We start from the raw sequence: 110,886 nt of genomic DNA, 5'->3' as shown, positions 1-110,886 counted from the left end.
AGGCCGCCTGGGAAGAGCATGCCGAGCGCTGGGCCATTCAGGTGCCACGCCACGTGGCCAACACCTCCGTCCACCCGGACTACACCTTCGACGCCGAGGCAGTGTTCGGACGCAAGGCACCCCTGATCGTAGAGATCGGTTCGGGTTTGGGTGACGCCGTGGTTCATGCGGCCGAACAGAACCCGGACAAGGACTTCCTCGCGGTGGAGGTCTACACCCCGGGATTGGCCAACACCATCATCAAGATCAACAGCCGCGGGCTGACCAACGTGCGCGTGGTGGAAGCCAACGCCCCTGAGGTCCTTGAGTCGATGCTCCCGGAGGGGTCCGTCAGCGAGCTTTGGGTGTTCTTCCCGGATCCGTGGCACAAAGCACGGCACCACAAGCGCCGGCTCATCCAGCCTGCCTTCGCTTCGGTGGCTGCCAAGGCACTCGTCAAGGGTGGCTACTGGCGCATCGCCACTGACTGGTCCAACTACGCGGTCCACGTCCGCGAAGTGCTGGCAGGGTCCACAGAGTTCGAGAACATGCACGAAGGCGAGCGCAGCGGCGAGGAGAGCCCGCTGACGCAAGTGTGGCAGTCCGGCGTCGAGTCTGTTGTGGGCGGAGCGCCAGTCAGGGAAGGCCGCGCGCCAGTAAGCACCGAGCACACAGGCCCGAACGAGGGCGTTGATGAAGAAGGCGGCTGGGCTCCCCGGTTCGATGGCCGGATCCGGACAAGCTTTGAGAACAAAGCCCACGAAGCCGGGCGCATGATCTTTGACCTCACGTACCGCAAGCGTTAGCCAACGGACTTTGGGGGAACCATGAGCTATCAGCCACCGCTCGGCTACTACCAGCAACCACGACGTTCCGGCACACGGGGCCTGGGTGCCGGAATCACGAGCATTGTCGCCGCTGTCCTCTCCCCGGTCGCGGCCATTGTGAGCATTCCGTTGGGCATTGCAGCCATTGCTTCATCAATAAGCCGCTACAACCAAGGCAACGACGCTTGGTGGTTCGGCGCACTGATCCTGGCGGGCGTGGCGGTCCTTCTGGCTCTGGTTGCCGTGGTGAGTGGGTTGATCGCCGTGTTCCGCGCCGGCCGGATGAACGCGGGCCGCATCACAGGAATCATCGGACTGGCGATCATGGCAGTCAACGTCTTTGGAGTTGCCTTCATGGTGTTCCTGGTGCTGGGTTCCGGGCAGGGGTCCTGATGCCGCAGGTACGCGCCGAGCGGCTGATCCGGCTGGATCCCGAGACCGCGTTCGCCCTTTCCCAGACCACCGGTGAGTTCAGGCTCAAATGGGATCCGTTCATCTCGGCCCAAGCCTTTCTGGACGGGGCCAAATCGGCCGGCAAGGGCGTCAGGACCCGAACCGTCTCCCGGATGGGCTTGAAGATGGTCAGTGAGTACGTCTCTTACACACCTCCACGGAATGTGGGTATGACCATGGTGTCCGGTCCTTGGTTCTTTGAGAACTTCGGCGGCGGCTGGCGGTTCACACCGGACGACGGCGGCACCCGGGCAGTCTGGAAGTACACCTTTTCGTGTCGCCCGGCCCTGGTGAAGCCGTTGGCCGAGAGGATCGGAAGCTGGCTCCTGGGCCGGGAGATTGAACGCCGCATTGAGGCGTTCGCCCGGGCCTGCGAAGACCAGGCCCTAGTGGCGGAACTACGCGCCCAAAGCACCGAGGTCACGGACCACTAAGGTTTACGGCACCGAAATCGAGGCCACCGTCTTCTGCCCCTCATCACGAAGCTCAACACCAGCGATGCCAGCCAACTGCACAGGCGTGGCACCCGTGATCTTGATCCGTCCGCTTGGCGTGGCTGTCCAACCGCAGGTTCGTTCTTCGGCGCCGTCCCGGCCCTTCACCCACAAGTACAGGGTCCCTTCAAGCGGCATGGACCGGCCCTCCACCTCGAGCTCAGTGCCCCAGTTCTTTTTCACCATGCCCACGGTCAGCTGCAGCCCGTCCCCTGACTGAACCGAATAGCTGGCGTCCGGTTTCGGCGGCTGATTCAGTAACGGTCCGGCGAGGACGCCAATGGCAAGGCAAGCAGCGGCAACTGCGCCTACCAAAGCCGCCCACCGCCGTCGTGATTTCCGCCTTCGGACCGACAAGTCCACCAGAACCTTCTCGGGAAGCGTTGCAGGAATCGGTTCCAAGGGTGAGAGCGCGTTGGTGCTTCCAGCGACAGTGAGGGCCACAGCGTCGGCGGCCGGAACGGCGTCGAGCAAAGCAGGCAGGCTTGCCAGTTCCTCCAACTGGTTGCGGCATTCAGCGCACTGGGCGAGGTGGTCTTCGAACGTTCGCGCCTCCCCGGGCTCAAGCCCACCCAGCAGGTAGGCGCCCAGCAACTGGTGGACGGAGTTGCCATTCATCGTTCCACCCCCATTTCATCAAGGATCGTTCGGAGGGCTTTCACCGCGTAGAAAGCCCGGGATTTCACGGTTCCCGTCGGGATGTTCAGCTGCAGTGCGGCCTCGTTGACGGTGAACCTTTGGTAGTGGAGGGCCACCAAAACCTGGCGGTGTTCGTGACTGAGCCGGAGCAGCGCCTCCTCCATGAGGACCCGGTTCAGAAGTTCATCAACACGCTCCGTCGCAGGATGGTCCGGGAGGTCTTGCTCGCCGGCTTCGGCTGGGCGGCGTTGCGCCTTCCTGTAGTTGTCGATGATCACGTTGCGGGCCGTCCGGAAGAGGTAGCTGCGCAGGCTTCCCGTGATCTGAGGGGCGTGCTGCCATACCTTGAGGATGGTTTCCTGAACGACGTCGTCGGCTTGGTGGGTGTCCGACATGCAGCTGAGAACGAAGCGTTTCAGAGCCGTGCCATGGTCACGGTAGATCGCTGCCACCACGTCTTCGTCCAACGGCATAGCCACCTCCCTCATTCCGCTGCCCCTTCGCCTATACGACGACGCGCGAATGGAAAAGGTTCAGACCCTTGAACCATTCTTCCCCCACTGGCGTCGTAGGGGTTAGCGCCGGTCCTTTCCGGCCGGCTCGTCAAAGGAGCTAGACATGAAGAAGCGACTCACTTTTGGATTCGGTGTGTTGGTTTTGGCCGCTGCCTTGGCCGGGTGTGGCGGAAGTCCTGGAACCACCGCTACTTCAGCACCACCACCCGCCACTACCTCCCCCGCTGCACCTTCCTCAGCAGCACCGACTTCCAGCGCTCCGGCAGCCAGCACTGCAGCTGGTGCTGAGATGAAGGTTTCGGCCTCAAGCGCCGGGCAGATCGTGGTGGACCGCAAAGGCATGAGCCTCTATTTCTTCACAAAGGACGTCAAGGACTCGGGAACCAGCGCCTGCACAGCGGCCTGCCTGGACGCGTGGCCTATTTTCACCACGACGTCGGACACCCCCGCTGTTGAAGGAGTCACCGGAACTGTGGGAACCATTGCTTCACCGGACGGCAAGAAGCACGTGACGCTCAATGGCATGCCCCTGTACTACTACGCCAAGGACAAAGCTCCCGGCGACGTCACCGGCCAGGGCGTGGGCGGCGTCTGGTACTTGGTGAGCCCTACCGGGGAGATGATCAAAGGCGCTGCGGGTTCGGGCTACTGACGGGACGCGAGATCGCGGGAAGCCTGCCACGTCGCCGGAAGGTTCCGTGCGAGCGCGCAGGGTTCCCGCGAACTCGCGCTCAGGAGACATCACCTGAACGCCCGAAGGATGCGCTCCTTGAAGAGGCGTTCTTGAAAAAGGTCCTTCCACTCGACTCTGATGAATCGCCAGCCCTCCTCTATGAGAGCCTTTTCTCGTCGCCGCTCTTGGTAAATGACCTCATCTGTTGGGTTGAAGTCGAAGTATTTTGTTCTTCCGTCGAACTCCAGAGCTAGTTTTTCCTCTTCCCAAGCGAAATCCATGCGATGACGACCCAGGCGGGACTGTACCTCGAATTGTGGCTGTGGGGGCTTGATACGCAGCCTCTTAATCAACTCCCGGGTTAGCGTTTCGCCCGCAGATTCAGAGCGTGGATCCGCGTTGTCCAAGGCCTTGCGCAGCGTGCGGACACCGCGTTTTCCGGCGGAGACTGCTGCCCGGTCGGCAAGTGCACGGATGTCGGCGCCGAGGCGTAAACCATGGTCCATGACCACCAGCGCTTTCGGGTAGCTAAGCATCCTGGCACAGTCAAACATCGTGCGCTCAAGGGTGGTCGCCCGCAGACCCTGAACCACCAGCACGTCGTCCTCAGTGAAGCTTTCTGTGTGTCCCCGAACATCCTTGCCCCACCGGTCGGAGGAAGGCCGGGCAGCATGCAGGACATGAACCTTGTCATCAACACCCCACACGAATAGGCCGTGGAGTCGTGCCGCCGACAAATGGCTATAGACGAAACCACCTGTGGACGTTGTCAGCGTCCCATGGGCGTGTGCCACAATCCGCTCTTTGGCCTTCCTCCGTGGACCCAGGGCATTCCACTTATTGGCCCGGATGTAGCAGCCATATCTCAAGCGAAGCAGTTCGCCGGAGTCCACCAGGGCCTTGATATTTCGACTGTTGAGACCGAATCGGAGTAGCTCGTCTGTTCTCCACATGTACCCGCGCAGAGGTAGTGATCGGACCGACCTGACCGTGTTTTCAGTTGATATGGGATCCATCGGTTCAGCATGGCGATAACACCTCGAGTCGCTGAAGGGGGCTACCCCGCTATGTGGAAATCAGGATGCCGAGACTGCGGAAACGGTGCGAATGCACCGGAAGTTTGCGCACGCGTTCGCAGGGTTCCCGCGACATGGGGGGCGGCAATGGAAACGGCCCGGCTACGATCGAGGCATGGGCGAGACTTCTGATTTCAAGGCCGCAGCGAAGACGTGGCAGACCATGGTGGACAGCAACCAGGCGTTGCTTCTCCGCAAGTCCGGCCACGACGTCCTTTGGTGGGCTGAACAGGGCCGCAGCCAAGGATTGAAGAACGACGGCGAGCTCCGCGACTGGATGCGCGACGAGCACGGCATCACAGGCTACGCGCAGTACGCGGTCTCGTGGGAGCTGTTCGGCTACCCCGACTTCATGCTCCGGGACGCCGACGAACTCATCGACGGCCAATACGTCAACCATCCCCGGCTGCGCCCAATAGCGGATGCCTTGCTGGCCTGGTCCGCCGAGACCGAGGGTGTCGAGATCCAGATGCGCAAGGGCTACGTGTCGCTTCACAGCCCCCGGCGGAAGTTCGCCCAAGTTACCCGGACCAACAACACCACCGTTGATATCGCCCTGCGCTTGGATGCACCAGCCGAAGGCAGGCTCGAAGCGGTGAAGGTACGTGAGGGAGACTTCTTCGACCGCCGCGTGCGGCTGAAGAAAATCGACGACGTCGACGACGAGGTGCTCGGGTACCTCGCCAAGGCGCTGGATCAGAACAGCTAGCCTGCAAGCCACTCATTGGGGAGAGAAACATGACAGAACGGGCAAGCACGAAGAATCCGCCGAACATAGGATTCCTCGCCATACAAGAGGTGGCGTGGACCTTGGGTCTCATCGCAATGGTCCTCCATGCGACAAGCCGCGGTCTGGACTGGATCTGGATCGGTCTGCTTGTCTGCTGGCAAGCAAGCATCATCTGGGGCTGGGTTAAGCTCCGACGCTCGAAGACCACCTAACGCGCCGAGGTCGTGGGAACCCTGCCGCATCGCCGAAAGGTTCCGGGCGAGCACGCAGGTTTCCAGCGAACTCACCGGGTCCGGTGCAGCACCCGCTCCCGCCCAACAACTTACCGCCGTGCGCTCCCGTAGAGCTGCCGCACCAGGTGCTCGATATCCGGCTCGTGAAGGGATAGATCTGCTACCTCGGCTGCGCTTGAGATGGCTGCCAGAACTGTTGCCGCTGAGAGCATGCGTGGATCGAAAGAAACGCTGTGCCTGATTCCGTCGGCTTCAATGCTCTGGTGTACCGCGCCGTCGGGTAGTGAGAAGAGCGCAGCCGAGTGCACGGGGGTGGCGAGGTCCACCACCATGGTGCGCACGGCTCCGGCCACCTCAGCCAAACCCGTGAGCGGACCATCGTAGGCGATGACGCCGTCGTCGACCACCAAGACGCGTTGGCACAAACGTTGGATGTCGCTCATGTCGTGGGTGGTCAGCAGCAGCGTGGTGCCGTTCTCGCGGCGCTCGGCGTCCAGGAACTGGCGAAGTTTCTCCTTACTGATCATGTCCAAGCCAATGGTCGGCTCGTCCAGGATCACCAGCTCCGGGCGATGCAGCAGGGCAGCCGCAACTTCGCCCCGCATACGCTGGCCCAGCGAAAGCTGCCTGACCGGCGTGGAAAGGAACTCTCCCAAATCCATCTGATCGGCAAGTTCACGGAACCTGGGCCTCCAGTCCGCCTCTGACATGCGATGCATGGCACCGAGGATCGGGTACGAGTCCTGCAGGGGCAGATCCCACCACAGCTGCGAGCGCTGCCCGAACACGACGCCGATCTTCCGGGCCAGCGCTTTGCGCTGCGGCACCGGGTTGAACCCGCAGACGGTCACGCGCCCCGAACTTGGCACCAGGACGCCTGTCAGCATCTTGATGGTGGTGGACTTGCCCGCGCCGTTGGCTCCTATGTACCCGACCGCTTCCCCCGGCTCCACCGTAAAGTCGATGCCACGGACCGCGTGTACGGCCTTCCTCCGCCGCCGGAAGCGACCGGCAGATTCCATGACCTGGAATTCCCGGCTTAGATTTTCCACTTCGATGATGGGCATGTCAGCCTCCTGCGCCGGTGTACTTTTTGATAGCCGCCCGCCAGAGGAGCAGCATGAGTCCGCTGAGGACGACGGCGGCCGGCAGCCCGAGCCAGCCCGTCCAGGCCGGGATCCCAGCGGGGCCATCGAGGTCGAGGATGACCAGGCTGGGGGCATAGGCCACCAACGTTGCGGGTATGACGAACGTGAAGAATATCTGGATCGGGAAGAACAGCGCCGCTCCGGGCATCGAGGCAACGTAGCGGCCGCCGTAGGTAAAGGCGTTGGCAAATTGCCTGCCGTCCAGAATCCAGAACTGCATTGCTCCAGCACCGAGGAACAGGGCACAGAAGATGGCAGCTCCCGCGAGCGGCGTGATGGTGGCCAGCAGGATTTTCGCGGGGTCCCATTGGATGTCGGCGAGAAGCAGCGCCACCACCAGGGCTGCCGCTCCGAACAGCAATCGGCCCACCCGCCGCAACTGGAAGTCGGACGTTGCGAGCTGAAGCAATACAGGGAGGGGCCTCACCAGCAGCACCTCCAGTTTCCCTGACCGGATGGTCTCGGACATGGAGTCGGTCTCCCCCATCAGCAGGTCACCGAGGGCGAAGGCAACGGACGCGAGCCCGAACACCACCAGTGTCTGGGCCAGGGTCATACCACCAAACGTGGAGACGTTGTGGACGATCGCGTAAAGCTCCACGAACTCGGTCACCCCCAAGAGGACCTGGCCGGCGACGTCGGAGAGGAAGCTGCCGCGGTATGCGAGTTGTGAGCGCAGCCGGGCAGAGACCAGGAGTTTGAGGAGGACCAGGTTGGTGACCCGGGCGTGCGGGTCCCGGGTAACGCGGGGACTAGCCACCCTGCACCACCAACCGCCGCGAACCGAAGCGGAGCATCACCTGCACAATGACCAGCAGCACGGCCAGCCACAGAAATTGAACGCCAACCAACGCAAGGCTCTCGCCGCCGTCGGTCCTTCCCGCGAGAATGTCCACCGGGGTTTGGAGCATCGACGGGAACGGCGTGGCCCGGGCAAAATCGAGCAGCCATCCAGGGAACCACGTCACCGGGACCAGGAACCCGGACAACAGGTTCATCACCACCATGTACAGCATCCAGAACCCCCGGATTTCGAGCACCCAGAAGGACAGCAGGTTGATGGCGAAGAAGCCCAGAAAGTTCAGGGATACGGCAGCCAGGATGGACACGAATCCCAGCAGGTAAGGTTCGGGAGTTCCCGGCATCGCCAGGCCGGTTACCAGGGCTCCGACCATGAGTGGCGGCAACCCGCGCGGCAGCACGTCGAAGGCGGCACGGCCCAGGTCTTGCGCCCAATAGGAAGCGGTCAGGTTGACGGACCGGGAAAGATCGACGGCGATGTCCCCCGACTTCACGCGACCAGCCAACTCAGCGTTGCCGAAGAGCCCCAAAGGCGCCAGGAGAGCCTGGCCCAACCACACATAAGTGGCGGCCTCCATTGCCGAGTATCCCCCGATGGCGCCGCCCGCCGTCGTGATGGCGCTCAGCAGAAGCGATGCCCGGATGAGCCCGAACACCGAGTTGGTAAAAGCGCCGGCGACGGCGGCCGTACGGTAGGTGGAATGGCGGCGGAATGATGACTTGGCCAGTTCCCAATACGCACGCACCGGTCGAGTCTACTCACGCGTGCCACCCAAATCGCCGGAAACGCGTCGAGATCGCCCGAACGCTACGGCGATTCCGCAGCGTTCCGGCGATCTCGGCAGAGAAGACTTACGCGTCCGCGAATTCCCCAGACTCTTCGAACTCCACAGCCGCGATGATTTCCTTGGTCTCCGGGTGGATCATGAAGGCCTCGTCGTCGTCTTCAACCATGATGTAGTCGCCGTGGTCAGTGGAGAAGTGCCAGGCGAGGGCCTTCACGCCGTCGTGCTCATAGTTGGGATCGCCCATGGTGATCTTTTCCAAGGCATAGCCGGCTACATCGCACAGTTCGCGGATGATGACCTCGAACTCGGGAGCGTTGGCCAGGGCCTCTTCGTCGGCTTCGGCTTGGCGCTCGGCGAGGTCCGGGATCAGCGCGACGCGCTCGGCGATGTGCGCTTCGATTTCTTCATCTGAAAGTACCAGCAGTTCGGACTGGCCCCGGAGGTACGCAGCGTTGAGTTCGATGATGTCCTCTTCTTCCAGCAAAGCCTCGAACTCGCCGTCGAGCTCGTCCAAGGTAACAACAGCCGCAGGCGGAGTTTCGGACTCGTCCAGGTCGCCGTCGAGGTAGGCCTCTGCTTCGTCTTCGCTCAGTGCGTCAAACGCGGCGGCGGTGCGGTTGAAGAGGTCCAGGTGCCGGGTGGCTCCCAGGCCCTCAAGGCCTGCGCGGATGTAGGCATCCACTTCTTCGCGCTCCGGTGCGGTGAAGACGTACTGGGCAAAGCCGCCGGCCAACGCCTGGGTCAGATAGAAATCCACAAAGTAGCTGTTGAGTGCGGGGGTGGCGATTTCGTCGCTGTTGAGGAGCTCCTGGTACATATGGTTCACGACGTTGACGTTGGAATCCACTACATCCGCGCTGCCGGCTTGGAAGCTGGTCTTGTTCAGGACGACGGGGTACTCGTTGGTAGTCATGGGAAATCCTCACTGCTGAAAGCTGATGGTGCTCCGGACACTTTCAACGTACGCGCGGGAGCGGCGCGGCAATCGAGGAAGAGGTTAACGGAGGGCGAAGTTTGGGAGCCGTTTTCTGCTGACTAAGATTGAACAGATATCCTCCTGCCGAAAGTAGCCCGACGCATGCCGTCCCACACAGACGAAAACTGGGAACTGGCCATTCAGACTCCTGCCATCACGGACCGCTCGCTCGCGGCCGGACTGGCTTATGCCATGGGCAGCCGCGTGAACGGGATCTCTTTCGACGCGGCAACTGGCCTCCTCATGGGCAAGGTCCGCGGCACCGGTCCGCAACCGTATTCGACGTCGGCAAAACTGGTCCGTAAGCCCAGCGGCTGGAGCTGCACGGTGGGTATCTGCAACTGCCCGGTCCGTAAGGACTGCAAGCATGTGGCCGCATTGCTCTTCACTGCCGAAGACCACCCCACCATCCGGGCCCAGCTCCTCTCCCAAGCGCCCGGAATTCAGACCTCCAGGGTGGGTTCGGGCCAACAGGGCGGGTCGGCACGTCCTGCCTGGGAACAAGCCCTCAACAGGCTGATCACGAAGCCCGGCACAGCTCCGAGCGCTGCGGGCATCCCGCTCGCGCTTCAGTTCGAGGTGGAAGAGCCTGCGGCCCACTTCTCCTACACAGGCCGTCGTGACCCCATGCGCAGTGTCCGCCAGCTCAAAGCCCGCCCGGTGATGATGGGTGCCAAGGGCAAGTGGATCCGCGGCGACGTCTCGTGGAACAACCTCAGCTATGTCAGTTTCCGGCGTGAATTCAACGAGGTCCACGTCGAATGGCTTCAGACTTTCCTGGCCGCGCACGGTTCCAGCAACGGCCGGCAGCAACCGTCCGGTGCCATGTGGTTGAGCCTGAACGACTTCGCCGCCAAAAACCTCTGGACCCTTCTGGCCGACGCCACCAAAGCGGGTATCCCGCTCATTCACTCCGCTGGTAGCGAGCCTGTCCACGTTGAGTCCCAGGCCGCCGTCGTCGGACTCAGCTTGGCGCGGCTGGACGCTGCCCAGGACACCCAAAAGCAGGAAGCGCCCGACGGCGGCCTGCAGCTGGCGCCGTCGGTGACACTGGGCGGGGAGCCCGTGGACCCCGGATCCGTGGGCTTCCTGGGCAAACCGGCCAACGGAATCTTCTTCACCCATTCCGGGGAAACCCTGCCTGGAGTGCCGCAGCAGAAGAATCTCATCACCCTTGCGCCCATTGAGGGTGGCATCAGCGATGAGCTGCTGGAATTCGTCATGGAGGGCGACACACTTCAGATCCCGGCCGAGGATGAGAGCCGGTTCCTGACCTCGTTCTACCCGAAGCTACGGCAGTCAACGCCCGTTCAGGCCGCGGATGAATCGGTGGAGCTGCCCACGCTGGCTGTCCCCACACTGTCCCTGCTGGCCAACTACGGCAACGATCACAAGGTCCGGCTGCACTGGGAATGGCACTACAAATCCGGCACCCTGGTCACCGCGCAGCCATTGTGGCGCCACCCGGACGACCGCGGCTACCGCGATGACCTTGAAGAAGCACGGATCCTCGAGTCACTCGGACGTCCGTGGGACGTGGTCCCCGCACTGGCCGAATCGGCGACGGGTGGCTGGGGTGCACCCCGCATCGCGGCCTCCGCTGAGCTCAGTGGCCTGGACACGCTGGCGTTCACCGAAGAGGTGCTGCCAGCGCTCAAGGACCTACCCGACGTCGTGGTTGAAACGTCCGGCGACATCGCCGACTACCGTGAGGCCGCTGAAGCGCCTGTGGTGTCCATTTCCACGAAGGAAACGGCAAGCGGCGACTGGTTCGACCTCGGCATCGTGATCACGCTGGAAGGCGAACCCGTCTCCTTCGCTGCTGTGTTCTCTGCGCTCGCCGCCGGAATGAGCCGCATGCTGCTGCCCAGCGGCGCCTACTTCTCGCTGGACCTCCCCGACCTTCACCAGCTCCGCGCGTTGATCGACGAAGCCCGCTCCCTGCAGGACAACCCGGACAACAAGGACGGCACCCTGCAGATCAGCCGTTTCCAGGCCGGGCTCTGGGACGAACTGGCCCAACTCGGCATTGTGGATGAGCAGGCCGCAGCCTGGCGTGAGGCCGTTGGTGGACTGCTCGACGACGGCGTGACCGGGCTTCCGCTCCCGGCTGGCCTTAACGCTGAGCTACGTCCGTATCAGCTCGAGGGATTCAACTGGCTCAGCTTCCTGTACAAGCACAGCCTCGGTGGCGTGCTGGCTGACGACATGGGCCTGGGTAAGACCGTGCAGGCCATTGCGCTGATATGTGCGGCGAAGGACCTGGCTGCGGAGACTGCTGCCGCCGCTCAAGGTGATGCTTCCGAGGTGGTTCCGCGGGCTCCTTTCCTGGTGGTCGCACCCACGAGTGTAGTGAGCAACTGGGCGGCTGAAGCGCAGCGCTTTGCTCCCGGGCTCGTGGTCCGGACTGTTGGTGAGACCTTTGCCAAGAGCGGTATGGCACCGGCCGAAGCGTTGGCGGGCGCCGACGTCGTCATTACCTCCTACGCGCTGTTCCGCATTGATTACGATGCCTACGCGTCCTTCCAGTGGGCCGGGCTGATGCTGGACGAAGCGCAGTTCGTGAAGAACCACCAGTCCAAGGCGTACCAGTGCGCGCGCAAACTGCCGGCCCGTTTCAAACTGGCCATCACAGGAACGCCGCTGGAAAACAACCTCATGGAGTTCTGGGCGCTGACGTCGATTGTGGCACCGGGCCTGTTCCCGAGCCCCAAACGGTTCGCGGATAACTACCAAAAGCCGGTTGAAAAGAACGGCGACTCGGCGCAACTAGGCAAGCTCCGGCGTCGTGTGCGTCCGCTCATGATGCGCCGCACCAAAGAGCAAGTCATCAAGGATCTGCCGCCCAAGCAGGAGCAGATCCTTGAAGTGGTGCTGAACCCGCGGCACCAAAAGGTTTACCAGACTCACCTGCAGCGCGAACGGCAGAAGATCCTGGGCTTGATTGATGATGTGAACAAGAACCGGTTCACCATCTTCCAGTCGTTGACGTTGCTGCGGCAGCTGAGCCTGGATGCGTCGTTGGTGGATTCGTCATTGTCCGGTGTTCGCTCCTCCAAACTGGATGTGCTGTTCGAACAGCTGGAGGACCTTATCTCCGAGGGTCACCGCGCCCTGATTTTCAGCCAGTTCACTGGATTCCTGGGCAAGGTCCGCGAACGGCTGGATGCCGAGGGCGTGGAATACTGCTACCTCGATGGCAGCACCCGCAACCGTGGTGATGTGGTGAGCGAGTTCAAGAACGGCGCCGCTCCGGTGTTCCTGATTTCGCTGAAGGCCGGTGGCTTCGGGCTCAACCTGACCGAGGCCGACTACGTGTTCCTGTTGGATCCGTGGTGGAACCCGGCGTCCGAAGCCCAGGCCGTGGACCGCACACACCGCATTGGGCAGGCCAGGAACGTGATGGTGTACCGACTGGTGGCGAAGGACACCATCGAAGAGAAGGTCATGGCGTTGAAGGCCAAGAAGTCACAGCTGTTCGCGGATGTGATGGAAGGCGATGCCTTGGCCGGTGGCTCATTGACGGCTGATGATTTGGCGGCGCTGTTCGCGGAGTAGGCAGCGCAAACCGTGTAAGGGGCTGTCAAAGGGGGCCGGATAACAAGATCAATCGTCTTTCCAAGTATTCGATCCTGTGCTCCAGCGCAGAGATTCTCTCTTCAGTCTCCACATCCCAGTCTTCTCGGAGTACTCATGCCGGGCTGCTGTATCTGGTAATAATCACATCGTCCGCAGCGTCGAATAATCGACGTCCTATGCCGTCGAGGTAGACCCAGAGTCCGCTGCCATCAGGCATGACATCCGCCACCACCCCGATCTGGGTACCTTCATCGGATACTGTCACTACCACCTCGTCGCCCGGCAGGAAATACTCCCACGCCTTGTAGCGACGCACTGGCAAGGCATCCGGATCCATCATTTTGACCACAGTGCTTTCCTCCACTGAGAACTGCCCCCCTCACTTTCCGCTTAACTAGCAGTGTGGGGAGCGGGCGGAAGATGACGGCTAAGTGGAAAATATTTGCTTGGCTAGTCGTCCAGCCGTACGCCCCGCAACAACAACATGGTTCCGCCCACGGCAACCGCGGATGCCAGGAACACACCCGCTGCGCCGAGGCCCACCGCCACAACGCCGATAGCGCTGGGCAGGACCACCTGCCCCACCCTGTTTCCGGCCAACCGTAAGGCCAGCGCCCGCCCGCGTTGGCCTTCGGGTGCTTGCGCCGAGAGCCAGGACATGGTTAGTGGTTGGCCTATCCCGAGGCCAAGGCCGAGGAACGCCATCACGACGAACAGCAACCACTCCGGCATCGGAATGGCTGCCACGCCGAGGGCAACTGTGGAGATGGCCAGGCTGAGGATCAGCAGCTTCATCCGGCCCAGTTTGCGGGACATGCTGCCAAGTCCCAGCCGGGAAACCATGGAAAACAGGGCGCGGACGGTCAGCATGAGGCCTACGGTTGCAGCGGTCAGGCCACGTTCCGCGCCGAGTGCAGGCAGGTACACGACCGTCAAGTCCACCACTGCCAGGACAGTGGCGCTGGTTGCCAACGCGCGGACCACACCCGGGGTCCGGAGGAGCGAGACCGCACTGCCCTTCGGCCCGCCCTTGGAGGTGCGCCTCCTGCGGCTGACCTTGGCGGAGATAACAAATGTTGTCAGGAACAGCACCAAGCTCATTGCCGTCGCAAGCAGGAAGATTGCCTGCGTGTTCGGGCGAACAGAAGCACCGCCCACTATGGAAATGGCCAGCGGTCCCAAGGCTTGCCCCAGCGATGCGGCGAAGGTCAGGTACCCGAAGGCAGAGTCCAGCCGCGACGACGCCGCATTGTTCGCCACCACAGCCTGTTGCCCCACCACGCAGGCCAACTGACCCGCTCCCAGAAGCGCTGTCCCGGCCACGAGTGCCGGGACTGAGGTCCCCCAGAACAGCAGGAACGCAGAACAGCCCAGAACGACGGCGGACCCGATCGCCATCAGCCGACGCTCACCCAGGCGGTCCACCAGCCCGCCGATGGGCAAGGCGAGTAACAAGGGAAACACCGCATAGCTCGCGGCGAGAAGGCCCAGCGCGAATCCAGGGACGTCCAGTTCAAGTGCGCGGTACGTGGTGGCGGGCCGGACCAGGAACGTCACTGCTTGGATGAGCGCCGAGTGGACGAGGAGTGCGGTGGATGAACGCCGTCCGAGTTCGCCGATCATTCGACCACAAGGCCAGTGCCTGAGATGACTCGCAGTGTCTCATCACGCGCGCCGATGACGTGGTCGAAGGCAATCTTCGCGGCCTTTTCCGGATCCTTGGATGCAATGGCCTCGACGAGGAGCCGGTGATTGGCGAGTGCTTCATCGCGACGTTCGGGGGCGTTATTGGTGAAGTACCGGTAGCGTTCAACGTGGCTTCCGATCTGCCCATGAAAGCGTTGGGCCCAGGAGTTTCCGGCGATCCTGGCGATGGCGGCGTGCAGGGCAACCCCGTATTTCATGGCTTCATCAGCGAACTGAACCATCGCAGCGTTGCGGGCCACGATCCCCCGAAGTTCTTCAAGATCCGCGGCACTCGCATTGGCGCACGCTTCCCGTGCCATCAGGGATTCCAAGGCAGCGCGGACATCGTAAAGCTCTGAAATCGCCTTCTCATCCAGCGCCGGCACCATCACTCCCCCGGTGGGTTGCTGCTCGAGCAAGCTCTCCGAAATCAGGCGACGGATAGCCTCACGAAGGGGCGTCCGGCTGACCTGAAGGGCCGTGGCCATGGCGGGCTCGTAGATGCGCTCACCCGGTTTGAGCTCAAGGCTAAGAATCTGACGTTTCAGTTCGCCGTAGACAAGATGTGCCCCTGTGTTGCGTGGTTGTGGATCCGCCATATAGCGCCGCCTCGGCTAGGAAGTGTACTTGTATACATCTATACACCCAGACTGGAGGACCTCACAAAGGGTTACACCTGCGACCACTTCTGATTGACCACGACCGAGCGTGTTCGAGTGCCTTGTTGCCGCTTCAAGAGGCTCATAGTGGCGCCTTGCCCGGCCTTTTCGAAAGCCGGTCACTGAATCGCAGCCCGGCGCTCGGCGATTCCACCAGCGGCTGGGACCGCTCCAACATCACCAACGGACTGGGCATCGCAGGCCGCATGGTCAATGACCAGCGCACTCGAGCCCGACGCATGGGTGTTCTGGCAGCCCGTGGAGGACACCTACAAGCAGGAGAAGGCCGACAAAGGCTGGGGCTCCATCTACGTGGACTTCGACTGCAACTACGAGGGCCGCGTCCCTCTCTCACATCCCACGCCCTTGAGCCGATCCCTCTCTCACTCTTCTCAGAAGAGTGAGAGAGCGTCCCGCTATAAGGGCTGGGAAGTGAGAGAGGGTTGGCATGCAAAAGGGGACCGGTTGATCAACCGGTCCCCTTCACACTTAAGTTCGGCTAGGCCGCGGGCGTCATTAGCCGCGGCACAGTTCGCCGAACTTGGCGCCGGCTTCCTGGAAGGCCGACGTAAGCTCGCCCATCTTTGCTTCGTTCGGTTCTTCCTTGGCCTGCTCGTCCAGGTACTCAAGGATGGCTGTAACTACAGGCTTCATCTCGGTGGACGCCACCGGTTCGATGGGCCTGATGGCGTTGGCTGCGCGGTTCGAGGCCGTCTGGCTCGGGTTCTGCGGAATACTGGCTGCGGCGACGCCAACGCGGTCACAGGTTTCCGCGGTGGTCAGCTGCTGCTGCGCGGAACAGGCGGATGCCGAGGCAATAAGCCCGGCAGCGATCAGGACAGTGGTGAGTTTCTTCATGGTTCCCTCAGTGGTCGACGTCCCTTTGATTGTAATCAGAGCCGGGGCCCGGCCACGCATCGGCGTCCGCGTTCCTCCCCGGTTAGTTCCCCCGTCGGGCACAAAACGACAACGACCCGCAGGTGTCGGAGCCTTCTTACGGTGACAGCGGGAAAGCAACCGGGCAGGAACGCTGGCATAAGCAAAGCTACAGCGCGGGCGTACGGGGTGGCGTGGTCCGCCGCGAACCCGTTGCTTCGAAGGCGGCAGCCAGCGTCAACAAGGCCGTGTCATCGTACGCGCGGCCGGCGAAGGTGAGGCCCACGGGCATGCCAATATCCGCCATGGTTCCCATCGGTACGGTAACGGTGGGGATGCCCAGGTGCCTGGGAACGAGGTTGCCGTTGGCCACCCACACGCCGTTGCGCCAGCCCAGGTCCGCGGACGCAGGGTTGACGTCCATGTCGGCAGGACCCACATCCGCAGCCGCCGGGAACAGGACTGCGTCCAGTCCGAGCCCGTCCATCCACTCCTCGAGGTCAATGCGCCGGGTCTCCTCCAGGCCGCGCACTCCGCCTTCCAACTCGGGGATCTCGGTGAAGCGGGATACGCCGTATTCGCGGACATGCCGGGGATAAGCGGAGATGTGGTCGTCGAATCCGGTGTAGCGGTCTGCCAGGGCGCCCTTCGGGTGCGGGAAGATCGCAGCGCCGTCCACATCGGCAAGCCTGTTGAGGGCGGGATCACCGTTGGCGCGCAGGAAGTCGTCCCATGCCCAGGCCGAAAGGTCCTCGATTTCACGTTTGAGGTACTCGGTGCTGACCAAGCCGCGAGTGGCAATCGTGCGTGCTCCCGGTCGGTCGCCTTCGTAATTTGAGACCACGGGGAAGTCCACCAGCACTACTTCAGCGCCAGCGGACTCAAGGTCCCGCTTGGCGGCTTCCCACAGGTCAATCACGGAAGCCCGCGTCTCGATGCGCTGCCCGGTGGGGCCACCGATGCCCGGCTGCTCGCTGGTCCCGGCGTCCGGGTCTGCGTTGATATACATGCGCGGCACCCCGAAGCGCTTGCCCCGCAATGCCAGCTGCCCGCCGTCGGCGTCTTCCACGGCAAGCGTCAGGTAGGACTCCGGGCGGACCTCGGACGATTTCGGGAGCTGAACCCACGGCTGCGCGCGCCAAAAATCACCGCGCGTCTCAGCGTCATCGGCAACAATGACATCCAGCAGTTCCAGCATGTCCGCCATGGTGCGCGTGTGCGGGACTACGACGTCCATGGTGGGTACCAGCGGCCAGTTGCCGCGCACCGAGATGACACCGCGCGAGGGCGTGTAGGCGCAAAGAGCATTGTTCGACGCCGGTGCGCGGCCACTCGACCAGGTCTCCTCACCCAGGCCGAAGGCCGCGAAGCTGGCCGCCGTCGCGGTTCCGGAACCGTTGGAGGAGCCGGAACCGAAGGCTGCCGTCAGGTACTCAGCGTTGTACGGGCTTTCAGCACGTCCGTACACACCGCGCTGCATTCCGCCATTGGCCATCGGCGGCATGTTGGTCAGGCCGAGCAGCACCGCTCCGGCGTCGCGGAGTCGTTCAATGGTGAAGGCATCGCTCTGCGCTACCAAGTGCTCAAAGGCCGGCGAACCTGCAGCTGCCGTAAGCCCCTTGGCCAAGTAGCTGTCCTTGGCTGTGTAGGGGATCCCGTCCAGCGGCCCCCGCACCGCGCCCTTCGCCCGTCGTTCATCTGAGGCCCGGGCGTCCGCCAAAGCATCGGGGTTCATGACCACCAAGGCGTTGAGTTTGATGCCGTTGCGATCGTAGGCACCGATACGGTCAAGGTATGCCTGGGTGAGTTCCTCGCTGGTCACCTCGCCCGATTCGAGCGCAGCGCGCAACTGCGCGATGGACGCTTCTACGACGTCGAACCGAGCCATTACGCTGCACCTCCAGCGCGTTGTGCTCCACTGAGGCGCGGCTGCTGCTGGGTGATGCAGTGGATGCCGCCACCGCGGGCCAGGATCGGCCGGGCGTCCACGGTGACCACGCGGCGGCCGGGGTAGGCTTCGGCCAGGATCTCGGCCGCGAGGGAATCGGCACGTTCTTCACCGTAGCCACAGGCGATGACGCCACCATTGACCACCAGGTGGTTGACGTAGCTCCAGTCCACAAAGCCGTCTTCGTCGCGCAAAGTTTCCGGCGCAGGCAGCGGCACAATCTCGAACGGCTTGTCCGCTGCATCCGTCTGGGTTTCCAGGAATGCCTGGAGCGTGCGGCTGACCTCGTAGTCCGGGTGCTCCGGGTTGGTCTGGGAATGCAGCAGGATACGGCCGGGGGTGGGCAGGGTGGCCACCATGTCGATGTGGCCGCGCGTGCCCAGGTCCTCGTAGTCGCGGGTCAGTCCGCGGGGTACCCAAATGACCTTGGTGGCTCCGATGGTGCGGGCCAGTTCGGCTTCGACTGCCGCTTTGTCGGCATAGGGATTCCGGCCCGGATCCAGCTGCACGGTTTCGGTGACCAGCACGGTTCCTTCGCCGTCCACGTGGATGGCGCCACCTTCGTTGACCAGCAGCGAGCTGACCAGCTCTGCGCCCGCCTTCCCGGCGACGAAGCGGGCCATTCCGGCGCTCTTCTGCCACTCGGACCACGCCGGAGCACCCCAGCCGTTGAAGATCCAGTCCACGGCGCCAAGCACGCCGGGACGTTCGTCGTCGAGGACGAAGGTGGGTCCGACGTCGCGCATCCAGAACTCGTCCAACGGTGCCTCGATCTGTTCGATGCCGCTGCCCAGCATGCGGGCGGCGCGCTGGCGCTCGCTCGGGTCCACCACCATGGTGACAGGTTCGAATTCGGCTACCGCATGGGCGACGGCGGTCCAGGCCGCGTAGGCCTCTTCGGCGGAGGCGGCGTCGTGGCCAAGGGTCAGGCCGGTGCGGGGGAACGCCATCCAAGTGCGCTCATGCGGTGCGGTTTCGGCCGGCATTCTCCAAGCCATGGGTGACTCCTTCGTCTTCAGTGCAAATCTCTTGTTGATCACACGATCAACAATGCTGAAAAGGTAATCTAGACTGGTCATTGATGTCAAGCACTCCACAGAAGCGCGCGGTCCGAAAGTCACCGGCAGAGCGCGCCGCAGAAATCACAGAGGCCGCCCGCGAGATCGCACTCGAGGCCGGGCTTACAGCTCTGACACTGCGCAATGTAGCCGCCCGGGTAGGAGTCGCTTCAGGCTTGGTGGCGCACTACCAACCCAACATGGACGCGCTCGTGTCCAGCACTTTCGCCACCATCGTGGCTGCGGAAACACAGGAAGTGGCAGGCTTGCTGAGCCTGCAACCGGGACCGTCGGAACGACTCGCCCTCTTGGTGGACACCCTTTTGGACAACAGCAGGCTGGACGTCACGGCAATCTGGGTGGAGGTCTGGACCTTGGGACGCCGCAACGAAACCCTGGCCTCCTCGGTCCGCGAGCAAATGGATGCTTGGCAGAAGGTCTTCCAGGGAGTGGTCGAGGACGGGAACGCGACCGGAGCGTTCAACGTTTCGGACGCCGCGGCCGTCGCCTGGCAGATTCTCGGCATGGTGGATGGCCTGAACGCCCAAGCCTTGGTCCGCTGGGATGGTGTCAACGATCGCGGCACGCACCTTGCCCGCGCCGTCGAGGGAATGGTGGGCGCCGCCCCAGGTTCCGTCGTTGCCAAACCCCGCTTGTAGGCGACACTGGGCGCGACTCAGCTCGCCAAGTGCACGCTCGCGCCTTCGAACCAACGGTGCACGGGCGGAGCGTCAGGCTCCTGGATGATGGCGTCCAGCAATTCCGTGGCCGCTTTGCCGTAAGCACGCGGCGCCAAGTCAATGGAACTGATCAGCGGATTGCCGGTTTCCAGGGCGGCTGCGCCGGCGAAAGAGACGACATCCAGGTCTTTGCCAAGAGCGAAGCCCCGGCTTTCCAAGACGATCTGGCTCTGCGCAGCCTGACCCTGCGCGCCACAGACCAGCGCATCCGCCCCGCCGATATCCACGGCTTGAGTGATGGCGGCGATCAAGTCCCGTGGACTGGCATTGGCCGCAACCTCATGCACCCGCGGCTCCAAACTATTCCGAAGACACCATTCCATGTAGTTCCGGCGGGTATCGACAGCCCATGATGATCCAATGGCATCGTCGATGGCCAGCAGCGCAGGGCGCCGCCGCCCGCGGGCAAGGAGATGGTCCAGCACTTGGGACTGCAGTTCGGCGTGGTGGGCCTCAAGCGTTCCTTGGACCCGCTCCTCGCCAGGACCGTTGTAGCGGCCAACACTTACCGTCGGGATGCCGTTGGCCAGGAGGGCCGCCACCAGGGGCTCACCCGGGGCGGGGTCGATGGCAATCACTCCGTCCACTTGGAAGGCCATCCGTGGCGTTAGTCCACGCGCGAAAAGCGTGACATCGTAGTCCGCGGCAGCTGCGCCCTCGGTGACTCCGAAAGCGAAGTCCATATAGAACGCCAGGCTGCGGGCGACCGGTGGTATGTGGAGCCCGATGGCGCCGATCCGGTTCACGCGCAGACTGCGTGCGGCGCGGTTGGTGACGTAGCCAAGGCGGTCAGCGGCTTCCTGAATGAGCTCGCGCTTCTCATCGGAGATACGGCCGGAGCCACTCAAAGCGCTGGAGACGGTGGTCTTGGACAGGCCGAGTTCGCGCGCGATGTCCATGATTGTTGCCCGGGTTCTCACCATGACCTCATCCTAGGCGGCAGCCCGGTGATGGCGCTTCCCGGATCTTGGGGAACCTCTTGACATTGCTGTTGTGACGTCCCACACTTTTATTTGCGGGAACGTTCCCGCAAATATCTCCTTCGCTTACATCCGGCCAACGACGCCCGGAGGAATGGATCCCCAAATGTCCCAAGCTGTCCTGACTTCGGACCGCCGAAGCCACGTCCGCAGGACGATCTTCGCGATCGATATCCTGCTCCTGCTCGCCCCACCCGTGCACTGGTTGTTCAGCGACGGCCAATCCACCATCTGGTATTTCCTCGTAGCCAACGCCTTGGTGACCCTGTCCCTCTTTGGCCTGTGGATGACACGGGATACCGACGAGGAGGAAACGCGATGAACATGCTGATTGGTTACGGAGCCATCCTCCTGTTCACCGTGCTGGTGGTGGCTGTCATGAGCCGCGGCCGGCGCGTGGACAAATCCATGAGCGAATACGCCACCGGCGGCCGCTCATTCAATTCTTGGTTCGGCACCATGGCGTTCCTCAACACCTGGCTGGCCGGCACCATGTTCATTTCCTTCGCCGGCCTGACTGCCAGTGCCGGCGCTATCGGCTTCTACTCCCTGTCCTACTCACTGCTCAGCGTGGTGCTGATGTTCTTCCTTGGCACGCCTGTGAACAAATGGGGCCGCATCCACGATCTCCGAACCCAGGCAGACCTGCTCGGCCTGAGGTACAACTCCCGCTCGGTCCGGGTCATCGCAGCCCTCATCGGCGTCCTGGCCTCAATTCCATGGGTTGTCCTGGGCATGCAGTCCCTGGGCCTTGTCTTCTCCACTCTCTCCTTCGGGCAGGTGTCCCCCTACGTCGCAGTGGTGATCGGTGTGCTTTTCATCGCCGCACGCCAGATCTGGACCGTGAAGCTTGGCACCCGCGGACTCATCATCAGCGACATGGTTCAAGGGATTTTTGCCTACGGCGTCGGCTTCCTGGTGATCCTCGGGCTCTTGGTGTGGCTCATCACCAACGGCCATGGTTTCAACGAGGTTTCGCCCAGCCTGCTCCAACTGCCCGGTCCCGGCAGCGCGGCGGGCCCGTTCTACCTGTTCTCCCTGATCTTCACGGGAATGATGGGCGCCTGGTGCTGGCCCGACCTCTTTGTTCGCATGTTCAGCGTCAAGACCCCCAAAACGGTACAGAAGTCCGCCGTCCAGGCAGCACCGATCATGTTCCTGTTCTCCGCCGCGCTCACCACGGTGTGCCTGCTGGCCACCAGCGTCCCGGGTGTTTCCGACGCCCCCGATACCGTGTGGTTCATCCTGGCCGGAATCGGTGGAGCAGGCATGGTTGCCATCGCTGGCGTGTGCGTTGTGGCCGCCACCATGGGCAACGTTGGAGCCAACTTGCAGGCCGTAGGCACCCAGTTGGCCAACGACGTGATCGGCGTTCGCAAACAAGAGCGCATTGAATCCGCAAAGGGCGCAAAGATCGCTGTCGCCGCCATCACGCTTATCTCCGCTGGCGCTGCTCTGCTGATGGCGAACCAAGTCTCCGGGCTGATCGTGGTCGCTTTCGTGTCCTACCAGGCCATCTGTCAGCTAGCCCCTACCCTCCTGCTCGGAATCTTCTGGCGACGGGGTACAGCTGCAGCCGCCAACTCCGCAATGGTTTCGGGAATCCTGGTGGCCGCGGTACTGGAACTCATGTATCCGAGCCCGCTGTCCATTCCGTGGCTTGGCGGACTGACGTCCGGGGTAGCTGGGTTGATCGTCAACCTTGCCGTCTACCTTGCGGTCTCACTCGCCAAACCTGCCCCTGCCGCAGAACAAGACCGCGTTGACGCGCTCTTCAAAGGGCTGAAGAAGAAGGAACCCGTAAGCCAAGGAGCACTGACGTGATGGCCGCGGACACCATTGTCCTGGCACGCCGGATCCACACCCTGGACCCGAACGCGCCCGCCGCCACCGCCCTTGCCATCAAAGACGGCCGGATTGCCGCCGTCGGTTCCTTCCCGGACCTGGAGCCGTACCGGGGACCCAACACCACCGTGCTCGACTACGGCGACGCGACGATCGTCCCGGGCTTGAACGACAGCCACACTCATGTTGTTTTTGGACTGGATCTGGCCCGTGGCGTGCAGTTGACGGACCTGGGTCCCCTTGAGGAAGTGCAACGGATCATCGCGGACGCAGCCGCCGCCGCCAAACAAGGCGAATGGGTCAACGGTTGGGGCCTGGATCCGAACCTCTTCACGGATATCGGCTTCAACGGCCGGCTCTTCGACGACGCCACGGGCCCGGTGCCAATGTTTCTGCGTATGCGGGACGGCCACTCCGCCATTGTCAACACAGCGGCCTTGGCCGCCGCCGGAATCACGGGTCCGGTCGACTTTCCGGACGAGTCACTGATAGACGTCGACGACGACGACTCGCCCACCGGGTACCTCGTCGAGTTCAGCGCCATGGAGCTGGTGACGAGAGTGATCCCGCAGGAAGCCTTCGAGGTCCGGGCCGAAAGGCTCCGTACCCTGCTGACCGGAATGGCCGCCGTCGGAATCGCTTCCACTCACGTGATGGATTTCGCTGAGGGTTCTGCCGAATTGGCCACCCACTTGGAGACTCACGGTGAGCTTCCGCTTCGGCTGCGCTTCTCCCCCATGGTCAATGCCGGCGCTTCGCTGCACGAGCTCGAAGAAGTGGCTGCGATGCAGGGCATGGGCGGAAGACGGTGGCGGGTGGAAGGGGTCAAGTTCTTCATCGATGGCACCATCGACAACGGTTCGGCCTGGCTGGAACAGCCGGACGTGTATGGCGAGAACCATGAATCGGTGTGGACCGACCCCGAGGACTTCCAGAAGGCGCTGAGGTTCTTTGTGGAGCGCGGAATTCCCACAGCCACCCATGCCATTGGCGACCAGGGCGTTCGGTATGTTCTCGAAGCGCTTGAGGCATCCGGCGATGCGCGGCATTTAGCGGCGCACAGGATCGAGCACATAGAAACCATCCCTGACGATCTGGTGAACCGCTTTGCCCAACTCGGAGTGGCCGCGAGCATGCAACCCATCCACGGGACCCACCACACCCGCGCGGACCGGAGCGACAATTGGTCCGTTCGGTTGGGGCCCGAAAGGGCGGCCCGCGGATGGCGGTGCCGCGACCTCCGCGACGCCGGAGTCACGGTGGCGCTCGGCTCCGACTGGCCCATCACCCCGTACGACCCCAGGGCCATGATGGCAGATTCCATTCTGCGCCGGCCGGTGGAAACGCCCGGCGCTGCACCCGTACAGCCCGAGCAGGCCCTCACGGCGCTCATGGCCCTTGAGGGTTACACCACCCATGCTGCCGCTGCAGCAGGCTTAGGCGCGACATCGGGAACAATCAGTGTGGGCAAGCTCGCCGACCTCACCGTATTCGAGGGGGATCCCTTGCGGATTACCCCGGAGGAGCTTGCCGGAACCTCAGTGCTGACCACCTTCGTAGACGGCGTTCCAACGCATTAGTTTGCCAGGGCAGGGCGCAGCGGCCGGTAGTCGAGGTCACAGTGCCCTGCCCTAGGCTGGGACCATGGCGATCATTCACAAGGCAACCCTGTCCCCTTCCAAGCTCGAACTCATCGCTGACTACCTCCCAAAGCAGCCTTGGTTCATCCAGGATGGCTCCCCGGAGCTCATCGGCGCCTACCGCTTTGACGATCCCGCTGGCGAGGTGGGCCTCGAGACCCATGTGGTCACCGCCGGCGACCGCATCTACCAAGTCCCCCTCAGCTACCGCGGCTACGAACTGGCCGGAGCTGAGGAGTGGCTGCTCGGAACCATGGACCACTCCGTCCTCGGCAAGCGCTGGGTGTACGACGCCTGCGCCGATCCCGTCTACGTCAAGGCTCTCGCCACCGCAATCCTCACCGGCCAGCAGGAGGCGGAACAGTTTGTGGACGGTGAACCGGAGCCCCGGCCCAGCACGGTCACGGTGAAGGGCAGCGGAAAGCTCGACGGCGGTTTCCCCACCCTGAGTGCCTCGGCGCCGGTATCCGGCAGCGGCGTGACCATCATTGATGCCGGCGAGCTTCGCTTGAAGGTGGCGCGGGTAGTGGACGTGGCAGCGGACGCTTCCGCCAACTCGGCCGCTGCCCCGGAACTGCACAGCGAGCTGACCCTGAACGGCACGTGGGCCGGGCTTGAAAACCCGGTGGAGTTGGCAGCAGTAATCCGGAACTGATACTCGACGTTCCTTCCCAGTTACCCCACCTCCCGGCCAATGTGGTCCCGGAGCGGCCGCGTGATGGCTAGGCCGCGCCGGGGCTCAGGCAGGAGTACCCGGGAAGGAGCGCACGCCGGGGGCACCTGTTGGTCGCAGCGGCTCCGGCGTAGGCTGGCACCAAGCCATCTAACTACGTGAGGGGTTCGGCATGTACAAAGCGCAAACCATCATCCCCGCCGCCCAGGATCTGGCACGGGAGTGGGTAACGCATGCAGCTGAGGGCACGTCGTCCCAGACGGATGCGGTGGTGAGGTGGGCATTGGCCCGGATCAACCATGCCGATGTGCCGTCCGTGGTGCATGGCGTCATGCTCACTTTGACCGGTAACAAGAAGGCTGCCAAGGAAGCTAAACGCACCGCAACCAGAGCAGTGAAGAAGGCAACCCAAGCGCTCAGCCGGAAGACAACTCAACGCAGCTCCGGCCGTGCCGTATGGTTTACCGCCATCGTTGCGGCCCTGGTGGGTGCGGGCGCAGTCTTTGCTTGGCGCATGATGATGCCCCCGGGCGAACCTGAGCCAGCCAAGCAGCCGGAGACCCCGGTCCAGCCGCCGGTGCCCCCGGTTCCCTAGTCACGCCACCAAAGGTGCCGGACCCGCTACGGTGCAGGGTCGTCGTCGTGCCGTTGTATCCGTCTCCGTAGCGACTTCCCGGCAAAGAGCCAGTAAGCGCCGCCGCTGGCCAACAGGAACCCCAGCACGCCCAAAATGACCAGCTGGCTAATGATCCCGGCGATAACCATCACGAAACCGGCCAAGACGGCAAGAGTGCCCAGAACAGCACGCGCCAGCGCGCCTCGTGGGCGGCCTGACTTCAGCTCATAGGCGAGATCGGGATCCGTTGAAGCGAGATCCCGCTCCAGCTCTTCCAAGCTCCTGCGTTCTTCTTCCGACAACGACATCGGAGTTCCTCACCACACAAGCAGGGCCGCCAACCTTGCGTCGATGCTCAGAACATCAGCACGAGCTCTGCTTGCCGTGCTATGCCTTCATTATCTTCCCGTTAGGCAGTTCTAGCCACAGGCAGGAAATGCCGGACAACCGTGCAGTGAGCGGCTATGGCGGCGTCGTTGATTACTCGGGGGAGGGAACCATCGGGATCGCGCCTTACCAAGGGTCCTCAGCATGCTTACGATGGAGTGGCGGGTTACGGCCCACTAATGCACGGACTACCGAACGCCGACTGGAAAGTTGAATTCCCCATGGCACGACGAAGCTCCACCAAAGCAGCAAACCTCCCCGGCCCCGGTTCCAAACGACGCGGACCCGGACGGGCCATCTGGCTAATTGCCGCGGGTCTCGTCGCTGGCATAGCCGGTGGAATTTTCGGTTTCCGCATGCTGGTGCCACCGGCAGAGCCCGAACCGGACAAGACCCCTCAGCGGCAACCTGCCGAAGTTCTGGTCCCGGAAGAGCCGGTCGAGATCTCAACGAGAATGCGTCCCGGCGAATGGACTGAAGAGTCATTGCTGGAGCACGTCGAGGATTACAAGCAGCAGATCCGGGACATGGGCGCGAAAGAATCGCAGATCGTAGTCAACGTGGAGCGGACGGAAGCGGGGGCTGCCCGCGTGGTGGTCAGCTGGGATCGATCCTAGAGTTTGGCCGCTGTTTCCTTCGCCGCTTCCTGCAGCAACGCAATAAATTCGTCCTGCCGAGGAAGGACGTCATCACGAAGTCCGGCAACTGACAGTGCCCCGCGTAATACGCCATGGGAATCGAACAGCGGCACTCCCAGTGCGGCGACACCGACGGTGACGTCCTGGTCAGACACACTGAAGCCGCGTTCCCGGATGATTTTTGCGTCAGCCTCAACCTGCTCTGCTGTGGTGAGGGTGTTCGGCGTGATCGCCTGCAGCGGAGCCGACGCTGTGACGCTGTGCCTGAGTTGGTCATCCCATGCCATGATGGCCCGCGACGTTGCACCTGCGTGCGGCGGGAGGGTGCCGCCGGGGTTGAGGAGCAGCAGCGTCACTTTGGTCCCTTTGACCCAATCGAGGCAGGTCACGAGTTGGTTCCTTACGGCGCAGAGATAGACGGTCTGGCCCGTGAGCTCGTTGAGGCGGGCCATGGCGGGACGGGCTGCGGAGACCTCCGGAATCCCTTGCAGGGAAGCACTTGCTAGGTGAAGGATCTGCGTACCGAGTTGAGCCCTGCCATCTTCCCGGATTCCGATCAGTTCCACGTGTTCGAGCGCGTCAAGCAACCGGTACACGCTGGGTCGCGGCATGGAAATTGCCTCGGCGATGTCCACCACGCTCATGGGTCCGTTGTCGGCCAGCGCGTTGAGGAGGTCAGCACTGTTGGCCATCACCTTGATGGGTTTCGCTGCCACTAGACGGCCCCGCTTTCTACGGCCGGCAGATGAGCCTCCGGCAACTGAATCGCACCAAGCGCCCGGCTTACGGTTGCGGCAGCAGATTGGACCATCGCGACGGGGTCGTAGTCGCTGTGGAACACCCTGTGGGTTTGGCCACTGATGGACAGCGCTCCTACAACGGCACCAGTGTGGTTGAAGATTGGCGCACCAACGCCGCCAATCCCCTGACCCCAATCGCTGTGCGCCACTGCAACGCCGGCGGACGCCGTTTCCGCTAGGAGTCGGCGAAGTTCCTCTGCGTTATGGGCCACCGGGCCGAACAGTTCATCCTCAGGCAGGTCCCTCAAATAGCGTTGGACCACCTCGGGGATTTCGAAGGCGAGGATAGCCCTGGGCGCGGCCCCCTGGCCCAAGGGCATGGACTCGCCCAATCTAAGGTTGTGGATCTGGACATCCAGGCCATCGATTCGGTCAATGCACACGGCCCGGAGGCCGCGCCTGATGCACAGGAACGATGTCTGGCCAGTGGCAGCGTGCAACCTCTCAAGCTCCGGCCGCGCCAGGTCCCTCAGGTCCAGCTGGGCTTCCAGCTTTGCTCCGAGCCGAACAAAATCGAGGCCGAGCCGGGTCTTGCCGCGGCGCGACCCATCCTCCACCCAGCCGATCGCCTGGAGCGTCGAGAGCAGCCTGTAGAGGGAGCTCGCGGGTTCAGCTGTGCGCTCAGCGAGTTCGCTCACAGTCAGCTCGCCTGCCTCAGCGATCGCGCGAAGGACTGCCGCAGATTTGGTCACGAGGTTCATTCCACCGCTGGGATCCGTTGCTTCCGTCATTGGAACCTCTCACCTAGCGGACACACATCATGACTCACGATACGTAAGGCCCATGACCAATGCAACAACGGCGTCGCCAACAAACTTTTATCAATCAGTGGAACTTATGTCCGCCAGTTGATAACTTGGAGGGAAGTGGTCAAGAACCATGCCGTGCACCCGAAGGAGCAGTCGATGACGACACCAACCATTGAAACCATCCCGGATATACGGGCAGCCGTCCTCAAGGCCCCAGAGCAGTTCGGCACGCAGCGACTACGGCGCCCGGAGGCAGGGCCGGGCGAAGTTCTTGTTCGGGTCTCATTCACCGGCATCTGCGGCTCGGACTTCCCCATTGTGAGCGGCACCCACCCCCGAGCTACTCTTCCACTGGTGATGGGGCACGAAATTACCGGCACCATTGAGAATCCAGGGGACAGCGGACTGACTGAGGGCGCCACGGTGGCCGTCAACCCCCTCCTGCCCTGCGACACCTGCGGCGCCTGCCGGAAGGAACTGTGGCACGTCTGCAGAAACCTGAGGCTGCTTGGCATCGATACGCCCGGATCCATGGCGGAATTGATCGCCGTACCTGCCGCGAACGTCATTCCCTTCTCCGAAAATGTCCCCGCCAAGGAAGCAGCCCTGGCCGAGCCGCTCGCAGTAGCAGTTCACGCCATTCGGAGGGCCAGGCTCGCAGCAGGCGAGCGCGTGCTGATCTTCGGCGCAGGACCCATCGGAATCCTGGTTGCGCTGGCCGCCCGTCACGCAGGTGCGGCTGACGTTGCTGTCGTGGAGCCAAGCGAACGACGCCGGGAAGTAGTTGAGGCGCTCGGCCTCCGGGCGCTCGGGCCAAGTGACGTCCCGGTAGCCAAGGAGCATGGCGAGACCGCCACCGACGTTGTCTTCGATTGCGCAGGGCATCACAGCGTCACGCCCCTTCTAACCAAGGTGGCGCCAGTGCGGGGGCGGATTGTGATTGTGGCCGTGCACCACGGATCGGCCGAGGTGGACCTGCGCGAGCTCGCCTTTGCCGAACAGGAAATCATCGGGGTGCGCGTCTACGAGTCCGCAGACTTCGCCGAGTCCGTACGGCTGATCAGCCACCATGAACTTCCACTGGCAGGAATTCCGATCTCTGAATACCCCCTGGAATCGGTGGAAGAGGCTTTTGCCGAGGCGCGGTCAGGCACTGGAGCAGTGAAGATCCTTGTGCGAAGCCTGCCCCAACCCCTGCATTAATTATCATTTTCTGGACAAATTGTCCGTATCACGGCAATAATGGGCGGTAGACCTGCTGACACGATCGATGAGGACAATGTCATGTCAAGAACGCAAGCAACCAAGACCGGAACGGCCGAACTCCAGAGGCTTGCAGCCGCTGGCCGCTGGCACGTCATCAAGACCGTGGCGGATGCCAAAGCCGGCCACATCGGCGGCCCGCTGTCCGCAATGGACCTGCTGGTTTCCCTGTACTTCAACGAACTTTCTGTTGACCCCGGGAATCCGCAGGACCCCGCCCGAGACCGTTTCATCCTCTCCAAAGGACATTGCGCCATTGGCCTGTATTCGGTCCTGGCACTCCGCGGCTACTTCCCTGTGGAGGAACTGGCCACTTTCGATCAGGGCGGATCGCGACTTCAAGGCCACCCGGACATGAAGCTCACCCCCGGCGTGGACAGCTCCAGCGGTTCCCTGGGCCAGGGTCTATCGGCCGGAGCCGGCATGGCAATGGCCGCCAAGCAACTCGGAACGGACTTCCACACGTGGGTCATGTTGGGCGACGGCGAACTCGAAGAGGGAATGGTGTGGGAGGCAGTCCACACGGCACGTCGCTTCAAGCTTGACAATCTCACGGCGGTCATCGACCTCAACGGACTTCAGCAGTATGGATGGCCCGTCTCCGAAGACGATGACCGGTTCGACCGCTCAAACCCGTGGTCCGGCGTAGACCTCAACGGAGTCTTCACGTGCTTTGGCTGGAACGTCATCAGCATCGACGGGCACGACTTCGACGCAATTCACGACGCCTTTGACCGGGTCCGTGCGCAACGGGGTTCAGGAAAGCCAACCGTCATCCTAGCCAAGACCATCAAAGGCAAGGGCGTGTCCTTTACCGAGGGCACCTACAAGTGGCACAACGGCATTGCCACACCGGAACAACTGGCCAGCGCAGCCGCTGAACTCGGCCAGGTTTTCGAAGGAGAAGCAAAGTGAAGGCGCAACGCGACGTATGGGGCCAGACCCTTGTAGATCTTGCCAGGACGGACAGCCGGGTTGCAGTGGTGGACGGCGATCTTGCCACGTCCACCAAAGCTGATCTGTTCGCCGACGCGTTCCCGGACCGGTTCTTCGAAATCGGCATCGCGGAGCAGAACATGGTGGGCGTTGCCTTTGGCCTGTCCACTCTGGGTTTCCGTCCATGGCTATCCACCTTTGGGGTATTCCTAACCCACCGCGCTCTGGACCCCATCCGCATGCTGGTCTCCCAGACCGGAGCACCCGTCAAGATCGCCGCCTCCTATTCCGGCCTCCTCAACGGCAGCAGCGGGAAGACCCATCAGGACATTGAGGACCTGGCCATCATGCGTGCAATGCCGGGCATGACCGTGATCGCCCCGGCCGACGCAATAGAAGCCGAAGCAGCTATCCGATGGGCGGCAGACCACGACGGTCCCGTCTACCTGCGGTTGGCACGGGACGCCGTTTCCGACATTTTCAGTCCGGGCCATGCATTCACGCCGGGAACAGTACATGTATTACGCGAGGGCAATGACGCACTTCTGGTTTCCACAGGTGTCCAGAGTTCGCGTGTCATGGATGCTGCAGCTCTGCTCGCCGAAGAAGGAATCGAAGCCCGGATGGTTCACGTTCCCTGCCTCAAACCCGTGGATGAAGCTGCTCTGCTATCTGCCCTCTCAGGCCCTGCACCAATCTTCACTATCGAAGAACACAGCATTATTGGAGGACTGGGCGGGCTGGTAAGTGAGCTGGTTACCAGCACCACGCTGGGCAAAACGGTCACTCGGCTGGGACTTGCGGACGCATGGTCCGAGTCCGCTCCCAACAGCTACCTGTTGGACAAATACGGGCTCTCGCCCGCCCGCGTAGCCGGCCAGGTCCGGCACGCGCTGGCCGACGACTAGGCGAGGGCGCTGATCCCATGAGCAGCCCCACCCACAGAGTCCAAGCAACACGGTCCGGCGACGCGGGCATCAGCACCGTGCTGGCCAGCATGGGCGGAGATGGACTCATCGGGCTAGGCCCGGATGGCGTCCTGTGGGCCCGGGCGCCACAGACCCCCGTGGTCAATACCACAGGTGCTGGCGACGCAGCACTTGCCGGATTCCTCAGCGAAACCTCACTCGAACCCGGAGGGCCCACCGGAGCACATCATCGTAGATCAGCCTTCACCGAAGCGCTGGCGCGTTCCGCCGCCTGGGGCGCGCTCGCCGTCGGGCGTTCCACCACAGCCTTGGGCAGCCTCGAAGGAGCGCCGGACGCCACCTTCCAAGAGCCTGATCCAACCTTCCGCCTCAGCAAGCTCTGAGGCACAAAACCTAACAAGGGAGCATCTCATGAACGCACAACAGACGGCCCTGATCACTGGCGGGGCACAAGGAATCGGCGCCAAGGTGGCACATACCCTGGCAAACCGCGGCTGGCGGGTCCTCGTGGCCGATCTCAACGAGGGGCCGGCCAAGGACCTGGCAGAAGAACTCAATTCCTTTTCTCCCGCGGCCTCCCCCCACCTTGGGTTCGGCGTCGACGTGGCTGACGAGATCAGCGTCCAAGCCCTCCTGGGTGCCGTCGCGGGCGAAGCGGACCGGCTGGACGGTCTGGTGAACTGCGCCGGAAACATCCTTCGCCAGCCTGCCGAGGAGCTGGACATCGCACAATGGCGGCGTCTGCTGGACATTCATCTGACGGGTTCAATGCTCACGGCAAAGGCGGCTTTTCCACTCCTCAAATCGAGCCGTGGCTCTATTGTGAACATCGCGTCAGTAGGGTCCACCTTTGGCTTGCCGGGGAGATCTGCCTATGCCACCGCCAAGACCGGGATGCTGGGACTGACCAGGACCTTGGCCGTTGAATGGGGCGTCCATAAGATACGCGTCAATGCGGTCGCTCCCGGTTACGTAAATACGGAGATGGTGCGTAGCGGCTTGCGCAACGGCACATTGAACCAAGAGGTTCTCTTGGGACGGACTCCCCTCGGGAGGCTTGCCGAGCCGGAAGAAATCGCGAACGTGATCGCTTTCCTGCTCTCCCCGGACGCGTCGTTCATCCACGGCGAGGTCATTAAGATCGACGGCGGACTCACCATCGACGGCACGTTCAGTTAGCAGCCACACACCCAGGAAGGGCGGCCGGAACACTCCGGCCGCCCTTTTGCTGCGTTCACGAGGCATCAGGGTTCGACGGCGATCTTCGGCGCAGCGCCCCGGCCCACCTTGTCGAAGGCAACGGCTATGTTGCTGAGCGGCACCGTCTCAACCAGCAGCTCCCCCAACCCGGGATATGTCTGGAGGATGTCCAGTGCCAGCCCGTAGTCCGGGCGGTGCGAGCTGTAGCTGGTGATGATGTCCAGTTCCTTCCGCACGGCATCGTTGGCTGCCAACACCGGCGGCGCTCCATACAGTGCCACCACCACCAACCGCCCTTGGACAGGAAGCCCACGGACAGCATCGGCCAAGGCCGCGGAGGCTCCGGCAGCTTCGATCCACACGTTTGGCTTGAAACCGGGGGGAAGGGTATCCACCAGGTCCAGCCCCAGCTGTTCGGCGAGACCGGCCCGTGCTGCCACGTCTTGGGTCATCCCCTTGAGCACCACACGGGCACCGAGATACTGGCAGACCACTGCGGACAGGATCCCGATGGTGCCGGGACCACTGACAACTACGGTGTCCTCGGCTGTCACGCGCCCACGGCTTGCAACCGCCCTTGCGGCAACCGAGAGAGGTTCTGTCAGCACCGCCGTCCGGGCGGGCACAGCGTCGGGTACGGCCAGCAACTGGGATGCGGGGATGCGAACGAAACGTGCGGCGCCCCCGTCGCGCGTCAGGCCCAAAGTGACCTTATCCGGGCAGCCGTTCGCGTAGTCAGCCGTACAAGCGGCGCAGTCCCCGCAGCCGGACTGGGCGATGGCCACCACGCGAGTCCCTGGCTTCAGGCCGCCGGGGTCCTCGCTCTGGACGATCGTCCCCACAATCTCGTGGCCCAGAACGGTACCGCACGGAACCCAGCCGTACCCATCGTCGCCGTTCCAGATGTGGAGATCGGACCCGCACAAGCCACAGTATTCCGTTGCTACGAGCACTTCGCCGGCTCGAAGCCGCGGGGTTTCCTGCATTCTGATCTCGATGCTCCGCTTATCCATCGAAGAGCGGACAGCCGCGGCTGCGGTCGCGGGGAGGGTGGTAATCATGATGATTCCTTCCGGATACGGCAGTTCCCGGCGTGCCAGTGGCGCCGCCGGGAACTGTGTGATGTGGGCAGTACTAGATTTGATCCAGGGGAACGCCGGTGTTGTTCTTCCACTTCAGGACCACAACACTGGATACCGCCGCAACTGCGATGACATAGAGGTTGAAGATCCAGCCACTGCCAATCGAGTAAAGCCAAGTGCTGAGGTAGGACGCCGTACCGCCACAGACAGCCACGCCGAGGGAGATGGAAACGCCAAAGATCCTGGTGCGGTAGCGGGTGGGAATCTGTTCTGAAATCGCTGCCGGCTTGGAACCTGTAATAAAGGCGACCAGCAACAGTCCTGCTGTCTGGGCAACAAGCAACGTCCATGGCTCGCTGGTCATCAAGCCCCAGAGCGGGAATACCGTGGCTGCGATACCCACCAGGGAGATAAGGGTTGTGATCTTCCTTCCCCAGTGATCGGAGATCCAGCCGGAGACCGGGAGGAAAGCGATATAGACCACCTGTGCTATCACGCTCATCACGAACGCCTGGCCCGGATCCATGCCCCTGACGCCGATTGCATAGATAGCTGCCGAGGTGACCCACGTGTAGTACGTGAGCGTAGATCCAGCCTCGTAGAGGAACAACTTCACGCCTGCGGCAAATACCTGCTTCTTGCTCCACGGGGGCGCAGCGCTGCCAGCCTGGGCAACGGCCACATGCTCACTTTCCATCATGCCGCGGCGCAACCACAGTGCAGCCACAGCCAGCAGCGCACCGGCTGCGAAGGGAATTCGCCACCCCCATTCCATCATTTCCGACTTGCTGATCAAGCCGGTCAGTACCGCCATGAAAAGCGTCGCCAGGAGGGATCCTGACCCCACTGCGATGAAGACCGTGCTTGACCACAGACCGCGGCGCTTGGCCGGGGCGATTTCAGCGATGTACGCGTAAGACGTCGTCGACTCACCGCCGTGCGCAAAGCCCTGAATCAATCGGGCCAGCAGAAGGAGGAGAGATGCCCAACTGCCGATTGCCGCGTACGAGGGAATGAGGGCGATCCCCAGGCTCGCACCCGCCATGAGGAACATCGTGGTCAGCAGGACAGTGCGTCGCCCGAGTTTGTCAGCCAGAGGACCGAACACCAGCCCGCCAATGGGACGCATCAGGAAACCGACGGCGAACACGGCCAGCGTGCTCAGCAGCGCAGACATAGGGTTGCTGGAGTTGAAGAGGCTGCCGGCGATGTAGACCGAGGCGACGGTATAGATGGTCCAGTCAAACCATTCCAGCAAGTTTCCTACGCCCGTGGCGAGCAGGGATTTGCGTTGTAGGCGCAACCGTTCCGGGCTGCTTTTCGGTTGGGCTGTGTTCTGCTCAACAATCGTCATTGAATGCTCCCGTGTTGGGAAGCCACACTCTGTGGCTTGACTCGGTTGTGACCAGGGCCAGTGCGAAGCTACGCCATATAGCAAGTTTCGCAAGGTGGCCTGGTTGTGCGCCGGAAGGCCCACGTTCTGCACCCAACACCATCATGCGGACAAAGTGTCTGTCAAGTGATAATTTGGTTCTTGGGCGGAATCAACACGAGAAAGCCGCGCCACCCTGAACGGAACATTGCCGGTAGTCCCGGCAGAGGAGGAACGATGGACAGGAATCTTGAGGGCAGAGTAGCTCTTGTCACCGGCGCCAGCAGCGGCATCGGGGCCAGCGTGGTCCGCAGGCTCCTCGCCGCCGGCGCCAAAGTACATGGCGTCGCGCGGAGGCAGGAAGCTTTGAACGCGGTAAGCCCCGAGCATCTGGTCACTGGCCAGCTGGTAACCCACGCTCTGGACGTTGCCGACACTGCGGGAGCGCGGGCTCTGGCGGCGCACCTCGCGGAAACGGATCCCATTGACATTCTGGTCTGCGCTGCGGGGACCAACGTCCCACGCAGGCGAATGGCCGAGCTCGACGACGAGAGTTTCGACCGCATCATGAAGACCAATGTCTACGGCGTCTTCACCTTGCTGTCAGCGACGCTCGATCAGTTGCGGGAACGGCAAGGCGACGTAGTGATCATCTCCAGCATCGCTGCAAGCTGGCCGGACCACAGCGGGGCAGCCTACGGCGCTTCCAAATCCGCGTTGCTGGGTCTGGCCCGGGGCGCATCGCGCGACGAGCACGGCAACGGCATTCGCGTCTGCAGCATCCTGCCAGGCATCGTGGACACTCCCATCCTGGACCTGCGCCCCAGCCCGCCGCCCCGAGAGGTCAGGGACTGGGCCATCCACCCGGACGACATTGCAGAAGCGGTGCACTGCGCGATCAGCCTCCCGCCGCGAACCAACATTGCTGAAATGAGCGTGGTTGCGACGCGCCTGCAGTCACTCAGCAACACACAGGCGGCCACCCCGGAACTCCCGGCCAGCATGCGGAGCTGAAGCAACGGGGCCGCCTGCCACAATGGCATGCGGCCCTGTCTCCTGCTCGACAATGTTGCGCCCAGCCGCGCTTAGCCCAAGCTAGTCTCCCTGCCGCGGCCTCCACACCACAACTGCCTGCGACCGCGCCCGGGGGCGCTGACCGCGGGCCAAGCTAACGACGTCGCCCGCCGCTCCGGCCGCGAAAATGCGCGCGTCCACGGGTGAGCGCCGACGCGACAACTCCTCCGTCAGCTCAGCTACCCGATACTGCAGCGCAGCAACCTGATTTTCGAGATCGAGGATTCGTTTGATGCCTTCAAGAGAGACGCCGGACTGCGAGAGGCGCTGGACCTCCCGCAGTTTGTTGACGTCGTTCTGCGAATAGCGGCGGGACTTGCCGGGCGCACGGCTGGGCGAGACGATGCCCAAGCGGTCGTACTGGCGCAACGTCTGCGGATGCATGTCGGCTAGCTCCGCAGCGACGGAGATGACAAAGATCGGCTGGTTGACGTCGATTGCCATGACCGTCTCCTTACAACCGGGCCTTCGCGGCCAGGTCGTGACGCGGGTTCGCGTCCGTGGTGGCGGCAGCGAACGCCTTCACGGCTTCCTCCGCTTCCTTGTTCAAGTTCTGAGGGACCGCGACGTCGATGGTCACCAGCAGGTCGCCGGTCGCCTTGGACGTTTTTACGCCTCGGCCCTTGACCCGGAGTGTCCTGCCCGACGGTGTCCCGGCAGGGACGCGCACCTTGACGGTGTCGCCCTCGAGTGTTGGGACCTCGATGGTGGCGCCAAGCGCCGCTTCCGCGAACGTGACGGGGACGTGGATGCGGATGTTGTCGCCGTCGCGGTGGAAAAAGTCGTGGGGCTTCACGCTCACCGTGATGATGAGGTCACCGTTGCCGGCCGGGCCAGCGTTGCCCTTGCCGCGCTGACGGACTTTCTGCCCGTCCTTGATGCCGGCGGGAATCTTGACGTCGATCACGTTGCCGTTGCTCTCACGCAGGCTCACCGTGGTGCCTTTGATGGAGCCGGCAAACGAGATGGAGGTGGTTGCCGTCCTGTCCGCGCCCTTCTGCGGGGCACGCTGGAAACCGGTCTGGCCGGCGCCACCGAAGCCACCTCCAAACAGGTCAGCGAACTCCGGAGGAATGCCGCCGCCTGCAGGTTGACGAGCACCCGGCCCGCCCCCAAACAGACCACCAAAGAGGTCCTCAAACCCACCATTGGCCCCGGCGCCACCCCGCCCGGCCCCGGCACCCGGAGCAAACCGGGCACCACCCATAGCGCGGATGGCGTCATACTGCTGCCGGTCCTCAGGATTCGACAGCACCGAGTAAGCCTCGGAAATGTCCTTGAACTTCTTCTCCGCAGCAGCATCCCCGGCATTAGTATCCGGATGGTACTGCCGGGCTAGCTTGCGGTAAGCCTTCTTAATATCCGCGTCGGACGCGTCCTTGGCAATACCAAGGATCGCGTAAAAATCCTTTTCAACCCAGTCCTGGCTGGCCAAGAGCGTTTCCTTTCTAAAACAAACAAAGCGTACGGCGAGACTGCCTCGAAGCCGTAGCGGATGAGGGGGCCCGGGAGTGGCTTCGGGCCTACCGGAGCCGGGTGGCTTTGGATCGAAGATCCCAAGCCACCCGGCGTAGGGGCGGGGCCCCTCATCCGCGAAGGCGGAACGTGAGACTACGCCGGAACCGCGACGATCACTTGGGCTGCACGCAGGACCCGCTCGCCGGAGCGGTATCCGGAGCGCAGCACCTGGCTGACCGTGTCAACCTCGATGTCTTCGCCGGGCTGCTGGATGAGTGCCTCGTGGATGGTGGGGTCGAATTCGACTCCGGTGTCCGCGATGCGTTCCAGTCCGTACGTCTTCAGCGCGTTTTCCAGCTTGGCTGCGATGGCGGCGAAGGGGCCGTCTTCGAGGTCACCGTGCTGGCGGGCGGCGTCGACGTCGTCCAGCACCGGGAGCAGGGAGTTGAGGACGCCGATGACGGCCATCTCTCCTGCTACGGCGCGGTCGCGTTCGACGCGCTTGCGGTAGTTGACGTACTCAGCCTGAAGGCGGAGGAGGTCGTTGCGGAGCTCCGCTGCCTGGGCTTCAGCCGCGGCACCGGGGGCTACCGATTCCTCGGCCGGCACCTCTACCCCGTTGAGGATTTCCTCAGCTTGGGAGAGGGCGTCGCCGTCCGTGGGAGCGGCGTTGCCTTCGGTGGGAGCTGCAGCTTCGCTATCGGGGTGACGGGCTGCCCCGGTCTCCGGGTCAACCTTGCGGTTGTCCCGGATTACCGGCTTGCGCGGCTCGTTGCCTTCTGAATGCTCTGCTTCGTTGCCGTGGTGAGGCATGGCTACTTCTTCGCTTCGTCTTCGTCGATGATTTCGGCGTCAACGATGTCTTCGTCGTCGGCAGCCTTGTCACCGGCGGGAGCGCCTTCTGCACCGGCACCCGGAGCGTCAGCTGCGGCGGCCTGCGAGTAGATGGCTTCACCGAGCTTGGTCTGGGAAGCCTGGAGCTTCTCGAACGCAGTCTTTACAGCGGCGTCGTCGGTGCCTTCCAAGGCGGACTTGAGGGCGTCGACGTCGGCCTTGACCTCGGTCTTGACTTCCTCAGGCAGCTTGTCGTCGTTGTCGGCGATGAGCTTGTCCACGGAGTAGGCGAGCTGCTCTGCGGAGTTACGGGTGTCCGTAGCTTCGCGGCGGGCCTTATCCTCTGCAGCGTGCTCTTCGGCTTCACGGACCATGCGGTCGATGTCGTCCTTGGAGAGCGCCGTGCCACCGGTGATGGTCATGGACTGTTCCTTGCCGGTGCCCTTGTCCTTGGCGGACACGTGGACGATGCCGTTGGCGTCGATGTCGAAGGTGACCTCAACCTGCGGGACACCGCGAGGTGCCGGAGCGATGCCGGTCAGTTCGAACGTGCCCAGCGGCTTGTTGTCGCGCGTGAATTCACGCTCGCCCTGGAAGACCTGGATGGCCACGGACGGCTGGTTGTCGTCAGCGGTGGTGAAGGTCTCGGAACGCTTGGTGGGGATGGCGGTGTTGCGCTCGATGAGGTGCGTCATGACGCCACCCTTGGTTTCGATACCGAGGGACAGCGGGGTGACGTCGATGAGGAGGACGTCCTTGCGCTCGCCCTTCAGGACACCGGCCTGGAGTGCGGCGCCAACGGCCACAACTTCGTCCGGGTTGACGCCCTTGTTGGGCTCCTTGCCACCGGCGAGTTCCTTGACGAGCTCGGAGACGGCAGGCATACGGGTGGAGCCACCTACGAGCACGATGTGGTCGATGTCGGAAACCTTGATGCCGGCTTCAGCGATGACGTCCTGGAACGGCTTCTTGGTGCGGTCCAGCAGGTCCTTGGTGAGGTCCTGGAACTTGGCACGGGTCAGCTGCTCGTCCAGGTGGACCGGGCCGTCGGGGGTGACGGACAGGTACTGGAGGGAGATGTTGGTGCTGGTGGAGGAGGACAGTTCCTTCTTGGCCTGCTCAGCAGCTTCACGCAAACGCTGGAGGGCGATCTTGTCCTTGGAGAGGTCGATGCCCTTGACCTTGAGCTGGCTCAGGAGCCACTCGACCACGCGGTTGTCCCAGTCGTCGCCACCGAGGCGGTTGTCACCGGCGGTCGCGCGGACCTGGATGGTGGAGAAGTTGTCTTCGTCCTTGCCAACCTCGAGGAGGGAGACGTCGAAGGTTCCGCCACCGAGGTCGAAGACCAGGATGAGTTCGTCTTCCTTGCCCTTGTCCAGGCCGTATGCCAGTGCAGCCGCGGTGGGCTCGTTGACGATGCGGAGGACGTTGAGGCCAGCGATTTCGCCGGCTTCCTTGGTGGACTGGCGCTCGGCATCGTTGAAGTATGCCGGAACGGTGATCACAGCGTCGGTGACCTTTTCGCCCAAGTAGCTCTCGGCGTCGTTCTTGAGCTTCATGAGGATACGCGCGGAGATTTCCTGCGGCGTGTACTTCTTGTCATCGATGGCAACGTTCCAGTCGGTGCCCATGTGGCGCTTGACGGAAGCGATGGTGCGGTCGATGTTGTTGACGGCCTGGCGCTTGGCGATTTCGCCGACCAGGACTTCGCCGGACTTGGAGAACGCAACGACGGACGGCGTGGTGCGGCCGCCTTCTGCGTTGGCGATAACGGTGGGCTCGCCACCTTCGAGAACAGAGACCACGGAGTTGGTGGTTCCGAGGTCGATACCTACTGCACGTGACATATCTTGTTTTCCTTTCAATGGCCGATGTTGGAGATTGCACCTGACAGCGGCCCGCTGAGCGGTTTCACTGCCGGGAGCCCACTCAACAATCGGCTAGTTGAGCGTTCTGCACTCAACTGTACTCAGCCTCAGATTTAAGTCAATCCAAAGTTGAGTCAAGTTCGCTCAACTTTGCTCATTGACGGTTGGAAATCCCCGGAATCACACGGCTTAGGGGGTGGTTTCGCCTACGGTGAACTGACAAACTGGCCCGATGGAGATCACTGGATACGTGCCTCCGGACGAGTTCTGGGAGATGAACGACCGGTTGGATCAAGAAGTCCGCGACGGCGCGCACCTTCTCCCGCTGTTCTGTCTAGAGGGCTGGGACGTCCCCGTCATGCTGGGATCCTGGCAGTTGGACGGCAGCGAAGGCGGGGTGTCCCACGGCGACGGATTTTCGCAGGCGGGCCCATTGGTCGAGGTGATCACCACACCCCAGGACCCGCGCGCGCTTGCCAGGAACCGGTGGCGCGCATCAGCCGGAATCCCGCACAACCTGGAAGAGCTTCAACGCCAGGACGCAACCTTCAACGCCCTCGCCGCTGAGCGGCTCACCATCACCGTTGACGGCACGCCCGCAGACGTAACGCTCTGGCGCGGACAGAACTCTTGGCTCGCTGCGGGCACATTCGGCGGCTTCGGCATCGTGATCAACGCTCAACGCAACCCGCCTCCACCGGAGGCCGTCCGCCTAACCCGGGTGTCCGACGTCGAGCCCTTGCTTCAGGCGCGACGCGCTGCACTCAGGGCGATACGCGGCGAAGCCTAGGAATCTCCGCGTCAGCGGCTTGAGTGGCGCCCAGTGGCTCCGGCTTGTACACCCACGCCACCAGTACCACGGAGATGATCATCAGCAGGAACCACGCCAAGAGCTTGTCGATGGAAACCGCCTGCCAACCGTCCAGCTGATTCGGATAGAGCCAGGCGCGGGACCACGTGCCGATGTTCTCGGCGAACCAGATGAACAGTGCCACCAGCAGGAACGACACCAGGATGGGCATGCGGAAGCGACGCCGGAACACCCTGAAGTGCATCACGCACCGTCCGTAGACAAGCACGACGGCGGCCAGCAGCACCCAGCGTGCGTCGAAGATGTAGTGGTGGGAGAAGAAGTTGACGTAGATCGCGCCAGCGACGAGGGCCGTGATCCACCGCCGCGGGTATCGGTCAAAGCGGAGGTCGAACAGCCGGAAAACCCGCACCATATAGGAACCCACAGCGGCATACATGAAACCGCTGAACAACGGGACGGCCCCGATCCGCAGGACACCTTCCGCCTCGTATGCCCAGGACCCCACGTCCGTCTTGAACAACTCCATCGCTGTCCCCACCACATGGAACAACAGGATCACCCGGAGTTCCCGGAGGGTCTCGAGCCTGAAGCTGATCATCAGAACTTGGATCACAATCGCGGCGATGGTCAGGAAGTCGTTCCTTGCGAGGCCCGCGTTGTCCGGGTACCAAAGCCGGGCAGCGATGATTACCGCGAGCAAAGCCGCTCCGAACACACATGCCCAGGCCTGCTTCAGCCCGAACACCACAAACTCGGTGAGCCCTTCCCGGAGCCGTCCCCCGCGGGCGCGGTCCAGGTATCGGTGGGCGGCGTCGTCGATGGACTGCTCAACGGAGGTGAAGTTACGCATTGTGGGAAGCCTTGCCTGGCTTGAGTTGGCTCAAGTAATAGTCCCTGGGCCAGTGGCGGATTCGTTGCGGCAGCCGCGGGTAAACGCGTCCCACCAGGCGCATGGTCCGTTCGAAGCGCCGCGCATGGCCGGGACTCCAGTCGAATCCGAAACCTTCACGAAGGCGCTCAGGCAACAAACCTGCTGTGAGGAAGCGTGCCAGCGGCATGACCAAGCGCATCAAGCCCGGACCCGCTGCCGGGTACAGCAAGTCGCGGGCGATTTTGCGGGCCTTCTCGTCGGGCTGCAACGTTGCCACGTGCGCGTCCCAATACGTGGCAAAGGCGGCGCGATCAACGGGCCATTTGTCGGGCGGAAGCTGCAGTGCAGTCCCGATCCGCGCATAGTCGAGGTACATGCGGTCGGCGGTTTCGTCGTCGAGCGGCCCGTGAACCTGCTGGTAGACGGTGACTGCCGTGTCATAAAGGGTGGCGACCACCCACAGTTGGGAGTCGGCGTCGAAGGCGTTATAACCCGCCGACGCATCGTCAGCGGTCCGTCGGACCGGCGCGTGGGCACGATTAACGGCGCGACGCACAGCAGTGACCTGCTCTTCGGTGCCGTAAACCACAGCGTAGACATAGGTCAGCGTGGCCCGGAGCCTGTCCTGCGGCCTGTGGGCGAAGTTGCTGTGGTCCGCCACTCCGTGACCGACCCGGGGGTCGGCAATCTGAAGGAGGATCGCGCGGCCCGCACCGGCGAGAAGAATACCCTCCGCGCCGATGTCTGCAAGTCCTCGAGCCATCTGAATACTGTAGCGCCCTAGCCTTGGAGCCCCACGACGCCCTGAAGAACACCCAACTGATGCTCGAACAGCTCATCGCGAGCGGCAAAGGTATCGCGTCCGTACTGCCCAAAAACCTCAAAGCTGACCGCCCCAAACACTGACGTCCACACCAGCACACCGCGCGCCATGGACGCATCGGGAACTGCGAGGTTCATTTGGGTGCGAATCGCGGCCAGATCTTCGGCCAAGGCCGGAGGAATCACGACGGCGGACGTCACCTGTGCGTCCAGGGCACCTGCCCGGTAGGCGGCATCGAAAACGCCCACCAGACGGACGATGACGCGGGTTCCTGGCACCGTGGTGCGCTCGCCCGGGGCTTGATACCCGGGCACAGGGCTGCCGAAGAGCAGGGCGTAGCTGGCAGGTTCGCGAATTGCCCAGGTGCGCACGGCATGTGCCAGCGCTTTGAATTGTCCGGTGAAGTCATGCGCCGGCATGGCGTCCACCGCCGCATCAACTTCGTCGCCGAGCTCGTTGTAACCGTCGATCAACAGGAGCGTGAGGAGTTCGTCCCGGTTCTCTACGTAGCGGTACACAGCAGAGGACACGACGCCGAGATCCCTCGCCACTGCGCGGAGGGACAGCGCGGCTGCGCCATGAACAGCAAGGTGCTCGCGACCGAGCCGAACGATGTCTGCGATGGTCTGAGTGCGGGCACGCTCGCGGGGAGTGGGCGGTTTGGCCTTCGGCAATTCAGCGGTGGTCATACCCCCAAGCCTGCCACAAGGGAGAGCGCTGTCAACAAATGAGAGCAGTGCTCTTGACTTTCGACATGTGCTCAGTCATTCTGAATTCAGAGAGCAGTGCTCTCGGATTAACATCCGACCTCGAGACCTAGAAGAAGGCACCCATGTACGTCGTCACAGGAGCAGGACCCGTTGGCTACACCGTCGCGGAGCAACTGGCAGAGCAGGGTCATCAAGTCCGGGTGCTGACGCGCTCGGGCAGCGGCCCGGAGCATCCCTTGATAGAACGGGTCCGGGCGGACGTCTCGGATCCTGCGCAGTTAGATGAGGCGATGAACGGCGCCGCCGCAGTCTTCCATTGCATCCACGGCTCCGCCTACCGGGCAGCAGCGTGGGCCGCCGAACTCCCCCACGCCGAGCAAGTGGTGATGGATGCCGCGGCAGCCGCGGGCGCCGTCGTCGTTTTTCCGGAAAGCCTGTACTCGTACAGCGAGCCGGCACGGATCATGACGGAATCGAGCCCGCGGGAAGCGACCGGTGGCAAGCGCGGCATCCGGACCGCACTGCTGGCAGCCCGGCAGGCGCATGCGGCCAGCACCGTCAGCGTTGTTGCCGGCGATTTCTTCGGACCCCGCGTGAAGATGGCACATGCCGGGGAGCGGATGGTGACGCCGATCCTGGCGGGCAAGGCAGTGCAGTTCATCGGGTCAATCAACCAGCTGCATTCCTTCACGTACGTCCCGGACCTGGCCGCCGCCATGATCGCAGCAGCCCGGCAGCCCGAGCTGTGGAACACTGTGCTGCACGCCCCCACAGGCCCGGCAGTCACCCAGCGGGAGATGGCCGCAGCGCATGCGCAGGCCGCAGGCGTTGCCGCACCCAAGGTGAGCGCCGTGCCCGGATGGGTGCTGCGGATCGCCGGAGTTTTCTCGACGGATATGCGCGAGCTTGCCGAATTGCTGTACCAGTTTGAGCGCCCGTTCGTGATGGATTCCTCGCAGAGCCAGAAGCTCCTGGGTCTCGAGCCGACCCCCTTGGCGCAGGCCGCTGAAGCAACCGTGACGTGGTGGCGGGGCGCTGCCCGGCAGCCCCAGTAAGGGTGCCGGGGGTGCGGCGGGTTATAGTCCGTCGTCGTAATTCCAGTGCTCCTGCCAGCGCCAATCGATGGGTTCGCTGACGCGCTGGTAGCGGATGTCGGTGGAAAGACGCATGGTGCCGTTGAGGTCGGCGTTGTCCAGGGCCGCGTGGACAATATGCGCCGAGTGGACCACCACGTCACCAACCTCGTAGTCGGTCACGAGCCACCGGGCGTCCCGCTCGTGCGCCAGCCCGGGGAGGTCCGCAGTGATGGAGGCGGCCGGCATCTTCAGCGTCCCCTCACGCTCCTCCGCCATCACCCAGTGGTGGCTGCCCTCGAGATAGGCCAAGCCACCCCGCTCTCGCGGACAATCACCCAATGGAATCCACATGGACAACACACGATCACTGCCTTCGCGGAGATACACAAGATCGTAGTGAGCCTGGGTGGCCGTTCCTATGCCGCTGTCACCGGGCTTGGTGTGGCGAATGATTTTTCGCCGGTGCAGATGGACGTCATCTTCGAGGAACCAGGCGAACCAGTCGGCAATCCCCTCTGCAGTGCACAGTGCTTGATACTCCGGCCCGGGAACAATGTGGTCGAAGAGGCCCCGGCGCAACGCAGCACGGTCCACGTCCCCGGGCGCCGCAATGCCCGCACGGGGATCCGTTCCTGCCGCGTACACGTTGGCTTCGCCCAGGGATGCAAAGTAGAACTCGCGGAAATCCATCAGATGGTGCGGATTGAGCTGCCCCTTCAAGTAGAGGTATCCGTCCCTGCGGAGCCTTGACCACAGGGCGTCACGATCTCCACGTTCGGAAAGGGGTACCGGTTCCAGCTCGGCGAGGCGGGTCTCCGATTCGTCCAAAACATAGCCATTCGAAGTCAACATGGTGTCCACTGTGGCAGTGGTGGGCGGTCACGTGAATGGACTCCGGTTTCTGAAGACTTGGACTTTTGTGAGGCTTTTTGGCGAGTGGGGCCGGCTTGCCGTTGGCGTTTGTTTTGCGCCCTTGGCCGGGGCAGCATTGGCCCATGGACGATTGGTCAACATACCGGCATCCGGCGTCTCCCCTGAGGGATCTTGGCCTCGCGTGCCTGGGTGCCGGTGAGCAGAGTGGGATGTTGCCGTCCTTTGCCGGTCGAACCCTCAGCAGCCATGCCATAGTGCTGGTGAGCGAAGGATCCGGGCACTTCACTGTGGGCAGCAGGCGTTTCACGGTCCAGGCTCCTGCGATCATTCGGCTTTTCCCCGGAGTCAGCCACGGGTATGGACCTGGGCCGATGGGGTGGAAAGAGCATTGGTTATTGTTCACCGGACCTACGGCGAGGGCATTGGAGGAGCTGGGGTGCTTCGTGCGGAGCCAAGCTCTCGTGCAGCTTGATGGCTCCTCGGAGGTCGGCCTGGAGGAGTCTCTTGGACTTTTTTCCGCCCTCCGCCAATCTCTCCTAACGGGTGGACCACAAGGAGATCTGGACGCCTCCGTACTCTGCCAGCGGGTACTGGTCCAGACGGGCACGCAGCCCAGTCCGGTCACCATCGACGCCCGGGCAAAAGACAACAGGCTGCTCTCCGCACTTCGCGAAGCGGCCCATTTGCCGCTGACGTTGTCCCAGCTGGCCGCCTCGCTCAAGGTCCCGGTTCCAGAGCTCCGGCAGGCAGTGCAGAGCGCTACCGGTGTTGGTCCCAAGGAGCTCATCATCCAACTCCGGATGCAGCGCGCCCAGTCGCTGCTGGCTGACACGGACCTTCCCGTTCAAAGGATCGCGTCCCTCACCGGTTATGACGATCCCGCTTATTTCAGCCGACTCTTCACCAAGAAGACCGGGTCCTCGCCAAGCGGTTTCCGCCGGGAACACCAGCGTGCTGACCCTGCGGACCACCACACGTGGGATGTCTGAAAATGTTCGAATCATGGATTTACTGATGGCTGGCTGAAACGCTGGATGGAGTGCACAGGACGCCTCCGGAAACGTCCCCACAGCACGGATAACACTCTTGGAACCACCCCACGGGACACTCAATGAGGAGATCTTCCATGTCCACTTTCGCCATCAATCGTCGTCAATTGCTGCAGACCGGGGGCATCGGCGGGCTCGCCGTAGCACTGTCGGCAATGTCCTCCGGCGCCGCCCAAGCCGCTCCAGGCAGGCAGACCACGGGAGCCCCGCAGATCACCGACCTTGGACCCGCCGTCGTTCAGTTTTCCCTCATGAGTTCACTGCTGGTGGGCGACACCGTCTACATCGGGTCCCGCAACCTGAACCCGGTACGGGTGATTGGATACCACCTCCCCACCGGCACCATCACGTCACGGACAGACCTCGGCTCGGGGTACAGCATCCAGGCTTTGGCCGCCGACTCCACCGGCCGCTACCTGTACGCAGGTGTTCTGCGCGATGGAATCGATGGAAAGCCGAACCTGTACCGCTGGGACCTCAGCACGCCCAACGTGCCGGCAGTGGGCGTGGGCGAAACCGGAGACCGCGACATCCGGGCCCTGGCCGTGGCCCCTGACGGAAAGGTCTACCTTGCCGGCGGAGGGCTAACCACCAATGCACCTTCCCTGTGGGAATTCGATCCCGCCACGAATGCCATGACCAGCTGGGGCATACCGGACCCCGGAGCCACCATTGCCCAAGCTGTGGCCGCCACTGCCAGCCACGTGTATTTCGGCACGGGCAGCACGCTGGGAGGCGGCAACGGATCAAGTCCCGGCCGCCTGTTCGCCTTCGACCGGACCACGAAGACGTCAACCAACATCCTGCCGGCAGAAGTAGCAACCGGTGTCTCGGTCACCTCCCTCAGCGTGCTGAACGGGCAGCTCGGAGTGGGGGTCAAGGGCCCCGGTAAGTCCGTGCTGATCAACCTTGCCAACCACGCCCAGTACACCATCATCGCCAAGACGGGCGTCATGTTCAGGCAACTGGGCAACGACGTCTTCTTCGTCAAGGAACCGGGCGTGTGGTCTTACAACATGGTCACCAAGAAGATCACTCAAATCCTCACGGAAGATGTGGGTGCCATGTGGGGCTTGGATGTCTACGGCAGCAAGGCGCTCACAGTGTCTTCCTATGACGTCATTGAGATCGATCCCGTGGCGAAGACCGCCGTCAAGCATGACCTCCAACAGGCCGGAGCGCCGGGCGGACCTCAGCTATGCATGGGTCTCGCAGCGGGCGCCGGGGACGTTTATGTGGGCGGCACCGGAACCATTGCCAGGCACCAACTGGCCACGGAACAGGTGTCCTATCTCCGGGCAACAGGTGAAGCCAAAGACGCCGTGATGGTAGGCGGTGTCCTCTACACGGGCCAGTACAACTCGCGGGGAATCTACGCCTACGATCCCGCCACCGGGCAACTGCCCTACCAAGTGGCCGCGTTGCCCGCCGGGCAGAACCGCCCCTTGGATGTCTGCTGGGACGCAGTCAACGGGCTGGTCATTGCCGGAGCCCAGAACGACACCGGAGGTGGCGGCTGCTTCGCCGCCTACAAGCCTTCCACCACGCAGGTCATCACCAAGGTCAACCCGATCGATGCCCTCCAGATGGTCCGTGCCGTGGCGACCAAGGACGGAGTGGCCTACCTGGGTGGCGACAACATCTACGCCACCGGTCCCCGCAGCACCGTGGTGGCTTGGGACCCCGTGGCCAACCAGGAGTTGTGGCGCCTGGATCCAGGGCAGCCTCAGGGCATTGCGGCGATGGCGATCCATGGCAAGTTCCTTTACGGCATGTCCCGCAAGGCTGCCGGCCTGTTCGTGATCGATCTGGATACACGGCAGGTGGTTCATCGGGGTGACCTGAGCGCGGTGTGCACGGACTTCGGAGCTCTTCAGGTCAGCCGCGGGATTGTCTACGGCGTCTCCGACACCACGGTGTTCCGCATAGATCCGATCACTTTCGCCGCCTCTGTTGTTGTTGCTGACATCAACGGCGGTTGGTACAGCGGACCGCACATCACGGCGGATGAAGACGGATTGCTCTATACGCTGCGCGGCCCGAACCTTGTCCGGATCGACGATCAGCAGACCATGCAAACCATGCGGCGTTAGCCCCATGTAAGTAGCAGCAGATGCCGTTCTGAACCCTCAAAACGACATCTGCTGCTACCCAGTTGGGCTAGCTGTGAACAGGCCAGCCAGCACGGAGCACGCAGCACCCCGGGCCAGGGCCACAGGATCTGCAACGGCTGCATCAAACAGTGGAGGCGGAGTGTTGGCGTGAAGGTACTGACTCATAAACGCGTGCTTGGTCTGCTCGGCAAACGTCCCCAGATTAGCTTCGGGCGCGAAGCCCACCACTACCTGCTCGGGCCCGAGGACCTTGGCGGCGTTCGCCATGCCGATACCCAGATGCAAGGCGGCGTCGGCAATCAGGCTGGAATCGACGTCGGGGTCTATCTTCCGGTTCTGGCCGTTTCGCTCCAGCTCCTGCTGCATGCCCCACAGGCTGCCGCGGGTTTCACAGCAATCTTCGGCTCCGCAGTGGCAGGGCCTGGCCGGTCCGGGTCCGGTGATCGCACGCGAATGGGCAAAGCCGCCAGCCGCGCCGTTGAAGCCGCGCTGGATGCGGCCTTCAATCACGACGGCGGCCCCCAAGCTGGTGCCGACGCTGAAGATGAGCATTTCGCGACCTTTGAAAACGTCGTCGAACAGCAGACCGCGTGCGTAGGCGTTGACGAAACTGTCCACGACGACGGCTTGGCCCACAGCCTCTTCAAGAAGCATTTGGAATTTGATGTCAGTCCAGCCCATCGCCCCGCTATGCCGCACCAGACCGCCGGCTTGATCCACCACGCCGGAAACGGCTGCGCCCACCCCGATCAGCCTGGACTCCATCTGCCCTGCCGCGGATCGAACAGCCCGGGCAGCGGCCGCTGCCGCCTCGTCGGGCTCGGTGGATGCCAACGGCTCGCTGTGCGTTGCCACCACGTCACCGCGCAAATCGACCACGACGGCGTGTGCCTCCGTGGCGGACAGTCTCACCCCAGCTGCGAAGACGCCTTCGCGCCCCAGCTCCAGGAGACGCGCCGGACGGCCACCCGTGCTGGGCGCAATCTCGGTTTCCACCAGCAGCCCGGAAAGGACCAGCTTGCCGGTGATCCCGGTGACGCTGGCTGCGCTCAAACCGGTTTGGATCGTGATTTTGGCGCGGGATACCGGCGCCTGTGTGCGGACGATGTCCAGCACCAGGGCCTCGTTGATCTCGCGGATCAGGGCCTTGCTGCCTGCGCGTGGCTTCATAGCTCGTGGCTCCTGTTGTTGCGTCGCAAGGGATCTCCCCCATTCTGGCATCCGCGGTCCGGATGTCTTCACACTGCCCATTGTACTTACTTTAGTCATTGACAAAAGATATTGAAGCTGGCAATCTCGGTCTCATGAACATCAACAAAGGCGTTGCATCACCCTGCTCGCCCCCCACAGCAGCCCGGCTGCGGATCCTGCTGAGCATCCCGGACGCCGAACGGGCAGCGTTCATCTCTCCCGAAACCCGCACTGCCCTCAGCGAGCTGGGCGACATCACTGAAATCGCCCCCGCCGAGCTCCAGTCCTTGGATGCTTTCGCGGCCGCTGCCGCAGACCAGGACGCATTCATCACCGCTTGGGGATTCCCCCGTCTCGACGCCGAACACTTGGCAGCGGCGCCGAACCTCAAGTGCGTCGTCCATGCAGCGTCTTCGCTGCACGCCCTGGTCAGCGACGACTTCTGGGCCGCCGGCATCCCCATCTCCCAAGCGGGCGCAGCCATGGCACCGGCCGTCGCGGAACTGTCTCTGACCTTCACGCTGAATCTGTTGCGCCGTGTGCACTTGTTGGATCACAGCCTCCGGACGGGAGCCAGTTGGGACGACGCCCGCAACGTCAGCAGGGCCCGCGAAATCTCCGGGGCCCGCGTTGGGGTAGTTGGAGCGTCCAGGACAGGACGCCGCTACATTGACGCCTGCTTGGCACTCGGCGCCAAGGTGTCCGTCTACGACCCCTACATTCCCGCGGGAGATCCCCTCGCGGCCCACTCAGCAAACCTGCACGATCTGATGGCTGGCAGCGATGTGGTGGCGATCCACGCTCCGGCCACTCCGGAAACCGAAGGTCTCATCGGTGCTGCCGAGCTTGCCCTGCTTCCGGACGGGGCTGCGTTGGTGAACACTGCCCGCTCCACCATCGTGGACATGGATGCCCTCTACAAAGAGGTCCACTCGGGCCGGATTGATGCAGCGCTGGACGTCTTCGACCACGAGCCCCTGCCCACGGACAACCCCTGGCGTTCGCTGCCCAACGTGCTCCTTACGCCCCACCTCGGAGGGGCCACCGCGGACTCCAGGCGCCGGGCCGGCGGCATTGTGGTTGACGAACTCCGCCGCTACATCAGCGGCGAACCCCTGGAACACGCCCTCACCCGCACCGACCTCGAACGAATGGGCTGAAAATGCGCAACATTCTCCTGATCCATTGCCACGATCTGGGCCGCTTCCTGGGCACGTATGGCGTGGAGACCGTCTCCACACCCAACCTGGACGCCCTGGCAGACGAATCCACCCTCTTCGAACAGGCCTTCGCAACGGCCCCGCACTGCAGCCCTGCCCGCGCCTCACTGTTCACCGGGACGTATCCGCAGAGCAACGGCGTCCTGGGCCTCACCCACGAGCCGTTCGGCTGGGACCTGAAGGAACCCTCCCAGCACATCGCCTACAGGTTGAAGTCGGCCGGCTATCAGACCGAGCTGGTTGGCGTGCACCATGAATCCCGGGTTCTGGCCGACGATATTGTGGCCGGCAGGCTTGGCTTCGACCGTGCCCGTACGGGAGGTGCGCGGGACGTCGTCGTTCATCGCGCCACTGACGCACTGCGTCGGATGTCCGGCAGCGACCGTCCCTTCTACCTTCAAGTGGGCTTCACGGAACCGCACCGGGTGCCGTCCGAACGGGACCGCCCAGGCGTCATGGGGTTCCTGGCCGACGGCGTGAACCCGGACGTCTCGCGGGGGCATACAGTCCCTGCCCACCTGGTGGACAACGATGGCGCCCGCGAGGAAATCGCCGAACTACAGGGCGCCGTGAAGCACATGGACGAAGGCGTGGGCAGCATTCTCGCGGAACTCGATTCGTTGGGCCTCCGAGACCAGACACTGGTGCTGTTCACCACCGATCACGGCCTTGCGCTGCCCCGCGCCAAATGCACCTTGTACGACGCCGGACTGGGCGTTGCGCTGATGCTTCGCCACCCCGGCAACGCGGCATGGTCCGGGAAACGCGTGACGGACATCGTCAGCCACGTGGACGTCCTGCCCACCTTGCTGGAGCTGGCCGGACTGCCCTTCCCGGAAGGCCTCGCCGGGGCCAGCCTGCGTCCGGCCGTCGAAGCAGGCGAGGCTCCGCGAAGCCACTGCTTCAGCCAGTTGAGTTACCACACGTATTACGACCCCAAACGATCAGTGCGGACATCCACGCACAAGCTGATCGTCAACTTCTCCAACGCACCACGCGCCATGGATCCCACCCAATCCTGGATTCACCGCAGCCTACCGGCAGACCTTGGCGGGCCAACCATCGGCACCAGCCCGGCGCTGGAACTCTACGACCTCACCGTGGATCCAGAAGAACTGGACAACATCGCAGGCCAGCCGGAGCAGTCGGAAATCCTCAGGGATCTCTCCGCAACCCTCTTCGACTGGATGCGGGAATGCGGCGATCCCCTCCTTACCGCCCCCGTAGCAGCCAGCCGCCACAAGCTCGCCCTCGACGCGATCCACGAAGCCACCCTCACCCGAAAGTAGTCACCATGTTTACTCGAAAAATGCGCACCGCCACTTTGGCCACAGCCGTCGTCGTTACCGCGGCTTTGACGCTCACCGCTTGCGGTTCAGCCGGTTCGTCAACGTCCGACGGCGGCCAGGCCACCGGCAAGGTGACGCTCTGGATGTACCCCGTCATCAAGGACGAGACCGCCAGCAAGAAGTTCTGGCAGGACACTGAGGCAAGCTTCGAGACGGCCAACCCCGGAATCGACCTGACCATCGAGCTCCAGACGTTCGACAAGCGGGACGCCCAGATCTCGGCGGCGCTTGCCGCCGGCTCGGGACCCGACGTCGTACTTATTACGCCTGACCAAGCAGCCACGTACCGTAACGTCCGCGGCCTGCTGCCAGTAGATAAGGCTGTTGAGCAGGACAAGGACAGCTTCTACCCCGGCACGCTGGAGGCCGCGACGTTCGACGACGAAGTATTTGGCGTTCCGCTGTTCCAGAACATCAACACCACCGCTTACAACACCAAGATCTTCGCGGACGCAGGAGTACCGCTGCCCAAGACCTGGGATGACCTGCGCAGCGCGGCGCCGGTTCTGGCGAAGGAGGGCGTTGCCGTGATGGACTACGCCGGAAGCCCCGAGCAGACGCTCAACCTGTCCTTCTATCCGCTGCTGTGGCAGGCCGGCGGAACGGTTTTCACCGATGACGCCAAGGACATCGCTTTCGATTCCGAGGCCGGTGTTTCGGCACTCCAGTTACTGATCGACTTGAAGAAGCTCGGCGGGCTTCCCGCGGATGCGGCCACCGATGGACCCAAGGTTGAAGGTGCTCCGATCGCCACCGGCAAGGCCGCGATGCGGGCCACCACGTCATTGCCGGAATTGAAGCAGATGCGCGCCGCGCTCGGGGCCGAAAACGTTGCACTGGGCGCTCCGTTGCAGGGCAAGGTACAGGCGACCTACGGCAACCCCGGTTTGCTGGCACTGACCTCCATCAACAAGAAGGAAAACCGGGAAGCCGCATACAAGGTGATGAGCTACTTGAGCTCGGCCGAGTCCCAGAAGGCCCTCAATGCCGCCGCGGGAAACCTCCCCACCCGGACGGACGCCGCGGCATTGGGCACGGACGCGGACTCCCTGGCCATGGCAGAAGCTTTGAAGACCGCCAACCCCGGAGAATCGTCACCTGTTGCACGCCAGGTCATGGGTGCCCTGGCTCCCAACATCCAGGCCGCCCTCCGCGGTGATGTCACCGCCAAAGAAGCCCTTGACCGTGCAGCCACGGAAGCCCGCGGCATCCTGCAGCGCTCGGCATCCTAAGCCCGGCCCCACCACCGATTGGTCACCCCATGTCCATAAACACCCGAACCAGAAACACGCTGGCCGGCCGACATCCCGAGTTGACGGCCCCACAGCTCAAGCCTTTCGGGGCCAAGAAAGCCCGCAGCCGCGAGGCGCTGGCCGGCATCCTGTTCGTGCTTCCCACGCTGATCATTTTTGGCCTCTTCAAATTCCTCCCCATCTTTGGGGCCGGAGCCATGAGTCTGACCGAGTACAGCCTCAACGGTGATTTCGAGTTCCTAGGCGCAGATAATTACGTGCGCCTGGCCGAGGACCCCAACTTCTGGCAAGCCTGCGCGTGACATTCCTGTACGTGGCGATCTTTGTTCCGTTCATCATCGCCGTGTCACTGGCCGGGGCCGTCCTCCTGGACAAACTGGTCCGGTTCACCGGCACCTTCCGGGCGTTGCTCTTCATTCCGTACCTCAGCTCGTTCGTGATGGCCGGCATCATCTGGACCTGGATCTTCTCCACCGACGGTCCGCTCAATGCCGCACTGGGCAGCTTGGGCATGGGGCCCGTTCCCTTCACCTCAGGCCCTCAACTGCTGGTCCTCTTGTCCCTGGCCGTGGTGTCAGTGTGGAAAGGCTTCGGCTACTCCATGCTGATCTTCCTGGCCGGCCTCAAAGCCCAGCCCGCTGAAGTCCACGAAGCCGCCCGCATTGACGGGGCCGGCGCGTGGAAATCGTTTTGGTACGTGACGCTGCCGCTCCTGAAGCCCGTGGTGTTCTTCGTCCTGGTCATCGAGACGATCGTGGGGTTCCAGGTCTTCGACACCATCTACGTGATGACCGGAGGCGGACCCGCCCGGGCCAGCCACAGCCTCATCTACTTCCTGTTCGATGAAGGCTTCAAGTTCTTCGACTTCGGCTACGCATCGGCCATCGGCGTGGTGCTGTTCGTCATTGTGCTCATCCTCTCGCTCATCCAGCAGCGCTTCTTCGAAGGTAAGGACTCCAAGTGACCGCCACCCTTTCCACTCCAGCTGGTGGGCGTCACCCCGCCGGACGTCCCGTCCAAGGCCCCGCCGGGCATAGTCCCCGGCGGAATACCGAGAAGCGCCGCCAGCGCACCCTGACATGGGTGTTGGCAGTAATCTCGCTCTTCACCGTTGCACCGCTCATTGCCGTTGCAGTGCTGGCGCTTTCCCCCGCCGACGCGCCCACGTTGCCGTATGCGCTGCCGTCGTCGCTGACGTTGGACAACATTGTCCGCATCTTTAACGTGGGCGAGTTTCCTCTCTGGCTCTGGAACTCGTTCCTGTACTCGGCTGTGTCCGTGGTGGTTGTGTTGCTCACGGCATCCATGGCCGCCTACGCGTTGGCCCGCAAGAGGTTCCCGGGACGGAACGCGCTGCTGTGGGCCATCATCGCCACCATGATGGTGCCCGTCCAAGCCACCCTGATCCCCACGTTCATCCTCATCTCCAAAATGGGCGGGGTGAACACCCTCTGGGGGCTGATCCTGCCCACGCTGGCCAACGCCCAGGCGATCTTCCTCATCCGGCAGTTCGTACGGGACATGCCCGAGGAACTCTTCGATGCCGCCCGCATCGACGGTGCCGGCGAATGGCGGACGTTCTGGCAGATCGTCCTCCCCTTGATCCGTCCCGTCCTGGCGACTCTGGCAATCTTCGTCTTCCTGTGGCACTGGAATGATCTCCTGTGGCCCTTGGTGGTGGGCCAGTCGGACGCAGCCAGGACGCTCACGGTGGGCTTGGCAACGTTGAACACCGAGACCGCCTCCACGTCCAACGTTATGGCAGCAACACTGGTCAGTTTCATCCCGTGCCTGGTGATCTTCGCCCTCCTGCAAAAGCACATCGTCGCCAGCATCACGCACAGCGGGGTCAAAGGATGACCTCTGCCGCGCCGATCCGTTTTGGGCTCATCGGGGTCGACTCCCCGCACGCGCCTTCCTTTACGCGTCTCTTCGGCAATGGCATCGACGGCGTGGTCCCCGGCGGCACGGTGACGCACGCTTGGAAGGGGGAGGCGTCGTCGGACTTTCCTTTGAGCCGCGACCGTATCGGCAGCTTCGCGGACGAGGTGAGCGGGCTCGGCGTCACCATGTGCGACTCGCCGGAAGCGGTGGCCGAGGCTTGCGACGCCCTACTGATCGTGTCCTCGGATGCACGGACGCACCCGCGCTACTTTGAGCGGGTGGTGCGATACGGCAAGCCGATCTACGTGGACACGCGCTTCGCCCCGACTCTCGCTGAGGCACGACGAATGCTCGCCCAGGCCCGGGCTTCCGGTTCCTTGGTACTGGCCGGGTCACCCAAGCGATTCACGCCGGAATTCCAGAGGGCTCTTGGTTCTGCCACCGCTCGACAGGTGTGGCTTGACGGTCCGCTTCCAACCCAACCGGGCCACCCCGGCTTCGCCTGGTACGGCGTGCACCTGGTGGACCTCGCCGTTGCGGCGCTTGGTTCTGTCGCCACCCGCACCGGAAAGGCAATGGTCGACGCCGAGGGGCCAGGAACGGCTGTCAGGCCAACCTCGGTGACGGTCAGGTGGGGCGACGGCCGGGTGGCGACCCTGAGCGGCGAATCCGAATGGGCCCCGCACACGCTGGGCCGGATTGAAACCACCGAGGGTCTGGCCACTTTCTCGATTGAAGCCGGGCCCCCGATGCTGGTGGGCCTCCTTGAGGACATCGTGGAATCGTGCCGCAGCGGCAGGCCCAATGTGCCGCTGCCCGAAATCCTCAGCATCGTGGCCATCGTGGAAGCAACCAACAGGAGCCTCGAAACGGGAGTCCCCGTGACAGTAGGCAGCTAGTGACGCACCCAAATGTTAGGAAACCCATGGCAGAAATCATCATTGTCCGCGACCAGGCCGAGGCCGGCTCCCTCGCCGCTTCCATCATCGCCCAGCAGATCAGTTCGAATCCCGCTACCGTGCTGGGCCTGGCTACGGGCTCCACCCCACTCTCCACGTACGCAGCTTTGGCGCGGGCCGTCCGTGACCATCGGATCGATGTTTCCGGCGTACATGGCTTTGCCCTGGACGAGTACCTGGGGGTTCCTCCGCAGCACCCGGAAAGCTACCGCTCGGTCATCACCCGCGAAGTGGTTGAGCCGTTGGGATTGAATCCGGATCAGGTCTTCACACCGCGCGGAACTGGCGAACACATTGGCCGGGCCGGGGCGGAGTACGAAGCCTTGATTGCCGGGGCCGGTGGCGTCGACCTCCAGATTTTGGGCATCGGTTCCAACGGACACATCGCCTTCAACGAACCGGGCTCCTCATTGGCTTCACCCACCCGGATCAAGGCCTTGGCGGAGCAAACCCGCAGGGACAACGCCCGATTCTTCGGCAACCCTGACGAGGTTCCAACGCATTGCATCACCCAAGGGCTGGGGACCATCCTCCGTGCTAGGCACTTGGTCCTCCTGGCCTTCGGGGCGAACAAGGCACATGCCGTTGCCTCAGCGTTGGAAGGACCTGTCTCCTCGGCCGTGCCTGGCTCGGTGGTTCAGCAGCATCCCCACGCCACGGTCATCATCGATGAAGAGGCCGCGTCCATGGTGGCGCACGCCCAGTATTACCGGCATGCCTGGCGATCGGCGCAGGAGCTGAATGCAGTAGGTTTTTAGCGGGGGCAAACGCATCCCGTATTCCATGAAAAGGGGACCGTACATGGGGCAGGATTCACTCACATCCGGCTGGAAAGCATTCTGGAACCGGGGCGGGTGGTGGCGGTCCCTTCTCTTGGTGGTGCTCTACATGGCCTTCTATCTGGGCGCCGGCCTGCCGATCGGTGCGGTCGCGGGAGACCAGATAGACACGGAGGACATCTTCCGCACGCCTCAGAGTGTGTTCTTCGGCATCACGTTCTCGCTGATTGTTGGCAGTGTGGTGCTGCTGGCCTTCTTGTCCTCCACAGGCTGGCTCAGGCCGCTCTTCGCGCCGCAGCCCATCAAGGGGAAGTGGTGGATGTGGGTGGCGCCGTTCTTCTTGGTGGTCGCTATTGTCCTTCGCTTCCTGGGCATCGATTACGGCAGCTATGAGGCCTCGGTGGTGGTGGTCACCCTCCTCACTGGCTTGTTAATCGGCTTCGCCGAAGAGGTGCTGACGCGTGGCATCGTAGTGAAAATGCTGCGGGACTCAGGGAAGTCCGAGTGGGTGGTCATGGTGCTTTCATCGCTGATTTTCGCCCTCCTGCACGCAGCCAACGCCCTTTCCGGTCAACCGATCGCCACAGTCCTGGTGACTGTCGGTTTCACCTTCGGGTTCGGGATCTGCATGTACCTGACCCTGCGCGTCACCGGCAACCTGATCTGGCCGATCATCCTTCACGCACTGTACGATCCCACCCTTTTCCTCGCCACAGGCGGCATTGACCAGGCAGCCGCCGGCCCGCAGAGCCCCTTCCTGGTGCTTGCCGGGCCGGCCAACATGATTTACATCCTGATCGCTTTGGTCGCATTGATTGTGGTTCGAGGAAAGGTGCAGCGCGCGCCTTTGTCCGAGCCTGTGTTGAGCTAGTTCCACCAAACAGAAGCGTTCGACGGCGGGTTGCCACCCGCCGTCGAACGCTTCTGTTGTGCTTGCAGTACTTGGTGCGCTGTTAGGCCTGGCTGATGTCGATGCCTGTGACCGGGGCGCCGGCCCGCTCGTAAACGAGGGCGACGGCGCCCTTCGCGAAGCCACGCGGTGGCTGCGCCAGGCGGAAGGCCGCGGGCACGCCGGCTCCGTCGGGGAACAGGCGCTTACCCGAGCCAAACGTGAGCGGGTAGAGGTACAAGTTGAGCCGGACCACGAGGTCTGCTTCGAGTAATGACCTGGCGAGGTCGCCGCTGCCGATGACGTGGATGTCTTGGAATCTGTCCTTCAAAGCTTCCACGTCCGTAACGTCCGGCAATGCTGTGGTCCCTGTCCATCCGGGGTCTCTCAGGGTCCGCGAGACCACAAACTTCGGCAGGGCGTTGAAGGTGTCGGCAATGTGGTCACTCTGGTTGGGCCAGAACCCGGCGAAGATGTCATAGGTCCTGCGGCCCAGCAGCAGCGCGTCCATCCGGTCGATTCCTGCGACGATCGCCTCGCCGCTCTCCTCGTCCGAGTAAGCCGCCTGCCAACCTCCGAACTCGAACCCGCCCGACGTATCCTCGTCGGGACCGACCGGCGCTTGATACACGCCGTCGAGGGTGATGAAAAGGTCAACGGAGAGAATTCCCAGGGTGTGCTCCTCTTGGTGAGTTCTTCCAGGGCTCTTTGATGCGCGCCATGCTAGTCCGGACGCCGAGTCGGCGGGAGGGTCGCGCGGTAAGCCGGGTGGGGCTATTCTGGCGCGCATGGCCCAGGCAAGCTCACCAGCACGTGCGTGGATCGGGACGGTTCTCTTCCTGTTCCTCGCCCCTGGCATCGTGGCAGGACTCGTTCCCGGGCTGATCTCCGGCTGGCGGTGGTTTGACTGGGGCTCAGCGTGGATTGCGTTGTTCTTTGCGTGGAGCGCCATCGCTGCTGGCGTGGCCTTCCTCCTACACGCTTTCGCGTTGTTTGCCGTGCACCGCGGAACGCCCGCTCCTGTGGCTCCCACTGAAACGCTGGTGGTGAGGGGCGCCTACCGCTTTGTGCGCAATCCGATGTACCTCGCGGTGCTGAGCATCATTCTGGGCCAAGCACTGCTGTTCGGAAGTTGGGGGCTGGTGATCTATGCGGTGATTGTCCTCGCCGCGGTAGTCGCGTTTGTGAAGGGCTACGAGGAACCAACCCTCACCGAGACCTACGGCGAGCAATACCTGAACTACCGACGCCATGTCCCGGGGTGGTGGCCGCGGTTCACGCCGTGGCGGGAGTGACTTCAATTGTTGGCGTTACCGCCTAAGTGTGTTCGGTCTGTCCCTCGTCAGGTTCTGCCCATTCGAGGGCAGCGACCAGGTGGCTTTCGTTGGGCAGGGCTTGCTGTTCGGAGGCTGGGAGCTTGTCGTATGTATAGGCGGCGACTGCCATGGGTGAGGTTGACCGCCCGAGGCTGTACCTGACGCTGCGGTCGTTCTTAGTGCCGCAGATCAGGATGCCAATCGTTTCGTTGTGATGCTCCCGGCGAAGCATGTCATCCACAAGGGCAACGTAAAAGTTCAGCTTGCCGGCGTACTCAGGCTGGAACTTTCCTGTCTTGAGCTCTACGACGACGTACCGGTTCTGGTCCATGTGGAAGAACAGCATGTCGACGTAGTAGTCGTCGCCGTCGACATCGAAGTGGACCTGCCGGCCAACGAACGAGAATCCCGGCCCGAGTTCCCTGAGGGTTTCAGTGATTCGGCTGGTAAGGGCCAGTTCAAGGTCCCGTTCGGCGACTTCCCCCGACAGGCCGAGAAATTCGAAGCTGTAGGGGTCCTTGGCCACCTGCTGGGCCAGTTCGGAATCTTGTCCAACAAGCCGTTGGACAAAGTTCGATGGCGCCGCGCCTGTCCTTTCCAACGTCCGGTTCATGATCATGTTCAGCAGGACGTTGCGAGACCAGCCGTGGTCAACTGCGGCGCCATCGTACAAATCCCGGTCCTCCGGCATGTCTAGTTTGTCCAACAGCACTGTGATGTGGCCCCACGGCAATTGTCCAACGGCTTGTTGGACAATTGAATCCGGCCAGGCGGCTGCGAATCCCCGCATATAGAAAAGGTTGGATCGCGATAGGCCCTTCATCTCCGGGAACTCTGCACGGAGGTCCTCGGCCAGGCGTCCCATGACCCCGCTCCCCCATTGCTCCGCCTGCTGGCGCTCCAACACAGTCTTCCCGATCGACCAATACAACTCGATCAGCTGTGTGTTGACGGTTCGACGGGCGGTCTGACGCGCATCGCGCACGCGTTTCTTGAGCGCGTCTAAGAGATCTTTGTAATCTGCGGGTAAAGCCAGGGCACGCGAATCAGTCATGCACACAAACCTATTGACCGCCACTGACATTTCTCAGAGCTGCTCCCCCTACTCCACGTCCTCCCCCGGCACGGTGGACTCCCGGATGATCAGTTTCGGGGCCAGGCTCACGCGGCGGAGGGCCGGCGAAACCGCAGAGCCGGTCTTTCCGGCAAGACGTTCCATGCACATGGCGACGGCGGCGTGGCCTACGTCCCGCTTCGGAGGGGCGACAGATGTCAGGGGCACGGGGGCGAGGTCCGCGACCTCGTCGTCGTAGGCCACGATCGCCAGGTCCTCCGGGACGTCAAGCCCCGATTCCTCGGCGAGGTTAATCAACGTGATGGCTTCCTCGTCCGGGAGCACCAGGGCCGCGTGCGTCTCAGTGCGACGGCAGTCTCTGAGGAATTTCGCGAACTCTTTTTGGTTGTTGCCTGCGCCCACCACTGAACGAACGTATTCCATGATGGGCGCATCGGTTTCGAGCCCCAGCTTGGCTACCATGCGCTCGTGGCTTTCACGGAGCCACGGCGCTGTGGGGCTGGTGGCGATGGCAAGCCCTATCCTGCGGTGGCCCAGGGATGCGAGGTGCTCAAGGGCAAGCTCAGCACCATAGCTGTGATCGGACATCACGGATTCGAACACGCGGCTTGAACGTTCCACGAGCACTACGGGGATTCGCAGCCCGGACAGCAGCTCGAACGTTGGAGATCCGGGTTCAAGGGATCCGGCGGTTGCCAACAGTATCCCGTCCACGGAGTTGGCCACCATGCGTTGGAGCTGCCGGTGTTCGTCCTCCGCGGAGTAGTTGCTGACCCCCAGAATCAGCCGGGCGTTCAGTTCCCTGGCGGCTGATTCCGCGCCGCGGATGACCTCCGGAAAGTAGTAGCCCGTGGTCGGGACAATAAGGCCCAGGGTCGCGAGCGGCTGGCGGGATCTCCTGTGAACAGTGTCGCCTTGCCGTTCGGCGGGGACGGGAACGGCACCGCCGTGGACCCGGCGCAGCAGCCCTTGGGCAGCAAGCTGCGTCAGGTCCCGGCGGATGGTCATGGTGGACAGCCCGGTCTTCTCCGCGAACCCATTGACGGTCAGGGATCCCCGCATTTCAAGCTCGCGCAGAATCTTCTCGTGGCGTTCGCCGCTAAGCATGCCCACCCTCTCCGGAATCCAGATGTTCAAACAAGCATAGGTGACCGTATGCACGTGCGTTGCGGGGCCCGCTCTGCGCGGTAAATACTCGCCAGAGAGCGCAAAGCAGGCCCCGCAACGCCGGGCACCTACCGCCGGGGGTGGTCGTTGATCCGCACGAGGTTCCTCCCACGCATGGTGTAGAGGTAGCCGTCCTCATCGTTGTTAATGTGCGAGCCGCTGTACCAAGCGCCGTCGATGTCGGCCACCACGGTGGCAAGCTCGAAGGTCTTCGGGTCGAAGCGGAAGACGTGGGTGTTGGAAACGCCATACACCGCGCCGCGGTTGGTGACCAGGGCCGCGAAGCCGTAGCAGACGGAGCTGATATCGGCTTGATGCACCACTTTGCGCTTCGGCAGGTCTATGACAAAAACGCTGCCCTTGCGGGAGATGCCGTAGAGATACTTCCCCTGCACAGCCAGGGCGGAGACGCCGGCACCCTGGCCTGGATCGATCCGCCACAGCTCCTTGCCCGCAATGGGATCGAACGCCACTACTGTCCCTGCCCCGGTGATGCCCGGGAGGCCGCCGCCTAAGTAGGCCACGCCCTCGCGGCTGGCAACAGCGCGAACCAGCTGGACGTCGTCGATGGGGTTGACGAAGAAGCCCTTCTTTCCGGTTCGGGGGTCGTAAGTCCACAGCGAACCGCCGCCTTCGGTGTCTGCCTGGGTGACTACCAGGACAAGCTTGTTGCGCTCGTCCCAGCACACATCCAGCGGCCGGTTCTGTTCCTTGGGGAACTCCGCCACTTGCGTGATCGAGTTTCCGTCAAGTGGGTTGTAGCTCCAGATGCCCTGGCCGCTGTATTGGCCTGTATAAAGGGCCCCATCCACAACGATCGCGTCCTTCGCCTCGCCGGGGGCCCTCATGTTCGTGACGTGGCCATCCTTCAGCGAACGCCGGGCGATGACGCCATTGCCACCCACGTAGACGTAGCCCGCGCCAGCAGCAATTCCCATCACCGTTTGAGGATCCGACGGCGCACCGGCCTCACCCAGGTCAGTGGTCTTCGATGTCCCGGCAACGGGGTCGATCTCGGCGATGAAGCCATAACCGGAGGTGACCAGCAACTTCCCATCCCTGGAATCGACACCCCAGACTTCCCCGAGCGAGGGGCCCTCAAACGGCACGGCAGCGATCGTGTTCGATGCCAGCGAGTAGGCGAGTAGTCCGGTCTCGTTGGCGAAATAGACGTTGTCCCCCATCACCGCGAAACTCTTGGCCACCTTGCCTTCCGAGACCGTCAGTGTGTACGACGAGTGGTTGGCCAGACTGAGAGCGGCCATCTTGGCGTTCTCCAACGATCCCGCGGAGCTGACCACAAGCTTGTCCCCCGCCACTGCGAGGTCGCGGATGCTGGGATCTGGCAGGATTTCGGACGGAGTCACGTTGGTGAACTTCCTGGAAGCTGTGTCGTAGGCGTAGAGGCAGGCCCGGCTGGCGCCACTTCCGCCGTTGAGCGTGCTGCCCGCACCGAAGAACACCGTGGCGTCCGTCGCGGCCACGGCGCGGGCCAAGGTTGCTCCCGCGTCCGGGATGCCAAGACTCGCTACCTGGCCGGTGGCGGGGTTGTATTCCCACAGCGCTGGTGCGGTGCTGCTTCCGCCGCCAACTGCATAAAGCCGGCCATTGGGTGCAACGCTGATGTCCCGGACATCCCGGTCTCCGATGTAGCCGATCGCCGTAGCCTTGGTGCCGAGACTGTTGAGGTCCCAACGGAACAGGTTCGGCAGCGTGCCGGCGGCTTTCTGGAGGACACCCGCGTAAAGGTACCGGCCTGAAGGATCGGCGGCCAACGTCTGGATGGAGTGGCCGTTGCTGAGTTCGGTTTGGCCGATGACCTTGCCCGTAGGGACGTGGAAGGCAATGATCCGGACCGGCTCCAGGTTGCGGGAACCGATGTACAGAACATCGCCAACCAGCAGGCCGCTCATCAGGGAGAACTGTACGACGGCGGGACCCAGGTCCAGGATTTCCGTCGCCTTGGGCTTCGAGCCCAGAAGGGCGGACGCCGACGCCGGTTGGCCGGCAGCCAGCCCGATGGCCGCGGCGAGCGACGCTGCTCCGCCAACTTGAAGGACTGACCGTCTGCTGATGTTCGATTTCTCCATTGGAATCCCTGTTCTTAGGTGATGGCTTTTCAGTAGTCGCCGTTTCGGGTGTCCAGAATTCATAACAGCGTGAAGCTGACAGCGTCCAGCATTTCTGTTCGTTCAAACAGAACTGACGGCGAAGTTCCACAGCCAAGTCAACAGAGACCTTTGAACTCGTCACTCAGCAATGTTTGAAAATGTTTGAAATCTTGTAGATGTTCGAAGCAGCGCGGTTACATGGATTCACCTCATGTGGCCCCAACCACACAAACCTTCTTCGCATCGCAAGTCTTCAAAGGAGAACACCATGAAGCGTCGTCATCTCTTTGCCGGAGTAGCTGGCTTGGCCGCCAGCACTCTGTTGCTGGCCGCCTGCGGTACTGGTCCCACCCCAGCGGCAGCGCCCACCCCCACGGAAGATCCCTCAGGATCCATCACCTTCTGGTCCTCGTTGGCAGGCATGGACAAAGTGGCCGAAGCGTTCAACGCCAGCCAGGACAAGATCAAGGTCAGCTTCGAAACCATCCCCAACGGTGCCAACGGTGGCTACGCAAAACTCTCCACCGCCATCACGGCAGGCAACGGCCCTGACGTAGCCACCATCGAATATCCGCAGCTGCCGCAGTTCGTCAGCAACAGCCAGGTGATCCCGCTCGATGGCTTGATCAACAAGGCCGAGACCGTGGACAAGCTCACGGACGAGACCAAGGCTTTGGTCCAGTTCGGTGAGAAAACCTACGCGCTTCCGTACGACGCAGCCCCCATGCTCATGTGGTACCGCCAAGACATGCTGGCGAAGGCCGGCGTCGAGGTCCCCAAAACCTGGGATGAATTCGAACAGGCCGGCAAAAAGCTCAAAGCCGTAGCGCCTGACTCCTACCTGGCCAGCTTCAACCCCAACGAGGTAGCGGCGAGCGCCGGATTGGCCTGGCAGGCAGGTGCCAAGTGGTTCGGCACCGAGGGTGACAGTTGGAAAGTGGGCGTCAATGATGAGGCCACGCAGAAGGTTGCCTCTTACTGGCAGAAGCTCATTGACCAGAAGATCGTCAAAGTCAGCCAAGCCTACAGTGACGAGTGGAGCCTGGACCTGGCCAACAGCAACGTAGTTGGCGTGCTGGGTGCCAACTGGAGCGCCACGGGCATCCAGAAGCGCACCGAGGCCAGCGGCCAGAAGGGCCAGTGGATCGCTGCGGAACTGCCGACGTGGGGCAACGAGTCCGGCGCCTTCTATGGCGGATCCAGCTTCAACGTGACCAAGAGCAGCAAGAATCCGGCCGCGGCCGCCAAGTTCGTCGAGTTCCTCACCACCAGCCAGGAAGCCATCAAGGCCCGCGGCAACACCGGCTCCGCTTTCCTTGCCTTCCCGGGCCTGACGCCGGTGGCGCAGAAGGCGTATGACGCCAGCTACTTCGGCAACGACATCTACGAGGTCTTCACCAAGGCGTACGGCACCATCACCCCGGGCTGGCAGTGGGGTCCCAACTGGGACATCACCAACACTGCGCTCAAGGACGCCTACGGCAAGCTGACCACCGGCGGTACCATCCATGACGCCGTGGATACTGCCCAGGACGCCACCGTGGCAAGCCTGAAGCAGGCCGGCCTTTCCGTCAAAGAGTAACTCCGCCACCGAATAGCCACACAGGCAGGGGGCCTCAGGATGAGGCCCCCTCCAAGCTAGGAGAATCCCATGGCCACCCAGGCCCTCACCACCACAGTGCGCCGCCGAGGCCGTGCACTGGCGGGAACCGGCGGAAGGACTGCCGCGCTGTTCCTGGTTCCCTTCTTCGCGGTCTTCGCGATCGCCATGATCGCACCGGTGATCTACTCCCTGGTGCTGAGTTTCCACTCGCAGCAGAAGTCCGGGCTGGGCTTCGGGGAAGCCAAGACGGTCTTCGTTGGACTTGAGAACTATGTGCAGGTCTTCCAGTCCGAAACGTTTGTGGAAGGCATCGCCCGCCTTGGCTTGTACTGCCTGATCTACATTCCCTGCATGGTGGGCGGCGCAGTGGTCTTCGCCCTCCTCCTGGATGCAACGGTGGCCAAGGCGCGCAAGCTCTTCCAGCTCCTGGTGTTCCTTCCCCACGCAGTACCCGGCGTCATCGCCGCCCTCATTTGGGCCTATCTCTACACCCCGGGTATCAGTCCGCTGATCCAGGCTCTCCAAGGCGGCGGGATCCAGATCAACTTCCTCGACGCGCACTTGGTTCTTCCGTCCATCGTGAACATCGGCGTCTGGGAGTGGACCGGTTACAACGTCATTATCCTGTTCACCGCTTTGCAGGCTGTTCCCCGCGAAATCCTGGAAGCCGCCCGCGTGGACGGTGCCGGCGAAATCCGCGCGGCCATCAGCATCAAGTTCCCGCTGATCCTTCCGGCGCTGAGCGTGATCATGCTCTTCACCATCATCGGAACCCTGCAACTGTTCACGGAACCGTCCATCATCTCCAAAGCCACAGCATCAGTCACCAGTACTTGGGTTCCCAACCTCTGGGCCTACGACGCGGCCTTCATCCGTCACAACCTCAACCAGGCCGCGGCTGCCTCCATCATCATCGCCGGACTGGCCGCAGTCCTGTCCCTGGCCGTCACCCGCCTTAGCTCCAGGATGAACAAATCATGAGCGCCTCAACTCTCCCCCGCCCCCGCACCACCCCGGACACAGCAACTCCCCGCCGCGCCGGATCCCGTTCCAACCGCACCGGATCCAGCTCCAACCGCGGCGGTGGCTTCGCCAGCAAGCTCACCGTCAACGGTCTCCTGATCATCGGCTCCGCCTACATGGTGGTACCGGTCCTGTGGCTGGTGTTCGCCTCCACCAAGAACGCGGCGGACCTCTACGGCACCAGCGCCTACGCTCTGGGGAACTTCTCCTTGTTCGAGAACATCGCCAACGTGGCCAAGCAGGACGGAGGCCTGTTCTTCCGATGGCTGGGTAACTCCGTGATGTATGCCGGTGTTGGCGCCGTGCTGGGCAGCCTGATTTCGGTGATGGCCGGCTATGCGTTCGACAAGTTCCAGTTCCGTTGGAAAGACTCACTCTTCGGTTTCGTCCTGGTGGGCGTCCTGATTCCCAACACGGCCACGGTGCTGCCCATGTACCTTCTGGCCTCCCTGGTGGGCATGACCAACACCATCTGGGCCGTCCTCATCCCAGTCCTGTGCAACCCCTTCGGTGTGTACCTGGCGCGGGTTTACTCCGCCAGCTACGTTCCTGCCGAAACCCTTGAAGCCGCACGCATGGACGGCGCCGGACCCATCCGGTCCTTCTTCTCCCTGGGCCTGCCCATGATGATGCCCGGCTACATCACCATTGCCCTGTTCCAGTTCGTGGGGGTGTGGAACAACTTCATGCTTCCCCTGGTGATGCTCCAGGACCAGCAATTGCTGCCCGTCAGCGTCGGCATCTCCATCTGGCAGGGCTACTCGGTACCGCAGCCTGAATTCACACCAATGGTCATCACGGGTTCTCTGCTGTCCATCATTCCGCTGCTGGTGGCCTTCATCATGCTGCAGCGTTTCTGGAAGTCCGGCCTCACTGCAGGGAGCGTCAAATGACAACAACATCACTGAACGTCGCACTGGCCATGGGTCCCGGCGTCGTAGACCGGGTCTTTCCGTCGCGCAGGCTGGAGGCCCTGGGTCCGGGGCTGCGGCTGCTCAGCCCGACGCCCATGGAAGACTTCACCGCGCCGCGTTCGCTGGAACTCCTTGCGGAGACGGACATCCTCATCACCGGCTGGGGATGCCCGAAACTGGACGCCGCTGCCCTGGCCGCGGCCCCGCGCTTGACCCATGTCCTCCATGCCGGAGGCACGGTAAGGCATCACGTGGGCGAGGAGTGCTGGGAAAGGGGCATTGAAATCAGCACGGCTGCCGATGCCAACTCCATTCCGGTTGCCGAATACACGGTGGCCATGATCCTGCTGGCCAACAAGAGAGTCCTGCAGATCGCCCGCAAGCTCCACACCGAGAGGGTGGAAATCGAGCCGGACCAGGTGTTTCCGGACATGGGCAACTTCGGCAAGCGGGTGGGCATCATTGGCGCCTCAAGGATCGGCAAGCACGTCATCCGCCTCCTGAAGTCCTACGACGTGAAGGTCTTCGTCTCCGACCCCTTCCTGGACCAGGCCGCGGCGGCCGCGCTCGGCGTCGAACGTCTTGGTCTGGAAGAGCTGGTGGCCACGTGCGACGTCGTCAGCCTCCACGCGCCGTCGCTCCCGTCCACCTACAACCTGATCCACCGGGCGCTGGTGGCGAGCTTCAAGCCGGGAGCCACCTTCATCAACACCTCCCGTGGCGAACTGGTTGATCAGGATGCGTTACTCGGGCGCATAGAACAAGGCGACCTCTACGCAGTCCTGGACGTCACTACGCCTTGGGTGCTGCCCGCGGACTCAGGCTTCTACACCCATCCCAACGTGCTGCTCACACCGCACCTGGCTGGTTCACTGGGCATGGAACTGGAGCGCATGGCGGTCAGCACCATCGAGGAAGCGCGCCGGATCTCCCGCGGCGAACCTCTCCTCCACAGGCTCAACGCCAAAGACCTCGCCTTCACCGCCTAACGGCCACTGACCGGCCACTGACCGGCCACGCCAGCCGGACAGCGACAGCCGACGACGACAGCGACTTAATGCCGCGCGGCTGGCATACTCATTCCCATCGCACGCCCTGTCCGATGACAATCCCTGAAGCGACCCAAACAACGGGGGAATGAGTGGAACTCGAGAAGGATCAAGCAGGGGAAACCGTCCGGCAAAAGACGGCCTCCACTCAAGGACTGAGTACCGCCGAGGTCGCCGAGAGGGTCGCCGCGGGGCAAACCAACGCGTTCGTCCAAGACACCAGCCGCAGCGTGTGGAGCATCGTCCGCGCCAACGTGCTCACTCTGTTCAACGGCATCATCCTGGCCTGCTTCATCGTCCTTTTCGCGATTGGCCGCTGGCAGGATGCGCTCTTCGGATTCAGCGCGATAGCGAACGCGGTCATCGGCAGCGTCCAGGAATACCGGGCAAAGCGGGCTTTGGACCGCCTGGCCCTGTTGAACGCCCCGCATGCCCGGGTGATGCGTGAAGGCTCGGAAGCAGAGATCGCGTTGGACGACGTTGTGCTGGACGACACCCTTGTCCTGAGGGCTGGGGACCAAGTCCCGGCCGACGGTTTAGTGTCCGGATCACGCGGACTCCAAGTGGACGAATCCATGCTGACAGGCGAATCCGATGCCGTAGAGAAGGAAATCGGGGATCGGGTGTTGTCCGGCTCTGTTGTGGTCGCCGGTGAAGGATCAGCGGTGGTGGATCGGGTGGGCGCAGATTCCTTCGCCAACTCGCTCGCCGCCGAAGCCAAACGGTTCTCCCTTGTAGCGTCGGAGCTCCGCTCCTCGATCGATCGCGTCCTGAAATGGGTCACCTGGTTCGTCGGTCCCGTGGCGTTGTTGGTTCTGAACGCACAGATGATTGCCCAAGGCGGGTGGGCCGAAGCCTCGGCAAGTGGAGCGTGGCGGGACGCAGCGACGGCGACTATTGCCGCCGTCGTCGCCATGGTCCCCCTGGGGCTGGTGCTGATGACCAGCATTACCTTCGCTGTGGGGGCGGTAAAGCTGGCCCGTCAGCAGGTGCTGGTGCAGGAGCTGCCCGCGGTGGAAGGCCTTGCGCGGGTGGACATTATTTGCCTCGATAAGACCGGAACCCTCACCCAGGGCGACATTGTTTTCGACGCCGTGCACCCGCTCACCTCTCGTCCGGGTTGGGAGTCGGTTCTTTCCTGGTATGGCGTGCAGAAAGATGCCAACGCAACGGCCCGCAGCCTCGCGGGGCACTTCAACGAGCCAGCCGGCCACCCGCTTGACCGGGTGCCCTTCTCGTCGGCCCGCAAGTGGAGCGCGGTGATTTTCGACGACGGGATGTGGATTCTGGGCGGCCCCGAAATGGTGTTCCCGGACCACGACTCCAGCGATCCCGTGAAGCGGAAACTTGCCACCCAAGCCGCGGAGTTGGCAACCACCGGCCGGCGCACGCTGGTCCTTGCCCACGGCACACCCACCGACGACGAGACCGTTCCGCCAGATGCTGTCCCCGTGGTCCTCCTGACGTTCAAGGAGAACATCCGTCCGGACGCTGCGGAGACGCTCACTTACTTCGCAGCACAGGAAGTGGATGTCCGGATCATCTCGGGTGACAACCCACAAACGGTGGCCGCGATCGCCCGGGAGGTCGGCCTGGATGCACCCCACGGTTTTGACGCCCGGGAGTTGCCGGATGACGATAAGGAGTTCCTTGACGTCATCAACAACAACGTGGTCTTCGGCCGGGTGACACCTGACCAGAAGAAGCGGATCGTCGTGGCACTGAAGGCTGCAGGCCGCACTGTTGCCATGACTGGCGACGGCGTGAATGATGCCCTTGCCATCAAAGAAGCGGACATCGGTGTCGCCATGAATTCCGGTGCCGCCGCCACCAAAGCAGTGGCCCGGCTGGTGCTCTTGGACGGCAAGTTCTCGCACCTGCCCAGCGTGGTGGCCGAGGGCCGGCAGGTCATTGCCAACATCGAGCGTGTGTCGATGCTGTTCCTTACCAAGACGGCCTACGCCACGTTCCTTGCCATCTCGTTCGGCATTCTCCTGCTGCCCTTCCCGTTCCTTCCCCGGCAGCTCTCGGTGACTGACGGCCTGACCATCGGCATTCCGGCGTTCTTCCTGGCCTTGCTGCCCAACGCCCAGCGCTACGTTCCCGGTTTCCTGCGGAGGTCACTCACGTTCGCCGTGCCAGCGGGTGTGGCCGTGACCCTGGGCCTGGCCTCCTACGCCCGGCTCGCCGCGAACCTGCAAATTCCGGAAGCGGAGATCAGGACCGGGTCCACACTCATCCTGGCGATCATCGGCATCTGGATCCTGGTGGTGCTCTCGCGACCGGTCACCCGGTTCAAAGGGATGGTCATCGGCGCCATGATGATCGGGCTGGTAGTCGTCTATTCCGTGCCGATTGCCCGCGATTTCCTCCAGTTCACCGACCCAACGCTGCCCACGGCGCTACTCGTCCTGGGAACATCCGTGGCTTGTATCGCGCTGATCGAGATTGTCCGCTTCGTGCACCGCCGTGTTGCCTACCGGGACGCCCAGGAGGCCCTGCGTCAACGAGTCTCGAAGTAGCGCCGCCCGCGGCCGACCCACAGCGGGATAACTACGGCCACCGTTGCGATGGATTGCGAGATCACAGCGGACCAATCTCCATCAGAGGCAATAATCAGGTCCAGCACGGCAAAGGCCAGCCCGAGCAGCATGACCGCTGTGGCGCCGCGGCGGGCAGCTTCGCTTCCCCGCGCTACTCCTGAGGCCAGCCCGATCACCAACAAGCCGAACAGGATCATGCCTGCACCTAGCAACGTGATGGGCAGGGCAATGCCACCGGACTGGGCCTCCGGCGTGTAGCGCAGGAAAATCGTCAGGATCCCCAGAATGATTTGGGCGATGCCACCGATGTACATCAGCACCACCGAGAACGTCACCGCACCAGGCCGCTTAGGGCTTTCCCCCGTCGTCATGAACTGAGCATAGACGAGCCCTCATCACGGCCAGCACTGATTTAGCCCGGGATAACAACTTTTGTCACACAATTAACCGCTGATTCACGCCACCCTTGAGCTCAGTCAACCCAGGCTACCTAGGGTCGGGTAAATGGAAAACATCTCACGCAGGTCCCTCATCTCGGCCGGCCTCGGCGCCGGACTCGGCGCCGCCTTGCCAGGCACCGCCGTCGCCAGTCCCGCCGTCGCGACCTCAACAGCGGACGACGCCGGCCTCCGCACCGATCCGTTCACCCTCGGCATTGCGTCGGGCGAACCATGGCCCGACGGCTTCGTCATCTGGACCAGGCTTGCCGTGAACCCCGTGGCCGAAGATGGCCTGGGCGGGATGCCCACCCGCAACGTCGCCGTCGCTTGGGAAGTCGCAGAAGACCCTACGATGCGCCGGGTAGTAGCCCGCGGCGTCGAACATGCAAGGCTCGAAACCGCCCACTCGGTTCACGTCGAACTCAAGGGCCTCAAGCCGGGCCGGGAATACTTTTACCGTTTCCGTACCGGGCGGCACATGAGCGAAGTTGGCCGCAGCCTGACAAGCCCGGCACCCGGCGAGACCCCCGCCGTCCTGGCTATGGCGTTCGCCAGTTGCGCCCAGTACGAGCACGGCTATTTCACAGCGTATAAGCGCCTGGCCGAGGACCACCCGGACCTGGTGCTCCACCTTGGCGACTACCTCTACGAGTACAAGAAGGACAGCTACGTGATGGGCGGCGGCAACCCCCGCGATCATGAAGGGCCGGAGACCGTCAGCCTCGCGGGCTACCGCCAGCGGCACGCCCAATACAAGACCGACGCCGATCTGCAGGCTGCGCACGCAATTGCGCCCTGGCTGGTGGTATGGGATGACCACGAGGTGGACAACAACTGGGCCGACGAAATCCCCGAGAACAGCGATGCGGGCCAGATGAACGACACCACCGAGCGTTTCCGTCAGCGTCGTTCAGCAGCATTTCAGGCGTACTACGAGAACATGCCGCTGCGTTCGTCATCGGTTCCGGCTGGATTCGACATGAAGATCTACCGCACCATCCAATGGGGCCAGCTAGCCAACTTCCACATGATGGACACGCGGCAATATCGGGACGATCAGCTCGCCGGTGACGGCTGGCGGAAGAACGTCGCCGAGCGCCTGGACGAGAACCGCACCATCACCGGTGCTGATCAAGAGAAGTGGCTGCTGGACGGATTCAAGGGCTCAACGCAGCGATGGGACATCTTGGGCCAGCAGGTTTTCTTCGCCGAGCGGGATCGGGACAAAGCGCCGAACATCGACGATGTTTCCATGGACGGCTGGGACGGCTATGCCGCTTCCCGCCGCCGCATCACCCAAGGCTGGGTGGACGCCAAGGTGCGCAACGCCGTCGTACTGACCGGCGACGTCCACCGGCACTGGGCCACCGACCTCAAGGTCGACTATAAGGACCCGGCGTCGCCTGTGGTTGGTTCGGAACTGGTGTGCACTTCCATCACTTCCACGGGCGATGGCACCGGATCCACCACAGATCCGACCATGGCCTGGAACCCGCATTTGAAGTTCTACAACGACAACCGCGGCTACGTGAACACGCGCATCACGAAAGACGCCATGACCGCGGACTTCCGGGTACTGGACTACGTCACCACGCCGGGCGCTCCGGTCAGCACCAAGAAGTCCTTCACCATCAACGATCGCGTCCCGGGCCTCGCCTGACCCTGGTTCACCCATGGAGGGGACAGCACGTGCTCCAATGAGGGCTCATTGCGACGTGTGCTGTCCCCTGGTTGGGATTACGCGCCCAGGATCAGCCCCGCCGCCTTCTCCCCGATCATGATGGACGGGGCGTTCGTGTTGCCGCTGGGCACAAACGGAATGATGGACGCATCTGCCACCCGGAGCCCATCGATTCCGCGGACCCGGAGCTGCGGATCCACCACCGAGAGGTCGTCCACGCCCATCTTGCAGGTGCCAACCTGGTGGTGGTACGTTCCGGCGACCTGGCGGGCAAACTCCCGGACCTGATCCCGGGTTTGCATGGCAGGGCCGGGCGTGAACTCTGACTTCCGGAACGGGGCAAACGCATCCTGCTGGCCGATCTCGCGGCACAGAACGATCGCGTCCACCAGCGCTTCAACGTCATACTCATCCGCCAGGATGTTCGGATCCACCAGTGGGGCCGCAGCCGGATCAGCCGAGGCCAACCGCAAAGAGCCACGCGACCGGGGGCGAACAATCCCCGGCGCAATGGTGTAGCCGTGCTCGGGAGCAGCCCCGCCGTCTGTTGGATAGGGCAGGTGGAGGAAGAGCGGTTGCAGGTCCGGCGCTTCTTCGTCCGTCTGATTGCTGTGGGCATAGAGCTGGCTTTCCAGGAGGTTGTGCCGGCCGGCCACCAAGGGTTCCTTCGTCTCGTAGATGTTGCCCGCCAACAAATGGTCGTGGAGGTTCTCGCCGACCCCGGGCAAGTCCACCACCGAGTCGATCCCCAGCTCCCTCAGCTGCCCGGAGGGACCAATACCGGAGAGCAGCAGGAGCTTCGGGGAGCCAATAGCGCCGGCGCTGATGATCACCTCAGCGCCCCCTTCCGCACGAAGCACCTCACCGTCGACGTGATATTCGACGCCGGTGGCGCGTCCGCCGTCGACGACGATCCGCGTCACCACGGCGTCTGTGGTGACCTTCAAGTTTGCGTGGTCCAGCACCGGGGCCACGAAACTCTGCCACGCACTGGCGCGCCTGCCGTCTTTGGTAGTGGTGTGGTTGAACCCGACGCCTGTCATCTGGATTCCGTTGAAGTCTTCGGTTTCCATATGGCCGAGTGCCTTGGCCGCGTCCACGAAAGCCTGGGCAACCGGGTGCCTCTCGGCGATCCGTTCAACGTGCAGCGGCCCGCCCTTGCCATGGAATTCGCTGGCGCCGTCCGCGTGGTCCTCGGATTTCTTGAACAACGGCAGGACCTCGTCCCAGGACCAGCCCTCCGCTCCGTTGGCAGCCCAGGAGTCGTAGTCGTTCTTGTGTCCGCGAATGTAGATCATGCCGTTGAGCGAGCTGCTGCCGCCAAGGACCCTGCCGCGCGGCCAGTACAGGCTGCGGTTGTTGGCGTGCTTCTGCGGAGTGGTCATGACCGCCCAATCGTTGGCGCCGGTCAGCAGCAGCGGCCACCCTTGGGGACTGTGGATGTTGGGATCGGCGTCCACCGATCCGGCCTCGACAACGTGGACGGTGTTTCCGGCGTCGAGCAAACGGCGGACAACCACACTTCCGGCCGAGCCTGCGCCGACCACCACGTAGTCCGCACGATGGGTTTGGTTTTCAGCCATGGGGTTCCTCCTTGAACGGGGCGTGAAGGTGAGCTTTCACCAGCAGTCTGCCGCGGATCGCCGTCGGGAATCTTGACCTGCCGCGCACAGCAGTGCGCACCATCCGCACGCTTGTGATGCGGATCACGGCAAGGCCGGCAATCGTGGGACACTGGAAGAGCCGCCACCTACGTCCCGCAGCGTCATTTCAAAGGAGAGCCGACGTGACCGGTGCCATCGCCAAACAGCCACGTGAAGAATTCAGCACCAAGGCCCTCACCAAGACCGATCGCTTTGATGCTGCGCCGCCAGCGGTTGGAGAAGTGCCGCGCCGACCTCGTGGACCCGCTCCTGCAGACGCGGCCGGTGTCCGCCGTCGGGATGCATTGGGGCTTCACCGACGCATCCAGCTTCTCGCGGGCGTTCAAAACGCTTTCGGGCATTCGCCTTCGGAGTACAGGTACTCGTACCGGCCAGCGTGACCCGACCAGCTTGGGCAGCGCTTCAATCGAATGGAATTATCCCTGTTTCCCAGTGACTACGGGCTTAAGCGGGAGTACCCTAGTCCCAGTTGCATTAGTGGTCACCTTTCGAGTTCTGGGTTCTGCCGTGGGCTATGTGCGTTCGTCGTTGACCGACCTTCTCGGGGTGCTTTCGGACGCCGTCGCTCCCCAGCGCGTCAGGTTCGACGACGGCACCCCCGTTGCCGGTGTTCCCCCACCCGACGCTCCAGTCACCGTCCATGCCGTCACGTTGAACCGTGTGGGCAGGTCCCGCCGCGACGGCCCGGTCCTGGATTTGGAACTCCGGGTCGCAGTTGAATGCCATGGTCCCGACCAGCTGGACACCATGGAAAAGCTGCTTCTGGCTGTGGAACGCCACAGCCAATACTCCGTGGTCTCCACGGGTGAATTCCGTCCGGAAGAATACTCCGGCGCCATCCGGCAAGGACTGGGCTTCCTTGTCCGCATCCCTGTTGCCCTCCGCTTCGAAGAACCTTCAGGACCTCCCGTCCTGGAGCCACTCATCGCCAAGGCGGGCATTGCCCGCCGAATCCACGGCCGCCTGGTGGACGCCCACAACAAAGGCATCCCCGACGCCTATATTCACGCCCATTCCTCCGCCACGGCCGTGGTCAGTGATGCCACCGGCCATTTTGAGGTCCTGGCCTCGACGGATGAACTCCAGCATTTTGCAGTGGCTGTCCGGGGCACCGAAAGGGAAGTCTCAGCCAGCACCAGCAGCCTGCCGGTCATCATCCGGTGGACCTGAACCATCCTTCGGCACGTTGTTCATGTAGAAAAGGGGGCGCACCATGGCGAACTATCAGGCGCCGGGCGTTTATGTACAGGAAGTGCCCAGTGGCGCACGCGCAATAGGGCAGGTCAACACCAGCATCGCCGGGTTCGTCGGCCTAGCCCCGAACCGGAACGCTTTGGTTGACGAGCTGCGGGTTTTGGACAACTGGACCCAGTTCGTGGACCAATACGTTGGCAACGCGGCAGCGGGCACACCGCTTTCGAACGCTGTATACGGCTTCTTCTCCAACGGAGGAAGCCGTTGCTATGTGGTGAACATCGGTCCAGACGGCAGCCTGACGGGGACAGCGGCGAAGCCCACCGGGCTCACGCTGTTTGAGGCAGTGGACGACATCTCCATGGTGGCCGCCCCCGGCTACGCGGACGCGGAATCGTACGCGGCACTGCAAGCGCACGTTGAACACCCCCTCCGCCAGGACCGGATGGCGATTATGGACACCGTGGAGAAACTGGACGACGTCGGTGCACTCACCCGGGCAGCGACGTCGGGAGTTCCTGAAGCTGCTGCGTCTTCGGACGAAGGCGCGACGCCGGACGCTGACTCGGATAGCGACGCTGAAGACACCGGGGACGCACCGGAGGAGACGGACGACGGCGACCAGGAGGACCTCGGTGCCCCACAATCCCCCGGCGGCTACACGGCACTGTATTACCCGTGGATCGTGATGCTCGATCCTGTGTCCGGCAAAAAGGTGACTCAACCGCCGTCGGGCCATATTGCCGGTGTGTGGGCGCGGGTTGACGCCACCCGCGGCGTCCACAAGGCGCCCGCCAACGAGCCCATCCAAGGCGCAATTGACCTTGTGCGGCGCGTGAGTCGCGGCGAGCAAGAGGTCCTGAACCCTGCCGGCGTGAACTGCATCCGCTATTTCCCGGGCGAGGGGATCCGAATTTGGGGAGCGCGGACTAAGGCACCAGAGGCGAGTGAATACCGCTACGTGAATGTCCGGCGGCTGACCAACATGATCAAGGAATCCGTGGCCGACGGCACGCGCTGGGTGGTGTTCGAGCCCAACGACCACACGTTGTGGAAGTCGATCCGCCGCGACATCGGAGCATTCCTGACCAACGTCTGGCGGGATGGAGCACTGCTCGGGACCACTCCTCAACAAGCGTTCTTCGTGAAGTGCGACGAAGAAACAAACCCGCCAGAGGTCCGCGACGCCGGCCAAGTGGTCACGTTGATAGGGATTGCGCCCGTAAAACCTGCCGAATTCGTCATCTTCAAGCTCATGCAGTCGGCAGACAACACCAGCGAGACAGAGAGCGCAGGAGCATGACATGACAACCCCGACACCTGCCGCCCAGCCCGGCAACGTGGTGGACCCGTACCGGGCTTACAACTTTAAGCTCGTGATTCAAGGAGTAGTCCAAGGCCATTTCACCAAGGTTGAGGGCCTGGGCCTAAAGATCCACCGCATCCTCTACCGCTCTGGCGGCGAGAACAGCACCGTCCGGGTCATCCCCGGCCAGGTGGAATATACGCCGGTGACCTTGAAATACGGGCTCACGGATTCCACCGAAATGCTCCAATGGCTGTTCAAGGCCGTGGACGGAAAAGTGGAGCGCCGCAACGTCTCCATCGCGATGCTCAACGACGCAGGATCCGTGGAAGTACGGCGCTGGAACTTGCTGGGCGCCTGGCCATGCGACTGGTTTGGCGCGCCCCTTGACGCTTTGGGTAAGGACCTCGCCATCGAATCACTGAGCATCGCGTACGACCGCCTGGAGCTCGACGATGCCCGCGCTCCCGTCGCCTGAGCCTGGGTTCTCCTGGCGCCGGGCGGCCGCGCGGCGGTTGCGTGGTGTAGCGGCGTGGCTGGAGCGTGGGCCCGGGGTATCCGTCTATTCCGGGGTCTCCGGGGTTTCCGGTCCCGCTTCGCCGGTGGGTTCGACGCCGGTGCGAGTCTTTGATACCGACGGCGCCCCCGAACATTGGGTTCAGTTGCTGCGTGACGCCGGGCTGGCCCCTCCCAGTGTGAGGCACGCTCAGCGTCGTTTTGGGCGTTTTTGGGTCGCACTCCATGCCCCGCAAAATAGTCCCCGGGGCGCAGGTCCTGTTCGCCGGACTTCACCAACCCTGCCTCCCGAAACCCTTCCCCTGCAGAATACGCCCGCCCCTTCAGCGCCACCCGTTGTTAGGCCTGTTCTACGCGTGTGGGCTCGTTACAGAAGCGCAGAGCAGGCCCCACAACAGATTCGGCCAAGCGAGGCACCGTCCCATGTCAGGCCTGCTTTGCACCCCTTGCCTCCCCATGAGCGCGCAGAGCAGGCCCCGCAACGGACCCCCGTGTTGCGGCTTCGCCCTGTTCTGCCAGGATCCCGTCCGGTCACACGCACCAACCTTGCGAGGCCCGACCTGCGTGCTTCGGGCACAACAGAGGGCGCAGAGCGGGCCCCGCAACACAAGCACCCAGGCGAAACACAACCCGTTGCGAGGCCCGACCTGCGTGCTTCGGGCACAACAGAGGGCGCAGAGCGGGCCCCCCAACACAAGCAACTCCAGCCCAAACCCGAACCTCAGGGGCACCCAAGCGTCGTCGGAAACCACACACCCGCCCAGCCCATCAACGGCACGTGGCCTGAACTCATGCCGCGCCCAAAGCCCGGAAAGCCTGCCCCCACGCAACCCGTGGAAAATGTCATCGCCCGCCAAGCCCGGCTCCACGACGAACACCTGGCGGTCTGACATGGAACGTGTCGCTTTCCTGATCGAGGACACGGGGGAACATCTCGGCTGCCTGCTGAACCCGGAAACGGTGGTGATGCAGCGATCGGCCGGTGTTGAGCCGCGAAGGAGTGCCGGCGGCAAACTGAGCGGCAGCGGATTGGCGGACGACCCCCTGCTCTTCACAGGCGGCGGCCACACGGAGCTGCGACTGGACCTGCTGTTCGACGTCGACCTCGCGCCGGCGTCGCTCCATGCACAGGACGTGCGGCAAATGACCCGCCCCATCTGGGCGCTCGCGGAGAACAGCTCCGAAGTCGAAAGGCAGCGCAGGCCGCCGTCGGTCCGGTTTGTGTGGGGCCGTGCCTGGAACGTACCGGGCATCGTGACGGAGGTGGCGGAGCGTTTCGACCGGTTCGCCCCGGATGGATCCCCGCTCAGATCCTGGATGCGCATGGTCTTCGTCAGGGTGGGACAGGCTGCCGACGAGGAAGGCGGCGAAAACTACGAACTCGCCCTGCGTCTCCCCGCCGTTGACTTGACCGCCCCACCCGTGGACACGCTCCCAGTGACCGGCGACGGCAGCACAGACCGGGATGCGCTGATGTCCGACGGCGGCGAGCTGCTTCCCGAGGTCCCCCCGGCTGAGCTGGGGCGATTGTCCGTGGAAGCGTTCGGCACACCCCTGCTGTGGAAGCTGCTCCTGGAGTACAACAACATCGACGATCCCGCCCGCTTCAATGGGCCGCTCGCAGTCCCGCCCATGGGTGATACCCCATGAGGCAGCTCCAGGGCTTACCGGAACTCATCGTCACCCTGGGCCGGCGCAGGCTCAGCACGGCCGAGACCGCTGCAATAGTTTCCGTCCAGGTACTCAGCTCACTCGCACGCCCGGCCCAGTGCCTCATCAGTTGGCGTCCCGGCCCCGGAAGCACAGCGGCAGCAAGGGGAGGCGTCGATCCAGCACCGGGTGACGCCCTCAGGGTGGAACTTGGCGGCCAGCGGACGCCGCTCTTTGTTGGCGAGGTGACCGTAGTGGAGTACAGCTACGGCGCAGACCTCGGACAGGAAATCCGAATCAGGGCCTACGATGCCCTGCACCGACTGAGGAAGCGCCAATTCACCCGGCTGCACAATGACGTGGACCTCGCCGGGCTCGCCCGGAAGCTCTGTGAAGGCACCGGGCTGGACGTGGTGGGCGGCGGAGATCGGCTCGGCCAGGTGTACCAGTGCGCTCGGACCGACCTCAGCCTCCTCGTGCAACAAAGCGCCCGGGTGGGGGCCTACCCTGTGGTGCACGACGGCGTCCTCAGGCTCACAGGACTCGACGGCGAAGGCGAACCGTTGGAGCTAACCCTCGGAGCCACGCTTCATTCCGCGGACATCGAACTCAGCCAAGAGCCGGCATATGCAGGAGCCAAGACCAACGGCTGGCGCAGCGACGACGCCTCCATCCACCAAGCCGAGACAACAAGTAGCGACGCCAAAGCCCAAGTCGCAGCCGATCCTGCGCTTGCCAGCGTCGGGGCTGGCGGCGACCTCAGACGGGACAACGAAGTCCTTGACTCAGGGGCGCTGGCCGACGGCTTGGCCAAGGCAGAACTGGACACAAAGATGGCTGGCCAGGTCACGGCCGTCTTAGTCGCCGAAGGCAATCCCCGGCTGAGGGCAGGCGGCCGGGTAAGGATAAAAGGTGTGGCGCCGAGCATCGAGGGAACGTACCTGATCGCGAGCGCCTCTCACCGCTTGGACGGAACAGGCTACGAAACCACCCTGACCACCAGGCCTCCGAGTTCCGTCCCGGAACGGCGTCCGGACATTTTTACCCTCGGGATGGTCACTGATATGGATGATCCCGAAGCCCGGGGGCGCGTCCGGGTCAGGCTCCCCGCCTATCCCGACCTCGAAACCAATTGGGCCCCTGTGCTGACTGCAGGCGCAGGTCCGGGCAAAGGACTCGTTGTCCCGCCGGCGCCCGGAGACAACGTCCTGGTCCTCCTCCCGGCCACCGATCCAGCGCAGGCCATCATCCTCGGCGGGCTGTACGGCAGCGAGCAGACGCCGGACAGCCGGGTCGGCACTGAAAGGGACAGCCGCTACACCTTCCGCAGCGCGGACGGTCAACAGATCATGCTCGACGGCGGTGCCCGCACCATTAGTTTCACGGACGGCCACGGTTCCTCTGTGGAGCTGGGACCGGACAGATTCAGGATCACTGCCGCCACAGACCTGGTCCTTGAAGCCCCGGGCCAAGCCATGAAGATCCGCGCCAAATCCGTCGATTTCGAGGAGGCCTGAGCTGTGGGAACCCCAAAAGCCAGAGGAAATAACGAGCCATGAAAATCCTCGTCAAGGTAGCCATACTGCGCTGCGGACACGACGGCAAGGTGGAGAACGTGCCCTCGCAGGAGTGGGTCCGCGTTAAGGGATCCCCCATCCTGGTGGACAGCGATCCCCAGGGCCGGGATATCAGCATGTGCCCGCATATCGGCATCAACATCAAGCCCTGCAACAAGACCCTGCCGGTAACCAAGGGCTATTCAACGTTCATCACGATTGGCGGTAAGGCGGTCTGCCTGGACACTGTGGAGGGCTTCACGGACGGCACGCCCCCGGGCGCGGTCAAGTACAACGTCCGCAGGCCCGGGCAAACGCTCGTGGGAGCCGCTTCATGAAAAGGCACCAGCCATGAGCGCCCCGCGATACAAGTCGGTGGCCTTCATCCACCCGGATTTCGACGCTACCGCAGGCAGTCCCGGACTCAGGCTGACGGCGTCGGGCATGCTGGCTACGGTCACGGACGCGGCGTCGGTGAGGCAAGCCCTGCTCCTCCTCCTGAGCACCCGGCCGGGCGAGCGCGTGAACCGCCCAACGTACGGGTGTCATCTCTTCCGCCTGGCGTTCGCGCCGGCCGACGACACCACCGCCGGTCTCGCCATCCACTACGTGGCAAGGGCGGTGGAGCAGTGGGAACGCCGGATCACTGTCCTGTCCGTGGACGCCTCGAGGTCGCAAGAGTCGCCCGAGATGCTGGAGGTCAGGTTGAAGTACCGCGTGCGTACCACCCAGCTTGAGGACCAGATCACCATCGCCCTGCCCGCGGAATCCGGAGGCGCAGCATGAGCATACCCGTGCCCAACCTGGATGACCGCAGCTTCGCGGACCTCGTGGCCGGCGCCCGCGAGCGCATCCAGCAGATCGCCCCGGAGTGGACTGATCTCTCCGTCCACGACCCCGGCATCACCATCGTCGAGGCCTTCGCGTACCTCACGGACACGCTCATGTACCGGCTCAACCGCGTGCCGGACAAGCTCTACGCGGTGTACTTGAACTTGCTGGGCACCTCCCTTTATCCGCCGAGCACGGCCGAAACCATGGTGGAATTCAGCCGCGCCTCTGCCACAACCACGGATCAGGAAATACGTATCCCGCGCGGCACGCAGGTCAGTTGCCCACCTGGCGTCCCGGGTTCACCTCAACCGGTATTTACGACGACGGCGGCAGCCACGTTGGCGCCCGGCAAGACCACCGTCCTGGTGCCGGCGGCCGATGTCGCCTTGTACGACGCCGTTCCTATCGGCACGGGAACCGGCAGACCCGGCCAGAGCCTGGTGATCCCCAACGCTCCGATCGTCTCAGGCGCAGGCCTGGCAATCGCCGTCGAGGTTCCGGCCGGGACGAGGTTGAGCAGCGGCGAGGCGGTGCTGGTGGACGGTAAGACGTTCCGGTATTGCCAGGAAGTGGAGGCGTTCGCGGACGCGAGGCCCGGGGAGATGCCGGTGCGTATCGACCGGAGTGCCGGCGTCGCGATGTTCGCCTGGCGGGACGAGGGGTCCACAACGCGGACAGCAGCTGGGGAAAGGGCACCAGTTCCGGGCTCTGGCGCCGAAGTCCGTGCCTGGTATCGCAGCGGCGGGGGTGCCGGTGGGAACGTCGGGGCAGGCCAGCTCACAGTGTTGCGCTCCGCCGTTCCCGGGGCCAAGGTCACCAATCCGGAACCTGCCACGGGGGGTCGTGATGGCGAATCATTGGAGAACGCGCTGAGGCGGGCCCCGCAGGATTTCCATGCCCGCGACCGGGCTGTCACCGTCCGCGACTACGAGGTCCTGGCCCTGAGGCACGGGGGTGTGGGCCGTGCGCGCGCCTTCACGCGGAAGGAGCTGTGGGCGTTCGCCCGGCCCGGGGAGGTGGAAATCGTGCTGGTGCCGTTCGTCCCCGGAAGCCGCTCAGGATCACCGCAACCACTCAGGGCAGCGGAGCTGGTGACCCACGCACGCGAGGAAGTAAGGCTCGAGGTGGAACAGTATCTCCGCAGGCGCTCAACTGTCGGAGCCGAGCCCGTGGTGCGCTGGGGCCTCTATAAGCAGGTGCTGATTGACGCGAGGGTGGTTGTTCGTCCCGATGAGGATGCCGAGGCCGTGAGGTCCCGGATCGTGGGCCGCCTCTCAGAAGGAATCAGCCCGTTGAGCCCGGATCCCTCAGGCTACGGCTCGGGTTTCGGCAAGCCGCTGCGCGTTTCCAACCTGTACCGGGCCATGGAGGAGGCCGAGCCGGGGGTGCAGTACGTGGACCGGGTCACGCTGGAATTAGACAAGGTTCCTGACACCGACGCCGTGGGATTGGTGCAGGCCGAGGGCCAGGACAACACATGGTTCGTGGCACAGGACAGCACGTTGTTCCGCACCACCAACGCTGCCGATGGATGGGAAGCCTGCGCAGAGTTCGGTGACACGGCAAACGGCGACCCTGGCGAAACGGTCCGGGCCATTGCACCTTTCCGGTCACCCGCTCCGGGCCGCGTGGGCCCCGAAAAGCACCCGGGCATGGTGGCGGTCAGCACCGTCACGGCCACGGGGTCCCGCATCTACATCAGCGATGACCTCGGCGAATCCTGGCGAAAGGCAGCAGAGCTTGGTTTCGTGGTTGCCGATTTGTGTTGGGTGGACCGGCAAGGCGAGCCGCTGTTGCTGCTGGCCGGCGAGCGCGGACTTTACGAACTTCCCGTCAGCCGGGGCGCCCTTCCTGTGCAGAATGTGGTGGATACCTCGCAGCCTGACCGCGGTTTCTACGCGGTGGATGCCTTGGTGGACGTCCGTGGCAGGACCGGGGTGGTGGTGGCCGCCGAGGCGTCTGCCGGTGTGTGGCTCTCCCCCGACGCCGGAACCGCCGGCAGCTTCAAACAGGTGAAGCCGGCCGGCGAGGACATCCGCTGCATGACGGTGCAGTACGACGGCGGTGCGAGCTATGTATGGCTCGGCCGCGCCGTGCCGGAGGGCACGGGAACGGGATGCCTGCGGCTGAAGATCGACGAATTGGGACGTACGGATTTTGACGAATCGTTCATGAACTCATGGGAGGAGTTCAGCACCGGGTGGACAGGCGGCAGTTGTTGGGGGCTGCACGTCATGGGCAAGGCCGCCTATGCCGCGACGCAAAGCGGCGGTGTCCTGCGGCTGCAACTCGGTCTGGCAGCGGCGCAGTGGAGCGTGCCGGATGTGAACTGCAATCTACCGTTGAGGGACCGGACCCGGTTCGAGCCCGTCCGCTCGGTGTCGGGAGCAGTTCTTGCCGGCGGTCCGGTCCTCGTGCTGGCTGCCGGACCCAAAGGCGTCTACCGCAGCAAGGACGACGCCCTCACGTGGGAAAGCTGCACCCGGCGGGTGGTGGACGACGTTGTGACACTGCCCGATACGTGGCTCTTCTGCTCGGGCGACCACAGGATCGAGGTGGTCCACGGAAATGGCTGAGCCTTCCAACAAGGACTCCAAACTCCTCAATGTCCTGCCCGAAGTGTTCCAGGTGGCGGCCGATTCAAGCGCTCCCATGCAAGCCCTTCTTGCCGTGGCCGAGGATATGCACCAGCCTATCCGGTTGGTCTTGGACCGTCTCCATACCGTTCCGGATCCGGGGCGGGCGCCGTCGTCGTTGATTCCCTTCTTGTCCCGGTGGGTGGACCTCGACTGGTTGACGCTGCCCGGGGCAGAAGGCGCTGCCGGTGGTTCCGGCGCGGTCCCCATCACGCGCCAACGGGACCTGATCGCTGCCGCTGCGCAGCTTTCCTCGCGGCGTGGAACCGTTGACGGGCTCACCCGCTTCCTGCACCTCGCCACGGGGGTGACTGGTTTCGACGTCGAATCCGTCCCGGGTGCCTTCCACATCAGGGTGCTGGTCCCCGCGGAGGCGGCTGGGCAGCTGGAGCTGATCCGGCGGATCGTTAAAGGCGTGAAACCGGCGCACGTTACCGATGAGATTGAGGTGCGGACCGGTGAATAAGGAGCACCGGACACCCGTCACGGTGGTGATCGCATGTGGTGTGATCGCGATCCTGGTGCTGGTGTTCGGCGTCAGCTGCGGCGGAGGCAACGATGACGCCGCCGCGGATTGGCAGGGCGGATTCTCCGGTTCGGCCGTGGGCGCCAAGCTCACTGCTGCGGACTTGTCGGTGCAGAGTGGCTCCTGCACGGTCTCCGACACGCAGCTGGTGGTGACCGGCGCCTGTGTGTTCGAGGTGAAGGAATTTGGTGGCGGTCTGTTCTCCTTTGGGCCGCCCACCAAGCGGGCCAAGCTCGTCCCTCAGCAAGCTGTGAAGGTCACATTGTTCCTCCAAGGCGCCCGGGCCGCGCAGGCCGCCGACCCCGGGGAAAGCGTGGACGTCACCTTTGGAACCTCAGGAGGAGAGCTAGGCATCACGTGCGTCGGCTTAGCTGCTTGTGCGCTGCTGCTTCAGGAATCCGGAGGATGACATGACCCGCTGGCCCCCGCCTCCATCACCCGCCATCCCAGGAGTTGTTGAGCCATGACTACCATCACCATGACGTTGAGCTCCCCGGACGTTGTCCTCAAGGACGGAAAGGGATCGCTGACGGCGTCCGTCACCAACGGCTCCACCGAAGCCGAGCGCGTGGTGCTCGGGGCGTTCCCCGGGCAGGTGACCAATCCGCCGTCGAAAACGTATGCCACCATCCCCAACCCGCTGCGGACCATCGCTGCCGGGGCCACGGAACAATACGTGGTCAATTTCGATACCGCGGGCGCGTCCGCGGGCAGCTATCCGGTCAAGCTGATCGCATACTCCGCCGACGACGCGCCGGAGGACTACGCTGACCAGGCGCACGTCGTCACGTTGACCGTTCCCGCAGCCGAAAAGCCCAAGCCGCCCCGGCCCTTCCCGTGGTTGTGGGTGATCATCGGCGGCGTGGTGCTGCTGGCCGTCGTGGGCCTGATCCTGTTCTTCATCTTCAAGGACGCCAACGTCCCCGACGTGAAAACCAAGCCGCAGGCCGAAGCGGTGCAGATCATCACCCGTGCGGGCTTCACAGCCACTACGACACAGACAGAGAGCACCGAGGCAGAGGGCACGGTGGTGAACCAAACCCCGGCCGGCGGCGAAAAGGTGGGCCGTGGCAGCACCGTGAATCTCGAAATTGCGGTGCCGGTGCAAGCAACCGTGCCGAGTGTGGTGGGCCTACGGATCGAAAACGCCCGGACAGCCTTCCAAGCAGCGCAGATCCAGCTGGACTTCCGGCAAGGCTCCACATGCCAGGCCTCGCCTGCGCTCTCCCTTCAGCGGTGCGTTGTGTTGGAAGTGATTCCACAGGCCGGGGAGAGGGTCAGAGTCAATACTGTGGTCTTTGTGCGCACCGAGCTCCGGTCCAGCATTGTGGTCGATCCCGGAATCTGCGTCACCAGCCCTCGGCTGTGCGACACATTGACGCAATGACGGATGCCGGAACGCGTTTACCACATGGTCCCGTGACGTGAAAAGATCAACCATGCGTCCCATGCAACACTCCAGCAAACTCCAGAACGTCCGCTATGAACTCCGCGGTCCCATCCTCCAGGCTGCCAAAGCCATGGAGGCCGAGGGCCACCGCATCCTCAAGATGAACCTCGGGGACACCGCGCCGTTCGGGTTGGAGGCGCCGGAGTCTGTAGTGGTGGATATGATCCATCACCTTCGCGGCGCGCAGGGATACAGCGATTCCAAGGGCATCTTCTCCGCCCGCACCGCGATCTCGCAGTACTACCAAACACGAGGTCTGATGACCATCGGCGTCGAGGATGTCTTCATTGGCAACGGCGTCAGCGAGCTCATTTCCATGACTCTGCAGGCGTTTATGGAGAACGGTGACGAGATCCTTATTCCTGCGCCGGACTACCCGCTGTGGACTGCCGCCGTGACGCTCACCGGAGGCAGCCCAGTGCACTATTTGTGCGATGAGGACGAGAATTGGTGGCCGGACATGGCCGACGTCGAAGCGAAGATCACGCCCCGTACCAAGGGCATCGTGATCATCAACCCGAACAACCCCACGGGCGCCGTTTACCCCCGCCACATACTGGAGCAGTTCGCATCACTGGCGCGAAAACACGATCTTGTCCTGTTCTCCGATGAGATCTACGAGAAAATCCGATACGTCGACGCACCCCACATCCACACGGCCGCAGTGGCAGAAGATGTTTGTGTCCTGACGTTCAGCGGCTTGTCCAAGGCGTATCGCATGCCCGGCTACCGGGCTGGCTGGGTTGCCGTCACCGGGCCGTTGACCGCAACGGCGGCGTACCGGGAGTCCTTGGAACTGCTGGCCTCACTGCGGCTGTGCGCAAACGTCCCTGCGCAGCACGCCATCCAAACCTGCCTTGGCGGGTACCAAAGCATCGAGGCCCTGATCCGTCCCGGCGGCCGACTGCGCGAGCAACGGGATCTCGCATGGAAATTATTGACGGCGATCCCGGGCGTCAGCTGCGTCCCCGCCGCGGGTGCCATGTACCTCTTCCCCAAGCTGGACCCGGAGATCTACCCGATTGCCTCGGACGAGAAGTTTGTGCTTCAACTCCTCAAGGAACAGAAGATCCTGATCTCGCACGGCACGGCCTTCAACTGGCCCACGCCGGACCATTTCCGTTTCGTGATCCTGCCGGATGTGGGGGACATCGAGGAAGCGGTGCGCCGGATCGGCCATTTCCTCGCCGCGTATCGGAACCGACCTGAGAACCGGGTACTGGAAGAATTCTCCAGTTGAGAGCTGCTGTCTGTTCAAAAATCCAATCGATAGACGTAAAATTTCTGTGATACCCACCGCACACCTTCCTAAGCTGGTACAGCATGTGCGAACAGCCAAAGCGGCATATCCGAAGCGCACTTACTCCGCTGCGGGTTGTGCTTGCAGCCTTGGGAATGGCTGTAATTGCCGCTGCCGTGATTATTCTCATTTCCGGAATGGCATTCCTTCCGGAAGAAGCGCGGGACGTTGTGCTTTCCTTGGCGGTGGGTGCCGGTATTGTGCTGCTCGTCGCTGGAGTCTTCATGCCGATGGTCAGGGAAGTTGAGCTGGGGCCCATCCCCACCCTGAAGATTGCTCCAGCGCTGCGGGACCGCGAAAATGAGCTGCGCAGCGTCTTCGAACGGCAGAGGGGCGATATGGAATACTGCGCTCATCTTCTGTGCGACGACCCGAAGACGGCCCGGCAGTTGCTCGAAGCATCCTGGTCACTTGCATCAAGCGACTGGAAGGGACCGGTGACTCCCCAGTTGCGTGTTTATACGTTGTGCGTTTTTGTGGAAATGCTCCGAAAACATGAAAAGTGGGTGAAGGCAGGCCCGCCAGACGGACCTCCAAAGCCGCCCTGGGTAAAAGAGAGCGCGCTGTCAAAGCTCCCCTATGAGGAGCGGATAACCATTGTGCTCCACGAGTTCGCCAACCTGACTGTCGGTGAAATTGCGGGCTTGACAGGGCGTCCGGCGGAGAGTGTTGGCAGATCCTTGGCACACGCCGAGGCGACAACCGGCGGGCTGGCCTTGGAGGAAGGCCGGCCATGAGGGACGCGCTGCGGCAGCGGTTACTGGCCGAAGCTTCGCTGCACGCGCGAACACATCCCGCGGACTTGGGTCTCGCCCTGGCCGAAGGGATGTCCACGGTCCGCCGGCGAATCATTCGGGCCTGGGTGGTGGCCGCGGTGGTGTCGGTGGCTTTGATGGCGGCTTTTGTGGCGGCAGTTTTCGCAGCCCCGGACGATGAAGGTGGGCCCGGTCCCGTGACTCTGCAGTCGATCACGGTCACAGCATCGAGTCAATTGCTGCGCCCTGACACCAAGCTCGACCTCACGGCCCGAGGAACGTACAGCAACGATGAGACGAAGGAATTGGTTGATGGCCTCACTTGGACGTCGGACAAGCCGGAGGTGGCCGCAGTCTCCCCAATAGGTGAAGTAACTGCCGCGACGGCCGGCACTGTGGTGATCACAGCCATGCATAGCGACGTTAAAGGCATGTTGAACCTCACCGTCACCGATGGGCCCGGGCTACTGACCGGCCTAAGGATCAAACCGGACCAAACCACCGTGAGCCTTGGTGGAACCACTCAACTTATCGCTGAGGGTACGTTCAGCGATAATTCGATCGGTAACCGCAACGAACCAGCGATTTGGGAGTCCCGCAATCCAGGCATCGCTACGGTGGACGGCCTCGGCATGGTCACGGGGATGAACCCAGGTGTCGCCACGATCTCCGCAACGGAAGGGACCATTCAGGCAACGGCTGCCATCACAGTCACTGACCCGGGCACCCCCAATCCCACGGTTGTCCCCAACGGGTGCGTCGTCGACCCTGCCACGCTGCGTGTCAAGCACACACAAACACAACCACTGACCGCCTTCATAACTGCTACGGACGGGACGCGGGTACCCCCCACTACGGTGAAGTGGTCCTCGACAGATTCCAAGATCGCGAATGTGAATACCTCGGGCTCAGTCACAGGCACCGGTCCTGGATCGACGAGAATAACCGCGCTATGCGTCGACGCCAACGGCAAGGAGTGGCAAGCTACGGCATCAGTCACAGTGGAGCCAGTGGCGCGATCCATCACCATCGGCCCTGCCGGACCTCACCGGCTCACACCTCAGCAGTCCATCCAACTGGCTGCCACAGTCACTTTCAGTGACGGATCTACAAGCACCAAGGCGGCTGTGTCATGGAATGCCAGTTCCAGTCCGCCTCTAGTGGTCATTGTCAGCAGGTCCGGGGTCGTCACTGGCGTTCGTAACGGACGAGCGAATGTCACCGCCTCGCTCGACGGCGCAACCAGCAATCCAATCACAGTCGACGTCGCAATCGCTTTCCCCGACGAGGGCGAGATCGGCTGACGCTCAGTCCCCAGCCGAACCGCTCACCCGCAAGGCGTTGATGATCGCCGGGATGGACGCGATCAGCATGATCAATGCCCACACCAGCGCCACTACCACGGTGATCAACGCCCAGAACTGGTCCCCGATGGACACCAGCGGCCCGGGCAGGAACCCGTGAATGATTCCCAGAATTACTTGGAGCAGCACCGAAACCGCTAGTAGCACCACCAGGCCGGTGACTTTCAAGAATTTGGGTTGGCTCAGGATCAGCAGCACCGCGAAGACGATCTTGAGCACCAGCAGCATTCCAAGAATGGCCGCGGCCTGGCCTTTGGGAAAGCTCCCCCATAGGGCCAGGTACGCGATGGTGCCGAATGGCGCGGCCACAAAGAGCCCGATCATGAGAAACAATTTCGCCAGCGCCAGCATCGCCGTGAGGAAGGCCGCGATGACCCACAGCAGGGTCACGATGAGTGTGGCGATGCCCTGAACGCGCCCATACGTCCGCAGATCCATGATCAAGCTGAGCCCCAGCATCACCACGGTGAACAGCAAGAGTCCGTCCAGGAACGCCAGAAAACCGATTCCGGCGCCCGGCGGATCGGCGCCCGACCGCTGCAAACTGCGGAAAACATCCAGCGGAACGCCCAGCTTGTTGGCGTCGGCTGCGGAGACAGGCTCGACGGCGGTCTGGCCCAGCAGGAGCGACATGCCCACTTCGGCCAGTACTACTACGGCGAAGACAACGAGTGCTGCGTAGAAGAAGGGACGGCGCAGCGCATCCGGGTCAGGTCCGCTGCGGAACCCCTCACGAATTGACCACGCTGCGGCCATGGGTCAATTGTGGCACCGGGGACGTAGGACACAAGATGCCCAGTCGCTTCCAGCCCTACTTTGAATTCCTTCCCCGCGCCCTGCAACTCGCAAAGGTTGAAAACCGGGTCTTGCTGCGGCAAAGATGGGCCATTGCGGCGGAGGAGATAGGTCAGCCCGTCACACCAGCCCGGCGCCGGAGGCGGGCCACCAGCGTGGCGGCGAGTAACGCCGTCGTGATTTCCAGTCCGATCACCAGCAACAAACCGGCAGCGCCGGAGATATCAACAGCGTTCGACGACGGCCTGCCGGCGTGCACGTGTCCGGAACCGCCTGCTCCCAGCAGCAGGACGGCATGGAGTCCCACCATCGCCAGTGCCGAGACGATCACCTGGTGGAGTGCGCCCACGCGGCTGTGGCGCCAGATATGAACTGTGCACGGGATGCACACGGCCGCCAAGACAATCATGAGGATGCCGAGCCAAACCTGGTGGTGTCCCGAAGCCGCGAGCCACAGGTGCACCAGGCAAGAGACCGCCGTGAGGGCTGCGCAGATGCGGGGATGGAGGACGGGTCCGAAGGCCCGGACCCGTCCTGTCATTTCCGTGTCCTGGGTGAGCGTCCCAGGCTGCGGGTTAGTGGCAGTGCCCGGCAGGCTCGCCATGTTCCCCGCCGTGCTCGCTGCCGGAGGCTGCCTCGCTGTGGCAGCTCGAGCCTGTTGCGTTGGCCGGCACGTCCAGGACCGGGCTGCGGTCAAAGAAGCCTTCCGGACGGAGTTTGAAGCCGACGGTATCCACGGGCATGATGGGCCAGTCCTCCACCCGCGGGAAGTGAGTGAGGCCGAAGGTGTGCCAGAGGACGATGTCCTGGCCGTCGATGTCGCGGTCCTGGGCCACATAGGCCGGCAAACCGGCGCCGCCGGAGTGCTGGTTCACGAAGTCGCCCGTGGGGTAGCGTTCCTCGTCGGCATAGCGGGTGACCCATACGTCCTTGGTGGCGAAAGCCGCACGCTTCGCAATGGAGGAACCGGGATCAGCCAGCAGCGTGGGCTGGTTCTCGGCGTGGAGTTTGTAGCCGACCGGCTCACCCAGGCGGTTTTTGGACTCGGGGTTGGAGATGATCCAGGTGCGGCCTGCGCGGGCATCGGCTTCGCGGACGGCCTGGGACTCTGTGGCCAGGACAGTGCGCTTGCGGGAGAACGCATTGCCACGCTCGTTGCCTTCGCCCATTGCCTGCCGGACCACGTCTTCTTCCTCCACGCGGTTGGCGAAACCGTCAACTGCCATGTCCAGCCGGGCGCTGAAGAGGTGCTGATGGAACGGGGCGCCGAGGCCGGGGGCCAGCTGGGAGATGTTGTCCGAGCCGCCTTCCGGGAATGCACTGGTGAATACGACGCCGGTGGCCTTTGCTTCGAATTCGATGGTGCCATCCAAGTAGAGGTACCAGTAAAAGCCGTAGTCGTAGTTGCCGATGGTAGTGAAGAAGGAGATCACCAGCCGGCGGTTGCGGCGGGTGTAATTGATGCCGGTCCACAGGTCAGAGTGCTTGGAGAGGATGCCCCAGTCTTCCTCGTGCATGCAGATGCCGTTGCGGATCTCGCGTGGGTTGCCGAAAGCATCGCTGATGACAGGGCTGAGGTACGTGATGTCACCCAGGCAATCGCAGCCCAGCTCCAAGGAGTTCGCGTACTGACCCACCAGGTATTCACCGGTGTCGAAGTAGTTCTGCCATGACCGAATGGGCGAGGGATCACCGTACGGAACAACCATTTCGGCGATGGAGGCACGGTTGATGATGGGACGCTTCTTGCCGCCGTCCTGAAACGCCAGGTTATGAAGGACAACACCTTCGCGGACATCGAAGCCAACGTCCACGCTCCACTTCTCCCACTCCACATGGTTGCCGCCGGTGACGGTGAAGCTGGGGCCTTCCGGCTGCGTGATGCTGATGGGCTTCTGCGTTTCCCGGAGCGGGCCCGTCAGTTCAGGATCCGTGTAGTTTCCGTGCTCAGCCGGGATTGGCATGACGCCCAGGTCAATGACCTGGGTGACTTCCTTGTTGACCACGTCCACGTACGCCACCAGCCCATCGACGGGATGGGCCCAAGCGCTGTCCTCCGGGAAGTCCTGCACAAACGCGAGCCCACGGAGGATGCGGCGGCCTTTCTCGTCGTCGTATTCGAAAACACCGGCAGACAACGGCGCAACGCGGACTTTGGCTACGTCCAGGTCCCGGGCCGCGAGGGCGGCGAGCCAACGCTCATCGGTGGCGAGGAGTGTCTCGACCACCTCAAATTCTTCTTCCAGCACAGGGAGTTCGCCTGAGACCTTGGTGTCCAGCTCTATGGCTGTCAGGATCTCGCCGCGGGTCACGGAGACGAGGACATCAGTTGGGGCTCCGCCGGAGATGTCGTGAATGAAGGCGCGGAAACGGCGGTCTACTTCTGCCTGCCCACGGGAAGGATCCACCAGCCCTAAGTAAGCGATCCGCCTTTCGGATTCGAGGTGTCCGGCGGCCTGCAGGATTGCCTGGACCTCAGAGATCTCGGCGCCCGTTGCCAGGGCGTACTGCGTTGCCTCAGTGGCTACGGCGTCAGTTGCTGTCTCAGTTGCTGTGGGCGTCATGGCTGCCTCTGGTCCGGGACCTATGATGGTCAGGATTTATTTTCTATAGGTGTAGAGAATAACCAAAACGTAAGATGGGTCACAAGACCTGTCCACCATTTATTTTTCCGGGAGCCCATCCAGTGCCAAAGATTGTTGACCACGATCAACGACGCCTCGAACTGGTAGACGCAACATGGCGGATCATCGCGAGGCTGGGCATGGAAGGTGCCACCATGCGGGAAATCGCCGAGGAAGCAGGCTTCGCCAACGGCGCCCTCAAGCCCTACTTCCCCACCAAGGACCTCCTGCTGACGTCGGCGTTCGGGCACGTTTTCAACCGCACCAACCAACGCATCGCCACCATGACAGATGGACTCTCAGGGGTGGCGGCCCTCCGCGCGTTCTGCGCCGAAGTCCTGCCGCTGGATGAAGAACGGGTCAACGAAGCCCGAATCGTGATTCCGTTCTGGCAGAAGGCACTGAACGACGCTGACATGGCAGCACTCCACAGCGAGTCCATGAGCCAGTGGCACACCACCATCACGGCTCATTGCGCGGCAGCCCGGGCGGCCGGTGAGATCACCACCCCTATCGGGGACGCCGCCGTCGCCGACCACCTGCTGAACATGATGCTGGGGGCGCAAATCGTTGTGGCGTTGTCCCCCGCCGAGCATTTCTCGCGCGACCTCGCGGGGCAGCTGGATAATTACCTGGCGCTACTGGCCGGCTAGCTAGCTGGTGGCGCCCGACGCCACCACGCCAGTACCTCCCGGGTCGATGACCACCGCGACATCGTCATTGATTCCTTGCCACATGTAGAGGGAGAACCGAAGACTGCAGGAGCTACGAATGGCTAGGGCTCTAAGGTCAGCCTTGGCGGGGGAAACCCGCCCTGAGCACCCACGGCCCGCACTTCCAGTAGCTTCTTGACCCAAAGACTGATTACATATTCATAGCGATACCGATATGATTATGAAATGGCATTGAGTATCCCCGAGCTGGCGAAGCGCCTCAACGTCAACGAGAGCCGAGCGCGGCAGCTCGTCCAATCCGGACGTATACGCGGCCAACGAGTGGGTGGACGCTGGGTTGTTGAGGAAGCCAACGCTGCCCAGTACCGGTCTGGAAAGCCCGCCGGCCGGCCGCTGTCCGAACGCAGCGCCTGGCAACTCGTGTCCTGCTTCTGGGAAAACAGCCCACGGCACTCTCTCCTTGATTACCTCGAACCCTCCCCGGTCGAGAAACATCGCCTGAAAGAGCGCATCAGCCGGCTGCAGGACTCCCCCGACTCACTCAAGCTTCTCGCAGCATGGCTTGCCAATCGCGCCGAAAGATTCGAGTTCTCTTCCAGCCAGGACGACATCGCCGAGCTTCGGGAGGACAAACGAATTCACCTCTCCGGAGTCTCTCACCCGCGCTCTGGGCTGCTTGCCAACTCAGAGGTTGAAGCATACGTGCGACGCGACGAACTCAAGGACATCGTCAAGGACTGGTTCCTGGTTGAGCCATTCCCCGGCAAGAGGCCGAATGTAATCCTCCGCGCCGCCGACCAAGTCCCCGACGAACTTCCCCCACTAGTGGTGGCGGCAGACTTGGCCGAACGGCCCGGTGTCCGTGAACAACAAGCCGCACGTGAAATCCTCAGGAGCGTCCATGCCCATTGAACTTCCCGCAATGCTCACCGAACAGCAGGAAGCGTGGCAGGCTGTCTTCGAAATCCATAGTGTGATGCCGCAGGGTTGGGTCCTGGTCGGCGGCCAAGCGGTTTTCCTGCACGCTATCGAACGAGGTGCCCCGTACGTGCGACCCACCAAGGACGCCGATATGGCGTTGGACATCCGGGCATACCCCACGATGCTTCACGATTTCACTGAGCTCCTGGTGAGGCTCGGCTTCGAATCCGCTGGAGAATCCCCGGAGGGCTACCAGCATCGATGGGAGCGCGGCCAAGCTTTGGTGGACGTTCTCATTCCGCGCCATCTGGGTGAACGCGCCGAGAAGAGACGCGGGTTTACCGGCGGGACCACGATTGCTGCACCAGCCAGCCAGCAAGCGCTCGATCGCTCCGAAACCGTCGGAGTTCAGGCCGGATCAGCGTCCGGCAGTGTCAACCGGCCCACGATCCTCGGTAGTCTCATCGGCAAAGCGGCAGCGCTGACCATCATCAACGACCCCCTACGGCAGCGACACATCGATGACTTCCTTACTTTGGCCTCTGTTGTCCGAGCCTCTGACCTTCGTGGCGTCACCTACAAGCCCGCCGAACGGGACCACCTGGCAAACATGCTTGGTCGCCTTGCCAATGAACCGGAGCTCATGGAACAAGTGCCGGAAGGCTCCGAGGGCGTGGAACGTCTGCGCATCTCGCTGAACTAGTTAGCTAGCTGGTGGCGCCCGACGCCACCACGCCGACACCCAGCCCGGCGATCACACCGCTGCTGACACGCTCGACGACGGTACTCACCTTAGGGCGCTTGAGCCACCGCATCGCCTTGAATGCCACGACGGCGATCATCGACAAATAGGCGAAGGCGATGACTGCCACCACCACACCCAGGATGAGTGAGGTGCCCATGGTGTCGCCGCCGTGCGGGATGAACTGCGGGACCACAGCCAGGTAAAACAAACCAACCTTGGGGTTGAGCAGCGTGGACAGCGCCCCGGCTCCCAGAGCGGAGAGCCGGCTGTACGGGAGAGGCGCGCTATCCCCTGTTCCGTCGGCGCTGGCTTTGGCGGCCTTCCGGGATTTGATGAACGACGAAACGCCCAAATACAGCAAGTAAAGGCCGCCGGCGATCTTGACCCAGCGGAACAATTCCGCGGACTGCTCGAGAATCGCAGCCAGGCCCACACCCACCAAACCAGCCCAGGCAATCGCGCCAAGCGCAGACCCTGCCGCCGCAGCAATGCCCGCACTGGGACGGTTCAACGCGATGCGCAGGACAAGGAAAGTGTCCGGACCCGGCGTTACGGACAGGACCAGGCAGAGACCAGCGAAGGCTGCGAGGGAGGCAAGAGTCACAAGCTCGATTATGAAGCACCAGGTACCGCCGGCAAAGCGTTCGCTTCCCGTCAAGGGCTGTTCGTGCGTAGACAAGGGCTCATCGCGTGATCCCGACCACACTGGAAACATCGCCGCGCGCCCAACCGGCCGCCAAGACTTACTACACGAGCGGAGTACCAATGGAGACTTACGACGCCCTGCTGGCCTCGATCACCCCGGCCACTGGCCAGAACAGCCGCACCATCCTTGACCCGGCCACGGGCGAGGCTGTTGGCCAAGCCCCTGTTCACACCGTCGAGGACCTCGAAGCCGCCATCGCCGCCGCAGCTACCGCGCAACCCGAGTGGGCTGCCTTAGGACACGACGCCAGGTCCGCTGCGCTCATGAAGGCCGCCGACGCCGTCGAACGTTCCGCCGAAGAACTCGCCCAACTGCTCTCCCGTGAGCAAGGCAAACCGCTGAACGGCCCGAACGCGCGCTTCGAAGTCGGCGCCTGCGCCGCCTGGCTACGCGCCACAGCAGCTACGCCGCTGGACCCCGAAACCGTGGTGGACGACGGCGAAACCCGCGCCGAACTGCACTACCGGCCCATCGGCGTCGTGGGTGCCATTGGCCCCTGGAACTGGCCCATGATGATCACCGTCTGGCAGATCGCGCCGGCGCTGCGCATGGGCAACGCCGTGGTGGTCAAGCCCTCCGAGTACACTCCGTTGTCCGTGCTGGCACTGGCTTCGATCATCAACGAAGAGCTGCCCGAAGGCCTGCTGTCCGTGGTCTCCGGCGGCCGCGACGTCGGCGAAGCGCTGGCCTCGCACGATGCCATTGGCAAGGTCATGTTCACCGGCTCCACCGCCACGGGCAAGGCAATCATTCGCTCCTCGGCCGATACCGTCAAGCGGCTCACGCTGGAACTCGGCGGCAACGACGCCGGGATCGTCCTGCCCGACTCCGACCCCAAAGCCATCGCCGAAGGCCTGTTCTGGGGCGCGTTCATCAACACCGGCCAGACCTGCGCCGCCCTGAAGCGCCTGTACGTCCATGAGTCCCAGTACGACGCCGTCTGCACCGAGCTCACTGCCGTTGCTGCTGCGATGCCCATGGGCAACGGTTTGGATGAGAACAACGTCCTGGGCCCGCTGCAGAACCGGCAGCAATACGACATCGTGGCCCGGCTGGTTGAGGCCGCTCGCGAGTCCGGCGCCCGGATCCTGATCGGCGGCAACCCCGACGACCACCAGCCCGGCAACTTCTACCCCACCACGCTGGTGGCTGACATCGACAACGACAACCCGCTGGTCGCGGAGGAACAGTTCGGACCCGCCCTGCCGATCATCAAGTACAGCACCGTTGACGAGGCCGTCGCCAAGGCGAACGCGCTCGACGTCGGACTGGGCGCCTCCGTCTGGTCCTCCGACTTGGGTGCCGCACGCGAAGTCGCTTCACGCATCCAGGCCGGCACCGTGTGGATCAACAAGCACGGCGCCGTGGACCCCCGCGTCCCGTTCGGCGGTGCCAAGCAGTCCGGCTACGGCCTCGAGTTCGGCGCCGAAGGCCTCAAGGCCCTGGGCGTTCCGCAGGTCATCAACGGCTAACCCCCTTCCCAACTGACTGGCATTTGTGGTTGCTATGAGTCCTCGTTCCACCCACTAATGCCAGTCAGTTGGTTTTCCAGTCACAGGGTGGACGCGGTTGGGTTGCGGAAGGCTCCGCATGTAACCATGAGCAGCATGGCCCAGAAGATTGCGTACCAAGGTGAGCCGGGAGCCAATTCGGATCTCGCGTGCAAGGAAATGTTTCCCGAACTAGAAAGCGTTCCATGTGCGAGCTTTGAGGACGCATTTGAACTAGTGTCCACCGGCGAAGTGGATCTGGCCATGATCCCCATTGAGAACTCCATCGCCGGGAGAGTGGCCGATATCCACGTCCTTCTCCCCCAGTCCAAGCTGCAGATCGTCGGCGAGTACTTCCTGCCCATCCGCTTCGACCTTTTAGGGATCCCGGGCAGCACCATTGAAGGCGCCACGGAGGTCCATAGCCACATTCACGCTTTGGGGCAGTGCCGCAGGATCATCCGGGAAGCCGGCCTTAAGCCCGTCATCGCTGGTGACACCGCCGGCTCGGCCCGCGAAGTCCGGGACTGGAACGATCCCCGGAAGTTGTCCCTCGCTCCGCCGCTCGCTGCCGGGCTTTACGGGCTTGAAGTGTTGGCCTCCGGAGTGGAGGACGATCCCACCAACACCACACGCTTTGTTGTTCTGGCCCGCGAACGCGAGCTTCCCACCAAGGAAGAACTGCCCGGTCCAGCGATCACCAGTTTTGTGTTCCGCGTCCGCAACGTTCCGTCGGCCCTTTACAAGGCACTTGGCGGTTTTGCGACCAACGGCCTCAACATGACGCGACTGGAAAGCTACATGGTGGGCGACGAGTTCGCAGCCACCATGTTCCTTTCCGACGTCGAAGGGCACCCTGAGGATGCTCGACTCCGCCGTGCGCTGGAGGAACTCGAGTTCTTCACCACCGAGGTTCGGGTCCTGGGTGTGTACGCCGCCGACGGGTACCGTGAACGGAACACCGTCAGCGCCTAGTCACAGGCTGCCCACGGAGCGGCCGTGAGCCAATCCCGTGGGGATGCCAATGAGCACTGGTTCCGGAGCGGAGCAGCAACCGCTGGACTGCTGGTCCGCTAACGACTGAACCCCGGCGGGCACGTCGCAGCTGGTACCGGCGTCGGATGAGCAGACACCGGTTTCCGGTAGCTCCAGGTGCACGGTGTCAGCCGCCGCCTGATCCCCGGCCAGTGCCGCGGCCACGGATCGGACCTGCTCGTAGCCGGTGGCCAACAGGAAGGTGGGTGCACGGCCGTACGACTTCATGCCGACGATATAGAAGTCTCTCTCCGGGTGGGCGAGGACCTTGGCGCCGTGCGGCGGGACAGTGCCGCAGGAGTGAAATTCGGGATCGATCAGGGGCCCCAGTTCCGTAGGCGCTTCAACAGCAGGGTCCAGGTTCAGACGCAGTTCCCGGAGCATGTCCAGATCGGGGCGGAAGCCTGTACAAGGTACGACGACGTCCGTCACCACACTGCGACCGTCACCGGAGAGTACGGTCACGCCGTGCTCGGAACCGGCCAGCGAACTGATGCCGAAGCTTGTGTGCAGTTGGATCGTGCCGGCATCCACCAGACGGCGAAGTCGTGAGCCGAGCTGTCCGCGTGCGGGCAGGCCGTCAGCATCGCCGCCGCCGTAGACCTTCTCCGGGGATGCGCCGCGGATGGCCCAGAGAATGCGTGTTTCGAGATCTTCCTTGGCCAGTTCCGCGAGGTTGATCAGGGTGTTCGCTGCGGAGTGGCCCGCTCCGACCACCAAGACACGTCGGCCAGCGAACGATGCCCGATCCCGCCCGGAAACATCGGGAAGGGGTGACGAGATCCGGTCCGATGCACGAACCTCACCGATGGCAGGCAAACCTGAAGTGCCAAGGGGATTGCGGTTTGACCAAGTGCCGGAGGCGTCGATGACAGCCGACACCGTGTAGTCGCGCACCTCCCCGTCAGCGTGTTCAACGCGGACGATAAATGGGGTGGTGTCGCGGTCGCGCACATGGGTTTTGTCGAGGCCGGCGCGGGTGACTGCGGTGACGCGTGCGCCGGTCCGCAAGCGGGAGGCAAGGGCGGGGTGTGATGCCAGCGGGGCGAGGTAGCCATCAATGAGTTCACCGCCGTAGGGCAGGGCTGTGGGACGAGGCGATTCCCAGCCTGTGGGTTCGAGCAGCCGCAGGGCCGCATCGTCGAGGTTGAACCTCCAGGGTGAGAACAACCGGATATGCCGCCACTGTTCAATCGCGGCACCCGCTGATGGCCCGGCCTCGAAAACTATTGGCTCCAGACCGCGCTCCAGCAGGTGGGCCGCTGCAGCCAAGCCGATGGGGCCAGCGCCGATCACGGCGACGGGAAGGTTCTCAACCATGGGTAACTCATACCTCCGTTGGGTAAAGCTCAGAAGTGGGTAGGCTCTTCGACCAGTGCAGTTGCAATGCTGTCGGCGTCGTCCAGGGCGGCGAGGTAACGCTCAGCGTCGAGAGCGGCAGCGCATCCTGTGCCCGCCGCAGTGATGGCTTGGCGATAGCGGTGATCAACGGCGTCGCCACACGCGAACACACCGGAGAGGTTGGTCATGGTGGTTGGCGAGGCCACCTTGATGTAGCCCTCGGCGTCGAGGTCCACTTGTCCTTCCACCAGTTCTGTCCGCGGCAGATGACCGATGGCTACGAAAATTCCTGTGGCAGCCTGCTCACGGGTCTCACCGGTACGCGTGTCCTTGAGCGTTACACCAGTGACCTTCGTGTCCCCATGAATGGCCGTAATAGCCGAGTTCCAAGCGAAGGTGATCTTGGGATTGTCCTTGGCACGCTGCGCCATGATCCGGGATGCCCGCAGCTCACCCTTCCGGACCACTACCGTGACGGACTTCCCGAAGCGTGTCAGGAACGTGGCTTCTTCCATCGCAGAGTCACCGCCGCCCACAACGATGATGTCTTGCTCGCGGAAGAAGAAGCCGTCGCACGTGGCACACCAGGAAACTCCGTGGCCGCTGAGCTTCTTTTCTTCCGGAAGACCGAGCTCCTTATATGCAGAGCCCGTAGCGAGAATGACGGCAGGTGCCTCGTGGGTCTTACCGGCTCCGGTGACTACGCGCTTGAGGTGACCCTTGAGATCAACCTCAGTGACGTCGTCGAACACTATCCGAGCGCCGAACTTTTCCGCTTGCTCTTGGAGTCCATCCATGAGTTCGGGTCCCTGAATACCGCCCGGGAAGCCGGGGAAGTTTTCCACTTCCGTGGTGTTCATGAGGGCGCCACCGGCGGTGACGGAACCGGCCAGAACCAGGGGGTTCAAACCGGCACGGGCGGCGTAGATCGCCGCCGTGTAGCCAGCAGGGCCGGACCCAATGATGATCAGTTGTTCGTTGCTCACGGGAGTCGCTCCTGGTAGTTGGGGTTACTTGGCGGCGGGGGTCAGTGACGCAATAAGGCCCTCGATGCGGGTCTTGATATCGTCGCGGATCGGCCGAACGGCGTCCACACCCTGCCCGGCGGGGTCCTCAAGAACCCAGTCCTCGTAGCGCTTGCCGGGGAAGTACGGGCACTCGTCTCCGCAGCCCATGGTTATCACTACGTCGGATTCTTTGACGGCTTCAGTGGTGAGGACCTTGGGGATCTCGGCCGACATGTCGATACCAAGCTCAGACATTGCTTCCACCGCAGCGGGGTTCACCTTGTCTGCGGGCTGCGAGCCGGCTGAACGGACCTCGATGGCGCCTTCCGAGAGTGTGGTGAGGAAAGCGGCGGCCATCTGCGAGCGGCCTGCGTTGTGAACGCAGACGAACAGAACGGACGGCTTCTTGGCGGTTTCGGTGCTCACGGGGGTTCTCCTGTGTCAGTTGGGTCTGGTTGGGATCGATCCGCACCAATGCCGCGATGAGGGATATCGATATTCATCGATGCATTGAGTATCGGCCTATAGATTGACGATTGTCAATATACGGAAAGCTGTAGAACTAAGCCGCTCGCAGTCGGGGGGCGAGATCGTGGACGCGGCGTGAAATGTCGGCGAACACATCTTCAAACGCCTCCTCGCTGTCGAGTCGCACCGGATCCGGAATGGACCAGTGAATGCCGTGCAGCCCTGGCAGTTCCTCATGGGCGTTATCGCAGACGGTGATCACCAGATCTTCGTCACCGGCCACATGGTCGATCAAGCGGGGTTTGGAGCCCCCAAGGTCCAAACCGTGGCGGCGGGCGACGTCCACAGCACCTGGCGCCACATGTTCCGCCGGATGCGTTCCCGCCGAAACCGCCGGGATGTCGCTGGCCGTCCGCCACAAAGCGGTAGCCAATTGCGAGCGGGCGCTATTGCGGGTGCACACAAACAAGACCCGCCGCGCCCCGTGCTCGCGGCCGGGAGTGAGGCCTTCCAGCGCGCCGGGTGCCAGCCGAACATAGCTTCGCCGCTTGTCGGCTTCCGAGCGATGCCGGACCGCCAGCCCCGCAGCCTCCATGGATCGCAGATGGTGCGAGAGCAGATTCGCAGGCATGCCCAATTCCGTTTGCAGCTCAGTGGGTGATAGGTCTCCCAAGGTCAGCAGGTCTACGATGCGCAGCCGTGCAGGGTCGCTCAGGGCCGCGTACTTGGCGGCCCTCTCCAAAAGACTCGAACTTTGCTCAATATCCATTGATTCAATTTTGACTGAACTACTTTCATCGGTCAAGCTGTCTTTTATGACTTCTCACCCGACTGCCCTGTGGCGGCGCGCTCTCGCTGAAGCTCTGGGCACCTGCCTGCTGGTGGCCATCGTTGTCGGCTCCGGCATCGCGGCGCAGCAGCTCTCCCCGAATGACGTTGGCCTGCAGTTGCTGCAGAACAGTACCGCCACCGTGCTCGGGCTGACAGTCCTCATACTGATCTTTGGACCAGTCAGCGGCGCGCACTTCAACCCGGTAGTGTCCCTGGCGGACTGGATCCTGGCCCGGCGGACCGGCAGCGGACTGTCGCTGAGGGAACTGGGCGCGTACATTGCGTCGCAGACTGTGGGGGCGGTTGGCGGCAGCGTGTTGGCGAACGCCATGTTTGAGGTCGGCACCACAATATCCAGCAAAGACCGCACAACCCCAGGCCACCTTCTGGGTGAAGTCGTGGCAACGGCCGGCCTGATTCTGCTGATCTTCTCCCTTGCCGCCACTAAACGGGGCTCCCTGGCAGCCCCCGCTGTCGGCGCCTATATTGGTGCGGCCTACTGGTTTACGTCGTCAACGTCCTTCGCGAACCCTGCAGTGACGGTGGGACGAATCTTCAGCGACACGTTTGCGGGCATCGCACCCGGCTCCGCACCGGGCTTTGTCTTGGCGCAACTGATCGGCGCGGCAGTTGGGCTGGGTCTTCTCCTGCTGCTTTTTCCCACGGGTTCGCGCGTCGCCGAGGATGTGGTGGTGCCCCACCCCGTGGACAAGCGAGCTTGATCTACCCTTGTACCCGGGGGGAATGCTGAAATGAAGAAATCGAACCAATGGTCCAGCCGCATCTTCTATGCCGGGGTGATCATTGCCCTCGTGGTTGCTTTTGTGTGGATGGCCCGGAGCAACTTGCCGGGAGCATCACCGTTCTTCGCCCTGGGGGCGGCTTACACTTTCCTCCTGTTCCGGGAAGTTCCCCCAACATCCCGAGCCTCCATGGTGATGCTCTTCGGAGTGCTCCTGATCTCCTTGTCATTAACCTCGGCAGAGGACGATCTGGGAGTCCCTGCAGCCGCCTCGTGGCTCTTGGGGTTCATGGCAGGGGCAATCGCCAGCGGATACCCGTGGTCAGGAAAGCGACCGCGACCCGCGACCACCAAGAAGGGCGATGGCAACGACCAAGACGGCGAGGGAACCGCTGGCGGCCGACGCCCGGTCTTGATCAACGGAACCTGCGTGGCTGTCCTTCTGGCAGCCGGTCTGGCTCACCTCATCTTCCAAAATCCGACGGCGCCAGTCGCCGCCGTCCTGGCGGGCGCCTTGGTCTGCGGCTGGGCATTGTTCCGTTTCCCGCCATCGGCACTGACCAGGAACATGCTCCTACTGGTTATACCCGTCGAATTCTTTCTGCTGATTTTCGTCGCTGGGAATATCGGTCAGCCAGCTCTGCCGTTTGTATGGACGTATGGCGCCCTGGCCGGCATTCTCCTGGGTGGGACTTTCTGGAGCGGCCCCCGGCGCGGCACACCCCGGCCTCCGTTTAGCGGACAAATCAAGCGTCGGCGCAAACGCAAGAAGGTAAGGCGGTCACAGGACAAGCTGAAGCAGAAGCAATTGCAGAACGAGGCGCCCGCTGTGCGCCGTTGACCTGGGGTCAGGTGCCCGCTGGAGCCGCCGAGTCAAAGTGGTAGGCGGCCAGGCCATCAATGCTGGTCCGGTTCTTGGTGATCCGCCAGGCAAACGAGTCTACATTGATGAGCGTCAATATACGCGCATAATGGTTACATGACCGCACTGCCCACACTCGATCCCACCACGGCCCAAGACTGCTGCGAGCCGACGGGCCAGCCTGCCTTGGATGCTGAGCAAGCCAAGCAGAAGGCGCTGGTCTTCAAGGCCCTGGCTGACCCCAACCGATTGCGGCTTCTCTCCATGGTCAAAGCTGAATCTTCGGGCGAGTCATGCGTCTGCGACCTCACCGAGCCCCTGGGCCTCGGCCAACCGACCGTGTCGCACCACCTGAAGATCCTGGTAGACGCAGGCCTGCTGCACCGGGAGAAGCGCGGAACGTGGGCCTATTACTCACTGGTTCCCGGCGCATTGGATGACGTAGCCGGCATCCTGGCCAAGCTGTGACGGTTGCACTCAGGGCCATGGAGCCTGAAGATTGGCCAGCCGTCAGGGGGATCTTCCAGGAAGGCATCGACACCGGCTACGCCACCTTCGAGACAAAAGCCCCCGAATGGGCTGCCTTCAACAACTCCAGGCTCAAGGACCACCGCCTGGTAGCGGTCAACAGCGAGCGCGAAATCCTTGGCTGGACTGCCGTCTCCCCGGTTTCCTCGCGTCCGGCCTACGCCGGAGTGGTTGAGCATTCCATCTACGTGGCCGGGGCGGCGAGGGGACAAGGCATCGGCGCCCGACTCCTGAAAGCGCTCGCCGCCTCTACCGAGGCAAAGGGCATTTGGACCATCCAATCCAGCATCTTTCCTGAGAATGAAGCCAGCATTCGATTGCATCAGGCCCACGGTTTTGCCATCGTCGGGCGGCGCGACCGTATTGCTCGTCTGAGCACCGGACCCGCCGCCGGACAATGGCAGGACACCCTGCTGCTGGAGCGCCGCTCCCCCGTCATTGACTGACGACTACCGACCCACCGGGGCGTCTTCCTCCTCGCGCGGCCCTACCGAAACCGTTGAAGACTCGCGCGCCAGCTTGCCCGGCCACCAGATCTTGCTGCCGATGTCGTAGGCAAGCGCGGGAACCAGCAGGGAGCGGACCAGCACGGTATCCAGCAGCACACCGAACGCCACAATGAAGGCGAGCTGCACCAGGAACATGATGGGGATGACACCGAGGGCCGCAAAAGTAGCGGCAAGAACCACGCCGGCCGAGGTGATCACACCGCCGGTTACGGCCAATCCGCGCAGGATTCCCGGACGCGTCCCGTGTTTCAACGACTCTTCACGGACACGGCTCATCAGGAAGATGTTGTAGTCCACGCCGAGGGCAACCAGGAACACGAAACCGAACAGCGGCACAGTGGCGTCGGCACCGGAGAATCCGAAGACTCCGTTGAAGACCCACGCTGAGACGCCCATCGCGGCGCCATAGGACAGCACCACCGACAACACCAGCAGCACCGGCGCCACCACCGAGCGCAGCAGCAGCATCAGGATGAACAGGATGACCACCAGCACGATCGGGATGATGACAACCAGGTCGCGTTGCGCTGTGGTGTTGGTATCCAGCGCAGTTGCGGTGACTCCACCTACCAAAGCGTTGGCGTCCGCCTCCTTCACGGCCACCCGCAACGACTTCACGGCCTCTTCAGCTTCAATCGAATCGGCAGCGGAGTTCAAGGTGGCATTGATGAGGACCCTGCCCTCGCGGACAGCCGGTTCGGCGGAAGTACCGGGAGCCCCGGTGATGGGGACGTTTCCGTCCGCCAGCAGGTAGGCGTCGCCCACGCCGTCGGCTGCTTTGACCTTGTCCAGGACCTGCTGCGCGGCACCTTGCGAGGCGACCACGACGGCGGGGCTGCCGCTGCCGGCGTCGAAGTGGCGCGCCAGCGCTTCCTGGCCGTCCACGGCGTCGGATGCGGAAAGAATGACATCCGTTTGCGGAACTCCATTGGCCTTCAACTGCATTAAGCCCGTGGACGCGGCAAGCAGCAGCAGCACGGAAGCAACCCAAACAACCCGCGGCCGTTTGGAGACCAGGCGACCCGTGGCGCGCCACAGACCCTTCTGCCCCTCAAGGCCGGTGGCAATCTCAGGTTCGCGTTCGTCGTCGGGCAGCAATTTGGGACGGAAGGGCCAGAACGCTGCACGGCCCAGCAAAGCCATGAGCGCGGGCAGGAGCGTGAGCGCGGCAAACAGGGAGCAGAGAATTCCTGCGGCGGCCACAGGTCCCAGCGCCTTGTTGGAGTTCAGGTCAGAGAAAAGCAGGCAGAGAAGCGCGATGATCACCGTGGCACCGGATGCGAGGATCGGCTCGAACGATGCCTTCCATGCCGTGATGACTGCCTGCGTGCGATTGGTGGTGTGGGTCAGGGCTTCACGGAACCTCGCCACGTACAGGAGTGCATAGTCGGTTGCCGCGCCAATCACCAGGATCGAGAGAATGCCTTGACTCTGGCCGTTCAGTTGGATCCACCCAAGCTTGGCCATACCGAATACCAGCAGAATCGCGGCGCACAAGGCGAAGACCGAGGTGAACAGCACCGCCAACGGCAGCACTACCGAGCGGTAAACCAGCAGCAGGATCACAAACACGGCCCCCAGCGCAACCAACAGCAGGATGCCGTCGATTCCGCCGAACGCGTTGACGAGGTCGGCGGTCAGCCCAGCCGGCCCGGTGACGAACGCCTGCATTCCCTCCGGGGCACCGGGCTGCACGACGTCGCGCAGCTCCTGGACTTTCTCGCGCAGCTCATCGGAGGACGCCATGGGGACGATGAACTGGACGGCTTTGCCGTCCTCCGAGGGGATGGGCCCGACGACGGCGCTCCCCAGCTTGAGTGCCTCAATGTCGGCTTTTAGTTGGGCTGCTTCGCCCAGCTGGGCCGGGGTGAAGGCGGCGTCGTTCTCCACGATGACCACGGCAGGAATCTCTTCGGAGTCCCGGAACTTGGCCTGCCAGTCGCCGGCTTCCGTGGCCTCGGCGCCCGCGGGAAGGAATGAGGCTTGGTCGTTGGAGGAGACCTCCTCCAACCGCCCAAAGGTGGGGCCGCCGATGCCGGCGATGCCGAGCCACGTGATGACCAGCACCACGGGCACTAGCCAGCGGAGCCAGAACGGTACTTTCTGCGAGTTCATGAGTCCTTCTTCTCCGGGGATGCGATTCATCCTTTATTCCACCATAGATTATCTCTATCATGGAACTATTCCAAGACCAGATTGCTGCAGATGCCGGATTCCCGGACCCCTGGGAGTAATATCCGGAAGGCAGTAAAGACAAGACAACGCTGGCAGGAGGGCGGACATGTCGGACCCAACAGTCCCGCGCCCCGCTGAGGGCCGCCCCGCTGAGGGCCGCCCCGGTGATGGCCGCCCCGAAAACGCGGCCCCCCAAGAACTCGTGCGCCTCCTCCAGGACTTCACCCTGGAAGCCAACCACTACGTGGACGCAGCTGGCGGCCGGAACGACATGCACCGCACGGACCTGAACGCGCTGGCCGTCATCATGCGCCACTCCGCGGCGGGCAAGGTGGTCACGCCTGGTGTTCTCCGCGCCGAACTCCGGCTCAGCTCCCCCGCTACCACGGCGTTGGTTGATCGCTTGCATGCCTCCGGGCACGTGGTGCGCGAACGTCTTGGCACGGACCGTCGGCAAGTCCAGTTGCAGATGACACCCAAGGCGTACCGGGATGGAAGCGCCATGTTCATGCCGCTGGCCATCCGGATGGGCCAAGCCATGGCCGCCTACAGCTCTGAGGAATTGGAGCTTGTCACCCGGTTCATGAGCGATATGGTGGAAGCCACTTTGGCGGCCCGCGAGGAAGCCGGCCAACCCGACTCAACACGTTCCACCTAATTCCACCTTCCAAGTTGTAGCGTTTCCCTATGAACGCGCAGCAGCCTGAAGATGTCTATACCCACGGGCACCACGAGTCGGTTGTCCGGGCCCACGCCTCACGGACGGTCGAGAATTCGGCCGCGTTTGTGATTCCCCATCTCACCCCGGGAACGTCAGTGCTCGACGTCGGGTGCGGACCCGGCAGCATCACCTGCGACTTCGCGGGGCTGGTTGCGCCCGGGCAAGTGATCGGCTTGGACCGGTCTGCAGACATCGTGGCTCAGGCCACCGAACTGGCAACCGAGCGCGGCGTGGACAACGTGACGTTCCAGACCGGCAACATCTACGATCTCGACTTTGAGGACGAGTCGTTCGACCTTGTCCACGCACACCAGGTTCTCCAGCACCTGACAGACCCCGTCGCCGCCCTCCGCGAAATGCGCAGGGTGGCGAAACCCGGAGCCATAGTTGCGGTGCGCGACGCCGATTTCCACGGTATGAGCTGGTACCCGGAAGTCCCCGAGCTGGACGACTGGATGGAGCTCTACCAGAAGATCGCCCGCCGCAACGGAGCAGAACCCGACGCCGGCCGTCGCCTTGTTTCGTGGGCCCAGCAAGCAGGTTTCACTCAGGTGGCGCCCACCAGCAGCAACTGGCTCTACGCCACCGCCCAACAACGCGCCTGGCAATCCCGGGTCTGGAGCGAACGGGTGCTGCACTCAGCGTTCGCCGAGCAAGCCCTGGAGTACGGTTTCGCCAACGAGGCCGACCTCGCCCGGATCGCTGCAGGCTGGCACCGCTGGGGAGCCACCGATGACGGCTTCTTCCTCATTCCCAACGGCGAGGTCATCGCCCGGGCGTAGTCTCCAAAAAAAGTTTGTCGAACCATGTAGAAAAGCCCACCGCTGTTCCGACCCATGAGTGAAAGCGCCCAGAACGGGTGCCCCTCACAAGGAGTTTGAGATGAAATACATGATCATGATGTTCGGTTCGGCCGAGGGCATGATGGAGACCGCCGACCCTGCATGGATCCAGGAAATGATCGGATTCATGATCCAGATCGACAAGGACCTGACTGAGTCCGGCGAGATGGTGTTCAACGCAGGCCTGGCCGACGGCAGCACCGCGAAGCTCGTCAAGCAAACCCCCGACGGCGTCATCACCACCGACGGCCCCTATGCCGAATCCAAGGAGTCGCTTGTTGGGTATTGGGTGGTTGATGTTGCCAGCGAGGAACGGGCCGTGGAGATCTGTTCAAGCATCGTGAAGTACGCCCAAGTAGTTGAACTCCGCGAAGTTCAGCAAGCTCCGCCCCAGGAAGCTCCGCCGGAGGTATAACTGGTTTCCCCACCGGACGGACGAATCGAGGACCTGCTGCGCACTTTGGCGCCGCAGGTCCTCGGCGTGCTGGCACGGACGCATGGCCAGTTCGATGCTTGCGAGGACGCCGTCCAGGAAGCACTCCTTGAGGCCTCCCTTCAGTGGCCTTCCGGGCTACCAGACAACCCAAAGGCCTGGCTGATGGCCGTCGCAAGCCGCCGACTGGTGGACTTTTATCGAAGCGAAAGCGCCCGACGAACACGCGAGGAACGTGTTGCGGCCATGGACTCCGATTTCTACCACAGCTCAGTTTCGGAAGCCGACGACACCCTCACCCTGATGTTCCTCTGCTGCCACCCCGCGTTGTCCGCACCATCGCAACTCGCCCTAACACTCCGGGCAGTTGGAGGACTCACGACGGCGGAAATCGCCTCAGCTTTCCTGGTCCCCGAAGCGACCATGGGTCAGCGCATCAGCCGGGCGAAACAGGGGATCCAGAAGGCGGGTGCCACGTTCACCATGCCGCCGCCTTCCGAGCGCAAGGCAAGGCTCGGCGTCGTGCTTCACGTCCTGTACCTGATCTTCAACGAAGGCTACGCGGCCAGCTCGGGTCCGTCGCTGCAGCGTGAGGAACTCACCACTGAAGCCATCCGAGTGACGCGCCTGCTCGTGGCCGTTGCGCCGCGTGAACTCGAGGCGACTGGCCTGCTGGCACTGATGCTGCTCACCGATTCCCGACGCTCAGCTCGTGCTTTGGCAGACGGAACGCCTGTGCCGTTGGCGGAGCAGGACCGACGCCTCTGGAACCGGGACCAGATCGAGGAGGGCATCGCTCTGCTGTCCTCCGTGCTCGGTCGCGGGGCCGCGGGGCCTTATCAACTTCAGGCGGCCATCGCTGCCGTTCACGCGGAGGCTGCCTCCAACGATCAGACAGACTGGCCTCAGATTCTCGCGCTGTACACAGTGCTTGAAGCCGTGGCACCCAGTCCCGTGGTCACGCTGAATCGCGCGGTCGCCGTGGCCATGGTGCATGGGCCGGCCGCCGGGCTTGAGCTGCTTGTCGGGTTGGATGGCGCGCTTGGTCGCACACACCGTTTGGACGCCGTGCGGGGCCACCTACTGGAGATGTCCGGCGCCTATGTGGAGGCCCGCGCAGCGTACCTCTCGGCGGCCAAGAAGACCGGAAGCCTGCCCGAACGAAAGTACTTAATGGGAAAGGTAGCGCGGATGGACGAGCAGTAACCCCATATAGTCGAAACCATGGAACAACGCATACTTGGCAAGACCGGCCGATCCGTCTCCACCATCGGACTGGGAACGTGGCAACTGGGAGCCGACTGGGGTTCCGTCACCGAAGGGGACGCCTTTGAAGTCCTTGAAGCCTCGGTGGAAGGCGGCGTCAACTTCTTCGACACCGCAGACGTCTACGGCGACGGCCGCAGCGAGCAGTTCATCGGCCGCTTCCTGCAAGCCCATCCCGAGCTAGACCTTACGGTTGCCACCAAGATGGGCCGCCGAGTTGATCAAGTCCACGAAAATTACACATTGGAGAACTTCCGGGCGTGGACCGACCGCTCACGGCGGAACCTGCAACAGGACACCCTGGACCTCGTTCAACTGCACTGCCCTCCCACGTCCGTTTACAGCAGCGACGAAATCTACGACGCACTGGACACCCTCGTCAGCGAGGGGGCTATCCGCAACTACGGCGTCAGCGTCGAGCG

At 63.1% G+C, this 110,886-nt stretch carries 112 protein-coding genes (2 of these 112 only partly in view); 69 read left to right on the top strand and 43 right to left on the bottom strand.

The genetic code is table 11. The annotated features are described in order from the left end of the window. The 3 genes in view from trmB to J3A64_RS21675 are tightly spaced (at most 21 nt apart) and all read left to right on the top strand, a layout consistent with a single transcriptional unit that may run on beyond the window. On the top strand, window positions 1–785 hold the 3' portion of the coding sequence (gene trmB, locus J3A64_RS21685) for a tRNA (guanosine(46)-N7)-methyltransferase TrmB (RefSeq protein WP_043470699.1). It extends 121 nt beyond the left edge of the window; only the last 785 of its 906 coding nucleotides appear in the window; the start codon falls outside the window, past its left edge; its stop codon occupies window positions 783–785. Between the two features lie 21 nt (window positions 786–806). After that, entirely contained in the window at window positions 807–1,199 is a 393-nt protein-coding gene (locus tag J3A64_RS21680; protein ID WP_210065822.1) for a hypothetical protein, read from the top strand. Beyond that, complete coding sequence (locus tag J3A64_RS21675; protein WP_011776178.1) at window positions 1,199–1,693, top strand: type II toxin-antitoxin system RatA family toxin; 495 nt, start codon at window positions 1,199–1,201, stop codon at window positions 1,691–1,693. The genes J3A64_RS21680 and J3A64_RS21675 overlap by 1 nt, the downstream gene beginning before the upstream one ends. A gap of 3 nt (window positions 1,694–1,696) precedes the next feature. Here the strand turns inward: J3A64_RS21675 and J3A64_RS21670 are convergent, their stop codons facing one another. Then, a complete protein-coding gene (locus J3A64_RS21670; RefSeq protein WP_014922837.1) occupies window positions 1,697–2,371 on the bottom strand; it encodes an anti-sigma factor in 675 nt (224 codons plus the stop codon). After that, the gene (locus J3A64_RS21665) at window positions 2,368–2,865 is read right to left on the bottom strand and encodes a sigma-70 family RNA polymerase sigma factor (protein ID WP_014922838.1); all 498 of its coding nucleotides are present in this window, start codon (window positions 2,863–2,865) and stop codon (window positions 2,368–2,370) included. The genes J3A64_RS21670 and J3A64_RS21665 overlap by 4 nt, the downstream gene beginning before the upstream one ends. 145 nt (window positions 2,866–3,010) lie before the next feature. On the opposite strand from J3A64_RS21665, the gene J3A64_RS21660 reads away from it, so the two are divergent. After that, on the top strand, window positions 3,011–3,559 hold the full coding sequence (locus J3A64_RS21660; protein WP_210065820.1) for a hypothetical protein: 549 nt from the start codon (window positions 3,011–3,013) through the stop codon (window positions 3,557–3,559). Window positions 3,560–3,648: 89 nt separating this feature from the next. On the opposite strand, the gene J3A64_RS21655 is transcribed toward J3A64_RS21660, so the two are convergent. Continuing rightward, a complete protein-coding gene (locus tag J3A64_RS21655) occupies window positions 3,649–4,596 on the bottom strand; it encodes a type IV toxin-antitoxin system AbiEi family antitoxin domain-containing protein (RefSeq protein WP_014922840.1) in 948 nt (315 codons plus the stop codon). 175 nt (window positions 4,597–4,771) lie between these two features. On the opposite strand from J3A64_RS21655, the gene J3A64_RS21650 reads away from it, so the two are divergent. Together J3A64_RS21650 and J3A64_RS21645 are read left to right on the top strand one after the other, a co-directional pair. After that, a complete protein-coding gene (locus tag J3A64_RS21650) occupies window positions 4,772–5,365 on the top strand; it encodes a DUF5655 domain-containing protein (protein WP_286176434.1) in 594 nt (197 codons plus the stop codon). Between the two features lie 29 nt (window positions 5,366–5,394). Next, window positions 5,395–5,598: a hypothetical protein gene (locus J3A64_RS21645; RefSeq protein WP_043470702.1), complete on the top strand. Its 204-nt coding sequence runs from the start codon at window positions 5,395–5,397 to the stop codon at window positions 5,596–5,598. Window positions 5,599–5,708: 110 nt separating this feature from the next. On the opposite strand, the gene J3A64_RS21640 is transcribed toward J3A64_RS21645, so the two are convergent. The 4 genes from J3A64_RS21640 to J3A64_RS21625 form a co-directional block, all read right to left on the bottom strand. After that, entirely contained in the window at window positions 5,709–6,686 is a 978-nt protein-coding gene (locus tag J3A64_RS21640; protein WP_210065818.1) for an ATP-binding cassette domain-containing protein, read from the bottom strand. Window position 6,687: 1 nt separating this feature from the next. Further along, a complete protein-coding gene (locus tag J3A64_RS21635) occupies window positions 6,688–7,527 on the bottom strand; it encodes an ABC transporter permease (protein WP_011776185.1) in 840 nt (279 codons plus the stop codon). Then, window positions 7,520–8,314, bottom strand: a complete 795-nt coding sequence (locus J3A64_RS21630) for an ABC-2 family transporter protein (RefSeq protein WP_210065816.1) — start codon at window positions 8,312–8,314, stop codon at window positions 7,520–7,522. The genes J3A64_RS21635 and J3A64_RS21630 overlap by 8 nt, the downstream gene beginning before the upstream one ends. Window positions 8,315–8,420: 106 nt before the next feature. Then, a complete protein-coding gene (locus J3A64_RS21625; protein ID WP_210065814.1) occupies window positions 8,421–9,269 on the bottom strand; it encodes a hypothetical protein in 849 nt (282 codons plus the stop codon). Window positions 9,270–9,434: 165 nt separating this feature from the next. Between J3A64_RS21625 and J3A64_RS21620 the strand changes: the two genes are divergently transcribed. Then, a complete protein-coding gene (locus J3A64_RS21620) occupies window positions 9,435–12,890 on the top strand; it encodes a DEAD/DEAH box helicase (protein WP_210065813.1) in 3,456 nt (1,151 codons plus the stop codon). 133 nt (window positions 12,891–13,023) lie between these two features. Here the strand turns inward: J3A64_RS21620 and J3A64_RS21615 are convergent, their stop codons facing one another. The 6 genes from J3A64_RS21615 to J3A64_RS21590 form a co-directional block, all read right to left on the bottom strand. After that, a complete protein-coding gene (locus J3A64_RS21615) occupies window positions 13,024–13,275 on the bottom strand; it encodes a hypothetical protein (protein WP_210065811.1) in 252 nt (83 codons plus the stop codon). 86 nt (window positions 13,276–13,361) lie between these two features. Then, window positions 13,362–14,534: an MFS transporter gene (locus tag J3A64_RS21610; protein ID WP_210065809.1), complete on the bottom strand. Its 1,173-nt coding sequence runs from the start codon at window positions 14,532–14,534 to the stop codon at window positions 13,362–13,364. Continuing rightward, the gene (locus tag J3A64_RS21605) at window positions 14,531–15,196 is read right to left on the bottom strand and encodes a GntR family transcriptional regulator (RefSeq protein WP_014922849.1); all 666 of its coding nucleotides are present in this window, start codon (window positions 15,194–15,196) and stop codon (window positions 14,531–14,533) included. The genes J3A64_RS21610 and J3A64_RS21605 overlap by 4 nt, the downstream gene beginning before the upstream one ends. A 576-nt stretch (window positions 15,197–15,772) precedes the next feature. Then, the gene (locus J3A64_RS21600; protein WP_014922851.1) at window positions 15,773–16,114 is read right to left on the bottom strand and encodes a hypothetical protein; all 342 of its coding nucleotides are present in this window, start codon (window positions 16,112–16,114) and stop codon (window positions 15,773–15,775) included. A 187-nt stretch (window positions 16,115–16,301) separates the two neighbouring features. Next, window positions 16,302–18,020 (bottom strand): amidase, encoded by a 1,719-nt coding sequence (locus tag J3A64_RS21595; RefSeq protein WP_210065807.1) that lies wholly within the window; start codon window positions 18,018–18,020, stop codon window positions 16,302–16,304. Further along, on the bottom strand, window positions 18,020–19,078 hold the full coding sequence (locus tag J3A64_RS21590; protein WP_210065805.1) for an agmatine/peptidylarginine deiminase: 1,059 nt from the start codon (window positions 19,076–19,078) through the stop codon (window positions 18,020–18,022). The genes J3A64_RS21595 and J3A64_RS21590 overlap by 1 nt, the downstream gene beginning before the upstream one ends. 83 nt (window positions 19,079–19,161) lie before the next feature. On the opposite strand from J3A64_RS21590, the gene J3A64_RS21585 reads away from it, so the two are divergent. Further along, complete coding sequence (locus J3A64_RS21585) at window positions 19,162–19,797, top strand: TetR/AcrR family transcriptional regulator (RefSeq protein WP_210065803.1); 636 nt, start codon at window positions 19,162–19,164, stop codon at window positions 19,795–19,797. 17 nt (window positions 19,798–19,814) lie between these two features. Here the strand turns inward: J3A64_RS21585 and J3A64_RS21580 are convergent, their stop codons facing one another. Beyond that, a complete protein-coding gene (locus tag J3A64_RS21580; RefSeq protein WP_210065801.1) occupies window positions 19,815–20,801 on the bottom strand; it encodes a LacI family DNA-binding transcriptional regulator in 987 nt (328 codons plus the stop codon). Window positions 20,802–20,964: 163 nt separating this feature from the next. Between J3A64_RS21580 and J3A64_RS21575 the strand changes: the two genes are divergently transcribed. From J3A64_RS21575 to J3A64_RS21555, 5 genes are all read left to right on the top strand, one after another. Continuing rightward, window positions 20,965–21,180: a hypothetical protein gene (locus J3A64_RS21575; protein ID WP_017200006.1), complete on the top strand. Its 216-nt coding sequence runs from the start codon at window positions 20,965–20,967 to the stop codon at window positions 21,178–21,180. Continuing rightward, window positions 21,177–22,682 carry a sodium:solute symporter gene (locus J3A64_RS21570; RefSeq protein WP_210065799.1) on the top strand — a complete coding sequence of 502 codons (1,506 nt, stop codon included), beginning with the start codon at window positions 21,177–21,179 and terminating at the stop codon, window positions 22,680–22,682. The genes J3A64_RS21575 and J3A64_RS21570 overlap by 4 nt, the downstream gene beginning before the upstream one ends. Beyond that, a complete protein-coding gene (locus J3A64_RS21565) occupies window positions 22,682–24,283 on the top strand; it encodes an amidohydrolase (RefSeq protein WP_210065797.1) in 1,602 nt (533 codons plus the stop codon). The genes J3A64_RS21570 and J3A64_RS21565 overlap by 1 nt, the downstream gene beginning before the upstream one ends. Window positions 24,284–24,347: 64 nt before the next feature. After that, window positions 24,348–24,998, top strand: a complete 651-nt coding sequence (locus tag J3A64_RS21560; protein ID WP_210065795.1) for a hypothetical protein — start codon at window positions 24,348–24,350, stop codon at window positions 24,996–24,998. A 190-nt stretch (window positions 24,999–25,188) separates the two neighbouring features. Further along, window positions 25,189–25,611 carry a hypothetical protein gene (locus J3A64_RS21555; protein ID WP_014922856.1) on the top strand — a complete coding sequence of 141 codons (423 nt, stop codon included), beginning with the start codon at window positions 25,189–25,191 and terminating at the stop codon, window positions 25,609–25,611. A 26-nt stretch (window positions 25,612–25,637) separates the two neighbouring features. On the opposite strand, the gene J3A64_RS21550 is transcribed toward J3A64_RS21555, so the two are convergent. Then, window positions 25,638–25,940: a DUF3040 domain-containing protein gene (locus J3A64_RS21550; protein WP_011776196.1), complete on the bottom strand. Its 303-nt coding sequence runs from the start codon at window positions 25,938–25,940 to the stop codon at window positions 25,638–25,640. Window positions 25,941–26,240: 300 nt separating this feature from the next. Here J3A64_RS21550 and J3A64_RS21545 point away from each other — a divergent pair, with 300 nt between their 5' ends. Continuing rightward, the gene (locus J3A64_RS21545; RefSeq protein WP_286176433.1) at window positions 26,241–26,636 is read left to right on the top strand and encodes a hypothetical protein; all 396 of its coding nucleotides are present in this window, start codon (window positions 26,241–26,243) and stop codon (window positions 26,634–26,636) included. Here J3A64_RS21545 and J3A64_RS21540 read toward each other — a convergent pair. Together J3A64_RS21540 and J3A64_RS21535 are read right to left on the bottom strand one after the other, a co-directional pair. Continuing rightward, entirely contained in the window at window positions 26,633–27,373 is a 741-nt protein-coding gene (locus tag J3A64_RS21540; RefSeq protein WP_014922858.1) for an IclR family transcriptional regulator, read from the bottom strand. The genes J3A64_RS21545 and J3A64_RS21540 overlap by 4 nt on opposite strands. Next, window positions 27,373–28,188 (bottom strand): IclR family transcriptional regulator, encoded by an 816-nt coding sequence (locus J3A64_RS21535; RefSeq protein WP_011776199.1) that lies wholly within the window; start codon window positions 28,186–28,188, stop codon window positions 27,373–27,375. The genes J3A64_RS21540 and J3A64_RS21535 overlap by 1 nt, the downstream gene beginning before the upstream one ends. Window positions 28,189–28,362: 174 nt before the next feature. Here J3A64_RS21535 and J3A64_RS21530 point away from each other — a divergent pair, with 174 nt between their 5' ends. The 5 genes from J3A64_RS21530 (at window position 28,363) to J3A64_RS21510 (ending at window position 32,513) form a co-directional block, all read left to right on the top strand. Continuing rightward, window positions 28,363–29,409 carry a zinc-binding dehydrogenase gene (locus J3A64_RS21530; RefSeq protein ID WP_011776200.1) on the top strand — a complete coding sequence of 349 codons (1,047 nt, stop codon included), beginning with the start codon at window positions 28,363–28,365 and terminating at the stop codon, window positions 29,407–29,409. 81 nt (window positions 29,410–29,490) lie between these two features. Next, window positions 29,491–30,384: a transketolase gene (locus tag J3A64_RS21525; RefSeq protein ID WP_210065789.1), complete on the top strand. Its 894-nt coding sequence runs from the start codon at window positions 29,491–29,493 to the stop codon at window positions 30,382–30,384. After that, on the top strand, window positions 30,381–31,313 hold the full coding sequence (locus tag J3A64_RS24010; RefSeq protein ID WP_210065788.1) for a transketolase family protein: 933 nt from the start codon (window positions 30,381–30,383) through the stop codon (window positions 31,311–31,313). The genes J3A64_RS21525 and J3A64_RS24010 overlap by 4 nt, the downstream gene beginning before the upstream one ends. A 17-nt stretch (window positions 31,314–31,330) precedes the next feature. After that, window positions 31,331–31,717: a PfkB family carbohydrate kinase gene (locus tag J3A64_RS21515; protein WP_210065786.1), complete on the top strand. Its 387-nt coding sequence runs from the start codon at window positions 31,331–31,333 to the stop codon at window positions 31,715–31,717. Between the two features lie 28 nt (window positions 31,718–31,745). Continuing rightward, window positions 31,746–32,513 (top strand): SDR family NAD(P)-dependent oxidoreductase, encoded by a 768-nt coding sequence (locus J3A64_RS21510; RefSeq protein ID WP_210065784.1) that lies wholly within the window; start codon window positions 31,746–31,748, stop codon window positions 32,511–32,513. A 65-nt stretch (window positions 32,514–32,578) separates the two neighbouring features. Here J3A64_RS21510 and J3A64_RS21505 read toward each other — a convergent pair whose 3' ends face one another. Both J3A64_RS21505 and J3A64_RS21500 read right to left on the bottom strand, forming a co-directional pair. Continuing rightward, window positions 32,579–33,595, bottom strand: coding sequence for an alcohol dehydrogenase catalytic domain-containing protein (locus tag J3A64_RS21505; protein WP_014922862.1), 1,017 nt, complete (start codon window positions 33,593–33,595; stop codon window positions 32,579–32,581). 73 nt (window positions 33,596–33,668) lie between these two features. After that, on the bottom strand, window positions 33,669–34,970 hold the full coding sequence (locus J3A64_RS21500; RefSeq protein WP_011776206.1) for an MFS transporter: 1,302 nt from the start codon (window positions 34,968–34,970) through the stop codon (window positions 33,669–33,671). Window positions 34,971–35,225: 255 nt separating this feature from the next. Here J3A64_RS21500 and J3A64_RS21495 point away from each other — a divergent pair, with 255 nt between their 5' ends. Then, window positions 35,226–36,002 carry an SDR family oxidoreductase gene (locus J3A64_RS21495; RefSeq protein ID WP_011776207.1) on the top strand — a complete coding sequence of 259 codons (777 nt, stop codon included), beginning with the start codon at window positions 35,226–35,228 and terminating at the stop codon, window positions 36,000–36,002. An 81-nt stretch (window positions 36,003–36,083) separates the two neighbouring features. Here J3A64_RS21495 and J3A64_RS21490 read toward each other — a convergent pair whose 3' ends face one another. The 4 genes from J3A64_RS21490 to dnaK form a co-directional block, all read right to left on the bottom strand. Further along, the gene (locus J3A64_RS21490; RefSeq protein ID WP_011776208.1) at window positions 36,084–36,506 is read right to left on the bottom strand and encodes a heat shock protein transcriptional repressor HspR; all 423 of its coding nucleotides are present in this window, start codon (window positions 36,504–36,506) and stop codon (window positions 36,084–36,086) included. Between the two features lie 10 nt (window positions 36,507–36,516). Further along, complete coding sequence (locus J3A64_RS21485) at window positions 36,517–37,497, bottom strand: DnaJ C-terminal domain-containing protein (protein WP_014922864.1); 981 nt, start codon at window positions 37,495–37,497, stop codon at window positions 36,517–36,519. A 176-nt stretch (window positions 37,498–37,673) separates the two neighbouring features. Continuing rightward, complete coding sequence (locus J3A64_RS21480) at window positions 37,674–38,333, bottom strand: nucleotide exchange factor GrpE (protein WP_014922865.1); 660 nt, start codon at window positions 38,331–38,333, stop codon at window positions 37,674–37,676. A gap of 2 nt (window positions 38,334–38,335) precedes the next feature. Beyond that, window positions 38,336–40,201: a molecular chaperone DnaK gene (dnaK, locus tag J3A64_RS21475; protein WP_011776209.1), complete on the bottom strand. Its 1,866-nt coding sequence runs from the start codon at window positions 40,199–40,201 to the stop codon at window positions 38,336–38,338. 253 nt (window positions 40,202–40,454) lie between these two features. Between dnaK and J3A64_RS21470 the strand changes: the two genes are divergently transcribed. Continuing rightward, complete coding sequence (locus J3A64_RS21470; RefSeq protein WP_011776210.1) at window positions 40,455–41,012, top strand: hypothetical protein; 558 nt, start codon at window positions 40,455–40,457, stop codon at window positions 41,010–41,012. On the opposite strand, the gene J3A64_RS21465 is transcribed toward J3A64_RS21470, so the two are convergent. The 3 genes from J3A64_RS21465 to J3A64_RS21455 are packed head-to-tail and all read right to left on the bottom strand — an operon-like array spanning window position 40,987 to window position 43,419. Beyond that, window positions 40,987–41,886 carry a DUF817 domain-containing protein gene (locus tag J3A64_RS21465; RefSeq protein ID WP_014922867.1) on the bottom strand — a complete coding sequence of 300 codons (900 nt, stop codon included), beginning with the start codon at window positions 41,884–41,886 and terminating at the stop codon, window positions 40,987–40,989. The two genes, J3A64_RS21470 and J3A64_RS21465, sit on opposite strands and share 26 nt — an antisense overlap. Beyond that, a complete protein-coding gene (locus tag J3A64_RS21460; RefSeq protein WP_210065782.1) occupies window positions 41,879–42,670 on the bottom strand; it encodes an oxygenase MpaB family protein in 792 nt (263 codons plus the stop codon). The genes J3A64_RS21465 and J3A64_RS21460 overlap by 8 nt, the downstream gene beginning before the upstream one ends. Window positions 42,671–42,687: 17 nt before the next feature. Then, window positions 42,688–43,419 (bottom strand): TetR/AcrR family transcriptional regulator, encoded by a 732-nt coding sequence (locus J3A64_RS21455; protein ID WP_014922869.1) that lies wholly within the window; start codon window positions 43,417–43,419, stop codon window positions 42,688–42,690. Window positions 43,420–43,562: 143 nt separating this feature from the next. Between J3A64_RS21455 and J3A64_RS21450 the strand changes: the two genes are divergently transcribed. After that, window positions 43,563–44,495 carry an NAD-dependent epimerase/dehydratase family protein gene (locus tag J3A64_RS21450; RefSeq protein WP_014922870.1) on the top strand — a complete coding sequence of 311 codons (933 nt, stop codon included), beginning with the start codon at window positions 43,563–43,565 and terminating at the stop codon, window positions 44,493–44,495. Window positions 44,496–44,516: 21 nt separating this feature from the next. On the opposite strand, the gene J3A64_RS21445 is transcribed toward J3A64_RS21450, so the two are convergent. Next, complete coding sequence (locus tag J3A64_RS21445; protein WP_014922871.1) at window positions 44,517–45,368, bottom strand: phytanoyl-CoA dioxygenase family protein; 852 nt, start codon at window positions 45,366–45,368, stop codon at window positions 44,517–44,519. A gap of 143 nt (window positions 45,369–45,511) precedes the next feature. On the opposite strand from J3A64_RS21445, the gene J3A64_RS21440 reads away from it, so the two are divergent. Both J3A64_RS21440 and J3A64_RS21435 read left to right on the top strand, forming a co-directional pair. Continuing rightward, window positions 45,512–46,378 (top strand): AraC family transcriptional regulator, encoded by an 867-nt coding sequence (locus J3A64_RS21440; protein ID WP_162486190.1) that lies wholly within the window; start codon window positions 45,512–45,514, stop codon window positions 46,376–46,378. A 137-nt stretch (window positions 46,379–46,515) separates the two neighbouring features. Continuing rightward, window positions 46,516–48,531, top strand: a complete 2,016-nt coding sequence (locus J3A64_RS21435) for a hypothetical protein (protein ID WP_210065780.1) — start codon at window positions 46,516–46,518, stop codon at window positions 48,529–48,531. A gap of 54 nt (window positions 48,532–48,585) precedes the next feature. On the opposite strand, the gene J3A64_RS21430 is transcribed toward J3A64_RS21435, so the two are convergent. Further along, on the bottom strand, window positions 48,586–49,722 hold the full coding sequence (locus J3A64_RS21430; RefSeq protein ID WP_014922874.1) for an ROK family protein: 1,137 nt from the start codon (window positions 49,720–49,722) through the stop codon (window positions 48,586–48,588). Window positions 49,723–49,856: 134 nt separating this feature from the next. On the opposite strand from J3A64_RS21430, the gene J3A64_RS21425 reads away from it, so the two are divergent. Genes J3A64_RS21425 through J3A64_RS21390 form a run of 9 tightly spaced genes read left to right on the top strand, consistent with a single transcriptional unit; the run spans window position 49,857 to window position 58,058 of the window. After that, a complete protein-coding gene (locus J3A64_RS21425) occupies window positions 49,857–50,903 on the top strand; it encodes a hydroxyacid dehydrogenase (protein WP_210065778.1) in 1,047 nt (348 codons plus the stop codon). 2 nt (window positions 50,904–50,905) lie between these two features. Beyond that, window positions 50,906–52,252 carry a sulfatase gene (locus J3A64_RS21420; protein ID WP_014922876.1) on the top strand — a complete coding sequence of 449 codons (1,347 nt, stop codon included), beginning with the start codon at window positions 50,906–50,908 and terminating at the stop codon, window positions 52,250–52,252. A gap of 20 nt (window positions 52,253–52,272) precedes the next feature. Continuing rightward, window positions 52,273–53,544, top strand: a complete 1,272-nt coding sequence (locus J3A64_RS21415; RefSeq protein WP_162486191.1) for an extracellular solute-binding protein — start codon at window positions 52,273–52,275, stop codon at window positions 53,542–53,544. Between the two features lie 29 nt (window positions 53,545–53,573). Continuing rightward, entirely contained in the window at window positions 53,574–53,867 is a 294-nt protein-coding gene (locus J3A64_RS23850) for a hypothetical protein (protein ID WP_286176432.1), read from the top strand. Further along, window positions 53,864–54,529 carry a sugar ABC transporter permease gene (locus J3A64_RS21410; protein ID WP_307807221.1) on the top strand — a complete coding sequence of 222 codons (666 nt, stop codon included), beginning with the start codon at window positions 53,864–53,866 and terminating at the stop codon, window positions 54,527–54,529. Before J3A64_RS23850 ends, J3A64_RS21410 begins: the two co-directional genes overlap by 4 nt. Beyond that, the gene (locus tag J3A64_RS21405) at window positions 54,526–55,425 is read left to right on the top strand and encodes a carbohydrate ABC transporter permease (RefSeq protein WP_017200049.1); all 900 of its coding nucleotides are present in this window, start codon (window positions 54,526–54,528) and stop codon (window positions 55,423–55,425) included. Before J3A64_RS21410 ends, J3A64_RS21405 begins: the two co-directional genes overlap by 4 nt. Then, window positions 55,422–56,348: a Gfo/Idh/MocA family protein gene (locus J3A64_RS21400; protein WP_210065776.1), complete on the top strand. Its 927-nt coding sequence runs from the start codon at window positions 55,422–55,424 to the stop codon at window positions 56,346–56,348. Before J3A64_RS21405 ends, J3A64_RS21400 begins: the two co-directional genes overlap by 4 nt. 26 nt (window positions 56,349–56,374) lie before the next feature. Further along, complete coding sequence (nagB, locus tag J3A64_RS21395; protein ID WP_017200050.1) at window positions 56,375–57,166, top strand: glucosamine-6-phosphate deaminase; 792 nt, start codon at window positions 56,375–56,377, stop codon at window positions 57,164–57,166. 43 nt (window positions 57,167–57,209) lie between these two features. After that, the gene (locus tag J3A64_RS21390) at window positions 57,210–58,058 is read left to right on the top strand and encodes a CPBP family intramembrane glutamic endopeptidase (RefSeq protein WP_210065774.1); all 849 of its coding nucleotides are present in this window, start codon (window positions 57,210–57,212) and stop codon (window positions 58,056–58,058) included. Between the two features lie 82 nt (window positions 58,059–58,140). Here J3A64_RS21390 and J3A64_RS21385 read toward each other — a convergent pair whose 3' ends face one another. Then, window positions 58,141–58,749 (bottom strand): dihydrofolate reductase family protein, encoded by a 609-nt coding sequence (locus tag J3A64_RS21385; protein ID WP_026005706.1) that lies wholly within the window; start codon window positions 58,747–58,749, stop codon window positions 58,141–58,143. 115 nt (window positions 58,750–58,864) lie between these two features. Between J3A64_RS21385 and J3A64_RS21380 the strand changes: the two genes are divergently transcribed. Further along, window positions 58,865–59,371, top strand: coding sequence for an isoprenylcysteine carboxylmethyltransferase family protein (locus J3A64_RS21380; protein ID WP_210065772.1), 507 nt, complete (start codon window positions 58,865–58,867; stop codon window positions 59,369–59,371). Window positions 59,372–59,393: 22 nt separating this feature from the next. Here J3A64_RS21380 and J3A64_RS21375 read toward each other — a convergent pair whose 3' ends face one another. The 3 genes from J3A64_RS21375 to J3A64_RS21365 all read right to left on the bottom strand — a co-directional run bounded on the left by J3A64_RS21375 (window position 59,394) and on the right by J3A64_RS21365 (window position 63,724). Then, a complete protein-coding gene (locus tag J3A64_RS21375) occupies window positions 59,394–60,446 on the bottom strand; it encodes a YhcG family protein (RefSeq protein WP_210065770.1) in 1,053 nt (350 codons plus the stop codon). A 48-nt stretch (window positions 60,447–60,494) separates the two neighbouring features. Further along, window positions 60,495–61,604 carry a substrate-binding domain-containing protein gene (locus tag J3A64_RS21370; RefSeq protein ID WP_286176431.1) on the bottom strand — a complete coding sequence of 370 codons (1,110 nt, stop codon included), beginning with the start codon at window positions 61,602–61,604 and terminating at the stop codon, window positions 60,495–60,497. A 98-nt stretch (window positions 61,605–61,702) separates the two neighbouring features. Continuing rightward, on the bottom strand, window positions 61,703–63,724 hold the full coding sequence (locus J3A64_RS21365; protein WP_210065768.1) for a PQQ-binding-like beta-propeller repeat protein: 2,022 nt from the start codon (window positions 63,722–63,724) through the stop codon (window positions 61,703–61,705). Between the two features lie 289 nt (window positions 63,725–64,013). Here J3A64_RS21365 and J3A64_RS21360 point away from each other — a divergent pair, with 289 nt between their 5' ends. The 5 genes from J3A64_RS21360 to J3A64_RS21340 all read left to right on the top strand — a co-directional run bounded on the left by J3A64_RS21360 (window position 64,014) and on the right by J3A64_RS21340 (window position 70,856). Next, a complete protein-coding gene (locus tag J3A64_RS21360; protein WP_210065766.1) occupies window positions 64,014–65,327 on the top strand; it encodes a sugar ABC transporter substrate-binding protein in 1,314 nt (437 codons plus the stop codon). Window positions 65,328–65,396: 69 nt separating this feature from the next. Then, the gene (locus tag J3A64_RS21355; protein WP_014922888.1) at window positions 65,397–66,329 is read left to right on the top strand and encodes a carbohydrate ABC transporter permease; all 933 of its coding nucleotides are present in this window, start codon (window positions 65,397–65,399) and stop codon (window positions 66,327–66,329) included. Continuing rightward, window positions 66,326–67,264 (top strand): carbohydrate ABC transporter permease, encoded by a 939-nt coding sequence (locus J3A64_RS21350; RefSeq protein WP_014922889.1) that lies wholly within the window; start codon window positions 66,326–66,328, stop codon window positions 67,262–67,264. The genes J3A64_RS21355 and J3A64_RS21350 overlap by 4 nt, the downstream gene beginning before the upstream one ends. After that, complete coding sequence (locus J3A64_RS21345; protein ID WP_210065765.1) at window positions 67,261–68,274, top strand: hydroxyacid dehydrogenase; 1,014 nt, start codon at window positions 67,261–67,263, stop codon at window positions 68,272–68,274. The genes J3A64_RS21350 and J3A64_RS21345 overlap by 4 nt, the downstream gene beginning before the upstream one ends. A gap of 152 nt (window positions 68,275–68,426) precedes the next feature. Further along, the gene (locus J3A64_RS21340) at window positions 68,427–70,856 is read left to right on the top strand and encodes an HAD-IC family P-type ATPase (RefSeq protein ID WP_210065764.1); all 2,430 of its coding nucleotides are present in this window, start codon (window positions 68,427–68,429) and stop codon (window positions 70,854–70,856) included. On the opposite strand, the gene J3A64_RS21335 is transcribed toward J3A64_RS21340, so the two are convergent. Beyond that, complete coding sequence (locus J3A64_RS21335; RefSeq protein WP_143711662.1) at window positions 70,838–71,248, bottom strand: hypothetical protein; 411 nt, start codon at window positions 71,246–71,248, stop codon at window positions 70,838–70,840. The two genes, J3A64_RS21340 and J3A64_RS21335, sit on opposite strands and share 19 nt — an antisense overlap. 133 nt (window positions 71,249–71,381) lie before the next feature. Here J3A64_RS21335 and J3A64_RS21330 point away from each other — a divergent pair, with 133 nt between their 5' ends. Further along, window positions 71,382–72,977, top strand: a complete 1,596-nt coding sequence (locus J3A64_RS21330) for an alkaline phosphatase (RefSeq protein WP_210065763.1) — start codon at window positions 71,382–71,384, stop codon at window positions 72,975–72,977. 77 nt (window positions 72,978–73,054) lie between these two features. On the opposite strand, the gene J3A64_RS21325 is transcribed toward J3A64_RS21330, so the two are convergent. Next, window positions 73,055–74,581, bottom strand: coding sequence for a GMC family oxidoreductase (locus J3A64_RS21325; protein WP_011776221.1), 1,527 nt, complete (start codon window positions 74,579–74,581; stop codon window positions 73,055–73,057). A 203-nt stretch (window positions 74,582–74,784) separates the two neighbouring features. Between J3A64_RS21325 and J3A64_RS23845 the strand changes: the two genes are divergently transcribed. The 15 genes from J3A64_RS23845 (at window position 74,785) to J3A64_RS21255 (ending at window position 89,689) form a co-directional block, all read left to right on the top strand. Further along, on the top strand, window positions 74,785–75,042 hold the full coding sequence (locus J3A64_RS23845; RefSeq protein WP_286176430.1) for a hypothetical protein: 258 nt from the start codon (window positions 74,785–74,787) through the stop codon (window positions 75,040–75,042). Window positions 75,043–75,139: 97 nt separating this feature from the next. Beyond that, window positions 75,140–75,832, top strand: coding sequence for a hypothetical protein (locus J3A64_RS21320; RefSeq protein ID WP_011776223.1), 693 nt, complete (start codon window positions 75,140–75,142; stop codon window positions 75,830–75,832). 43 nt (window positions 75,833–75,875) lie between these two features. Then, a complete protein-coding gene (locus J3A64_RS21315; protein ID WP_011776224.1) occupies window positions 75,876–77,159 on the top strand; it encodes a phage tail sheath subtilisin-like domain-containing protein in 1,284 nt (427 codons plus the stop codon). Between the two features lies 1 nt (window position 77,160). Next, the gene (locus J3A64_RS21310) at window positions 77,161–77,640 is read left to right on the top strand and encodes a phage tail protein (protein WP_011776225.1); all 480 of its coding nucleotides are present in this window, start codon (window positions 77,161–77,163) and stop codon (window positions 77,638–77,640) included. A gap of 878 nt (window positions 77,641–78,518) precedes the next feature. Continuing rightward, window positions 78,519–79,328, top strand: coding sequence for a hypothetical protein (locus J3A64_RS21305; protein ID WP_210065761.1), 810 nt, complete (start codon window positions 78,519–78,521; stop codon window positions 79,326–79,328). Next, the gene (locus J3A64_RS21300; protein WP_011776227.1) at window positions 79,325–80,845 is read left to right on the top strand and encodes a phage baseplate assembly protein V; all 1,521 of its coding nucleotides are present in this window, start codon (window positions 79,325–79,327) and stop codon (window positions 80,843–80,845) included. Before J3A64_RS21305 ends, J3A64_RS21300 begins: the two co-directional genes overlap by 4 nt. Window positions 80,846–80,883: 38 nt before the next feature. Then, entirely contained in the window at window positions 80,884–81,222 is a 339-nt protein-coding gene (locus J3A64_RS21295) for a hypothetical protein (RefSeq protein ID WP_011776228.1), read from the top strand. 13 nt (window positions 81,223–81,235) lie between these two features. After that, the gene (locus tag J3A64_RS21290) at window positions 81,236–81,670 is read left to right on the top strand and encodes a GPW/gp25 family protein (RefSeq protein WP_210065760.1); all 435 of its coding nucleotides are present in this window, start codon (window positions 81,236–81,238) and stop codon (window positions 81,668–81,670) included. Beyond that, a complete protein-coding gene (locus J3A64_RS21285; RefSeq protein WP_210065759.1) occupies window positions 81,667–84,294 on the top strand; it encodes a baseplate J/gp47 family protein in 2,628 nt (875 codons plus the stop codon). Before J3A64_RS21290 ends, J3A64_RS21285 begins: the two co-directional genes overlap by 4 nt. After that, complete coding sequence (locus tag J3A64_RS21280) at window positions 84,287–84,820, top strand: phage tail protein (protein ID WP_011776231.1); 534 nt, start codon at window positions 84,287–84,289, stop codon at window positions 84,818–84,820. The genes J3A64_RS21285 and J3A64_RS21280 overlap by 8 nt, the downstream gene beginning before the upstream one ends. After that, window positions 84,813–85,289 (top strand): hypothetical protein, encoded by a 477-nt coding sequence (locus J3A64_RS21275; protein WP_210065758.1) that lies wholly within the window; start codon window positions 84,813–84,815, stop codon window positions 85,287–85,289. Before J3A64_RS21280 ends, J3A64_RS21275 begins: the two co-directional genes overlap by 8 nt. Window positions 85,290–85,343: 54 nt before the next feature. Then, entirely contained in the window at window positions 85,344–86,267 is a 924-nt protein-coding gene (locus J3A64_RS21270) for a PASTA domain-containing protein (RefSeq protein WP_210065756.1), read from the top strand. 52 nt (window positions 86,268–86,319) lie between these two features. Next, entirely contained in the window at window positions 86,320–87,570 is a 1,251-nt protein-coding gene (locus J3A64_RS21265) for a pyridoxal phosphate-dependent aminotransferase (protein WP_043806365.1), read from the top strand. 83 nt (window positions 87,571–87,653) lie between these two features. Beyond that, the gene (locus J3A64_RS21260) at window positions 87,654–88,367 is read left to right on the top strand and encodes a sigma-70 family RNA polymerase sigma factor (RefSeq protein ID WP_011776234.1); all 714 of its coding nucleotides are present in this window, start codon (window positions 87,654–87,656) and stop codon (window positions 88,365–88,367) included. Next, on the top strand, window positions 88,364–89,689 hold the full coding sequence (locus J3A64_RS21255) for an Ig-like domain-containing protein (RefSeq protein WP_210065754.1): 1,326 nt from the start codon (window positions 88,364–88,366) through the stop codon (window positions 89,687–89,689). Before J3A64_RS21260 ends, J3A64_RS21255 begins: the two co-directional genes overlap by 4 nt. A 3-nt stretch (window positions 89,690–89,692) precedes the next feature. On the opposite strand, the gene J3A64_RS21250 is transcribed toward J3A64_RS21255, so the two are convergent. The 3 genes from J3A64_RS21250 to J3A64_RS21240 form a co-directional block, all read right to left on the bottom strand. Further along, window positions 89,693–90,505, bottom strand: a complete 813-nt coding sequence (locus J3A64_RS21250) for a hypothetical protein (RefSeq protein ID WP_210065752.1) — start codon at window positions 90,503–90,505, stop codon at window positions 89,693–89,695. A gap of 151 nt (window positions 90,506–90,656) precedes the next feature. After that, window positions 90,657–91,085 carry a hypothetical protein gene (locus J3A64_RS21245; protein WP_210065750.1) on the bottom strand — a complete coding sequence of 143 codons (429 nt, stop codon included), beginning with the start codon at window positions 91,083–91,085 and terminating at the stop codon, window positions 90,657–90,659. A gap of 34 nt (window positions 91,086–91,119) precedes the next feature. Then, window positions 91,120–93,108: a primary-amine oxidase gene (locus tag J3A64_RS21240; RefSeq protein ID WP_210065748.1), complete on the bottom strand. Its 1,989-nt coding sequence runs from the start codon at window positions 93,106–93,108 to the stop codon at window positions 91,120–91,122. Between the two features lie 122 nt (window positions 93,109–93,230). Here J3A64_RS21240 and J3A64_RS21235 point away from each other — a divergent pair, with 122 nt between their 5' ends. The 3 genes from J3A64_RS21235 (at window position 93,231) to J3A64_RS21225 (ending at window position 95,466) form a co-directional block, all read left to right on the top strand. Further along, window positions 93,231–93,821, top strand: a complete 591-nt coding sequence (locus J3A64_RS21235) for a TetR/AcrR family transcriptional regulator (protein ID WP_210065747.1) — start codon at window positions 93,231–93,233, stop codon at window positions 93,819–93,821. A gap of 246 nt (window positions 93,822–94,067) precedes the next feature. Continuing rightward, window positions 94,068–94,754, top strand: coding sequence for a helix-turn-helix domain-containing protein (locus tag J3A64_RS21230; RefSeq protein WP_017200067.1), 687 nt, complete (start codon window positions 94,068–94,070; stop codon window positions 94,752–94,754). Further along, window positions 94,744–95,466: a hypothetical protein gene (locus J3A64_RS21225; protein WP_210065746.1), complete on the top strand. Its 723-nt coding sequence runs from the start codon at window positions 94,744–94,746 to the stop codon at window positions 95,464–95,466. Before J3A64_RS21230 ends, J3A64_RS21225 begins: the two co-directional genes overlap by 11 nt. 4 nt (window positions 95,467–95,470) lie before the next feature. On the opposite strand, the gene J3A64_RS21220 is transcribed toward J3A64_RS21225, so the two are convergent. Next, window positions 95,471–96,112, bottom strand: a complete 642-nt coding sequence (locus J3A64_RS21220) for a LysE family translocator (RefSeq protein ID WP_210065745.1) — start codon at window positions 96,110–96,112, stop codon at window positions 95,471–95,473. Window positions 96,113–96,273: 161 nt separating this feature from the next. On the opposite strand from J3A64_RS21220, the gene J3A64_RS21215 reads away from it, so the two are divergent. Both J3A64_RS21215 and J3A64_RS21210 read left to right on the top strand, forming a co-directional pair. Further along, window positions 96,274–97,686 (top strand): aldehyde dehydrogenase family protein, encoded by a 1,413-nt coding sequence (locus tag J3A64_RS21215; RefSeq protein ID WP_210066270.1) that lies wholly within the window; start codon window positions 96,274–96,276, stop codon window positions 97,684–97,686. Between the two features lie 135 nt (window positions 97,687–97,821). Then, complete coding sequence (locus tag J3A64_RS21210; RefSeq protein WP_043806369.1) at window positions 97,822–98,679, top strand: prephenate dehydratase; 858 nt, start codon at window positions 97,822–97,824, stop codon at window positions 98,677–98,679. Here J3A64_RS21210 and J3A64_RS21205 read toward each other — a convergent pair whose 3' ends face one another. From J3A64_RS21205 to J3A64_RS21190, 4 genes are all read right to left on the bottom strand, one after another. Continuing rightward, window positions 98,680–100,059, bottom strand: a complete 1,380-nt coding sequence (locus J3A64_RS21205; protein ID WP_011776242.1) for an FAD-dependent oxidoreductase — start codon at window positions 100,057–100,059, stop codon at window positions 98,680–98,682. A gap of 29 nt (window positions 100,060–100,088) precedes the next feature. Beyond that, window positions 100,089–101,066 (bottom strand): thioredoxin-disulfide reductase, encoded by a 978-nt coding sequence (trxB, locus tag J3A64_RS21200; RefSeq protein WP_011776243.1) that lies wholly within the window; start codon window positions 101,064–101,066, stop codon window positions 100,089–100,091. 24 nt (window positions 101,067–101,090) lie between these two features. Further along, window positions 101,091–101,513, bottom strand: a complete 423-nt coding sequence (locus tag J3A64_RS21195) for an arsenate reductase ArsC (protein ID WP_011776244.1) — start codon at window positions 101,511–101,513, stop codon at window positions 101,091–101,093. Between the two features lie 136 nt (window positions 101,514–101,649). Beyond that, on the bottom strand, window positions 101,650–102,324 hold the full coding sequence (locus J3A64_RS21190; protein WP_014922907.1) for a helix-turn-helix domain-containing protein: 675 nt from the start codon (window positions 102,322–102,324) through the stop codon (window positions 101,650–101,652). Between the two features lie 46 nt (window positions 102,325–102,370). Between J3A64_RS21190 and J3A64_RS21185 the strand changes: the two genes are divergently transcribed. The 4 genes from J3A64_RS21185 (at window position 102,371) to J3A64_RS21170 (ending at window position 104,964) form a co-directional block, all read left to right on the top strand. Then, the gene (locus J3A64_RS21185; RefSeq protein ID WP_014922908.1) at window positions 102,371–103,108 is read left to right on the top strand and encodes an MIP/aquaporin family protein; all 738 of its coding nucleotides are present in this window, start codon (window positions 102,371–102,373) and stop codon (window positions 103,106–103,108) included. Between the two features lie 30 nt (window positions 103,109–103,138). Next, window positions 103,139–103,969, top strand: a complete 831-nt coding sequence (locus J3A64_RS21180) for a hypothetical protein (protein ID WP_014922909.1) — start codon at window positions 103,139–103,141, stop codon at window positions 103,967–103,969. A gap of 138 nt (window positions 103,970–104,107) precedes the next feature. Next, window positions 104,108–104,458: a metalloregulator ArsR/SmtB family transcription factor gene (locus tag J3A64_RS21175; protein WP_210065744.1), complete on the top strand. Its 351-nt coding sequence runs from the start codon at window positions 104,108–104,110 to the stop codon at window positions 104,456–104,458. Window positions 104,459–104,475: 17 nt separating this feature from the next. After that, window positions 104,476–104,964 carry a GNAT family N-acetyltransferase gene (locus J3A64_RS21170; RefSeq protein WP_051025128.1) on the top strand — a complete coding sequence of 163 codons (489 nt, stop codon included), beginning with the start codon at window positions 104,476–104,478 and terminating at the stop codon, window positions 104,962–104,964. A 3-nt stretch (window positions 104,965–104,967) separates the two neighbouring features. On the opposite strand, the gene J3A64_RS21165 is transcribed toward J3A64_RS21170, so the two are convergent. Beyond that, complete coding sequence (locus J3A64_RS21165) at window positions 104,968–107,142, bottom strand: MMPL family transporter (RefSeq protein ID WP_043471526.1); 2,175 nt, start codon at window positions 107,140–107,142, stop codon at window positions 104,968–104,970. Window positions 107,143–107,308: 166 nt separating this feature from the next. Here J3A64_RS21165 and J3A64_RS21160 point away from each other — a divergent pair, with 166 nt between their 5' ends. The 5 genes from J3A64_RS21160 to J3A64_RS21140 form a co-directional block, all read left to right on the top strand. Continuing rightward, the gene (locus tag J3A64_RS21160; protein WP_210065743.1) at window positions 107,309–107,860 is read left to right on the top strand and encodes a MarR family winged helix-turn-helix transcriptional regulator; all 552 of its coding nucleotides are present in this window, start codon (window positions 107,309–107,311) and stop codon (window positions 107,858–107,860) included. 29 nt (window positions 107,861–107,889) lie between these two features. Beyond that, the gene (locus J3A64_RS21155; protein ID WP_014922914.1) at window positions 107,890–108,705 is read left to right on the top strand and encodes a methyltransferase domain-containing protein; all 816 of its coding nucleotides are present in this window, start codon (window positions 107,890–107,892) and stop codon (window positions 108,703–108,705) included. Window positions 108,706–108,805: 100 nt separating this feature from the next. Then, window positions 108,806–109,180 carry a YciI family protein gene (locus J3A64_RS21150; protein WP_210065742.1) on the top strand — a complete coding sequence of 125 codons (375 nt, stop codon included), beginning with the start codon at window positions 108,806–108,808 and terminating at the stop codon, window positions 109,178–109,180. Continuing rightward, on the top strand, window positions 109,181–110,404 hold the full coding sequence (locus J3A64_RS21145) for an RNA polymerase sigma factor (protein WP_187329970.1): 1,224 nt from the start codon (window positions 109,181–109,183) through the stop codon (window positions 110,402–110,404). Between the two features lie 18 nt (window positions 110,405–110,422). Next, window positions 110,423–110,886, top strand: partial view of an aldo/keto reductase gene (locus J3A64_RS21140; RefSeq protein ID WP_014922917.1) — the 5' end (the start) only. The gene runs 520 nt beyond the window's last position; only the first 464 of its 984 coding nucleotides appear in the window; the start codon lies at window positions 110,423–110,425; the stop codon falls past the right edge of the window.

Source organism: Pseudarthrobacter sp. PvP004, from assembly GCF_017876035.1.
GTDB lineage: Bacteria > Actinomycetota > Actinomycetes > Actinomycetales > Micrococcaceae > Arthrobacter > Arthrobacter aurescens_A.
This window is presented reverse-complemented; position numbering and strand designations above follow the sequence as displayed.

What these genes read in the sequence shown, in the direction of transcription:
- J3A64_RS21250 (WP_210065752.1), bottom strand. Translation starts at nt 90,505, where the DNA reads ATGGCCGCAGCGTGGTCAATTCGTGAGGGGTTCCGCAGCGGACCTGAC.
- J3A64_RS21415 (WP_162486191.1), top strand. Translation starts at nt 52,273, where the DNA reads ATGCGCACCGCCACTTTGGCCACAGCCGTCGTCGTTACCGCGGCTTTG.
- J3A64_RS21455 (WP_014922869.1), bottom strand. Translation starts at nt 43,419, where the DNA reads ATGACCACCGCTGAATTGCCGAAGGCCAAACCGCCCACTCCCCGCGAG.
- J3A64_RS21325 (WP_011776221.1), bottom strand. Translation starts at nt 74,581, where the DNA reads ATGGCTGAAAACCAAACCCATCGTGCGGACTACGTGGTGGTCGGCGCA.
- J3A64_RS21295 (WP_011776228.1), top strand. Translation starts at nt 80,884, where the DNA reads ATGAAAATCCTCGTCAAGGTAGCCATACTGCGCTGCGGACACGACGGC.
- J3A64_RS21170 (WP_051025128.1), top strand. Translation starts at nt 104,476, where the DNA reads ATGGAGCCTGAAGATTGGCCAGCCGTCAGGGGGATCTTCCAGGAAGGC.
- dnaK (WP_011776209.1), bottom strand. Translation starts at nt 40,201, where the DNA reads ATGTCACGTGCAGTAGGTATCGACCTCGGAACCACCAACTCCGTGGTC.
- J3A64_RS21185 (WP_014922908.1), top strand. Translation starts at nt 102,371, where the DNA reads ATGACTTCTCACCCGACTGCCCTGTGGCGGCGCGCTCTCGCTGAAGCT.
- nagB (WP_017200050.1), top strand. Translation starts at nt 56,375, where the DNA reads ATGGCAGAAATCATCATTGTCCGCGACCAGGCCGAGGCCGGCTCCCTC.
- J3A64_RS21505 (WP_014922862.1), bottom strand. Translation starts at nt 33,595, where the DNA reads ATGATTACCACCCTCCCCGCGACCGCAGCCGCGGCTGTCCGCTCTTCG.
- J3A64_RS21655 (WP_014922840.1), bottom strand. Translation starts at nt 4,596, where the DNA reads ATGGATCCCATATCAACTGAAAACACGGTCAGGTCGGTCCGATCACTA.
- J3A64_RS21360 (WP_210065766.1), top strand. Translation starts at nt 64,014, where the DNA reads ATGAAGCGTCGTCATCTCTTTGCCGGAGTAGCTGGCTTGGCCGCCAGC.
- J3A64_RS21290 (WP_210065760.1), top strand. Translation starts at nt 81,236, where the DNA reads ATGAGCGCCCCGCGATACAAGTCGGTGGCCTTCATCCACCCGGATTTC.
- J3A64_RS21365 (WP_210065768.1), bottom strand. Translation starts at nt 63,724, where the DNA reads ATGGAGAAATCGAACATCAGCAGACGGTCAGTCCTTCAAGTTGGCGGA.
- J3A64_RS21380 (WP_210065772.1), top strand. Translation starts at nt 58,865, where the DNA reads ATGGCCCAGGCAAGCTCACCAGCACGTGCGTGGATCGGGACGGTTCTC.
- J3A64_RS21660 (WP_210065820.1), top strand. Translation starts at nt 3,011, where the DNA reads ATGAAGAAGCGACTCACTTTTGGATTCGGTGTGTTGGTTTTGGCCGCT.
- J3A64_RS21345 (WP_210065765.1), top strand. Translation starts at nt 67,261, where the DNA reads ATGACAACAACATCACTGAACGTCGCACTGGCCATGGGTCCCGGCGTC.
- J3A64_RS21650 (WP_286176434.1), top strand. Translation starts at nt 4,772, where the DNA reads ATGGGCGAGACTTCTGATTTCAAGGCCGCAGCGAAGACGTGGCAGACC.
- J3A64_RS21230 (WP_017200067.1), top strand. Translation starts at nt 94,068, where the DNA reads ATGGCATTGAGTATCCCCGAGCTGGCGAAGCGCCTCAACGTCAACGAG.
- J3A64_RS21300 (WP_011776227.1), top strand. Translation starts at nt 79,325, where the DNA reads ATGAGGCAGCTCCAGGGCTTACCGGAACTCATCGTCACCCTGGGCCGG.
- J3A64_RS21560 (WP_210065795.1), top strand. Translation starts at nt 24,348, where the DNA reads ATGGCGATCATTCACAAGGCAACCCTGTCCCCTTCCAAGCTCGAACTC.
- J3A64_RS21600 (WP_014922851.1), bottom strand. Translation starts at nt 16,114, where the DNA reads ATGAAGAAACTCACCACTGTCCTGATCGCTGCCGGGCTTATTGCCTCG.
- J3A64_RS21440 (WP_162486190.1), top strand. Translation starts at nt 45,512, where the DNA reads ATGGACGATTGGTCAACATACCGGCATCCGGCGTCTCCCCTGAGGGAT.
- J3A64_RS21215 (WP_210066270.1), top strand. Translation starts at nt 96,274, where the DNA reads ATGGAGACTTACGACGCCCTGCTGGCCTCGATCACCCCGGCCACTGGC.
- J3A64_RS21525 (WP_210065789.1), top strand. Translation starts at nt 29,491, where the DNA reads ATGTCAAGAACGCAAGCAACCAAGACCGGAACGGCCGAACTCCAGAGG.
- J3A64_RS21390 (WP_210065774.1), top strand. Translation starts at nt 57,210, where the DNA reads ATGGGGCAGGATTCACTCACATCCGGCTGGAAAGCATTCTGGAACCGG.
- J3A64_RS21645 (WP_043470702.1), top strand. Translation starts at nt 5,395, where the DNA reads ATGACAGAACGGGCAAGCACGAAGAATCCGCCGAACATAGGATTCCTC.
- J3A64_RS21425 (WP_210065778.1), top strand. Translation starts at nt 49,857, where the DNA reads ATGAACATCAACAAAGGCGTTGCATCACCCTGCTCGCCCCCCACAGCA.
- J3A64_RS21480 (WP_014922865.1), bottom strand. Translation starts at nt 38,333, where the DNA reads ATGCCTCACCACGGCAACGAAGCAGAGCATTCAGAAGGCAACGAGCCG.
- J3A64_RS21575 (WP_017200006.1), top strand. Translation starts at nt 20,965, where the DNA reads ATGTCCCAAGCTGTCCTGACTTCGGACCGCCGAAGCCACGTCCGCAGG.
- J3A64_RS21565 (WP_210065797.1), top strand. Translation starts at nt 22,682, where the DNA reads ATGGCCGCGGACACCATTGTCCTGGCACGCCGGATCCACACCCTGGAC.
- J3A64_RS21625 (WP_210065814.1), bottom strand. Translation starts at nt 9,269, where the DNA reads ATGACTACCAACGAGTACCCCGTCGTCCTGAACAAGACCAGCTTCCAA.
- J3A64_RS21675 (WP_011776178.1), top strand. Translation starts at nt 1,199, where the DNA reads ATGCCGCAGGTACGCGCCGAGCGGCTGATCCGGCTGGATCCCGAGACC.
- J3A64_RS21460 (WP_210065782.1), bottom strand. Translation starts at nt 42,670, where the DNA reads ATGGCTCGAGGACTTGCAGACATCGGCGCGGAGGGTATTCTTCTCGCC.
- J3A64_RS21470 (WP_011776210.1), top strand. Translation starts at nt 40,455, where the DNA reads ATGGAGATCACTGGATACGTGCCTCCGGACGAGTTCTGGGAGATGAAC.
- J3A64_RS21435 (WP_210065780.1), top strand. Translation starts at nt 46,516, where the DNA reads ATGTCCACTTTCGCCATCAATCGTCGTCAATTGCTGCAGACCGGGGGC.
- J3A64_RS21280 (WP_011776231.1), top strand. Translation starts at nt 84,287, where the DNA reads ATGGCTGAGCCTTCCAACAAGGACTCCAAACTCCTCAATGTCCTGCCC.
- J3A64_RS21450 (WP_014922870.1), top strand. Translation starts at nt 43,563, where the DNA reads ATGTACGTCGTCACAGGAGCAGGACCCGTTGGCTACACCGTCGCGGAG.
- J3A64_RS21620 (WP_210065813.1), top strand. Translation starts at nt 9,435, where the DNA reads ATGCCGTCCCACACAGACGAAAACTGGGAACTGGCCATTCAGACTCCT.
- J3A64_RS21255 (WP_210065754.1), top strand. Translation starts at nt 88,364, where the DNA reads ATGAGGGACGCGCTGCGGCAGCGGTTACTGGCCGAAGCTTCGCTGCAC.
- J3A64_RS21240 (WP_210065748.1), bottom strand. Translation starts at nt 93,108, where the DNA reads ATGACGCCCACAGCAACTGAGACAGCAACTGACGCCGTAGCCACTGAG.
- J3A64_RS21260 (WP_011776234.1), top strand. Translation starts at nt 87,654, where the DNA reads ATGTGCGAACAGCCAAAGCGGCATATCCGAAGCGCACTTACTCCGCTG.
- J3A64_RS21605 (WP_014922849.1), bottom strand. Translation starts at nt 15,196, where the DNA reads ATGGCGGATCCACAACCACGCAACACAGGGGCACATCTTGTCTACGGC.
- J3A64_RS21665 (WP_014922838.1), bottom strand. Translation starts at nt 2,865, where the DNA reads ATGCCGTTGGACGAAGACGTGGTGGCAGCGATCTACCGTGACCATGGC.
- J3A64_RS21500 (WP_011776206.1), bottom strand. Translation starts at nt 34,970, where the DNA reads ATGACGATTGTTGAGCAGAACACAGCCCAACCGAAAAGCAGCCCGGAA.
- J3A64_RS21190 (WP_014922907.1), bottom strand. Translation starts at nt 102,324, where the DNA reads ATGGATATTGAGCAAAGTTCGAGTCTTTTGGAGAGGGCCGCCAAGTAC.
- J3A64_RS21315 (WP_011776224.1), top strand. Translation starts at nt 75,876, where the DNA reads ATGGCGAACTATCAGGCGCCGGGCGTTTATGTACAGGAAGTGCCCAGT.
- J3A64_RS21160 (WP_210065743.1), top strand. Translation starts at nt 107,309, where the DNA reads ATGTCGGACCCAACAGTCCCGCGCCCCGCTGAGGGCCGCCCCGCTGAG.
- J3A64_RS21465 (WP_014922867.1), bottom strand. Translation starts at nt 41,886, where the DNA reads ATGCGTAACTTCACCTCCGTTGAGCAGTCCATCGACGACGCCGCCCAC.
- J3A64_RS21335 (WP_143711662.1), bottom strand. Translation starts at nt 71,248, where the DNA reads ATGACGACGGGGGAAAGCCCTAAGCGGCCTGGTGCGGTGACGTTCTCG.
- J3A64_RS21180 (WP_014922909.1), top strand. Translation starts at nt 103,139, where the DNA reads ATGAAGAAATCGAACCAATGGTCCAGCCGCATCTTCTATGCCGGGGTG.
- J3A64_RS21175 (WP_210065744.1), top strand. Translation starts at nt 104,108, where the DNA reads ATGACCGCACTGCCCACACTCGATCCCACCACGGCCCAAGACTGCTGC.
- J3A64_RS21245 (WP_210065750.1), bottom strand. Translation starts at nt 91,085, where the DNA reads ATGACAGGACGGGTCCGGGCCTTCGGACCCGTCCTCCATCCCCGCATC.
- J3A64_RS21310 (WP_011776225.1), top strand. Translation starts at nt 77,161, where the DNA reads ATGACAACCCCGACACCTGCCGCCCAGCCCGGCAACGTGGTGGACCCG.
- J3A64_RS21590 (WP_210065805.1), bottom strand. Translation starts at nt 19,078, where the DNA reads ATGGCTTGGAGAATGCCGGCCGAAACCGCACCGCATGAGCGCACTTGG.
- J3A64_RS21570 (WP_210065799.1), top strand. Translation starts at nt 21,177, where the DNA reads ATGAACATGCTGATTGGTTACGGAGCCATCCTCCTGTTCACCGTGCTG.
- J3A64_RS21270 (WP_210065756.1), top strand. Translation starts at nt 85,344, where the DNA reads ATGACTACCATCACCATGACGTTGAGCTCCCCGGACGTTGTCCTCAAG.
- J3A64_RS21640 (WP_210065818.1), bottom strand. Translation starts at nt 6,686, where the DNA reads ATGCCCATCATCGAAGTGGAAAATCTAAGCCGGGAATTCCAGGTCATG.
- J3A64_RS21515 (WP_210065786.1), top strand. Translation starts at nt 31,331, where the DNA reads ATGAGCAGCCCCACCCACAGAGTCCAAGCAACACGGTCCGGCGACGCG.
- J3A64_RS21420 (WP_014922876.1), top strand. Translation starts at nt 50,906, where the DNA reads ATGCGCAACATTCTCCTGATCCATTGCCACGATCTGGGCCGCTTCCTG.
- J3A64_RS21430 (WP_014922874.1), bottom strand. Translation starts at nt 49,722, where the DNA reads ATGAAGCCACGCGCAGGCAGCAAGGCCCTGATCCGCGAGATCAACGAG.
- J3A64_RS21155 (WP_014922914.1), top strand. Translation starts at nt 107,890, where the DNA reads ATGAACGCGCAGCAGCCTGAAGATGTCTATACCCACGGGCACCACGAG.
- J3A64_RS21550 (WP_011776196.1), bottom strand. Translation starts at nt 25,940, where the DNA reads ATGTCGTTGTCGGAAGAAGAACGCAGGAGCTTGGAAGAGCTGGAGCGG.
- J3A64_RS21350 (WP_014922889.1), top strand. Translation starts at nt 66,326, where the DNA reads ATGAGCGCCTCAACTCTCCCCCGCCCCCGCACCACCCCGGACACAGCA.
- J3A64_RS21610 (WP_210065809.1), bottom strand. Translation starts at nt 14,534, where the DNA reads ATGATCGGCGAACTCGGACGGCGTTCATCCACCGCACTCCTCGTCCAC.
- J3A64_RS21510 (WP_210065784.1), top strand. Translation starts at nt 31,746, where the DNA reads ATGAACGCACAACAGACGGCCCTGATCACTGGCGGGGCACAAGGAATC.
- J3A64_RS21555 (WP_014922856.1), top strand. Translation starts at nt 25,189, where the DNA reads ATGTACAAAGCGCAAACCATCATCCCCGCCGCCCAGGATCTGGCACGG.
- J3A64_RS21375 (WP_210065770.1), bottom strand. Translation starts at nt 60,446, where the DNA reads ATGACTGATTCGCGTGCCCTGGCTTTACCCGCAGATTACAAAGATCTC.
- J3A64_RS21205 (WP_011776242.1), bottom strand. Translation starts at nt 100,059, where the DNA reads ATGGTTGAGAACCTTCCCGTCGCCGTGATCGGCGCTGGCCCCATCGGC.
- J3A64_RS21445 (WP_014922871.1), bottom strand. Translation starts at nt 45,368, where the DNA reads ATGTTGACTTCGAATGGCTATGTTTTGGACGAATCGGAGACCCGCCTC.
- J3A64_RS21265 (WP_043806365.1), top strand. Translation starts at nt 86,320, where the DNA reads ATGCGTCCCATGCAACACTCCAGCAAACTCCAGAACGTCCGCTATGAA.
- J3A64_RS21210 (WP_043806369.1), top strand. Translation starts at nt 97,822, where the DNA reads ATGGCCCAGAAGATTGCGTACCAAGGTGAGCCGGGAGCCAATTCGGAT.
- J3A64_RS21285 (WP_210065759.1), top strand. Translation starts at nt 81,667, where the DNA reads ATGAGCATACCCGTGCCCAACCTGGATGACCGCAGCTTCGCGGACCTC.
- J3A64_RS21355 (WP_014922888.1), top strand. Translation starts at nt 65,397, where the DNA reads ATGGCCACCCAGGCCCTCACCACCACAGTGCGCCGCCGAGGCCGTGCA.
- J3A64_RS21670 (WP_014922837.1), bottom strand. Translation starts at nt 2,371, where the DNA reads ATGAATGGCAACTCCGTCCACCAGTTGCTGGGCGCCTACCTGCTGGGT.
- J3A64_RS21585 (WP_210065803.1), top strand. Translation starts at nt 19,162, where the DNA reads ATGTCAAGCACTCCACAGAAGCGCGCGGTCCGAAAGTCACCGGCAGAG.
- J3A64_RS21165 (WP_043471526.1), bottom strand. Translation starts at nt 107,142, where the DNA reads ATGAACTCGCAGAAAGTACCGTTCTGGCTCCGCTGGCTAGTGCCCGTG.
- J3A64_RS21330 (WP_210065763.1), top strand. Translation starts at nt 71,382, where the DNA reads ATGGAAAACATCTCACGCAGGTCCCTCATCTCGGCCGGCCTCGGCGCC.
- J3A64_RS21545 (WP_286176433.1), top strand. Translation starts at nt 26,241, where the DNA reads ATGGCACGACGAAGCTCCACCAAAGCAGCAAACCTCCCCGGCCCCGGT.
- J3A64_RS21580 (WP_210065801.1), bottom strand. Translation starts at nt 20,801, where the DNA reads ATGGTGAGAACCCGGGCAACAATCATGGACATCGCGCGCGAACTCGGC.
- J3A64_RS21680 (WP_210065822.1), top strand. Translation starts at nt 807, where the DNA reads ATGAGCTATCAGCCACCGCTCGGCTACTACCAGCAACCACGACGTTCC.
- J3A64_RS21530 (WP_011776200.1), top strand. Translation starts at nt 28,363, where the DNA reads ATGACGACACCAACCATTGAAACCATCCCGGATATACGGGCAGCCGTC.
- J3A64_RS21535 (WP_011776199.1), bottom strand. Translation starts at nt 28,188, where the DNA reads ATGACGGAAGCAACGGATCCCAGCGGTGGAATGAACCTCGTGACCAAA.
- J3A64_RS23850 (WP_286176432.1), top strand. Translation starts at nt 53,574, where the DNA reads ATGTCCATAAACACCCGAACCAGAAACACGCTGGCCGGCCGACATCCC.
- J3A64_RS21595 (WP_210065807.1), bottom strand. Translation starts at nt 18,020, where the DNA reads ATGGCTCGGTTCGACGTCGTAGAAGCGTCCATCGCGCAGTTGCGCGCT.
- J3A64_RS21400 (WP_210065776.1), top strand. Translation starts at nt 55,422, where the DNA reads ATGACCTCTGCCGCGCCGATCCGTTTTGGGCTCATCGGGGTCGACTCC.
- J3A64_RS21150 (WP_210065742.1), top strand. Translation starts at nt 108,806, where the DNA reads ATGAAATACATGATCATGATGTTCGGTTCGGCCGAGGGCATGATGGAG.
- J3A64_RS21490 (WP_011776208.1), bottom strand. Translation starts at nt 36,506, where the DNA reads ATGGCAATCGACGTCAACCAGCCGATCTTTGTCATCTCCGTCGCTGCG.
- J3A64_RS21495 (WP_011776207.1), top strand. Translation starts at nt 35,226, where the DNA reads ATGGACAGGAATCTTGAGGGCAGAGTAGCTCTTGTCACCGGCGCCAGC.
- J3A64_RS21225 (WP_210065746.1), top strand. Translation starts at nt 94,744, where the DNA reads ATGCCCATTGAACTTCCCGCAATGCTCACCGAACAGCAGGAAGCGTGG.
- J3A64_RS21305 (WP_210065761.1), top strand. Translation starts at nt 78,519, where the DNA reads ATGTCATCGCCCGCCAAGCCCGGCTCCACGACGAACACCTGGCGGTCT.